102 protein-coding genes and 1 riboswitch (2 of these 103 running past the window's edge) are annotated in these 112,674 nt (G+C 74.7%); of the genes, 59 read left to right on the forward strand and 43 right to left on the reverse strand.

Going from position 1 to position 112,674, the window contains the following annotated elements; all coding sequences use genetic code 11:
• Positions 1–308, forward strand: partial view of a helix-turn-helix domain-containing protein gene (locus tag BJY14_RS42485; RefSeq protein WP_179849988.1) — the end only. Its footprint begins 499 nt before the window's first position; only the last 308 of its 807 coding nucleotides appear in the window; its start codon lies off the left edge, out of view; its stop codon occupies positions 306–308.
• Between the two features lie 6 nt (positions 309–314).
• Here the strand turns inward: BJY14_RS42485 and BJY14_RS42490 are convergent, their stop codons facing one another.
• On the reverse strand, positions 315–1,370 hold the full coding sequence (locus tag BJY14_RS42490) for a globin domain-containing protein (RefSeq protein ID WP_246396322.1): 1,056 nt from the start codon (positions 1,368–1,370) through the stop codon (positions 315–317).
• 613 nt (positions 1,371–1,983) lie between these two features.
• Here BJY14_RS42490 and BJY14_RS42495 point away from each other — a divergent pair.
• The 3 genes from BJY14_RS42495 (at position 1,984) to BJY14_RS42505 (ending at position 4,566) form a co-directional block, all read left to right on the forward strand.
• Entirely contained in the window at positions 1,984–2,733 is a 750-nt protein-coding gene (locus BJY14_RS42495) for a gamma-glutamyl-gamma-aminobutyrate hydrolase family protein (protein WP_179848762.1), read from the forward strand.
• Positions 2,734–2,812: 79 nt separating this feature from the next.
• Positions 2,813–3,778 (forward strand): alpha/beta hydrolase, encoded by a 966-nt coding sequence (locus BJY14_RS42500; protein ID WP_179848763.1) that lies wholly within the window; start codon positions 2,813–2,815, stop codon positions 3,776–3,778.
• Entirely contained in the window at positions 3,775–4,566 is a 792-nt protein-coding gene (locus BJY14_RS42505; protein ID WP_179848764.1) for an enoyl-CoA hydratase/isomerase family protein, read from the forward strand. The genes BJY14_RS42500 and BJY14_RS42505 overlap by 4 nt, the downstream gene beginning before the upstream one ends.
• 17 nt (positions 4,567–4,583) lie before the next feature.
• Here the strand turns inward: BJY14_RS42505 and BJY14_RS42510 are convergent, their stop codons facing one another.
• Genes BJY14_RS42510 through BJY14_RS42520 form a run of 3 tightly spaced genes read right to left on the reverse strand, consistent with a single transcriptional unit; the run spans position 4,584 to position 7,651 of the window.
• On the reverse strand, positions 4,584–5,765 hold the full coding sequence (locus tag BJY14_RS42510; RefSeq protein ID WP_179848765.1) for an acyl-CoA dehydrogenase family protein: 1,182 nt from the start codon (positions 5,763–5,765) through the stop codon (positions 4,584–4,586).
• Between the two features lie 55 nt (positions 5,766–5,820).
• Positions 5,821–6,393, reverse strand: a complete 573-nt coding sequence (locus BJY14_RS42515; RefSeq protein ID WP_179848766.1) for a TetR/AcrR family transcriptional regulator — start codon at positions 6,391–6,393, stop codon at positions 5,821–5,823.
• Positions 6,394–6,418: 25 nt separating this feature from the next.
• Positions 6,419–7,651 (reverse strand): ROK family transcriptional regulator, encoded by a 1,233-nt coding sequence (locus tag BJY14_RS42520; protein ID WP_179848767.1) that lies wholly within the window; start codon positions 7,649–7,651, stop codon positions 6,419–6,421.
• Between the two features lie 161 nt (positions 7,652–7,812).
• Here BJY14_RS42520 and BJY14_RS42525 point away from each other — a divergent pair, with 161 nt between their 5' ends.
• Positions 7,813–11,028, forward strand: a complete 3,216-nt coding sequence (locus tag BJY14_RS42525; protein WP_179848768.1) for an acetyl-CoA carboxylase family protein — start codon at positions 7,813–7,815, stop codon at positions 11,026–11,028.
• On the opposite strand, the gene BJY14_RS42530 is transcribed toward BJY14_RS42525, so the two are convergent.
• Together BJY14_RS42530 and BJY14_RS42535 are read right to left on the reverse strand one after the other, a co-directional pair.
• The gene (locus tag BJY14_RS42530) at positions 10,961–11,818 is read right to left on the reverse strand and encodes an ATP-binding cassette domain-containing protein (protein ID WP_179848769.1); all 858 of its coding nucleotides are present in this window, start codon (positions 11,816–11,818) and stop codon (positions 10,961–10,963) included. The two genes, BJY14_RS42525 and BJY14_RS42530, sit on opposite strands and share 68 nt — an antisense overlap.
• 98 nt (positions 11,819–11,916) lie before the next feature.
• Positions 11,917–12,720, reverse strand: coding sequence for an SDR family NAD(P)-dependent oxidoreductase (locus tag BJY14_RS42535; RefSeq protein WP_179848770.1), 804 nt, complete (start codon positions 12,718–12,720; stop codon positions 11,917–11,919).
• A gap of 154 nt (positions 12,721–12,874) precedes the next feature.
• Here BJY14_RS42535 and BJY14_RS42540 point away from each other — a divergent pair, with 154 nt between their 5' ends.
• On the forward strand, positions 12,875–14,908 hold the full coding sequence (locus BJY14_RS42540) for a HelD family protein (RefSeq protein ID WP_179848771.1): 2,034 nt from the start codon (positions 12,875–12,877) through the stop codon (positions 14,906–14,908).
• A gap of 9 nt (positions 14,909–14,917) precedes the next feature.
• On the opposite strand, the gene BJY14_RS42545 is transcribed toward BJY14_RS42540, so the two are convergent.
• Positions 14,918–15,505 (reverse strand): TetR/AcrR family transcriptional regulator, encoded by a 588-nt coding sequence (locus BJY14_RS42545; protein WP_179848772.1) that lies wholly within the window; start codon positions 15,503–15,505, stop codon positions 14,918–14,920.
• An 81-nt stretch (positions 15,506–15,586) separates the two neighbouring features.
• On the opposite strand from BJY14_RS42545, the gene BJY14_RS42550 reads away from it, so the two are divergent.
• The 4 genes from BJY14_RS42550 to BJY14_RS42565 all read left to right on the forward strand — a co-directional run bounded on the left by BJY14_RS42550 (position 15,587) and on the right by BJY14_RS42565 (position 18,818).
• Positions 15,587–15,985 (forward strand): nuclear transport factor 2 family protein, encoded by a 399-nt coding sequence (locus tag BJY14_RS42550; protein ID WP_179848773.1) that lies wholly within the window; start codon positions 15,587–15,589, stop codon positions 15,983–15,985.
• Complete coding sequence (locus tag BJY14_RS42555; protein ID WP_179848774.1) at positions 15,982–16,398, forward strand: nuclear transport factor 2 family protein; 417 nt, start codon at positions 15,982–15,984, stop codon at positions 16,396–16,398. The genes BJY14_RS42550 and BJY14_RS42555 overlap by 4 nt, the downstream gene beginning before the upstream one ends.
• Positions 16,399–16,554: 156 nt before the next feature.
• On the forward strand, positions 16,555–17,748 hold the full coding sequence (locus BJY14_RS42560) for an acyl-CoA dehydrogenase family protein (protein WP_179848775.1): 1,194 nt from the start codon (positions 16,555–16,557) through the stop codon (positions 17,746–17,748).
• Positions 17,745–18,818, forward strand: a complete 1,074-nt coding sequence (locus BJY14_RS42565) for an acyl-CoA dehydrogenase family protein (RefSeq protein WP_179848776.1) — start codon at positions 17,745–17,747, stop codon at positions 18,816–18,818. The genes BJY14_RS42560 and BJY14_RS42565 overlap by 4 nt, the downstream gene beginning before the upstream one ends.
• 75 nt (positions 18,819–18,893) lie before the next feature.
• On the opposite strand, the gene BJY14_RS42570 is transcribed toward BJY14_RS42565, so the two are convergent.
• From BJY14_RS42570 to BJY14_RS42580, 3 genes are read right to left on the reverse strand one after another with little or no spacing between them, the layout of a single operon-like run.
• Entirely contained in the window at positions 18,894–19,748 is an 855-nt protein-coding gene (locus BJY14_RS42570; RefSeq protein WP_179848777.1) for a 1-aminocyclopropane-1-carboxylate deaminase/D-cysteine desulfhydrase, read from the reverse strand.
• Positions 19,745–20,386, reverse strand: a complete 642-nt coding sequence (locus BJY14_RS42575; RefSeq protein ID WP_179848778.1) for an adenylate kinase family protein — start codon at positions 20,384–20,386, stop codon at positions 19,745–19,747. Before BJY14_RS42575 ends, BJY14_RS42570 begins: the two co-directional genes overlap by 4 nt.
• A 28-nt stretch (positions 20,387–20,414) precedes the next feature.
• The gene (locus BJY14_RS42580; protein ID WP_179848779.1) at positions 20,415–20,969 is read right to left on the reverse strand and encodes a universal stress protein; all 555 of its coding nucleotides are present in this window, start codon (positions 20,967–20,969) and stop codon (positions 20,415–20,417) included.
• Between the two features lie 154 nt (positions 20,970–21,123).
• Here BJY14_RS42580 and BJY14_RS42585 point away from each other — a divergent pair, with 154 nt between their 5' ends.
• The 14 genes from BJY14_RS42585 to BJY14_RS42645 all read left to right on the forward strand — a co-directional run bounded on the left by BJY14_RS42585 (position 21,124) and on the right by BJY14_RS42645 (position 32,239).
• Complete coding sequence (locus BJY14_RS42585; protein WP_179848780.1) at positions 21,124–21,621, forward strand: XdhC family protein; 498 nt, start codon at positions 21,124–21,126, stop codon at positions 21,619–21,621.
• Entirely contained in the window at positions 21,621–22,706 is a 1,086-nt protein-coding gene (locus tag BJY14_RS42590) for a zinc-dependent alcohol dehydrogenase family protein (protein ID WP_179848781.1), read from the forward strand. Before BJY14_RS42585 ends, BJY14_RS42590 begins: the two co-directional genes overlap by 1 nt.
• A 112-nt stretch (positions 22,707–22,818) precedes the next feature.
• On the forward strand, positions 22,819–23,805 hold the full coding sequence (locus BJY14_RS42595; RefSeq protein ID WP_179848782.1) for a sigma-70 family RNA polymerase sigma factor: 987 nt from the start codon (positions 22,819–22,821) through the stop codon (positions 23,803–23,805).
• Between the two features lie 120 nt (positions 23,806–23,925).
• Positions 23,926–24,693, forward strand: coding sequence for a CoA transferase subunit A (locus BJY14_RS42600; RefSeq protein WP_179848783.1), 768 nt, complete (start codon positions 23,926–23,928; stop codon positions 24,691–24,693).
• Positions 24,693–25,361: a CoA transferase subunit B gene (locus BJY14_RS42605; protein ID WP_179848784.1), complete on the forward strand. Its 669-nt coding sequence runs from the start codon at positions 24,693–24,695 to the stop codon at positions 25,359–25,361. The genes BJY14_RS42600 and BJY14_RS42605 overlap by 1 nt, the downstream gene beginning before the upstream one ends.
• Positions 25,358–26,023, forward strand: a complete 666-nt coding sequence (pcaH, locus tag BJY14_RS42610) for a protocatechuate 3,4-dioxygenase subunit beta (RefSeq protein ID WP_179848785.1) — start codon at positions 25,358–25,360, stop codon at positions 26,021–26,023. Before BJY14_RS42605 ends, pcaH begins: the two co-directional genes overlap by 4 nt.
• Positions 26,023–26,586: a protocatechuate 3,4-dioxygenase subunit alpha gene (gene pcaG / locus BJY14_RS42615; RefSeq protein ID WP_179848786.1), complete on the forward strand. Its 564-nt coding sequence runs from the start codon at positions 26,023–26,025 to the stop codon at positions 26,584–26,586. The genes pcaH and pcaG overlap by 1 nt, the downstream gene beginning before the upstream one ends.
• On the forward strand, positions 26,576–27,796 hold the full coding sequence (pcaB, locus tag BJY14_RS42620) for a 3-carboxy-cis,cis-muconate cycloisomerase (protein ID WP_179848787.1): 1,221 nt from the start codon (positions 26,576–26,578) through the stop codon (positions 27,794–27,796). Before pcaG ends, pcaB begins: the two co-directional genes overlap by 11 nt.
• Entirely contained in the window at positions 27,793–28,566 is a 774-nt protein-coding gene (gene pcaD / locus BJY14_RS46155; protein ID WP_312879736.1) for a 3-oxoadipate enol-lactonase, read from the forward strand. The genes pcaB and pcaD overlap by 4 nt, the downstream gene beginning before the upstream one ends.
• Entirely contained in the window at positions 28,563–28,952 is a 390-nt protein-coding gene (gene pcaC, locus BJY14_RS47585; protein WP_218905848.1) for a 4-carboxymuconolactone decarboxylase, read from the forward strand. The genes pcaD and pcaC overlap by 4 nt, the downstream gene beginning before the upstream one ends.
• A gap of 28 nt (positions 28,953–28,980) precedes the next feature.
• The gene (locus tag BJY14_RS42630) at positions 28,981–29,793 is read left to right on the forward strand and encodes an IclR family transcriptional regulator (RefSeq protein WP_312879737.1); all 813 of its coding nucleotides are present in this window, start codon (positions 28,981–28,983) and stop codon (positions 29,791–29,793) included.
• Positions 29,794–29,847: 54 nt separating this feature from the next.
• Positions 29,848–31,005 carry a 4-hydroxybenzoate 3-monooxygenase gene (locus BJY14_RS42635; RefSeq protein WP_179848788.1) on the forward strand — a complete coding sequence of 386 codons (1,158 nt, stop codon included), beginning with the start codon at positions 29,848–29,850 and terminating at the stop codon, positions 31,003–31,005.
• A 276-nt stretch (positions 31,006–31,281) separates the two neighbouring features.
• Positions 31,282–31,425: a hypothetical protein gene (locus tag BJY14_RS42640; protein WP_179848789.1), complete on the forward strand. Its 144-nt coding sequence runs from the start codon at positions 31,282–31,284 to the stop codon at positions 31,423–31,425.
• Positions 31,426–31,456: 31 nt separating this feature from the next.
• Positions 31,457–32,239 (forward strand): phosphatase PAP2 family protein, encoded by a 783-nt coding sequence (locus BJY14_RS42645; RefSeq protein WP_312879738.1) that lies wholly within the window; start codon positions 31,457–31,459, stop codon positions 32,237–32,239.
• A 172-nt stretch (positions 32,240–32,411) separates the two neighbouring features.
• Here BJY14_RS42645 and cphA read toward each other — a convergent pair whose 3' ends face one another.
• Positions 32,412–35,051: a cyanophycin synthetase gene (gene cphA, locus BJY14_RS42650; protein WP_179848790.1), complete on the reverse strand. Its 2,640-nt coding sequence runs from the start codon at positions 35,049–35,051 to the stop codon at positions 32,412–32,414.
• 2 nt (positions 35,052–35,053) lie between these two features.
• On the reverse strand, positions 35,054–35,887 hold the full coding sequence (locus BJY14_RS42655) for a cyanophycinase (RefSeq protein ID WP_179848791.1): 834 nt from the start codon (positions 35,885–35,887) through the stop codon (positions 35,054–35,056).
• A gap of 91 nt (positions 35,888–35,978) precedes the next feature.
• Here BJY14_RS42655 and BJY14_RS42660 point away from each other — a divergent pair, with 91 nt between their 5' ends.
• Both BJY14_RS42660 and BJY14_RS42665 read left to right on the forward strand, forming a co-directional pair.
• Positions 35,979–36,635, forward strand: coding sequence for a QsdR family transcriptional regulator (locus BJY14_RS42660; RefSeq protein ID WP_179848792.1), 657 nt, complete (start codon positions 35,979–35,981; stop codon positions 36,633–36,635).
• A gap of 82 nt (positions 36,636–36,717) precedes the next feature.
• Positions 36,718–38,076 (forward strand): ABC1 kinase family protein, encoded by a 1,359-nt coding sequence (locus BJY14_RS42665; protein ID WP_179848793.1) that lies wholly within the window; start codon positions 36,718–36,720, stop codon positions 38,074–38,076.
• Positions 38,077–38,089: 13 nt separating this feature from the next.
• On the opposite strand, the gene BJY14_RS42670 is transcribed toward BJY14_RS42665, so the two are convergent.
• Both BJY14_RS42670 and BJY14_RS42675 read right to left on the reverse strand, forming a co-directional pair.
• Positions 38,090–38,935, reverse strand: coding sequence for a siderophore-interacting protein (locus BJY14_RS42670; protein WP_179848794.1), 846 nt, complete (start codon positions 38,933–38,935; stop codon positions 38,090–38,092).
• An 85-nt stretch (positions 38,936–39,020) separates the two neighbouring features.
• The gene (locus BJY14_RS42675; RefSeq protein ID WP_179848795.1) at positions 39,021–40,160 is read right to left on the reverse strand and encodes a serine hydrolase domain-containing protein; all 1,140 of its coding nucleotides are present in this window, start codon (positions 40,158–40,160) and stop codon (positions 39,021–39,023) included.
• A 220-nt stretch (positions 40,161–40,380) separates the two neighbouring features.
• Here BJY14_RS42675 and BJY14_RS42680 point away from each other — a divergent pair, with 220 nt between their 5' ends.
• From BJY14_RS42680 to BJY14_RS42700, 5 genes are all read left to right on the forward strand, one after another.
• Positions 40,381–41,154 (forward strand): cyclase family protein, encoded by a 774-nt coding sequence (locus BJY14_RS42680; protein WP_179848796.1) that lies wholly within the window; start codon positions 40,381–40,383, stop codon positions 41,152–41,154.
• Complete coding sequence (locus BJY14_RS42685) at positions 41,151–42,824, forward strand: thiamine pyrophosphate-binding protein (protein WP_179848797.1); 1,674 nt, start codon at positions 41,151–41,153, stop codon at positions 42,822–42,824. Before BJY14_RS42680 ends, BJY14_RS42685 begins: the two co-directional genes overlap by 4 nt.
• Positions 42,825–42,907: 83 nt before the next feature.
• The gene (locus tag BJY14_RS42690; RefSeq protein WP_179848798.1) at positions 42,908–43,750 is read left to right on the forward strand and encodes an MIP/aquaporin family protein; all 843 of its coding nucleotides are present in this window, start codon (positions 42,908–42,910) and stop codon (positions 43,748–43,750) included.
• Positions 43,751–43,784: 34 nt separating this feature from the next.
• The gene (gene glpK / locus BJY14_RS42695; RefSeq protein WP_179848799.1) at positions 43,785–45,302 is read left to right on the forward strand and encodes a glycerol kinase GlpK; all 1,518 of its coding nucleotides are present in this window, start codon (positions 43,785–43,787) and stop codon (positions 45,300–45,302) included.
• A gap of 125 nt (positions 45,303–45,427) precedes the next feature.
• Positions 45,428–46,291, forward strand: coding sequence for a trypsin-like serine peptidase (locus tag BJY14_RS42700; RefSeq protein ID WP_179848800.1), 864 nt, complete (start codon positions 45,428–45,430; stop codon positions 46,289–46,291).
• A 16-nt stretch (positions 46,292–46,307) separates the two neighbouring features.
• Here BJY14_RS42700 and BJY14_RS42705 read toward each other — a convergent pair whose 3' ends face one another.
• Positions 46,308–47,096 (reverse strand): SigB/SigF/SigG family RNA polymerase sigma factor, encoded by a 789-nt coding sequence (locus BJY14_RS42705; RefSeq protein ID WP_179848801.1) that lies wholly within the window; start codon positions 47,094–47,096, stop codon positions 46,308–46,310.
• 184 nt (positions 47,097–47,280) lie between these two features.
• Between BJY14_RS42705 and BJY14_RS42710 the strand changes: the two genes are divergently transcribed.
• Genes BJY14_RS42710 through crcB form a run of 3 tightly spaced genes read left to right on the forward strand, consistent with a single transcriptional unit; the run spans position 47,281 to position 49,423 of the window.
• Entirely contained in the window at positions 47,281–48,531 is a 1,251-nt protein-coding gene (locus tag BJY14_RS42710) for an RNA-guided endonuclease InsQ/TnpB family protein (RefSeq protein ID WP_312879739.1), read from the forward strand.
• Positions 48,532–48,548: 17 nt separating this feature from the next.
• A complete protein-coding gene (locus tag BJY14_RS42715) occupies positions 48,549–49,064 on the forward strand; it encodes a FluC/FEX family fluoride channel (RefSeq protein ID WP_312879740.1) in 516 nt (171 codons plus the stop codon).
• Complete coding sequence (gene crcB / locus BJY14_RS42720) at positions 49,061–49,423, forward strand: fluoride efflux transporter CrcB (RefSeq protein ID WP_179848803.1); 363 nt, start codon at positions 49,061–49,063, stop codon at positions 49,421–49,423. Before BJY14_RS42715 ends, crcB begins: the two co-directional genes overlap by 4 nt.
• Before the next feature lie 205 nt (positions 49,424–49,628).
• Here the strand turns inward: crcB and BJY14_RS42725 are convergent, their stop codons facing one another.
• The 3 genes from BJY14_RS42725 to BJY14_RS42735 form a co-directional block, all read right to left on the reverse strand.
• Positions 49,629–50,306 carry an SDR family oxidoreductase gene (locus tag BJY14_RS42725; protein ID WP_179848804.1) on the reverse strand — a complete coding sequence of 226 codons (678 nt, stop codon included), beginning with the start codon at positions 50,304–50,306 and terminating at the stop codon, positions 49,629–49,631.
• 53 nt (positions 50,307–50,359) lie between these two features.
• Positions 50,360–51,367 carry a glycosyltransferase family 9 protein gene (locus BJY14_RS42730; RefSeq protein WP_179848805.1) on the reverse strand — a complete coding sequence of 336 codons (1,008 nt, stop codon included), beginning with the start codon at positions 51,365–51,367 and terminating at the stop codon, positions 50,360–50,362.
• A 231-nt stretch (positions 51,368–51,598) separates the two neighbouring features.
• Positions 51,599–53,038, reverse strand: a complete 1,440-nt coding sequence (locus BJY14_RS42735; protein WP_179848806.1) for an MFS transporter — start codon at positions 53,036–53,038, stop codon at positions 51,599–51,601.
• Between the two features lie 108 nt (positions 53,039–53,146).
• On the opposite strand from BJY14_RS42735, the gene BJY14_RS42740 reads away from it, so the two are divergent.
• Entirely contained in the window at positions 53,147–54,013 is an 867-nt protein-coding gene (locus BJY14_RS42740; RefSeq protein WP_179848807.1) for a helix-turn-helix transcriptional regulator, read from the forward strand.
• Positions 54,014–54,041: 28 nt separating this feature from the next.
• On the opposite strand, the gene BJY14_RS47590 is transcribed toward BJY14_RS42740, so the two are convergent.
• From BJY14_RS47590 to mgrA, 3 genes are read right to left on the reverse strand one after another with little or no spacing between them, the layout of a single operon-like run.
• Positions 54,042–54,401 carry a DUF6343 family protein gene (locus BJY14_RS47590; RefSeq protein WP_218905849.1) on the reverse strand — a complete coding sequence of 120 codons (360 nt, stop codon included), beginning with the start codon at positions 54,399–54,401 and terminating at the stop codon, positions 54,042–54,044.
• Positions 54,402–54,404: 3 nt separating this feature from the next.
• Positions 54,405–54,857: a YbhB/YbcL family Raf kinase inhibitor-like protein gene (locus tag BJY14_RS42750; protein WP_179848808.1), complete on the reverse strand. Its 453-nt coding sequence runs from the start codon at positions 54,855–54,857 to the stop codon at positions 54,405–54,407.
• 60 nt (positions 54,858–54,917) lie between these two features.
• Positions 54,918–55,943: an L-glyceraldehyde 3-phosphate reductase gene (gene mgrA / locus BJY14_RS42755; RefSeq protein ID WP_179848809.1), complete on the reverse strand. Its 1,026-nt coding sequence runs from the start codon at positions 55,941–55,943 to the stop codon at positions 54,918–54,920.
• Positions 55,944–56,101: 158 nt separating this feature from the next.
• Here mgrA and BJY14_RS42760 point away from each other — a divergent pair, with 158 nt between their 5' ends.
• The 3 genes from BJY14_RS42760 to BJY14_RS42770 all read left to right on the forward strand — a co-directional run bounded on the left by BJY14_RS42760 (position 56,102) and on the right by BJY14_RS42770 (position 62,518).
• The gene (locus BJY14_RS42760) at positions 56,102–59,317 is read left to right on the forward strand and encodes a hypothetical protein (protein WP_179848810.1); all 3,216 of its coding nucleotides are present in this window, start codon (positions 56,102–56,104) and stop codon (positions 59,315–59,317) included.
• A 120-nt stretch (positions 59,318–59,437) separates the two neighbouring features.
• A complete protein-coding gene (gene paaZ, locus BJY14_RS42765) occupies positions 59,438–61,495 on the forward strand; it encodes a phenylacetic acid degradation bifunctional protein PaaZ (protein WP_179848811.1) in 2,058 nt (685 codons plus the stop codon).
• 96 nt (positions 61,496–61,591) lie between these two features.
• A complete protein-coding gene (locus tag BJY14_RS42770) occupies positions 61,592–62,518 on the forward strand; it encodes a LysR family transcriptional regulator (protein WP_179848812.1) in 927 nt (308 codons plus the stop codon).
• Here the strand turns inward: BJY14_RS42770 and BJY14_RS42775 are convergent.
• The 3 genes from BJY14_RS42775 to BJY14_RS42785 are packed head-to-tail and all read right to left on the reverse strand — an operon-like array spanning position 62,496 to position 66,347.
• A complete protein-coding gene (locus tag BJY14_RS42775) occupies positions 62,496–63,638 on the reverse strand; it encodes a Glu/Leu/Phe/Val family dehydrogenase (protein WP_179848813.1) in 1,143 nt (380 codons plus the stop codon). The two genes, BJY14_RS42770 and BJY14_RS42775, sit on opposite strands and share 23 nt — an antisense overlap.
• Positions 63,631–64,800 (reverse strand): NAD(P)/FAD-dependent oxidoreductase, encoded by a 1,170-nt coding sequence (locus BJY14_RS42780; protein ID WP_312879741.1) that lies wholly within the window; start codon positions 64,798–64,800, stop codon positions 63,631–63,633. The genes BJY14_RS42775 and BJY14_RS42780 overlap by 8 nt, the downstream gene beginning before the upstream one ends.
• An 8-nt stretch (positions 64,801–64,808) precedes the next feature.
• Positions 64,809–66,347: an aldehyde dehydrogenase family protein gene (locus BJY14_RS42785; protein ID WP_179848814.1), complete on the reverse strand. Its 1,539-nt coding sequence runs from the start codon at positions 66,345–66,347 to the stop codon at positions 64,809–64,811.
• Between the two features lie 213 nt (positions 66,348–66,560).
• Between BJY14_RS42785 and BJY14_RS42790 the strand changes: the two genes are divergently transcribed.
• Positions 66,561–68,687 carry a thiamine pyrophosphate-dependent enzyme gene (locus BJY14_RS42790; protein WP_179848815.1) on the forward strand — a complete coding sequence of 709 codons (2,127 nt, stop codon included), beginning with the start codon at positions 66,561–66,563 and terminating at the stop codon, positions 68,685–68,687.
• Here BJY14_RS42790 and BJY14_RS42795 read toward each other — a convergent pair.
• The 4 genes from BJY14_RS42795 to BJY14_RS42810 are packed head-to-tail and all read right to left on the reverse strand — an operon-like array spanning position 68,671 to position 73,278.
• The gene (locus BJY14_RS42795; RefSeq protein WP_179848816.1) at positions 68,671–69,405 is read right to left on the reverse strand and encodes an ABC transporter ATP-binding protein; all 735 of its coding nucleotides are present in this window, start codon (positions 69,403–69,405) and stop codon (positions 68,671–68,673) included. The genes BJY14_RS42790 and BJY14_RS42795 overlap by 17 nt on opposite strands.
• Positions 69,402–71,165 (reverse strand): branched-chain amino acid ABC transporter ATP-binding protein/permease, encoded by a 1,764-nt coding sequence (locus BJY14_RS46165; protein ID WP_179848817.1) that lies wholly within the window; start codon positions 71,163–71,165, stop codon positions 69,402–69,404. The genes BJY14_RS42795 and BJY14_RS46165 overlap by 4 nt, the downstream gene beginning before the upstream one ends.
• Complete coding sequence (locus BJY14_RS42805; RefSeq protein ID WP_179848818.1) at positions 71,162–72,061, reverse strand: branched-chain amino acid ABC transporter permease; 900 nt, start codon at positions 72,059–72,061, stop codon at positions 71,162–71,164. The genes BJY14_RS46165 and BJY14_RS42805 overlap by 4 nt, the downstream gene beginning before the upstream one ends.
• 11 nt (positions 72,062–72,072) lie before the next feature.
• A complete protein-coding gene (locus tag BJY14_RS42810) occupies positions 72,073–73,278 on the reverse strand; it encodes a branched-chain amino acid ABC transporter substrate-binding protein (protein ID WP_179848819.1) in 1,206 nt (401 codons plus the stop codon).
• 178 nt (positions 73,279–73,456) lie between these two features.
• On the opposite strand from BJY14_RS42810, the gene BJY14_RS42815 reads away from it, so the two are divergent.
• The 9 genes from BJY14_RS42815 to BJY14_RS42855 all read left to right on the forward strand — a co-directional run bounded on the left by BJY14_RS42815 (position 73,457) and on the right by BJY14_RS42855 (position 83,018).
• Positions 73,457–74,434 (forward strand): ornithine cyclodeaminase family protein, encoded by a 978-nt coding sequence (locus tag BJY14_RS42815; RefSeq protein WP_179848820.1) that lies wholly within the window; start codon positions 73,457–73,459, stop codon positions 74,432–74,434.
• A 96-nt stretch (positions 74,435–74,530) separates the two neighbouring features.
• The gene (locus tag BJY14_RS42820) at positions 74,531–75,121 is read left to right on the forward strand and encodes a helix-turn-helix domain-containing protein (RefSeq protein ID WP_312879742.1); all 591 of its coding nucleotides are present in this window, start codon (positions 74,531–74,533) and stop codon (positions 75,119–75,121) included.
• Between the two features lie 89 nt (positions 75,122–75,210).
• Positions 75,211–76,371: an NAD(P)/FAD-dependent oxidoreductase gene (locus BJY14_RS42825; RefSeq protein WP_179848822.1), complete on the forward strand. Its 1,161-nt coding sequence runs from the start codon at positions 75,211–75,213 to the stop codon at positions 76,369–76,371.
• Entirely contained in the window at positions 76,368–76,676 is a 309-nt protein-coding gene (locus BJY14_RS42830) for a (2Fe-2S)-binding protein (RefSeq protein WP_179848823.1), read from the forward strand. Before BJY14_RS42825 ends, BJY14_RS42830 begins: the two co-directional genes overlap by 4 nt.
• Positions 76,673–78,097 carry an FAD-dependent oxidoreductase gene (locus tag BJY14_RS42835; protein ID WP_179848824.1) on the forward strand — a complete coding sequence of 475 codons (1,425 nt, stop codon included), beginning with the start codon at positions 76,673–76,675 and terminating at the stop codon, positions 78,095–78,097. Before BJY14_RS42830 ends, BJY14_RS42835 begins: the two co-directional genes overlap by 4 nt.
• Positions 78,094–79,023 (forward strand): dihydrodipicolinate synthase family protein, encoded by a 930-nt coding sequence (locus BJY14_RS42840; protein WP_179848825.1) that lies wholly within the window; start codon positions 78,094–78,096, stop codon positions 79,021–79,023. Before BJY14_RS42835 ends, BJY14_RS42840 begins: the two co-directional genes overlap by 4 nt.
• A complete protein-coding gene (locus tag BJY14_RS42845) occupies positions 79,023–80,024 on the forward strand; it encodes a proline racemase family protein (RefSeq protein WP_179848826.1) in 1,002 nt (333 codons plus the stop codon). Before BJY14_RS42840 ends, BJY14_RS42845 begins: the two co-directional genes overlap by 1 nt.
• 97 nt (positions 80,025–80,121) lie before the next feature.
• Positions 80,122–81,621 carry an amino acid permease gene (locus tag BJY14_RS42850; RefSeq protein ID WP_246396326.1) on the forward strand — a complete coding sequence of 500 codons (1,500 nt, stop codon included), beginning with the start codon at positions 80,122–80,124 and terminating at the stop codon, positions 81,619–81,621.
• Positions 81,618–83,018 carry an aldehyde dehydrogenase (NADP(+)) gene (locus tag BJY14_RS42855; protein WP_179848827.1) on the forward strand — a complete coding sequence of 467 codons (1,401 nt, stop codon included), beginning with the start codon at positions 81,618–81,620 and terminating at the stop codon, positions 83,016–83,018. The genes BJY14_RS42850 and BJY14_RS42855 overlap by 4 nt, the downstream gene beginning before the upstream one ends.
• 51 nt (positions 83,019–83,069) lie before the next feature.
• On the opposite strand, the gene BJY14_RS42860 is transcribed toward BJY14_RS42855, so the two are convergent.
• Both BJY14_RS42860 and BJY14_RS42865 read right to left on the reverse strand, forming a co-directional pair.
• Positions 83,070–84,449 carry an NADP-dependent succinic semialdehyde dehydrogenase gene (locus BJY14_RS42860; protein WP_179848828.1) on the reverse strand — a complete coding sequence of 460 codons (1,380 nt, stop codon included), beginning with the start codon at positions 84,447–84,449 and terminating at the stop codon, positions 83,070–83,072.
• A gap of 83 nt (positions 84,450–84,532) precedes the next feature.
• A complete protein-coding gene (locus BJY14_RS42865) occupies positions 84,533–85,552 on the reverse strand; it encodes a lactonase family protein (RefSeq protein WP_179848829.1) in 1,020 nt (339 codons plus the stop codon).
• Between the two features lie 457 nt (positions 85,553–86,009).
• On the opposite strand from BJY14_RS42865, the gene pgi reads away from it, so the two are divergent.
• Entirely contained in the window at positions 86,010–87,638 is a 1,629-nt protein-coding gene (pgi, locus tag BJY14_RS42870; RefSeq protein ID WP_179848830.1) for a glucose-6-phosphate isomerase, read from the forward strand.
• 93 nt (positions 87,639–87,731) lie between these two features.
• On the opposite strand, the gene BJY14_RS42875 is transcribed toward pgi, so the two are convergent.
• From BJY14_RS42875 to BJY14_RS42900, 6 genes are all read right to left on the reverse strand, one after another.
• Positions 87,732–87,989, reverse strand: coding sequence for an EF-hand domain-containing protein (locus BJY14_RS42875; protein ID WP_179848831.1), 258 nt, complete (start codon positions 87,987–87,989; stop codon positions 87,732–87,734).
• A 98-nt stretch (positions 87,990–88,087) separates the two neighbouring features.
• Positions 88,088–88,831, reverse strand: coding sequence for a sugar isomerase domain-containing protein (locus BJY14_RS42880; protein ID WP_179848832.1), 744 nt, complete (start codon positions 88,829–88,831; stop codon positions 88,088–88,090).
• Positions 88,824–89,306: a PTS sugar transporter subunit IIA gene (locus BJY14_RS42885; protein ID WP_179848833.1), complete on the reverse strand. Its 483-nt coding sequence runs from the start codon at positions 89,304–89,306 to the stop codon at positions 88,824–88,826. Before BJY14_RS42885 ends, BJY14_RS42880 begins: the two co-directional genes overlap by 8 nt.
• A complete protein-coding gene (locus tag BJY14_RS42890; protein WP_179848834.1) occupies positions 89,303–89,605 on the reverse strand; it encodes a PTS sugar transporter subunit IIB in 303 nt (100 codons plus the stop codon). The genes BJY14_RS42885 and BJY14_RS42890 overlap by 4 nt, the downstream gene beginning before the upstream one ends.
• Positions 89,606–89,672: 67 nt before the next feature.
• Positions 89,673–91,106 (reverse strand): PTS ascorbate transporter subunit IIC, encoded by a 1,434-nt coding sequence (gene ulaA, locus BJY14_RS42895; protein WP_179848835.1) that lies wholly within the window; start codon positions 91,104–91,106, stop codon positions 89,673–89,675.
• 101 nt (positions 91,107–91,207) lie between these two features.
• On the reverse strand, positions 91,208–91,939 hold the full coding sequence (locus BJY14_RS42900) for a UTRA domain-containing protein (RefSeq protein WP_312879743.1): 732 nt from the start codon (positions 91,937–91,939) through the stop codon (positions 91,208–91,210).
• A gap of 196 nt (positions 91,940–92,135) precedes the next feature.
• Here BJY14_RS42900 and BJY14_RS42905 point away from each other — a divergent pair, with 196 nt between their 5' ends.
• Complete coding sequence (locus BJY14_RS42905; protein WP_179848836.1) at positions 92,136–93,467, forward strand: hypothetical protein; 1,332 nt, start codon at positions 92,136–92,138, stop codon at positions 93,465–93,467.
• Between the two features lie 19 nt (positions 93,468–93,486).
• Here the strand turns inward: BJY14_RS42905 and BJY14_RS42910 are convergent, their stop codons facing one another.
• Positions 93,487–94,428 carry an AraC family transcriptional regulator gene (locus BJY14_RS42910; RefSeq protein WP_179848837.1) on the reverse strand — a complete coding sequence of 314 codons (942 nt, stop codon included), beginning with the start codon at positions 94,426–94,428 and terminating at the stop codon, positions 93,487–93,489.
• Between the two features lie 81 nt (positions 94,429–94,509).
• Here BJY14_RS42910 and BJY14_RS42915 point away from each other — a divergent pair, with 81 nt between their 5' ends.
• From BJY14_RS42915 to BJY14_RS42925, 3 genes are all read left to right on the forward strand, one after another.
• A complete protein-coding gene (locus BJY14_RS42915) occupies positions 94,510–95,358 on the forward strand; it encodes an NAD(P)H-binding protein (RefSeq protein WP_179848838.1) in 849 nt (282 codons plus the stop codon).
• A gap of 18 nt (positions 95,359–95,376) precedes the next feature.
• Positions 95,377–95,880: an anthrone oxygenase family protein gene (locus tag BJY14_RS42920; RefSeq protein WP_179848839.1), complete on the forward strand. Its 504-nt coding sequence runs from the start codon at positions 95,377–95,379 to the stop codon at positions 95,878–95,880.
• A 123-nt stretch (positions 95,881–96,003) separates the two neighbouring features.
• Complete coding sequence (locus tag BJY14_RS42925) at positions 96,004–96,840, forward strand: metallophosphoesterase family protein (RefSeq protein ID WP_179848840.1); 837 nt, start codon at positions 96,004–96,006, stop codon at positions 96,838–96,840.
• Positions 96,841–97,024: 184 nt separating this feature from the next.
• On the opposite strand, the gene BJY14_RS42930 is transcribed toward BJY14_RS42925, so the two are convergent.
• Positions 97,025–97,606, reverse strand: coding sequence for a TetR/AcrR family transcriptional regulator (locus BJY14_RS42930; protein ID WP_312879744.1), 582 nt, complete (start codon positions 97,604–97,606; stop codon positions 97,025–97,027).
• Positions 97,607–98,028: 422 nt separating this feature from the next.
• Here BJY14_RS42930 and BJY14_RS42935 point away from each other — a divergent pair, with 422 nt between their 5' ends.
• A complete protein-coding gene (locus BJY14_RS42935) occupies positions 98,029–99,216 on the forward strand; it encodes an IS110 family RNA-guided transposase (RefSeq protein ID WP_179848841.1) in 1,188 nt (395 codons plus the stop codon).
• An 8-nt stretch (positions 99,217–99,224) separates the two neighbouring features.
• On the opposite strand, the gene thiC is transcribed toward BJY14_RS42935, so the two are convergent.
• A complete protein-coding gene (gene thiC, locus BJY14_RS42940; RefSeq protein WP_179848842.1) occupies positions 99,225–100,979 on the reverse strand; it encodes a phosphomethylpyrimidine synthase ThiC in 1,755 nt (584 codons plus the stop codon).
• A riboswitch (TPP riboswitch) is annotated at positions 100,975–101,088 on the reverse strand. Its footprint overlaps the gene before it by 5 nt.
• A 49-nt stretch (positions 101,089–101,137) precedes the next feature.
• Positions 101,138–102,097, reverse strand: coding sequence for a hypothetical protein (locus tag BJY14_RS42945; protein ID WP_179848843.1), 960 nt, complete (start codon positions 102,095–102,097; stop codon positions 101,138–101,140).
• A 218-nt stretch (positions 102,098–102,315) separates the two neighbouring features.
• Between BJY14_RS42945 and BJY14_RS42950 the strand changes: the two genes are divergently transcribed.
• The 3 genes from BJY14_RS42950 to BJY14_RS42960 are packed head-to-tail and all read left to right on the forward strand — an operon-like array spanning position 102,316 to position 106,725.
• Positions 102,316–103,491, forward strand: coding sequence for a sensor histidine kinase (locus BJY14_RS42950; protein WP_179848844.1), 1,176 nt, complete (start codon positions 102,316–102,318; stop codon positions 103,489–103,491).
• Between the two features lie 37 nt (positions 103,492–103,528).
• The gene (clsA, locus tag BJY14_RS42955; RefSeq protein WP_312879745.1) at positions 103,529–104,230 is read left to right on the forward strand and encodes a cardiolipin synthase ClsA; all 702 of its coding nucleotides are present in this window, start codon (positions 103,529–103,531) and stop codon (positions 104,228–104,230) included.
• Entirely contained in the window at positions 104,227–106,725 is a 2,499-nt protein-coding gene (locus BJY14_RS42960; RefSeq protein ID WP_179848845.1) for a mannose-1-phosphate guanyltransferase, read from the forward strand. Before clsA ends, BJY14_RS42960 begins: the two co-directional genes overlap by 4 nt.
• A gap of 7 nt (positions 106,726–106,732) precedes the next feature.
• Here the strand turns inward: BJY14_RS42960 and BJY14_RS42965 are convergent, their stop codons facing one another.
• The 3 genes from BJY14_RS42965 to BJY14_RS42975 form a co-directional block, all read right to left on the reverse strand.
• Positions 106,733–108,145, reverse strand: coding sequence for an aminotransferase class V-fold PLP-dependent enzyme (locus BJY14_RS42965; RefSeq protein WP_312879746.1), 1,413 nt, complete (start codon positions 108,143–108,145; stop codon positions 106,733–106,735).
• Between the two features lie 108 nt (positions 108,146–108,253).
• Positions 108,254–109,846, reverse strand: a complete 1,593-nt coding sequence (locus BJY14_RS42970; RefSeq protein WP_179848846.1) for an ABC transporter ATP-binding protein/permease — start codon at positions 109,844–109,846, stop codon at positions 108,254–108,256.
• A 72-nt stretch (positions 109,847–109,918) separates the two neighbouring features.
• A complete protein-coding gene (locus tag BJY14_RS42975) occupies positions 109,919–111,259 on the reverse strand; it encodes an aminotransferase-like domain-containing protein (RefSeq protein ID WP_179848847.1) in 1,341 nt (446 codons plus the stop codon).
• A gap of 93 nt (positions 111,260–111,352) precedes the next feature.
• On the opposite strand from BJY14_RS42975, the gene BJY14_RS42980 reads away from it, so the two are divergent.
• The gene (locus BJY14_RS42980; RefSeq protein WP_179848848.1) at positions 111,353–111,988 is read left to right on the forward strand and encodes a LysE family translocator; all 636 of its coding nucleotides are present in this window, start codon (positions 111,353–111,355) and stop codon (positions 111,986–111,988) included.
• A 66-nt stretch (positions 111,989–112,054) separates the two neighbouring features.
• Positions 112,055–112,674 carry the 5' portion of a DUF881 domain-containing protein gene (locus tag BJY14_RS42985; RefSeq protein WP_179848849.1) on the forward strand. It continues 259 nt past the right edge of the window, so the window shows 620 of its 879 coding nt (coding positions 1–620); it begins with the start codon at positions 112,055–112,057; the stop codon falls past the right edge of the window.

Raw genomic sequence — 112,674 nt, forward strand, 5'->3', positions numbered from 1 at the left:
GGCGCGCCCACATGATCGACCGGGTCCGCCGGCATGTGGCGCTGACCGCGGACGCGGCGCTCGCCCAGCTCTACAAAGAGCTGCGGAGCTTCCCCGGTGACGTGGGGGAGGCGATCGCCCCGCCCGCGAGCCACGAGGTCTTCGTCCCGCTGCGGATGCGGGTCGACGGCCGGGAACTGTCGTTCTTCAGCACGATCGCGACCTTCGGGACCCCCGTCGACATCACGGTGGCGGAACTGGCGATCGAGTCGTTCTACCCGGCGGACGCGAAGACGACCGAGTTCCTGCGGGAGCGCGCCGGCTGGTGACGCGCCTCAGTCCCCGGCCGTGAGCAGGTCGTGGTGGACGCGCGTCAGCGGCACGCCGAGCCGCTGCAGGGCGGTGACCGTCGCGCGGACGAGCGGGGCGGGCCCGGCCACGTAGGCGTCGTGCCCGCCCGCCCCGTCCAGGAGCTGGGGCAGGACGTCCGGCACGCGGCCGGTGAGGGCGCCGGCCGCGGGTTCGCGGGACACCACCGGGACGACCTGGAGCCGGGGGTGCGCGGACTCCAGCTGCCGCAGCGCGGGCAGGTCGTAAAGGGCGCCCTCGGTGCTGGCCGCGACGACGAGGAGGACGTCGCGGCCCGCGTCCGATGTGAGGGCCTGCTCGGTCAGCGCCTTCGCGGGGGCCAGGCCGGTGCCGCCGCCGATGAGCAGCAGCGGGCGGCCCGAGTCGGGGTCGAGGGTCATGGCGCCTTCCGGCGGGCCCAGCAGCACGCTGTCGCCCGTGCCGGTGTGCCGGACCAGCGCGCCGCTCACCCACCCGGCGGGCCGGGCGCGGACGTGCAGGTCGATCGTCCCGTCCGGGCGGGGCGCGTTCGCGATCGAGTACGGGCGCCAGACCCGGGGCCAGCGGGCCGCCTGCACGCTCACGTGCTGCCCGGACGAGAAGGGCAGGGGGCGCTCGGGACGCAGCGTGAGGACGGCGAGGTCGAACGCGCGGCGTTCGTGCCGCACGACCTCGGCGACCCACCACGGCGGGGCGTCGGCGGCGTCCCGCTCCGCCGCGCCGGCCATGGCGTCGGCGGCGGAGCGGTAGGCGGCGCGCCAGGCGGCCTCGGCCTCGGCCGTCCAGACGTCGGTGGCGAAGGCGCGCAGGGTCGCGGTCAGGGCCTCCTCGATGGCCGGATAGTGCTCGCGCAGCACCCCGTACTTGCGGTGGCCGCGGCCGAGGCCCTCCAGGTGGCGGGCGAGTTCCTCGGGGTTGTCCTGGCTCCAGACGATGCGGCCGAGCGCGTGGAAGAACCGGTCGTGCTGGCCGTCCATGGCGGGCGGGAACAGGGTGCGCAGCCGCGGCCGCGCCGCGAAAAGGCGGCCGTAGAAATAGCGCATCGCGCCCGCGGGGTCGGCCTCAAGGCGTGCGAAGCATTCTTTGATAACGCGAGTTTCCGGCGACATTCGGTCGGCTCGCCTCCCAGCGGGCTGTTTTCGGCGGTCGGACGGCAGGGCTGACGGACGATCCGGGCGCGCCTGCTGCCCGAGTTGGTGAGATTCTCTCACCCATCTCCGCAGGTGTTCAATGATTCGCTCTCGCGAGGGTGCGTGATCACTACCCGGCGTAATCGCCTGTCAATTCCCTGTGACAGACCGTAAGTGAAGCGGTCAATGCATACTGATCGGTATCCAATGGCGGAGGGAACGTTCGGGAAGAACCGTCCGGAAGGGGAGGAAGAACCTGCATCAGGGAGGAAGATTTCAGAATTCTTCGGTGTTTCCCGCTCCGCGCCGCCCCGGACCGGCCGCGCGCCCCCCGGCGCCGGGTAGACCGATCTCGCCGCTTCCGACGGCGGGAACCCCCGCCGTGCGGCAAGCTGGCCGGAAGGAGGGCCCGGGGGGCGGACGGCGCGAGGGTCCCGGTGACGCACGGTGACGTGCGCCCGGCAGGCGGATCACCCGTGCCGGAGGCCGCCCCGCGGGCCGGCGTCCAGCACAGGGGGAGACTCGCATGTCAGGAGCCGCGCGCGGAGCGCCGCATCCGGCCGCCGGTGAGGGCGGGCCGCCGCTCATCGGCATCACCACCTACCAGGAGCCGGCCCGCTGGGGGGCCTGGGTGCGCGAGGCCGCGCTGCTGCCCGTGCCGTACGCGCGCTCGGTCGAGCGGGCCGGGGGCGTCCCGGTCCTGCTGCCCCCGCCCGCGACCCTGCGCGGCCTGGACACCCTGGTCTCCCGGCTGGACGGCGTCGTCCTGGCGGGTGGCGGCGATCTCGACCCGGAGCTGTACGGCGCCGTCCGGCATCCCGAGACGGGGCCGCCGCAGCCGCAGCGCGACCGGTTCGAGCTGGCCCTCGCCCGCGCCGTCGTCGACGCCGACCTGCCGTTCCTGGCGATCTGCCGGGGGATGCAGGTGCTGAACGTCGCGCGGGGCGGTGCCCTCGTCCAGCACCTGCCGGAGGCGGTGGGCCACAAGGGGCACGCCCCGGAGGTGGGGCTCGTCGGCTCGCACCGGGTGCGGACCAGCGAGGGGAGCCTGATCGGCGGGATCCTCGGCGCCTCGTCCGACGTGCCCACCTACCACCACCAGGCGGTGAGCCGGCTCGGCAAGGGCCTGACCGCCGTCGCGTGGGCCGAGGACCAGGTGGTGGAGGCCGTGGAGCTGCAGGGCCACCGGTTCGGGCTCGCCGTCCAGTGGCACCCCGAGGAGGGCGACGACAGGCGGCTGTTCGAGGCCTTCGTCGTCGAGGCCGCCGGACGCTGACGCGGGGGATTGGCGGCCCGGTCACCGGGCAGGCCGAGGGGTGGATTTCCGCCGATGTCCCCCCACCGGAGGCCGCCGCATGCCCCTGCACCCGCAGACCGTGAGCTTCCTGGAGCAGCTCGCCTCGTGGACGGCCGTGCCACCGGGGCGGGACGGGCCCGCCGAGCCCACGATCGAGGAGATGCGGGAGCGGATCGGCGCGGCCTTCCCGGTCGTGCGGCGCGAGCTTCCCCGGGTCCGCGACATCGAGGTGCCCGGCCCAGGAGGGCCCGTGCCGGTGCGCCTGTACCGTCCGGCGCCGCCCGAGCGGGGGCCGCTACCGGCCGTCGTGTACCTGCACGGCGGGGGGTGGGTGCTCGGCGGCGTCGACAACGTGGACGCCTTCTGCCGAGACCTGGCGGCCGAGGCGGAGTGCGTCGTGCTGAACGTCGGCTACCGGCTGGCCCCCGAGCACCCGTTCCCCGCGGCGGTGGACGATGCCTGGGCCGTGGTGTCCTCCGTGGCGCGCGAGCCCGGCCGGTACGGCGTGCGGAGGGGGGCCGTGGCGGTCGCCGGCGACAGCGCCGGCGGGAACCTCGCCGCGGTCGCCGCACTGCTGGCCAGGGACGCCGGGATCCCCCTGGCCCACCAGCTCCTCGTCTACCCGGTGACCGACACGGCGAAGGACACCCCGAGCTGGCGGGAGTACGGGACGGGCTACGGGCTGGACGCCGGGTCGCTCGCCCGGTTCATGGACCTCTACCGGGACGGCGCGGACCCGTCCGACCCCCGGCTCGCCCCGCTGCGCGCCCCGGACCTGGCCGGCGCCGCGCCCGCCACCGTGATCACCGCCGAGTGCGACATCCTGCGCGACGAGGCCGAGCGCTACGCCCGCCGGCTCGCCGCGGCCGGCGTGCCGGTGGAGCTGCGCCGCTACGACGGCGTCGTGCACTCCTTCTTCCTGCTTCCCGAGATCTTCGATACCGGCGCCGAGGCGGTGGAGTTCGCCGTGCGACGATTGCGCGCGGCATTCGACGACCACTCGCGGCAGGGGAGTGCGGCATGACGCGGTACGACGCGTACGAGCGGCTGAAGATCGACTGGGCGGCGGACGGGGTGCTGCGGGTCACGATCAGCACGCCGGGCAAGCTGAACGCGGTCGACACCACGGGGCACCGCGAGCTGGCGGAGATCTGGCGGGACGCCGACGCCGACGACGACGCCCGCGTGGTGCTCGTGCGGGGGGAGGGGACGGCGTTCTCCGCCGGGGGCGACCTCGCCATGATCGAGGAGATGATGTCCGACCACGCGTCCCGCCGCCGGATCATGCGCGAGGCCCGCGACATCGTGATGAACGTGCTGAACTGCTCCAAGCCGGTGGTCAGCGCCGTCCAGGGCCCGGCGGTGGGCGCCGGGCTCGCGGTCGCGCTGCTGGCCGACGTGTCGGTCGCGGGCCGCAACGCGAAGATCATCGACGGGCACACGCGGCTGGGCGTCGCGGCCGGCGACCACGCGGCGATCGTGTGGCCGCTGCTGTGCGGGCTCGCGAAGGCCAAGTACTACCTGCTGCTCAACGACGTCCTCACCGGCGAGGAGGCCGAGCGGATCGGCCTGGTCTCGCTGTGCGTGGACGACGAGCGGGTGCACGAGCGCGCGCTGGAGATCGCCGGCCGGCTCGCCGCCGGCCCGGCCGAGGCGCTGTCGTTCACCAAGCACGCGCTGAACAACTGGCTGCGCCTCGCCGGGCCGACGTTCGACGCCTCCCTGGCGATGGAGTTCTTCGGGTTCACCGGCCCGGACGTGCGCGAGGGCGTCGCGGCGATCCGGGAGAAGCGCCCGCCCCGGTTCGGCTGAGGCGCCTCCCGCCCGGGTCAGTACGACTTGGGGAGTCCCAGCTCGTGCTGGGCGATGTGGGCGAGGACGAGCTCCTCGGCGACCGGGATGTTCTTGGCGATGCGGGCGTCCCGGAACATCCGCGCGACCGGGTACTCCAGGGAGTACGCCATGCCGCCGAAGGTCTGGAACGCGCGGTCGGCCGCCTGCCAGGCCGCGTCGGCCGCGGTGAGCTTGGCGATGTTGGCCTCCGAGCCGCAGGGCCGGCCGCGGTCCCACAGCCAGGCGGCCTTGTAGGTCATCAGCCGGGCCAGCTCCAGCTGCGCCTTGATCCGCGCGAGCGGGAACGCGACGGCCTGGTTGGCCCCGATCGGCGTGCCGAACGGGGCGCGCTCGCCCGCGTACTCGCAGGCGGTCTTCAGCACCAGGCCGCCGGACCCGACGCCGCCCGCGGCGGCCAGGATCCGCTCGGGGTTGAGGATGTCCCACAGGACGGCGAAACCCTGGTCGGGCTCGCCGAGGACCCGGTCGGCGGGCACGCGCACACCGTCCAGGAAGAGCATGCTGGAGGCGACGGTGTTGGTGCCGAGCTTCGGGATCGGCCGGTAGGTCAGCGTGCCCTCGGCCACGGCCTCCTTGACGTCCACCAGCAGGACGGTGAAGCCGGCGGTGCGGGGGCGGGCCTGCGCGGCCGGGATCGTCCGGGTGACCAGGACGAGGAAGTCGGCGCGCTCGACGCCGGAGATCCAGATCTTCTGGCCGTCGACGACGAAGGAGTCGCCGTCGCGGCGCGCCTGGGTGGAGATGTTGATGGCGTTGCTGCCCGCGTCCGGCTCGGTGATGGCGAAGCACGTCTCGACCTCGCCGGAGGCGATCGCGGGCAGGAGTTCGCGCTTCTGCTCGGCGGTGCCGTGCCGGGCGATGGTGAGGCCGCCGAACGCGGGGGTCAGCAGGTACATGAAGGACGCGGCGCCGCCCGCCCCGCCCTCGGCGAGGGCCTCCAGGGCCACCGCCAGCTCCAGCAGCCCCTGGCCCCCGCCGCCGTACTCCGCGGGGATCGCCAGGCTGTGCCAGCCGCCGTCGACCAGTTCCCGCCAGACCTCCTCGGGCCACCGCTTGTCCGCGTCGCACCGGCCCCAGTAGTCCTGGTCGTACTTCCCGGCGACCGCCAGCACGCCCTCGCGCACCGCGGCCGCGCCCTCCGGCAGGTCGAAGTCCATCGCGCCTCCTCGCACGTTCTCGCGTGGGCTCACCGTAGCCGACGCGAGTAAGTGCTCACTGACGCGGGGCGGCCATGTAGGCGGTCACCATGCGGGCGACGAAGTGGGCGAAGACCTCCGGTGGCCCGGACGGGAGCATGATGTGGCTCATCGTCAGGCGCACGGCCGCGTCGGCGATCTCGGTGAGCGCGGCGCGGTCCAGATCCGGCCACTGGCGCAGGGCGTGCTCGGCGATGCGGGCGCTGGCGGAGAACAGCACAGGCTCGGCCTGCGTGGTGAGCAGCGGCAGCATCTCGTCGCCGCCCGCGCCCGTCAGCACCGCCTTCTTCAGCTGGTCGTCGGCGGAGGTCTCCAGCGTGAACGTGACCGCGGCGACCACCGCCGAGTACAGGTCGGCGTGCTCGGACAGCACCGCGTCGATGCCGTCGAGGTAGCGCTCGTTGTCGCGGATCACGACCGCCTGCGCCAGGCCCCACTTGTCGCCGAACTCGTTGTAGACGGTCTGCCGGCTCACCCCGGCGGCGGACGCGACGTCCCGCATGCGGACGGCCCGGTAGCCGCGCTCCACCAGGAGGTCCGCGGCGGCGTCCAGCAGGGATTCGCGCACGGAACGGCCGGCGGTGCCCATGTGTCGTCGCCCTCCAGGAAGCTGGTCAGTACGTCATTATCCCCCGTGGGCCGCCGCCGGGCCATCGCGCGCCCGCCGGTTCGCCGCCGTCGAGCAGGTGCGCGAGCGGGAGGGTCGCGGCGCCCACGGCGACCGCCTCCGGTCCGAGGTGGCACAGCTCGATCGAGGTCCGCGCGAACGGCCGCCGCAGCGCGTAGGCGGCGGCGGCCGCGACGATCCGGTCCAGCATCCGGCCGCCGATCAGCAGCCCCGCCCAGCCGCCGATGATGATCTTCTCCGGGCTGAACAGGTTGACCAGGTCGGCGATGCCCGCGCCGAGGTGCTCGGCGACGTCCTCGCGCAGCGCGGCCGCCGCCTCGGACGGGTCGGCCAGCAGCCCGGCGAGGGCCGCCTCCTCGCCGGCTTCGGCCGGGCCGCCCGCGGCGCCGTAGCGCTCCAGCAGGGCGGTCGCGCCGACATAGGACTCGAGGCAGCCGCGGGACCCGCACCGGCACGGCGCGCCGCCGACCCGGGACGTCGTGTGGCCCCACTCGCCCGCGCCGCCGGCCGCGCCCCGGTACGGCGAGCCGTCGATCATCACGGCGGCGCCGACACCGGATCCGATCAGGGCGACGACCGCGTCCCGGTGCCCGCGCCCCGCGCCGAACCACATCTCCGCCTGGCCGAGCGACGACGCGCCGTTGTCGACGAACAGCGGCAGGCGGGTGCCCTCGCGCAGCATCCGCTCCAGCGGAACGCCCTCCCAGCCGATGGTCTGGCAGTGCACGACCGCCTCCGGCCCGTGCTCGACCATGCCGGGGACGCCGACGCCCACGCCGATGACGGACGCCGGGTCGACCGACGCGCCCTCGACGACCGCCGGCAGGCCGTCCAGGATGTGCCGGACGACGGCGCGCGCGTCGCGGCCGCCGTCGCCGAGGGGCAGGTCGGCCTTGGCGAGCTGGGTCAGCCCCAGGTCGAACAGCTCGACCATCACCCGCGTCTCACCGACGTCCACGCCGACGAGGTGGCCGTAACCGGCCGCGGTCTCCAGCAGCACGCGCGGCCGCCCGCCGTCGGACTCGACGCTGCCCGCCTCCACGACGAGCCCGGCCTCGATCAGCTCGCTCACCACGTTGCTGACCGACGCGGGGCTGAGGCCGGTCGCGCGGGCCAGGTCCTGGCGGCTGAGCGGCCCGTCGAAGTACAGCCGCCGCAGCAGCACCGACCGGTTGGCGCGGCGCAGGTCGCGCACGGTCCTCCGGCGCCGTTCCGGCATCGGCCCCCCTCGTCCGCGGCCCCGGGCCGGGCCGCCTCCCCCGCATTATGTCCCCGCTCAGATCACGGCGGGAGACGAGCACCGGGACCTCCGGGCGCCGCCCCCGGCGTCCCGCTCTCTAGAGTGAGGGCCGACCGTCTCGGGCGAGGTGAGGAGGCCGGGTGGGCGGGATCCTTGTGGCCAACCGGGGCGAGGTCGCGCTGCGGGTCGTCCGGGCCGCGTCCGAGCTGGGCCTGCGGACGGTCGCCGTGCACACCCGCGACGACGCCGCCTCACCGCACGCCCGGCGCGCCGACGAGGCGCGCGTCCTGCCCGGCGACGGGGCCGCCGGGTACCTCGACGCGGACGCGCTCGTCGCCGCCGCGAAGGACGCCGGCGCCACGGCCGTCCACCCCGGCTACGGCTTCCTGAGCGAGAACGCGCGCTTCGCCGCCGCCTGCGCCGCGGCCGGGCTGACCTTCGTCGGCCCGCGCCCGGAGCTGCTGGAGCTGTTCGGCGACAAGACGAGGTCGCGCGGCCTGGCACAGGAGGCGGGGGTGCCCGTGACCCCCGGCACGCCCGCCGCGGCGAGCCTCGCCGATGCCGAGGCGTTCGCCCGCGAGCACGGCACCGTCGTGATCAAGGCGCTCGCGGGCGGCGGCGGGCGCGGCATGCGCGTCGCCGCCGGGCCCGCCGCCGTCGCGGACGCCTACGAGCGGTGCCGGGCGGAGGCGCTCGCCTCCTTCGGCCGCGGCGAGCTGTACGCCGAGAAGTACGTCCCGCGGGCCCGCCACATCGAGGTGCAGGTCGCGGGCGACGGCTCCGGCGCCGTCACCCACCTGTGGGACCGCGACTGCAGCGTCCAGCGCCGCCACCAGAAGCTGATCGAGATCGCTCCCGCGCCCGCGCTGCCCGGAGGCGTCAGGGACGCTCTGCTGGACGCCGCCCTGCGCATGGCGGCCCGGGTCCGCTACGAGAGCCTCGGCACCTTCGAGTTCCTCGTCGACGGGGAGGAGTTCTGGTTCCTGGAGGCCAACCCCCGGCTCCAGGTCGAGCACACCTTGACCGAGGAGATCACCGGCGTCGACCTGGTGAAGGCGCAGATCAGGCTGGCGGCGGGGGAGGACCTCGCCGCGGTGGGCCTGGCCGCGCCGCCGCGGGCGTCCGGCTGCGCCGTCCAGGTGCGGGTCAACGCCGAGACGATCGGCGCGGACGGCGCGCCGCGCCCGAGCGCCGGGACGCTCACCGCGTTCGCGCCGCCGTCCGGGCCCGGCGTCCGCGTCGACACCCACGGGCACGCCGGCCACCGCACGAGCCCGCGCTACGACCCGCTGCTCGCCAAGGTCATCGCCCGCGCGGAGGACCTGCCGTCCGCCGCCGCCCGCGCGCACGGCGCGCTCGGCGAGTTCGAGATCGCGGGCGTGGCGACGAGCATCCCGCTGCTGCAGGGCGTGCTGCGCCACCCCGGCTTCACCTCCGGCGGCGCGGGCACGTCCTTCATCGCCGACCACCTGGCCGAGCTGCTGGAGAGCGAGCACCGCCGGTACTACGCCGAGACGGCCCTGAGCGACGCCGGGCCCGAGGCCGCGGCCGTCCCGGACGCGCCGCCCGGCACGGTCGCGATCCCCGCGCCGACGCAGGGGACGGTCGTGAGCGTCGAGGTGGCCGAGGGCGACCTCGTCGGGGCCGGGGCGCCGGTGCTGATCCTCGAAGCGATGAAGATGGAGCACGTCGTCCGCGCGGGGGAGGCGGGCATCGTCCGGGCCCTGGCCGCCGCGCCCGGCGACACCGTCGCCGAGGGCGCGCCGCTGCTGTTCACCGAGCCCGCCGAGGGCGGCGGCGACCACGCCGCCGAGGACGAGGCGGCCGACCTCGACCTGATCCGCGCCGACCTCGCCGAGACGCTGCGCCGGCACGAGATCGGGCTCGACGCGGCCCGCCCCGAGGCGGTGGCCAGGCGGCACGCGCGTGGCCACCGCACCGCGCGGGAGAACATCGGCGACCTGTGCGACCCGGGGACGTTCGTCGAGTACGGCGCGCTCGTCATCGCGGCGCAGCGGCGGCGCCGCTCCCTAGACGACCTCGTCGAGCGCACTCCCGCCGACGGCATGGTCTGCGGCATCGGGGACGTCGACGGCGCGCAGGCCGTCGTGATGTCCTACGACTACACGGTCCTCGCCGGGACGCAGGGCCATCTGAACCACCGCAAGACCGACCGCATGCTCGACATCGCCCACCGCCGCCGCCTGCCGCTGGTGCTGTTCGCCGAGGGCGGCGGGGGACGCCCCGGCGACACCGACACCACGACCGTCTCCGGCCTGGACGTGACGACGTTCCACGCGATGGGGCGGCTCAGCGGCGCCGTCCCGTCCGTCGGCGTCGCGAACGGGCGCTGCTTCGCGGGGAACGCGGCCCTGCTCGGCTGCTGCGACGTCATCATCGCCACCCGGGACGCCAACATCGGCATGGGCGGGCCCGCCATGATCGAGGGCGGCGGGCTCGGCGCCGTCACGCCCGAGGAGATCGGCCCGGTCGCCGACCAGGAGCCGAACGGCGTCATCGACATCGTGGTGGACGACGAGGCCGAGGCGGTCCGGGCGGCGCGCCGCTACCTGTCCTACTTCCGGGGCCCGGCGGACGACTGGTCCTGCGGCGACCAGCGCGTCCTGCGGCACCTCGTCCCGGAGAACCGGCTGCGCGCCTACGACGTCCGCCGCGCCGTCGCCCACCTCGCCGACACCGGGTCGGTGCTGGAGCTGCGCCGCGCGTTCGGCGTCGGGATCGTCACCGCGCTGGTCCGGATCGAGGGCCGCCCGATGGGCCTGATCGCCAGCAACCCGGCGCATCTCGGCGGCGCCATCGACCGCGACGCCGCGGACAAGGCCGCCCGGTTCCTGCAGCTGTGCGACGCGCACGGGCTGCCGGTGGTGTCCCTGTGCGACACCCCCGGTTTCATGGTCGGACCCGATGCCGAGCGGACCGCCACCGTCCGGCATTTCAGCCGCCTGTTCGTCATCGGCGCCAACCTGCGCGTCCCGATGGTCACGATCGTGCTGCGCAAGGGCTACGGGCTCGGCGCGCAGGCGATGGCGGGCGGCGGGTTCACGACGCCGCTCGCGACCCTCGCCTGGCCCACCGGCGAGATCGGCGGCATGGGGCTGGAGGGCGCGGTCCGGCTCGGGTTCCGCAAGGAGCTGGAGGCCGCCGAGGACCCGCGGGCGATGTTCGAGCAGATGGTCGCCGCGGCCTACGAGCACGGCAAGGCGCTCCACGCCGCCACCGTGTTCGAGCTGGACGACGTGATCGACCCCGCCGACACACGGCGGTGGATCACCGCCGTGCTGGCCGCCGCCCCGCCCGCCGACGACCGTCCCCGCCCGTGGATCGACACGTGGTGACGGGCGGGCCGGCGCGGTGGGCGTCTCGGTAGGCGTCGCGCACGCGGGGATCGGCCCGCACCTCCGCCGGGGGCCCGGCGGCGATCACCCTGCCGTCGTCCAGGACGTGCAGGACGTCGCAGACGCCGAGCACCGGCTCGATCTCGTCCTCGACGACCAGCACCGCCAGCCCGTCCCCGGCCAGGTCGCGCAGCAGGACCTCCAGCGCCCGGGCGTGCCGCTCCGGAAGGCCCGTCCACGGCTCGTCCAGCACGAGCACGGCCGGGTCGGTGGCGAGGGCCCGGGCCAGGTCCGTCAACCCGGCGACGCCGGGCGGCGCGTCCCGGGCGGTCCGGTCCGCGTGGTCCTGGATGCCGACCCGGGCGAGCAGCGCGTCGGCGACGGCGCCCGCGTCGCGGCGCGCCTCGAAGCGGCGCCGCCACCGGTCCCGCGCCGTGCGCCCCGGCTGCTCCCGCGTCATCGCGTGCCGGGCGGCGGCGGCCTGGACGGCCTCCCGGACGGTCGCCGATCCGGTCGCGCCCGCCCGCTGGAACGTGCGGGCGATGCCGCGCCGGGCCCGCTCCCGCGCCGCGCTGCGCGTCAGGTCGGCGTCGTCGAGCAGGACGGCGCCCGCCGCCGGCCGCCGCAGCCCCGTGATCACGTCGCACAGCGTCGTCTTGCCGGCGCCGCTCGGGCCGACCAGGCCGGTGACCGTGCCGGGCGGGGCGGTCAGCCCCGCCCCGTCGACCGCCGTCAGCGGGCCGAACCGGACCGTCACGTCCCGCACCCGCAGGCCCTCCGCAGCGGCCATGGCCTCCGCCCTCCGCGCCTCGTGTGATGTGGATCACTGGCGGGCCACACCCTACTGAGGCGCGCGGGCGGCGGCAACGGGCCCGTGAGAGGGGCGGGTCAGGGGGCCGGGGGCGCCAGCCGGTCGCGGGTCCACTCCTTGACCCCGGCGACGAACGCCTCGACGTCGGCGGCCTTGCCGGAGGCCATCTCGCCGAACCAGTCCGGCACGTACCGCTCGAACCGCCCGCTCTCCAGGACCTCCAGCACGGCCGCGGCCACCTCCCGCGGCGGCAGGGCGTCCGCGACGTCGCTGAGCGGCGGCTCGTTGCCGGGCAGGGTGAACAGTTCCGTCCCGGCGATGAGCGCGGGCTGGATCACGTGGACCTGCACGCCCGTGCCGTCCAGATCGACCGCCATGCTCTCCCAGAACGCGGTGAGCGCCGCCTTGGACGCGGAGTAGGCGGCCTCGTGCGGCGGGCCGAGCCGCGCCGCGACCGAGCCCATCGCGACCAGGTGGCCGCGCCCGCGCGCGACCATGCCCGGCAGCAGCGCCAGCGTGAGCCGCACGGGGGACAGGTAGTTGAGCCGCACGACCTCGTCGGCCTCGGCGGGCGCCAGGTCCTGGACGCGGCGCCGCTTCGGCATCCCCGCGTTGTTGACCAGCACGTCGACGCCGCCGAGTTCGCGTTCGGCCTCGGCGGCGAGGTCGGCGACCGCGTCGAGGTCGGCGAGGTCGGCCGCCCACATCGCCGAGTCCGGGGCGTGCGCGCGGCACCGGGACAGCACCTCCGAGAGCCTGTCCTTGCGCCGCGCCACCAGGCCGACCCGCGCCCCGGCGGCGGCGAGCGCCTCCGCCACCACGGCGCCGATGCCCGACGAGGCTCCCGTGACCAAAGCGGACCGTCCGGTGAGAGTCGCCATGCGATCCAACGTCACACACCCCGGAGCCACCGGCAAGGCACCCCGCCGCCGCCCCCGCGAAGGCGGGCCGCCGAAATGTCCGGCGGCGCCCGCGCCGTGTCGGTAAGGTCGTGGGTTTCGCCCCCACCACCCTCGCAGCCGGAGGTCTGTCCGCATGCCCGCCGAGTCCGCCGACCCTTCCGAACCCGCGGTCCTCGCAGCCGAACGCGCCCATCTCGCCGAGTCCCGCGCCGCCCTGCGCCGGATGCGCGAGCACGCCGAGGGCCTCTCCGCCGACGTCGCCGCCGACTGGGTCTCCAAGCAGTTCCTGGAGTCCCTGCTCGACCAGCGCGTCGAGGCGCTCGCCGACCACCCCGACACCCCGCTGTTCTTCGGCCGCATGGACCGCGGCGGCGCGGCCGGCTCCGACCTGCCCGCCGTCATGTACGTGGGGCGGCGGCACGTCCACGACGGCGACGAGGGACGCCCCCTCGTGCTGGACTGGCGCGCCCCCGTCTCGCGGGCGTTCTACCAGGCCGGGCCCGCGGACCCGATGGGCTGGCGGCTGCGGCGCCGCTTCGGGTTCCAGGCGGGCGAACTGACCGCGTTCGAGGACGAGCCCCTCGACGGCGGCGGCACGCGGCCGGGGACGGGCCCGTCCCGGATCCTGACCGATGAGATCGAGCGGCCCCGGACCGGCCCGATGCGCGACATCGTCGCCACCATCCAGCCCGAGCAGGACGTGATCGTCCGCGCCGACCTGCCCCGCAGCGTCTGCGTCCAGGGCGCGCCCGGCACCGGCAAGACCGCCGTCGGCCTGCACCGCGCCGCCTACCTGCTGTTCACCCACCGGGAGCGGCTGTCGCGATCAGGCGTGCTCATCGTCGGGCCGAACCGCGCGTTCCTCGCCTACATCGCGGCGGTGCTGCCCGCGCTCGGCGAGGTCCGGGTCGAGCAGGCCACCATCGACGACCTGCTCGGCCCGCCGCTCGGCGACGAGCCCGCGGACGTGGCCGCCCTCAAGGGCGACGCCCGGATGGCCGGCGTGCTGCGCAGGGCGCTGTGGCTGCACGTCCGCAAACCTGAGGAGGGGCTCGTCGTCACGCGGGGCGCGGCGCGCTACCGGCTCGCCGACCACGAGATCCGCGAGATCGCCGCCGCGCTGCGCGGCACGACCCGCTACGGCAGCGGCCGCGCCGCGTTCGCGCAGCGGCTCGCGCACCAGATCCTCGTGCGGATGGAACGGCGCGGCGAGGCCCCCGACGACCGCGTCCAGGACCAGGTCGCGCGGAGCAGGCCGGTCAAGCAGGTCCTCGACGCGGTGTGGCCGAAGGTGAGCGCCGAGCAGGTCCTGCACCGGCTGCTGTCGGACGCCGATCTGCTGAGCCGGGCGGCGAAGGGCGTCCTCGACGAGGACGAGCAGGCCGCGCTCCTGCCGGCGAGGCCCGCACGCTCGCACCGCTCCGCCAGGTGGACCGCCGCCGACCGGGCCCTCCTGGACGAGCTGAACGACCTCATCGAGCGCACCACCTCGCTCGGCCACCTGGTGGTGGACGAGGCGCAGGACCTGTCCGCGATGCAGTTGCGGGCGCTGGGACGCCGCTGCGCGACGGGCTCGGCGACCGTCCTCGGCGACCTCGCGCAGGGCACGACCGCGTGGTCGGCCCGCACATGGAAGGAGGTGCTCGCCCATCTCGGGCAGGACGGGGAGGTCACCGAGCTGACCCTCGGGTTCCGCGTCCCGGGGACCGTCCTCGACTTCGCCGCCCGCCTTCTCCCGCACGTCGCTCCCGGCCTGGAGCGGCCGCGCTCGCTGCGCCCCGGCGCCGGGGCCCTCACGGTGCGGCGCGTCGACGACCTGGCCGCCGCGACGGTCGAGGCCGCCCGCGCCGCGCTGGCCCGCCCCGGTTCGGTCGGGCTGATCGTCCCGGACGCGCGGGCGGGCGCGCACGCCGCGGCGCTGGAGGCCGCCGGGCTGGAGCACGAGGTCCTCGGGCCCGAGTCGCCGGGCACCGGACGGCTGCTGGTCATCCCCGCGACCCTCGCCAAGGGCCTGGAGTACGACCACGTGATCGTCGCCGAGCCCGCCGCCATCGCCGCGGCCGAGGCGCGCGGGCTCGCCCGCCTGTACGTCGTGCTGACCCGGGCGGTCACCACGCTGGCCGTGCTGCACGAGGACGACCTGCCCGCCGAGCTGGCGGAGCCGTAGCCGGGCGCCCTACCCGGGTTCGGCCGCCGGGCGCTCCCGCGGGCGCAGCCCGTCGAAGGCGATCCGCAGGACGTCCTCGCGGGCCCCGGCGCGCCCGGCGGCGTAGGACATGCCGGCCAGCAGCGCCATGACCTCGCCCGGCCCGACGTCGGCGCGGACGACGCCGGCCTCCTGCGCCCGTCCGAGCAGGACCCCGAGGGCTGACTTCAGGTCCGGCCCGGCGCGCCCGGTGGCCTGCCGGGCGTCGACGCCGGCCTCGGCCAGCGCCTCGGTCACGGCCTGCTTGGCGGCCGCCTGCGAGACCACCCGGGTGAAGAAGCCGAAGAACGCCGCGCCCGGGTCGTCCGCGGAGCGCAGGTCCCGCGCCTCGGCCGCCAGCCGTTCCAGCAGGGCGACGAGCACGGCCTCCAGCAGCGACTCCTTGGTGGGGAAGTGCCGGAACACCGTGCCGATGCCGACCCCCGCCTTGCGCGCGACCTCCTCGGTGGAGGCGGAGGTCCCCTGGACGGCGAAGACCTCCTCGGCCGCGGCGAGGACCTTGGCGCGGTTGCGCAGGGCGTCGGCGCGCAGCGGCCTGCCGGAGGCGGGTGATGTCATCGCGGCCTTCCGTTGACAAGTGGAGTCTTGACTCCATATTTTTTCATGCGGAGCACGTACTCCGATTCTAGGGGAGATCGCATGTCAGAGTTCGCCAGCCCCCGGGCCGTCTTCCAGCGGCTGATCGACGGGATCACCGCGCTGCGGCCGGAGGGCCTGCCGCAGCTCTACGCGCAGGACGCGGTGGTGGTGCACCCCTTCGCCCACCCGGCCTCCCGCCTGGAGGGCCGCGAGGCGCTGCGCCGGCACTTCGCCCAGCTGGAGACGCTGCCCGTGGAGCTGGAGGCGCGCAACGTCGTCGTGCACGAGACCGCCGACCCCGAGGTGATCATCACCGAGTTCGAGTACGCGGGACGCAACACCCGCAACGGGCGGGAGTTCGTCGTGCCCAACATCTTCGTCCTGCGGGTGCGCGACGGGCACATCGTGGAGTCCCGCGACTACGCCCACCACCGCGCGTTCGACGAGGCGATGGCGTGACGCCCCCCGCCGCCGCGTCCCCCCGCGAGGTGTTCGCGCGGCTCGGCGCGGGCATCTCGGCCGGACGCTGGCACGAGCTCGCCGCCCTCTACGCCGAGGACGCGGTCGTCGAGCAGCCCTTCGCCCTCCCGCCCGCGCCGCCGCGCCTGGAGGGCCGCGCGGCGATCGACCGGCACTTCCGCGCCGCGGCGCGCGGGCCCCTCGAACTGCGCGCCTGCGACGTGCTGGTGCACGACACCGGCGACCCGGAGGTGATCGTCGCGGAGTTCGGCTACGACGGGCGCGTGACGGCCTCGGGCCGCGCGTTCCGCGTCGCCAACATCCAGGTGCTGCGGGTGCGCGACGGGCTGATCGCCGAGACCCGCGACTACCACGACCACCCGGGCTTCGCGCGGGCCCTGCGGGACGGCTGAGCGGGACGGCCGAGCGGGGCAGCCGGGCCGGTGCGGCCGGGTGCGGGCGGTTGACTGGCCGTCCCGGCCGTTCCTAGGGTGGACGTCGGCATACCGACCGGTTGGTATGTCCCGTTCCGGGTGGCCGCCGCCACCCACGCCCCGCGCGGAGGCCCCGTGAGCACAGCACCGCCCGACGCCGACGAGCTGAGCAGGCGGGCTGGCGAGTTCCTCGCCGCCCACGACCCCGCCGCGACCGAACCCCTGGAGTTCCTGCGGGCCCGGTTCGACGCCGGGCTCGCCTGGGTGCACTACCCCGAGGGGCTCGGGGGGCTCGGCGCCCCGCGGCACCTGCAGCCCGCGGTCGACCGCCGGTTCGCCGAGGCGGGCGCCCCGACCAACCACCCCGAGCGCAACGGGATCGGGCTCGGGATGGCCGCGCCGACGATCCTCGCCTTCGGCACCGAGGAGCAGAAGCGCCGCTTCCTGCGCCCGCTGTGGACCGGCGAGGAGCTGTGGTGCCAGCTGTTCAGCGAGCCCGGCGCCGGCTCCGACCTCGCCGCGCTCGCCACCCGCGCCGTCCGCGACGGCGACGCCTGGACGGTCAACGGCCAGAAGGTGTGGACGTCCATGGCGCACGAGGCGCGCTGGGCGATCCTCGTCACCCGCACTGACCCCGGCGTCCCCAAGCACCGCGGCATGACCTACTTCGTCTGCGACATGACCGCGCCGGGCGTCGAGGTGCGCCCGCTGCGGCAGATCACCGGCGAGGCCGAGTTCAACGAGGTGTTCCTCACCGACGTGCGGATCCCCGACGAGCACCGGCTCGGCGAGGTCGGGCAGGGCTGGCGGGTGTCCACCACGACGCTGATGAACGAGCGGGTCGCGATCGGCGGCAGCGCCGCGCCGCGCGAGAGCGGCATGATCGGCGTCGTCGCCGCGCTCTGGCGGGACCGCCCCGAGCTGCGCACCCCCGGCCTGCACGACGCCCTGCTGCGCGCGTGGGTGGAGACCGAGGCGGCCCGGCTCACCGGGGCGCGGCTGCGCCAGCAGCTCACCGCCGGGGAGCCCGGCCCCGAGGGGTCGGGCGCCAAGCTCGCCTTCGCCAAGCTCAACCAGGAGGTCTCCGGGCTGGAGCTGGAACTGCTCGGCGAGGAGGGCCTGCGCTACGACGACTGGACGATGCGCCGCCCCACCGAGGTCGACTTCACCCGCCGCTCGCCCGGCTACCGCTACCTGCGCGCCAAGGGCAACTCCATCGAGGGCGGCACCTCGGAGATCCTGCGCAACATCATCGCCGAGCGCGTCCTCGGCCTGCCCGGCGAGATCCGCGTCGACAAGGACGTGGCGTGGAAGGACCTGCCCCGATGAGCGACCTGCTGTACGGCGAGATCGAGAACGACCTGCGGGCGAGCGTCCGCGAGGTGCTGGGCGACAGGGCGCCCTGGGCCTCGGTCCTCGCCGGCACCGAGCGGGACGAGCCCTGCGACGCGGCGCTGTGGCGGACGGTCGCCGGCGAGCTCGGCTGCGCGGGCCTGCCGGTCCCCGAGGAGCTCGGCGGCGCCGGCGCCACCTGGCGCGAGACCGCCGTCGTGATGGAGGAGCTGGGCCGGTCCGCCGCGCCCGTCCCGTTCCTGTCCAGCGCCGTGATCGCCACGGCGGCGCTGCTGGCCGCCGGGGAGCGGGAACTGCTCGCGGGACTCGCCGCCGGGGAGCGGATCGCGGTCCTGGCGGTCCCGTTCAGCGCCGCGCCCGGCGACGTCCGGACGACGGTCGAGGCCGCGGACGGGACGCTCACCGGCGAGGTCACCAGCGTCGCCGACGGCATGGCGGCCGAGGTGCTCCTCGTCCCGGCCGGGGACGGCCTGTACGCGGTGGACGCCGCCGACGCCCGCCGCACCGCCGCGACCTCGCTCGACATGACCCGGCGGCTCGCCGACCTCGCCTTCTCCGCCGCCCCGGCCAGGCGCGTCGCCGAGGGGACCGGCGCCGTGCGGGCCGCGCTGCGCACCGGCGCCGCGCTGCTGGCCTCCGAGCAGCTCGGGCTCGCCGAGCGCTGCCTGGACGACACCGTCGCCTACGTGAAGACGCGCTACCAGTTCGGCCGCCCGGTCGGCTCCTACCAGGGGCTCAAGCACCGGCTCGCCGACCTGTGGACCTCGATCACCCAGGCCCGCGCCGTCGCCCGCCACGCCGCGTCCTGCGTGGCCGCGGACGACGCGGACACCCCGATCGCGGTCGCCGTCGCGCAGGCGCACTGCTCCGCGGTCGCCGTGAAGGCGGCCGAGGAGTGCGTGCAGATGCACGGGGGGATCGGCTTCACCTGGGAGCACCCGGCGCACCTCTTCCTGAAACGCGCCAAGGCCGACGCCATCGCCCTCGGCACGCCCGACCGGCACCGGGCGGCCCTCGCCTCGCTGGTGGACCTGCCTCCGGCCTGACGGCGGTCGGACGGCGGTCGGACGGCGGTCGGACGGCGGTCGGACGGCCCCGCGCCGGAGCGCGGGGCCGTCCGGCTAACCGGTGATGACCGCCAGGATCCGGGCGCCCTCGGGGAACGCGCCGCGCTCGGCCAGCGCGAGGACGCCGAACATCATCTTCGCCGTGTAGATCCGGTCGAGGACGATCCCGTGCCGGCCGGCGAAGTCGTCGGCGAACGCGTCCAGTTCCGGGGCGGTCCTCGCGTAGCCGCCGAAGTGGAAGCCGTCCTCGACGCTCCAGTCTCCGCGCCGCTCACCGTAGGTCTCGCGCTGGAGGCGCGCCACCTCCCCGGTCATGAAGCCGCCCCTCAGCACCGAGAAGCCCACGGCGCGCTGGCCAGGCGCCAGGCCGGCGGCGAGCCCGGCCAGCGTCCCGCCCGTCCCGCAGGGGCAGCACACCACGTCGAATCCCGGGACCTCCGCGCCCAGCTCGGCGCAGCCCCGGACCGCCGCCGCGTTGCTACCGCCCTCCGGCAGGAGGTAGAAGCCGCCCCACCGCTCCCGCAACGCCTCGACGACGTCGGGTTCGTGCTTGCGCCGGTAGGTCGCGCGGTCCATGTAGGCGAGGCGCATGCCCATGCTCTCGGCGCGCGCGAGGGTGTCGTTCAGCGGCAGGTGCTCCTCGCCGCGGATCACGCCGATGGTCGCGAACCCGTGGATCCTGCCCGCCGCGGCCACGGCCCGGATGTGGTTGGAGTAGGCGCCGCCGAACGTCAGGAGCGTCCCGTGCCCGCGCGCGGGCCCGATGTTGTGCCGGAGCTTGCGCCACTTGTTGCCCGGCAGCTCCGGGTGGATCAGGTCGTCACGCTTCAGGAACAGCCGGAGCCCCCGGCGCGCCGCCCGCTCGTCCGCCAGCTCCACCACGGGTGAGGTTCTCTCGGGAGGCGTCATGGCATCGGCAGGCCGAGCCTCCCGCGCAGCGTCCGCTGCACCTCCTCGATGCCCGGCCGCGCGTCGACGGTGACCACGTACTCCTTGCGGCCGAACAGCTCCAGGATCGGGTCGGTCCGCTCGTGGTAGTCGCGCAGCCGCTCGGCGAGCGCCTGCTCCGTGTCGTCCTCGCGGGAGACCAGCTCGCCCCCGCACACGTCGCAGCGGCCCTCCTGCGTCGGGCGGTCCGCGATCAGGTTGTAGTCCATCCCGCACCCGTTGCACAGCCGGCGGGCCAGCACCCGGCGGCGGACCTCCTCGTCCGGCAGGTCCAGGTGGATCACGCCGTCGATGTCGTAGCTCTCCAGGAAGAACTCCGTCTGCCGCCGGCTGCGCGGGAACCCGTCGACGACGAACCCGTAGTTCCAGTCGTGCTGGGCGAGCCGGTCGCGCACGACGCTCTCCGCGAGATCGTCGCCGACCAGCTCGCCGGACGCCATGATGCGCCTCACCTGCGCGCCGAGCTTGGTGTGGTTCTTGACGTGCCAGCGGAAGATGTCGCCGACGCTGATGTGGACGATGTCCAGATCGCGTGCGAGCAGCTCGGACTGCGTGCCCTTGCCGCTGCCGACGGCGCCGATGATGACGTACTTGCGCATGGGGGAGAGCCTATGCGCGCCGCCCCGGTCAGAGGGGGAGGCGCAGGCGGCGGCCCAGCCTCCGGAAACGCGAGTCGGGGGCGCTCTCGGGAGACTCGTCGCGCACCGTCAGGCTCTCCAGCAGCGTGTCGAACGCGGGCGGGCGGACGCATACCAGCGTCGCGCGGGCCCTGCGGGCGCAGTGCAGCCGCACCGACGGGCGCAGCAGCCGCGAGAACGGGCCCCGCGCGCCGCGCCCGACGACCAGGATGTCGTCGTCGCCCGCCAGCCGCACCAGCGTCGCGCCCGGCTCCCCGACGAGCGCCAGCGCGGTCATCTCCACGCCCTCGGGCGGGCCGCCGCACACCTCCGCCAGGAGCCGGGCGATGAGCTCGGCCCCGGAGCCGCGCAGCGCCTCGGTGATGCCGCAGCCGAGCTGGCCCGCCGCCGACACGTGCGGGGGCAGCGGTGCGGCGTGCGCGACCAGCAGCGGCAGCCTGCGCAGCCGCGCCTCGCCGATCGCCCAGGAGAGCGCGCAGCGCGCACCCGCGGAGTCGTCCACCCCCACCACGACGCGGGGCCCGCCCTCCGGTCTCGCGATCACGGTCCCTCCTGTGGCCGCCGGGTGACAGCAGTCTAGACAGAAGGCATACCCGTTCCGGCGCGAGAGTTCCAGGTTCCGGCGGAGGTTCCCGGCGATCCCGGGCCGAGGGCGTGGCCGCTGGACCATCCGGCGCCGGGCGGGGCAGACTTCCGGTATGGCCGCATCGCACGAGCACGACTCCTCCTGCGCCGTCGCGCACGGCGACGTCCAGCCCGAGACGGGGGAGCGGACGCTGGTCGCGGTGTTCGCCGGCCCCGTCGCCGACCACCTGCTGCGCTACGCCGCCGACCTCGGCTACCGCACGTTCCTCGTCGACCCCGACAAGGACCGCGGCGGCGCGGCCGACCTGCCGTCCCTGGACGCCACCGCCGACGTCGTCGTCACCGACCACCACCGGCCCGAGCTCGGGCCGGTCCTGCGCGACGTGCTGACGCAGCCCGTCCGGTGGGTCGGCGTCATGGGCAACCCGCGGCATCCCGCCCCGCACATCCCGGCCCTCACCGAACTCGGCGTCCCCGCGGCCGACATCGCCCGCGTGCACCGCCCGATCGGCCTCAACATCGGCTCCAGGACCCCCGCCGAGATCGCCCTGGCGACCCTCGCCGGTCTGATCGCCGACCGCAACGGCCGCCCCGGCGGCTTCGAGTTCTAGTGCTGGCGGTCGCCTACGACGCCTTCGCCGGGCCGCTGGAGATCCGGGAGCTGCCCGACCCGCGGGTGCCGCCCGGCGGCGCGGTGATCCGGGTCGAGGCCACGGGCGTGTGCCGCAGCGACTGGCACGGCTGGCAGGGCCACGACCCCGACATCCGCTCCTTCCCGCACGTCCCGGGCCACGAGCTGGCGGGCACGGTCGAGGAGACCGGCGCCGGCGTCACCCGCCTGCGGCCCGGCGACCGCGTGACCGTCCCGTTCGTGTGCGCCTGCGGCCGCTGCCCGTCGTGCCAGGCGGGCGACCAGCAGGTCTGCGAGGCCCAGACCCAGCCCGGCTTCACGCACTGGGGCTCGTTCGCCCACTACGTCGCGATCGAGGCAGCCGAGGTGAACCTGGTGCGCCTGCCCGACGAGATGGCCTGCACGACCGCGGCCGCGCTCGGCTGCCGGTTCGCCACCGCGTTCCGCGCCGTCCTCGCGCAGGGGCGGGTCCGCGCGGGCGAGTGGGCGGCGGTGCACGGCTGCGGGGGCCTCGGGCTGTCCGCCGTCATGATCGCGGCGGCGGCCGGCGCGCGGGTCGTGGCGGTCGACGTGTCGCCGCAGGCGCTGGAGCTGGCGCGCCGCTGCGGCGCGACGGCCGTCGTCGACGCCGCGGCCCACGACGACGTGGCCGAGGCCGTGCGCGAGGCGTCCCACGGCGGCGCCCACGTCTCGCTTGACGCGCTCGGCAGCCCGGCCACCGCCCGCGCCTCGGTCGAGTCCCTGCGCCGCCGCGGCCGGCACGTCCAGGTCGGGCTGCTGCCGCCCGGCGCGGGCCGCGCCGACCTGCCGATGGAGCGGGTGATCGGCTGGGAGCTGGAGATCGTCGGCAGCCACGGGATGCCCGCCCACGCCTACGAACCGATGATGGAGCTGGTCCGCGCCGGGACGCTGCGTCCCGACCTGCTGGTCGGCCGTGTGCTGGCCCTGGACGACGCACCGGCCGCGCTGGCCGCGATGTCCGGACCGGGGATCACGGTGATCGAACCTCGGCGCCGGCGGCCTCCCGGCGACGGCTCCGGTCGCGTCCACGGGACGCGGGCGTAGGATTCGAGGTGATGCCCGTGTTCTGTCGGTGGGCTCGTCTACGGTCGGAGGCGACGGCGCCCGCCGCCCCTCGCCGCCCTGGCGATGCCGCCCAGCAGAGGTGACGACCACCATGCCCGACACCATGCCGAACACCATCGAGACAGACCGTGACTTCCAGGCGCTGGCCGACCCGTACCGGCGGGAGTTGCTGGCGCACTGCTACCGGATGCTCGGCTCCATCCACGACGCCGAGGACCTGGTGCAGGAGACCTACCTCCGGGCATGGCGCTCCTACGGCGGCTTCGAGGGCCGCTCCTCGCTGCGCACCTGGCTCTACCGCATCGCCACGAACGTGTGCCTGACCGCCATCGACCAGCGCGGCAACCGGCCCATGCCGTCCGGCCTCGGGGCGCCGAGCGACGAGCCGGAGCGGCCCGTGGTGGCCTCGGACGAGGTGCCGTGGCTGGAGCCCGCCCCCGACGCCGTGCTCGGGGCCGACGCCGCCGACCCGGCGACCATCGTCACCGCGCGCGAGAGCACCCGCCTGGCGTTCGTGGCGGCCCTGCAGCACCTGCCCGCCAAGCAGCGGGTCGTGCTGATCCTGCGGGACGTGCTGAAGTGGCGGGCCGCCGAGGTCGCCGAACTCCTCGACACCTCCACCGCCGCGGTCAACAGCGCGCTGCAGCGGGCGCGCGCGCAGCTGGAGGAGAACGCCCCCCTGCGCGACGAGCTGGTCGAGCCGACCGACCCCGGTCAGCGCGACCTCCTGGAGCGCTACGCGAAGGCGTTCGAGACCGCCGACATCGCGAGCCTGATCGAGCTGTTCAAGCAGGACGTCGTCTGGGAGATGCCGCCGTTCCCGCAGTGGTTCGTCGGCGCCGACCACGTCGTCCGGCTCATCCTGGCGCAGTGCGGGCCCACTCCCGGCGACATCCGGATGGTCCCGGCCGCCGCGAACGGGCAGCCGGCCTTCGGGCTCTACATGCGCGACGACGAGGGCGTGCACCGCCCCTACCAGATCCAGGTGCTGAGCATCACCGGCGACGGTGTCGCGCACGTCTCGGTGTTCTTCGACACCAGCCTGTTCCCGGTGTTCGGGCTGGCCGAAAGGCTCTGACCGCGCACCCTCGCCTTCCACTGGGCGGAAACCGGGGCGGGGTGCGCGCCGCGCCGGCTGCGAGGGTGGTGGCCGGGCGGGGCGCCGCGGCGGCCTCCCCCGAGTGGGAATGGGAGGGGTATGGACAAGGTCGTGGCCTCGGCGGCGGACGCCGTCGCCGACATCGGTGACGGGGCGTCCCTGGCCGTCGGCGGGTTCGGGCTCTGCGGGGTGCCGGCGGTCCTCATCTCCGCCCTCCACGAGCGTGGCGCCGCCGGCCTCACGGTCGTGTCGAACAACTGCGGGCTCGACGGCCGCGGCCTCGGGCAGCTGCTCGCGGCGGGCCGCATCGCCCGCGCGATGGGCTCCTACGTCGGCGCGAACAAGGAGTTCGCGCGGCAGTACCTCGCCGGCGAGATCGAGGTCGAGCTGATGCCGCAGGGCACCCTCGCCGAGCGGCTGCGCGCCGGCGGCGCCGGGATCGCGGCGTTCTTCACCCCGGCCGGGGTCGGCACGATGGTCGCCGACGGCGGGCTGCCGTGGCGGTACGCGCCCGACGGCACCGTCGCGGTCGCCTCGCCCGCCAAGGAGGTCCGCGAGTTCGGCGGGCGGGAGTACGTGCTGGAGGAGGGCATCACCACCGACTTCGCGCTCGTCCGGGCGGCGGTCGGCGACCGGCACGGCAACCTGGTCTTCGACAAGGCGGCCCGCAACTTCAACCCGCTCGCCGCGATGGCCGGGCGGGTGACGCTGGCCGAGGTCGAGCGGCTCGTGGAGCCCGGCGAGATCGACCCCGACTCCGTCCACCTGCCGGGCGTGTTCGTCCAGCGCGTGGTGGAGCTGACCCCCGGGCAGGCCGCCGACAAGCCGATCGAGACGCGCACCCTGCGCGGGGGAGGCGGCGCCTGATGCCCTGGTCCCGCGACGAGATCGCCGCCCGCGCCGCCTCCGAGCTCCCCGACGGCGCCTACGTCAACCTCGGCATCGGCCTGCCGACGCTGATCCCCGGATTCGTCCCCGCGGGCCGCCAGGTGATCCTGCACGCCGAGAACGGCGTCCTCGGCGTCGGCCCGTACCCCACCGAGGACGAGGTCGACCCCGACCTGATCAACGCGGGCAAGGAGACGGTGACCGTCCTGCCCGGCGCGGCCTGCTTCGACTCCGCGCTGTCGTTCGGCATGATCCGCGGCGGCCACATCGACATCGCCGTGCTCGGCGCGATGCAGGTCTCGGCGCGCGGCGACCTCGCCAACTGGTCGGTCCCCGGAAAGATGATCAAGGGCATGGGCGGGGCGATGGACCTCGTGCACGGCGCCCGCAGGCTGATCGTCGTGATGAGCCACACCACCCGCGAGGGCGAGCCCAAGATCGTCGAGGAGTGCTCGCTGCCGCTCACCGGCCGGCGCTGCGTCGACCGGATCATCACCGACCTCGGCGTCGTGGACGTCACCGGCGACGGTCTCGTGCTGGTCGAGACGGCCCCCGGCGTCACCGCCGACCAGGTCCGGGCGGCGACCGGGCCGCCGCTGACCGAGCGCGCCCCGGCGGAGGGCGAGCGAGAGGGGACGAGGCCATGACGCACCCGCCGTACCTGTACCCGGGCTACAGGAGCACCGTGCTCCGCGCCCCCTCGCAGGACCTGGTCATGCCGAAGCCGGGCCCGGACAGCGTCGAGCTGACCTCGCCGGTCTTCGGGCACCAGGAGCTGGGGCGAAGGGACCACGACCTCACCGTCCAGCACGCCGGCGAGCCGCTCGGCGAGCGGATCGTCGTGACCGGCCGCGTGCTGGACGGCGCCGGCCGCCCGGTGCGCGGCGCGCTCGTGGAGGTCTGGCAGGCCAACGCGGCGGGCCGGTACCGGCATCTCGGCGACCTCCACCCGGCGCCGCTCGACCCCAACTTCACCGGCGCCGGACGCTGCCTGACCGACGGCGACGGCCGCTACCGGTTCGTCACGATCAAGCCGGGCGCCTACCCGTGGGGCAACCACCACAACGCGTGGCGGCCCGCCCACATCCACTTCTCGGTGTTCGGCACCGCGTTCGCCCAGCGGCTCGTCACCCAGATGTACTTCCCGGGCGACCCCCTGTTCGCCCACGACCCGATCTTCCAGTCGATCCCGGACGAGCGGGACCGGGAGAAGCTGGTCTCCCGGTTCGACCTGGACACCACGACGCCGGAGTGGGCGCTCGGCTACCAGTGGGACATCGTCCTCGGCGACACACCGATGGAGGCCTGATGGGCACGCCGTCCCTCGCGCACTCGGGCATGACGCCGTCGCAGACGGTCGGCCCCTTCTTCGGCTACGCGCTGCCGTACGCGGCGGGCCCGGAGGTGGTCCCGCCGTGGCGGCCCGACGCGATCCGGGTGCGCGGGCGCGTCCTGGACGGCGCGGGCCAGCCGGTGCCGGACGCGCTGCTGGAGATCTGGCAGGCCGACGGGAACGGCGAGGTCCCGCGGCGGCCCGGCGGCATCGTGCGCGCCGGGCACGGCTTCTCCGGCTTCGGCCGGTGCGGCACCGACGCCGACGGCGGCTACTGGTTCAGCACCGTCAAGCCCGGCGCGGTCGGCGGGAGCGCGCCCTACATCGCCGTACTGGTGTTCGCCCGCGGCCTGCTCAAGCCGGTCTTCACCCGGCTGTACTTCCCCGAGGACGAGGCCGCCCGCGCGGCCGACCCGCTGCTGGAGGCGGTCCCGCGGGAGCGGCGCGCGACCCTGGTCGCCGAACGCGAGGGCGAGCGGGAGTACCGGTTCGACGTCCGCCTGCAAGGGGACGGGGAGACGGTGTTCCTTGCCTTCTGACGAGCACGGGCCGCCGCCCGGCGGGCAGGGGGCCGCGCCGGAGCGTCCTCCGGCGCCGGACGCGGGGCTGCTGTCGCCCGTCCGGGCGGGGACGGAGGCCGAGGCCGCCACCGGCGACCTCGCCTACCTGACCGCGATGCTCGACGCGGAGGCGGCGCTCGCCCGCGCCCAGGCGCGGCTCGGGCTCGTCCCCGCCGCCGCCGCGGAGGCGATCACCGCCGTCGCGGACGCCGGCCGGTTCGACCTGCCCGGCATCGCCCGCCGGGCGCGCGGCTCGGGCAACCCCGTGGTGCCGCTGGTCGCCGACCTGCGCGCGCTCGCGGGCGCCGCGGGCGAGCACGTCCACAGGGGCGCCACGAGCCAGGACATCGTCGACACCGGCGCCATGCTCGTCGCGGCCCGCGCCAGGCGCGTCGTCCTCGCCCATCTCGACCGGGCACTGGACGCGCTGGCCGGGCTCGCGGCGCGGTACCGCGACACCCCCATGCCGGCCCGCACGCTCGGCCGGCAGGCGCTGCCGACGACGTTCGGCGCCAAGGCCGCGGGCTGGCTCATGGGCTGCCTGGAGGCGCGGGAGGGGCTCGCCGCCGTGCCGCTGCCCGTGCAGCTGGGCGGCCCCGCCGGGACCCTGGACGCCTTCGGCGACCGGGGCCTCGACCTCGTCGCCGCCTACGCGGAGGAGACCGGGCTGGCGGCCCCCGTCCTGCCGTGGCACACCCGCCGCACGCCGGTCGCGCGCCTCGCGGCGGCGCTGGCGGTGACCGCCGGCGCCCTCGGCAAGATCGCCACCGACGTGTGGCTGCTGGCGCAGAGCGAGGTCGGCGAGGTCGCGGAGGCCGCGGGCGCGGGCCGGGGCGGCTCGTCGTCGATGCCGCACAAGCGCAACCCGGCGCTGTCCGCGCTGGTCCGCTCCGCCGCGCTGCAGGTCCCGGCGCAGGTCCAGGTGATCCTCGCCGCGCAGGCCGCGCCGCACGAGCGGCCGGCGGGGGAGTGGCACGCCGAGTGGCAGCCGCTGCGCGAGTGCCTGCGGCTGACCGGCGGCGCCGCCGAGACGGCCGCCGAGCTGCTGGACGGCCTGGAGGTGTCCACCGAGCTGATGCGCGCCGACCTCGACGACCTCCTGGACTTCCTCGGCGACGACCCCGGGACCGGTGCCGCCGCCGACCTCGTCGGCCTGGCCCTCGACGCGTACCGCAGGAGCCGCACGTGACCGCCGTGCCGCGCCACCGCCTGGACGGACCGGACGGCGCGCCCGTCGTCGTCCTCGGCCCCTCCCTCGGCACGTCCATGGACCTGTGGCTGCCGCAGCTGCCCGCGCTGACCCGCGCCTGGCGCACGCTGCGCTACGAGCTGCCCGGCCACGGCGGCGCGCCCGCGCCCGGCGGCCCGTTCACCGTGGAGGACCTCGCCGAGGGCGTCGTCGCACTGCTGGACGCGCTCGGCGTAGAGCGGGCCGCCTACGCCGGGGTGTCGCTCGGAGGCGCGGTCGGGACGGCCCTCGCCCTGCGCGCCCCCGAGCGCGTCGCGAGCCTGGTCCTGTGCTGCACGTCCCCGCGCTTCGGCGACCCGGGGCCCTGGCGCGAACGCGCGGCCCTCGTCCGGCGCGAGGGGGTCGGCCCGGTCGCGGACGGCGCGGCGGGACGCTGGTTCACGCCGTCCTTCACCGGGGCCGAGCCCTACGTGGCGATGCTCCGCGCCACCGGCGCCGAGGGCTACGCCGGCTGCTGCGACGCCCTGGCCGCGTTCGACGCGACCGCTCGCCTCGCCGAGATCCGCGCGCCGGTCCTGGTGGTCGCCGGGGCGCAGGACGGCCCGACCCCGCCGCGCGGCCACGCCGACCGGCTCGCCGCCGGCATCCCGGGCGCCCGGCTGACGGTGGTCGAGGGCGCCGGGCACCTGGCGAACGCCGAGCGCCCGGCCGAGGTCACCGAGGCGATCACCGCGCACCTGGACCGCACATGGAGGGGGACCCGCCGATGAGCGAGCGCATGTCCGACGGGGAACGGCACGCGCGGGGCATGAGGACGCGGCGCGAGGTGCTCGGCGACGCCCACGTCGACCGCGCCGAGGCCCGCAAGGACGGCTTCACCGCCGACTTCCAGGACCTGATCACCCGCTACGCGTGGGGCGAGGTCTGGAACCGCCCCGGCCTGGACCGCAGGACCCGCAGCTGCATCACGCTGACCGCCATGGTCGCGGGCGGCCATCTGGACGAGCTCGCGATGCACGTGCGCGCGGCGCTCCGCAACGGGCTGACCCCCGACGAGATCGGGGAGGTGCTCCTCCAGACGGCGATCTATTGTGGGGTGCCCGCCGCGAACGCGGCGTTCGCCGTCGCCCAGCGGGTACTCACCGAGCAGGAGTGACGGGCGCGGGCCCGGGCGGAGGAGCCAGGTGGAAGGGGACGGAGCGGAAGGCGCGCGGCCGGTCAGCGTGACGGGCAAGGTCATGGCCATCCTGAACGCCTTCGCGCAGGGCGGCGTCCGCCTCAACCTGAGCGAGATCTGCCGCCGGGCCGGCCTGCCGCTGGCGACCGGCCACCGGCTCGTCGGGGAGCTGGCCGGCGGCGGGTTCCTGGAGCGGGTGCCGGACGGCACGTACCGCATCGGCACGCGGCTGTGGCGCATCGGCAGCCAGGCCCCGGCGGTCACCGGGCTGCGGGAGCTGGCCCTGCCGCACATGGAGGACCTGTACGAGGCCACCCACGACAACGTCCAGCTCGGCGTGCTCCGCGACGACCGGGTGCTGATCGTGGAGCGGCTGCGCGGGACCCGGTCGGTGCCGGTCGTGACCCAGGTCGGCGCGACGCTGCCGCTGCACACCACCGGCGTGGGGAAGGTGCTGCTGGCGTTCGCGCCGCCGCGGGTGCGCGAGGAGGTCCTGGCCGGTGAGCTGCCCCGGCACGCGGTGCGCTCCATCACCGACCCCGGCGAGCTGCGGCGCTGCGTCGAGCAGGTCCGCCGTTCCGGCTACGCGGTGACCCGCGACGAGATGACGCTCGGCGCGTCGTCGGTCGGCGCCCCCGTGCGCGACGGCGCGGGCGAGGTGGTCGCGGCGATGTCGCTGGTGTCGAGCACCCGCAGCGCCGACCTGCGCCGGCTGCTGCCGCCGCTGACGACCGCGGTGCGCGCCCTGTCCCGGGACGTCGCGGCGCACTGGCGGACAGGCCCCGAGACGTTTTCCGCCGAGCGGAAGACCGGCGCCTGAACCTGCGGTGACGGGCGCGACGATCGGCGGGCGAACCCATCACGAGGAGGATCGATGCGGACCCAGGTGGCGATCATCGGCGGCGGGCCGGCGGGGCTGCTGCTGTCGCATCTGCTCCATCTCCAGGGGATCGACTCGGTGGTCCTGGAGAGCCGCGACCGCGAGTACGTGGAGCACCGGCAGCGGGCCGGGATGCTGGAGCAGAACACGACCGACGTCCTGCGCGAGAGCGGCGTCGGCGAGCGGCTGGACCGGGAGGGCCTGGTCCACCGCGGTCTGGAGCTGCGGTTCGGCGGCGCCGGGCACCGGATCCCGCTGACCGACCTCACCGGCCGGACCGTGACCGTCTACGCGCAGACCGAGATCGTCAAGGATCTCGTCGCCCGGCGGCTGGCCGACGGCGGCGACGTGCGGTTCGAGGCGGAGGTCGTCGCCCTGGACGCCCGCGCGCCGAGCGTGACCTTCCGCGACGGCGGCCGGGCCCGCACCCTGGACTGCGACTACATCGCCGGCTGCGACGGGTTCCACGGCGTCAGCCGCCCGGCGGTGCCGGGCCTGCGGACGTTCGAGCGCGAGTACCCGTTCGCCTGGCTCGGGATCCTCGCCGACGTCCCGCCCTCCACCGACGAGCTGATCTACGCCCACCACGACCGCGGGTTCGCGCTGCACAGCCTGCGCTCCCCGCGGGTCAGCCGCCTCTACCTCCAGGTGCCGCCGGACGAGGACCTCGCCGCGTGGCCGGGCGCCCGGATCTGGGACGAGCTGGCGGCGCGGTTCGCCACCGACGACGGCTGGGAGCTGCGCGAGGGCCCGATCACCGACAGGTCGATCACGCCGATGCGCAGCTTCGTGGCCGAGCCGCTGCGGCACGACCGGCTGTTCCTCGCAGGCGACGCGGGCCACATCGTCCCGCCGACCGGGGCGAAGGGCCTCAACCTGGCGGTGTCCGACGTGACCGTCCTGGCGCGGGCGTTCGCCGAGCGGTACGCCTCCGGGTCGGACACGCTGCTGGACGGCTACTCCGACACGTGCCTGCGGCGGGTGTGGCGGGCCGAGCACTTCTCGTACTGGATGACGGCGCTGCTGCACGCCGACCCGGCCGCGACCGGCTTCGATCGCCGGCTCCAGCGCTCCCACCTGGACTACGTGGCCTCCTCGGAGGCGGCCAAGACCTCCCTGGCCGAGAACTACACCGGCCTTCCCCTCGGCTAGGGCCTGTCTCGAAGTGGCTCCGGTCACGCGCGCGAATGCGTGACCTGGCCGGTGGAGCGAAGCCGGAGGCGAGCGGAGCCGGGCAGATCGCGAAGCGATGCCGCGTTCGCCCAGTACCGGTCACGTAGCGAGCCGCCAGGCGAGCGAAGTGGGCCGGGACGTGGAAACACAGGCTAGCGGCGGCGGGCCCGGGGGAGCCGGGTGAGATGCACGTCACCGAAATTGGCAGCCCCTGAAATTTTGCCTCCTAGGCAAGTTCGGTCTACGGTGAGACCCGTGGCGGCACCGCCGGCCCCGGCCCGGCGGCCGACGGCGCGTGCCGTGCCCCACGCGGACGCGGAAGGTGAAAGGCTTCGGCATCTGCTCGTCGTCCCCGCCCGGCCCGGCGGCGGCCGCGAGCCCGCCCCCGACCGGCCCTGACCGGCGCAGAACCGATGCGAAGGACAGCGCAGTGAGCCTCCTCGACCAGCCGCCCCGCCAGGCCGGCGCGTTAACACGACTGCGCAGGCCGGGACGTGCCGGCGCGGCCGCGGGGCGCCCCGGCGGCCGGCCGCGGCCCGTCCGCGAGCTCCTGCTGATCATCGTGCTGTTCGCCGCCTACAAGCTCGGGCGGCTGCTGGCGGACGGGCGGGTGAGCGAGGCGTTCGACAACGCCCACCGCGTCCTGCGCCTGGAGCGCGTCCTCGGGCTGCCCGGCGAGGCGGGCGTCCAGCACGGGCTGCTGCACAGCCAGTTCCTCGTGCACGCGGCCAACTCCTACTACGCCTACGTGCACTTCCCGGCGGCCGTGCTGTTCCTGCTCTGGATCTACCTGCGGCGGCCCGCCCACTACCGGTGGGTGCGCAGGGTGCTCGTGGCGCTCACCGCCGCGGCGCTCGTCCTGCACCTGCTCGTGCCGCTGGCGCCCCCGCGCATGCTGCCCGCCGCGGGGCTCGTCGACACTGCCGCCCGGTACGGACCCTCGGTATACGGGGCGCCGCAGACCGACACGATCGCCAACCAGTACGCGGCCATGCCGTCCCTGCACATCGGCTGGGCGGCCGTGATCGCGCTCGGGCTGGTCGTCACGTCCCGGACGCGGTGGCGGTGGATGTGGCTCCTGCATCCGGTCGCGACGATCGCGGTCGTCGTCGGCACCGCCAACCACTACTGGCTGGACGGGATCGTGGTGCTGGCGCTGCTGACGGTCACCGTCCTGCTGCTGCGCCCGCCGCCCGCGGACCGCCACGGCTAGGGCCTGCCTCGAAGTCGCCTGGGCCACGCGCGCGAACGCGTGAGCTGCCCGGTGGAGCGAGGCCGGAGGCGAGCGGCACCGGGCAGATCGCGAAGCGATGCCGCGTTCGCCCAGGCACGGTCACGTAGCGAGCCCCAGGCGAGCGAAGTGGGCCGGGACTGTGCGACACAGCCTAGCTTGCGGGCTCCGCGCCCAGCGTCTCCAGCAGCTCGGTCACCGGCTGCAGCTTCTCGTACAGCAGCAGGACGGGCTCGCCCGGCGCCGCCATGTCCAGCGCCGAGGCCAGCGCGCCCTTCAGATCCCCGGCCGGGTGGTGGCGCACGTCCGGGCGGACCTCCCGCAGCCCCTGGACGATCAGCCGGGTCATCTCGCCCGAGCGCCGCCCCCGCAGGTCCTCGTCCTCGTAGACGACGACGCGGCCGAACGAGCCCGCCAGCGCCCGGGCGGTCTCGCCGACCAGCTCGTCGGAGCGGTCGCCCGGCAGCGTCACCGCCGCGACCCCCGCGCCGCCCCAGCGGCCCGTGATGAACGCGCCCATCGCCCCGACCGCCGCCGGGTTGTGCGCGTAGTCGACGAGGACGGGGTTGGCGCCGACCTGGTACACGCAGCCCCGGCCGGGGTTGCGCGTGTGCGGGTCGAACGAGCGCAGCGCCCGCGCCACCACCTCCACCGGCACGCCGAGGCCGCGGGCGGCGGCCGCCGCGGCGAGCGCGTTGGCGATCACGTGGCGGGCGTGCCCGCCGAAGGAGCCCGCGACCTCCGCGGCCGGCAGGATCGGGGTCCGGCGGTCGCCGCGCGCCTCGGTCAGCCACCCGTCCCTGACGCTGTAGCCGGCGCCGCCGCGGCGCAGGTGGGCCGCGAGGACGGGGGCGTCGGGGGACAGGGCGAAGTAGCGCAGCACCGGGTCCCGCTCGCGGACCCCCGGCCGCCCGGCGATGCCCGCCGACGCCTCGTCCTCGGCGTTGAGGACCACGTGGCCGCCGTGCCGGATCTCCTCGGCGACCAGGGACTTGATGTCGACCAGGTCGTCCACGGACTCGGTGTCGTCCACGCCGAGGTGGTCGCGGGTGATGTTGGTGACGACCGCGACGTCGGCGCGGTCGTAGCCGAGGCCGCGCCGCACGATGCCGCCCCGCGCGGTCTCCAGCACGGCCGCCTCCACCGACCGGTCGCCGAGCACCATCTCCGCCGAGCGCGGCCCGGACGCGTCGGACCGGTGGACCAGGCGCCCGCCGACGTACACGCCCTCGGTGCTGGTCATGCCGGTCCGGCGCCCGTCCAGCTCCAGCATGTGCGCGATCATCCGGACGGTCGTGGTCTTGCCGTTGGTGCCGGTGACCGACACGACCGGCACGCGCGACGGGGTCCCCTCCGGGTACATCAGGCCGATGATGTCGGCGGCGACGTCGCGGCCCGCGCCCTGGTGCGGCGCCAGGTGCATGCGCAGGCCCGGCGCGGCGTTGACCTCCAGGATCCCGGCGGCGCCGTGCTCGGCGGGCGGCGGGGAGCCGGCGTCGGGCAGCCGCAGGTCGATGCCGCACACGTCCATGCCGACGGCCGCGGCGGCCCGCACGCACATCGCGGCGACCTCGGGGTGGACGTCCGCGGTCACGTCCCGGCTGGTGCCGCCCGTGGACAGGTTCGCGTTGCGGCGCAGCCACACCCGCTCCCCGTCGGCGGGCACCGACCGCGGGCCGTGCCCCTGCCGCTCCAGCAGCGCCAGCTCGGTGGGGCCGAGGACGAGCCGGGTCAGCGGCCGGTCGTGGCCCTCGCCGCGCGCCGGGTCGGCGTTGACCCGCTCCACCAGCGCCGCGACCGGCGCCGCCCCGTCGCCGACCACGCACGCGGCGGTGAGCTCGGCCGCCGCCGCGACCCGGCCGCCGACCACGAGCACCCGGTAGTCCTTGCCCGGGATGTAGCTCTCGACGAGGACCTCGCCGCCGTCCCCGGCCGCCGACGCGAACGCGGCCACCACCTCCGGCGGCGTGGTCAGCTCGATGTGCACGCCCTCGCCCTGGTGCCCCGCCAGCGGCTTGACGACCACCGGGCCGCCGACGGCGCGCAGCGCCTCCAGCGCCTCGCCCGGGGACGCCGTGACCCGCCCCTCGGGCACGGGCAGGCCGGCGTCGGCGAGCAGGCGGTGCGCGAGCCGCTTGTCGCCCGCGACCTCCATCCCGATCGCCGAGGTGGCGTCGGTCATCGCCGCCCACACCGTCCGGCGGTACCGCCCGTAGCCCAGCCGCAGCAGGTTGAGCCCGCCGACCCGGCGCACCGGCACGCCCCGCTCGCGCGCCGCCCGCGCCAGCGCCGCCGTGCTCACCCCGAGCCGCTCCTCCTCGTGGACGGCGGCGACGCGGGCCAGGTCGGCCGAGGTGTCGGGGACGAGCCCGGCGAGCGCCCCGTTCACGATCCGCACCGCCAGGGAGATCAGCCGCTCCACCACCGGGCTGGCGGACGGCTCGTCGGGCGGGCACTCCAGGATCACGTCGTACTCGGCGGGCCCGCCCGCGCGCACGGTCCGGCCGAAGAACACCTCGCGGCCGATCAGACCGGACAGCTCCAGCGTGACGTGCTCGGTGACGTGGCCGAAGTAGGTGCCGCGCGCCATCGCCTCCAGCAGCCCGCCCGGGCGGCCCGCGGAGCAGTGGTGGTCGGCCAGCCCGGGCAGGGCGTCGACGAGCCGCTCGGCGAAGCCGGGGTGGTCGGTGGTCTCGTGGCGGGTCAGGCCCTGCAGGTCCAGCCGCGCGATCGCGACCGGCCGGGCCAGGTAGACGTTCGGGCCGCCGAGGCGGCGCACATGATCGAGTCGCACCGCTATCCCTCCTCCGGGCCGCGCATGTTGCCGATCGCCGGGAGCCGGTCGTTCATCTGGAACGCGCACCCGGCCGGCAGCAGGTGCAGCGAGACGTCGAGCATCGCCATCGGCTCGTCGTCGGAGGCCGCGTAGGCGACCGTCGACTGCCCGGCGTCCACGACCGTGACCACGCCCGTCCCCACGACCTCGAACCGCCCGTCGCCGACCACGATCGCCGTGTCCTCGTCGATCCCGACGCCGAGCAGCCGGGTGTCGAGCGCGATCCCGCTCATCAGCCTCGGCAGCCGCCCCCGCTCGTTGAAGTGCATGTCGATCAGCACGTTGTCGAGGAGGCCGAGGCCGGGGCCGACCTTCACGGTGGAGGCGGCGACCTCGTGGCCGCGCCCGCCGAGGATCATCCAGTGGCCCATGGCGGTGGCGCCCGCGCTGGTCCCGGCGATCACCAGGCCCTCCTGGTCGAGCCGGCGCTTGAGCAGCTCGTTGGTCCTCGATCCGACCAGGGTCCGGATCCGGGACTGGTCGCCGCCGCTGAACAGCACGCCCGTGGCGGTCTCCAGCGCCCGCTGCGTCGCCGCGTCGTCGGCCGCCGCCCGGCCGAGCAGCCGCAGCTCGCGCACCGAGGACACGCCGAGCCGCCCGAACACGGCGGTGTACTCGTCGGCGACCTCCTCGGGCACCTCCGTCGCCGTGGTGATGACGACGATCCGCGCGTCCTCGGCGCCCGCCAGCTCCACGAACGTCTCCAGCGGGCCGGAGCCGCAGGTCCGGTTCTCCGCGCCACCGATGATCAGCAGCCGGCCCTTGCGTCCGGCGCCCCCGTGTTTGTGGTTCACACCTGCCTTGCTACCCCCGATAACCTCCTGTAGTCGCGCGAACGCGACAAGTCATGGGATGGCGCGCGCCGTGCTGTGACATGCTGGGCCGATGAGCGGCCCCGTTCCCGCGGACGACGCCGTCCGGGCGCCGTCCGGCACGGCCGGCCCGTCCCCGGGCCCGCTCCACGGCGGCCGCGCCGCCGCCCTGGCCGCCGCGTCCGCCCACTACCTGCGGGGCGAGCCGATCGACATGTCGGCGCTCGCCGCCGAGCTCGGCGTCGGGCGGGCCACCCTGTACCGGTGGGTCGGCGGCCGTGACCAGCTCCTGGCCGCCGTGCTCGGGGAGATGACCGAGCGCACCTACCGCGTCGCCGCGCGGGGCGTCGGGGGCGCCGGCGCCGAGCGGATCCTCACCGTGCTGGACCGGTTCATGCGCGCGGTGGTGGGCGCCGAGCCGCTGAAGGCGTTCACCGAGCGCGAGCCCCGGCTGTTCATCAGGCTGGCCACCATGCCCGGCACCATCGAGGACCGCGCCACCGAGCTGCTCACCGGCGAGCTCCAGGCGGAGATCGACCGCGGCGCGCTGCGCACCCGGCTGCCGACCCGGACGCTCGCGCAGGCCATCGTCCGGGTCGCCGACTCCTTCATGTACGCCCACTACCTGGGCGGGAACCGGCCGGAGATCGACCAGGCGCTGGAGGTCGTCGAGCTGCTGCTGCGGCCCTGCCCCGGCGGCGGGGAATCACCGGGCGCGGCCGGACGCTGAACATGTCGGGGCGTGACCGTTTCATGGCACTGCGCCCCGTGAGAGGCTGAAAGTCATTGGACGCATCGTCGAAAGAGGGGCCGTGAGCGAGATCCCCCGCCGCGCGGTGACGCGAACCGCCAAGCTGGCGAGCCTCCCGCTGGGGTTCGCCGGGCGCACCGCCCTCGGTCTCGGCAAGCGGACGATCGGCCGCCCCGCCGAGGCCGTCGCGCTGGAGGTCCAGCGCCGCACCGCCGAGCAGCTGTTCGCCGTGCTCGGCGAGCTGAAGGGCGGCGCCATGAAGGTCGGCCAGCTGCTGTCGATCTTCGAGGCGGGCCTGCCGGAGGAGGTCGCCGGCCCGTTCCGCGCCAGCCTGACCCGCCTGCAGGAGGCCGCGCCGCCCATGCCCGCCGCGACGACGCACCGCGTCCTCGCCGAGGGCCTCGGCGAGGACTGGCGCGCGATGTTCGCCGAGTTCGACGACCGCCCGGCCGCCGCCGCGTCCATCGGCCAGGTCCACAAGGCCGTCTGGCGCGACGGCCGCACGGTCGCCGTCAAGGTCCAGTACCCCGGCGCCGCCCGGGCCCTCATGAGCGACTTCAACCAGATCTCCCGCCTGAGCCGCCTCGTCACGCCGCTGTTCCCCGGCGTCGAGGTCAAGCCGGTCATCGCCGACCTCAAGCGCCGCCTGGAGAAGGAGCTCGACTACGTCGACGAGGCCCGCGCGCAGACCGCCTTCCACGACGCCTACGACGGCGACCCGGACTTCGCCGTCCCCGCGGTCGTCGCCCAGTCGGGCAACGTGCTGGTCACCGAGTGGCTGGAGGGGACGCCGCTCGCCAGGGTCATCGCCGAGGGCGGCCGACCGGAGCGGGACCGCGCCGGGCTGCTGCTGTTCCGCTTCCTGCTGTCCGGCCCGGCCCGCTGCGAGATGATCCACATCGACCCGCACCCGGGCAACTTCCGGATGCTGGACGACGGCCGCCTCGGCGTCATGGACTTCGGCGGCGCCGCCCGCGTCCCCGCCGAGCTCCAGTGGTCGATCGGGCGGCTGCTGCGCATCGGCACCCTCGGCGATCCCGACGACATCGTGGACGCGCTGTTCGAGGAGGGCTTCCTGGTCGGGGACGCCGAGGTGGACCCCGATGAGGTCGCCGCACTCGTCGCCCCGCACGCCGCCCCGTTCGCCGTGGAGCGCTTCCGCTACTCCCGCGAGTGGCTGCGCGAGCAGACGGCCCGCGGGCTCGGCCTGGCCTCCGACCTGCGGCCGGGCGCGCTCGCCCGCGCTTTCCGCCTGCCGCCGCAGTACCTGGCCGTCAGCCGAGCCCTCTCCGGCTGCGGCGGCGTCCTGTGCCAGCTGGAGGCCGAGGGCGAGTTCCGCGCCGAAGCCGAGCGCTGGCTGCCCGGCTTCTCCACCGACACCGACCCCGACCTCGACGACCAGGCGCAGGTCACCGCCTGAGCCCGCCCGGCGCTCAGGCCAGGGCCCGCGCCTCCTCCTGCTCCACGCGCTGGTTCCATTCGCGCTTTCCGGACTGCCAGCCGTCCTCGTCGCGGCCGAGCCGCCAGTAGCCGGAGATCGACAGCTGGTCGAGGGGGAGGCCGCGCTCGACGCGCAGGTGGCGGCGGAGCGCCTTGACGAAGTTGGCCTCGCCGTGCACGAAGGCGTGCACCTCCCCGTCCGGGAAGTCGAGCTTCTGGACGGCCTCGACCAGCAGGTCGCCGACCCGGCCGCCGCCCCGGTGCAGCCAGACGATCTCCGCGTCGCCGGGCGTGCGCAGGTCCTGCTCCTCCTCGGGCCCCGCCACCTCGACGAACACGCGGGCGGGGGCGCCGTCCGGGAGCCGTTCGAGGGAGGCCGCGATCGCGGGCAGGGCGCTCTCGTCACCGGCGAGCAGGTGCCAGCCGGCGCCGGCGCGGGGCGCGTACCCGCCGCCCGGGCCGTTGAAGAAGATCTCCTCGCCGGGCCGGGCGCTCGCCGCCCACGGGCCGGCGAGGCCCTTGTCGCCGTGGTGGACGAAGTCGATCGTCAGCTCGCCCGCCGCGGCGTCCCACGCGCGGACGGTGTAGGTGCGGGTGCTCGGCCACTGCTCGCGCGGCAGTTCGGCGCGCACCCGCTCCATGTCGAACGGCTCGGGGTAGGCGACGCCCGGCCGGGGGAACAGCAGCTTCACGTAGTGGTCGGTGTACTCGCCCGCGCCGAAGTCCGAGAGCCCGTCACCGCCGAGGACCACGCGGATCATGTGCGGTGCGAGGCGCTCGGTGCGCAGCACCGTCCCCCGGTGGAGCCTGCGCCCCTTGCTTGCCGGTTCCGTCGCCATACGGTCCCTCCGATGATCCGGATCACAGTGCTTAGGGAACCCTAACCTCTGGTCGATCCGGAATGTTCCCCAGCGGGCCCGGCGGTCAGTGCGCCGCGGCCGTGCGGGCCGTGCGGGTCCGCGCGACCTCGGCGGCGATCGCCTCGAAGGCGGCGTCGGTCTCCTCCCCGGCGAGGACGGTCGCCAGCGTCGACTTCACGATGACGACGCCGTACCGGGGCGACACCCAGATGAGCTGGCCGCCGAGGCCGTTGGCCGAGAAGTCGCCGTTCTCGCCGAGCCACCACTGCAGGCCGTAACCCCTGTTGAACGAGGCGGACGGCCGCGTCGACTCCGTCACCCAGGAGGCGGGGACGACCTGGCGCCCGTTCGCCCTGCCGCCGTTCAGATACAGCAGGCCGAACCGTGCGAAATCGCGGTCGGTCGCGTAGTAGCAGCAGTACCCCATGCTGTTGCCGTTGGAGTCGTTGCCGAGATACGCCTGGGAGGCCATCCCGGCCGGTTCCCAGATTTTCTTCTGGACGTATGCGTGGTAGGGGACCCCGGTCGCCTTGGCCACGACCCAGGACAGGACGAACGAGTTCATGCTCGTGTACTCGAACCTCGTCCCCGGCTCCCACCCGCGCTTGCGCCGCTTGGCCAGTTCGGTCAGCGGATATCCGAGGCTCGCGGCGACGTGGACGAACGGCACGTCGTAGGTCTCCGTCCACTGGATGCCCGACGACATCCGCAGCAGGTCCCGCAGGGAGACGCCGTCGTACCCCGAGCCCTTCAGCTCCGGGACGTACCGGGTGACCGGGTCGTCGATCGAGTCGATGAAGCCCTCGCCGAGCGCGATGCCGATCGCGGCCGAGGTGAACGACTTCGCCATCGACCACGACTGGAACAGGGTGTCGCGGTTGGTGGTGACGTAGCGCTCGAAGACGACGTCACCGCGGTCCAGGACGACGAACCCCTGCGTCCCGGTCCGGGCGAGGTAGTCGTCGAGGGTGTGCTTCTGCCCTTCGTAGCTGTAGGTGACCGCGAGCGGCCGGTACGCCTCGCGCAGCGCGACGGGGTCGGACGAGGGGAGCAGGGGGTCGAAGCCGCGCGCGGCCTCGGTGACGCCGGCGGACGGCGGGGGCGGCGGAGAGGGCGCCGGGGAAGCGGCCTGCGCCGGGGGAGCGGCGAGGGCGACGGTGACGGCGGCTGCGGCGAGTGCGAGCGTCCAGGGCCTGCGGCGCATCGGACCTCCGTGGGGGGGCGGGGGCGGCTGGGGTTCCGCCCCGATGGTGGCCGCGCCGCGGCGCCGCGTCCATGGTGCGGGACGACGAAATCCGGAGGCGTCCCCGGCGTCGTGGAACAAAGGCCCGCGGCCTGCGCCCGGCGACCCTCCGGACAGGGCCCGCTGCGGTACGTTCGTCGGACCCGCGTCCCCCTCAGCCGTCCGCGCCGCCGGAGGAACGATGTCCGTGCTCGCCCAGCTGCTCGCCGCCGTCGCCGACGGCTCCGTGGAGATCGTCGACCTGACCGCTCCGCTGTCGGAGCGCACGCCGATCCTGCGGCTGCCGGAGCCGTTCGCCAACACGGTCCCGTTCCGGCTGAAGGAGATCAGCCGCTACGACGACCGCGGGCCCGCCTGGTACTGGAACGACATCGAGACCGGAGAGCACGTCGGCACCCACTTCGACGCCCCCGTGCACTGGGCCACCGGCCGCGACGGCGAGGACGTCGCGCAGGTCCCGCCCGGCCGGCTCGTCGCGCCCGCCGTGGTGCTGGACGCCTCCGGGCGCGCCGCCGCCGACCCCGACTTCCTGCTGGAGATCGACCACGTCCGCGACTGGGAGCGGGCGCACGGCCCGCTCCCGGACGGCGGCTGGCTCCTCTACCGGACGGGCTGGGACGCCCGCGCCGCCGACCAGGACGCCTTCCTCAACGCGGACGAGAACGGCCCGCACACCCCGGGGATCTCGGCCGAGTGCGCCCGGTGGCTGGCCGAGGAGACGCCGCTGCTCGGCCTCGGCGTGGAGACCGTCGGCACCGACGCGGGCGCCGCGCACGGCTTCGACCCGCCGTTCCCGTGCCACTCCTACTTCCTCGGCGCCGGCAAGTACGGCCTCACCCAGCTCCGGAACCTCGACCGGCTCCCGGCCCGCGGCGCCGTGCTGCTCGCCTCGCCGCTGCCGATCGTCGGCGGCTCGGGCAGCCCCGCCCGGGTGCTCGCGCTGATCGAGCGATGAACGTCGCCGAGGCCGTGGGGCAGACCCTCGCGCGGTTCGGCGCCGGCACCGTCTTCGGAGTCGTCGGCAGCGGCAACTTCCACGTCACGAACGCCCTCGCGGCGAGCGGAGCCCGGTTCGTCGCCGCCCGCCACGAGGGCGGCGCGGTGACGATGGCCGACGCGTACGCGCGGGTGAGCCGCGGTCTCGGCGTGGTGACCGTCCACCAGGGGCCCGGCCTTACCAACGCGGTGACGGGCATGGCCGAGGCCGCCAAGAGCCGCACGCCGCTGGTGGTGGTCGCGGGCGAGGTGGCCGCCGCCGCGGTCCGCTCCAACTTCCGCGTCGACCAGGCGGCGATCGCCGCAGCGGTCGGCGCCGTCCCCGAGCGCGTCCACTCCCCGCAGACCGCCCTGGCCGACGTGGCCCGGGCCTGCCGGACGGCGGTCGCCGAGCGGCGCACGGTGCTGCTCGGGCTGCCGCTGGACGTCCAGGCCGCCGACCTGCCGGACGCGCCCGCGCTGGCCTCAGCGCGGGCGCGTGCGGGGCGGGTCCCGGCGCTGCCGGTGCCGCCGCCCGCCGCGGTCGCCGGCCTCGCCGACGCGCTGCAGGCGGCGCGGCGGCCGGTGTTCGTCGCGGGGCGCGGCGCGCGCCTGTCGGGCGCCCGCGACGCCCTGGCCGACCTCGCCGGACGCTGCGGGGCGCTGCCCGCGACGTCGGCGGTGGCGCGCGGCCTGTTCGCCGGCGACCCGTTCGCCCTGGACGTCAGCGGAGGCTTCGCCACCCCGGCCGCGGCGGAGCTGATCCGCGGCGCCGACCTGGTCGTCGCCTGGGGCTGCTCGCTGAACATGTGGACGACGCGGCACGGCGCCCTCATCGGCCGGAACGCCGCGCTCGTGCAGGTCGACGTGGACGCGCACGCCCTCGGCGCCCACCGCCCCGTCGACCTCGCCCTGATCGGCGACGCCGCCGAGACCGCGCGGGCCGCCTCGGCCGAACTCGAGGCGCGCGGGCACCGGGCCACCGGCTACCGCACGCCCGAGGTGGCGGAGCGCCTCGCCCGCGAGGGCCGCTGGCAGGACGTCCCCTACGACGAGCATCCCGGCGAGGACGGTGGCGGCCCCCGCATCGATCCGCGCACCCTGACGATCGCCCTGGACGGGATGCTGCCGCGCGAGCGCACGGTCGCCGTCGACTCCGGCAACTTCATGGGCTACCCGGCGATGTTCCTGGACGTCCCCGATGACGACGGCCTGGTGTTCACGCAGGCGTTCCAGTCGGTGGGGCTCGGCCTCGCGACCGCCATCGGCGCCGCCGTGGCCCGCCCGGACCGGCTCACCGTCGCCGCGCTCGGCGACGGCGGCGCGCTGATGTCGGTCGCGGAGCTGGAGACCGCGGTCCGGCTCGGGCTCGGCCTGCTCGTGCTCGTCTACGACGACGAGGCCTACGGGGCCGAGGTGCACCACTTCGGCCCGGGCGGGCACCCCCTCGACGCCGTCACGTTCCCGCCCGCCGACCTGGCCGCGATCGGGCGCGGGTTCGGCTGCGCGGCGGCGACCGTCCGGACACCGGACGACCTCGCGGCGGTGGCCGGCTGGCTGGCGGGGCCGCGCGACCGGCCGATGGTCGTGGACGCCAAGATCGCCAGTCGCCCCGCGTGGTGGCTGGAAGAGGCGTTCCGTGGTCATTGACTGACTCTGTGTAGCCGCGCCCTCCTTGGGAACGATCACGATCACGGCCGCCGTGGCCTGGTTCACACGTCCGAGGAGGAGACATGTCGCGAGGGCCGAGGCTCCCCGAACTCGCCAAGCAGATGTTGGCGGAGTTCGCCGGCACGCTGATCCTGATCCTGTTCGGCGTCGGCGTCGTCGCCCAGGTCGTGGCGGCGAGCGGGCTCGGCGAACCGCAGAGCCTTGGCGACCACAACAGCATCGCCTGGGCCTGGGGCTTCGGCGTCACGCTCGGCGTGTACGTCGCGGCCCGGACCAGCGGTGGGCACCTCAACCCCGCCGTGACGCTGGCACTCGCGGTGTTCAAGGGGTTCCCCTGGCGCCGGGTCGTGCCGTTCTGGTTCGCTCAGACGCTCGGCGCCTTCGTGGCCGCGCTGATCGTCCGGTGGGACTACACCGAGATCCTCGCCAAGTTCGACCCGGGCCACACCCTGAAGACCCAGTTCGTGTTCTCCACCCTGCCGGGCAACGGCTCACTGCCGATCGGCACCTGGGGCGCGTTCCGCGACCAGGTGATCGGCACCGCCATCCTGCTGTTCCTCGTCCTGGCCCTCACCGACCTGCGCAACGCGCCGCCGCTGGCCAACCTGGCACCGCTGATCATCGGCCTGGTGGTGGTGGCGATCGGGATGGCGTTCGGCTCCGCCGCCGGCTACGCGATCAACCCGGCCCGCGACTTCGGGCCGCGGCTCGCCCAGTACATCACCGGTTACGACACCGCCTGGCGGGACCAGTACGGCGATCTGTACTTCTGGGTGCCGATCGCCGCGCCGCTGATCGGCGGCGTGCTCGGCGCCGGGCTGTATCTGCTGCTCGTCGGGCGCCACCTTCCAGAAGAGGAGGGCGGCCTGCCCACGGGGCCGGAGCCGGAGTACGACGTCACCTGACGGGCCCGTTCCCGCGGGCGGAAAGGAAGAGTCCATGGCCGACTTCGTCGGAGCGCTCGACCAGGGCACGACCAGCTCCAGATTCATGATCTTCGACCACGGCGGCAACGAGATCGCCCGCCACCAGCTCGAACACGAGCAGATCCTGCCCCAGGCCGGCTGGGTCGAGCACAACCCGACCGAGATCTGGGAGCGGACCCGTTCCGTCATCGAGAGCACGCTGAACAGGGCGAACCTGTCGCACGGCGACCTGGCCGCGTTCGGGATCACCAACCAGCGCGAGACGACCGTGGTGTGGAACCGGCGCACCGGGCGCCCCTACTACAACGCGATCGTCTGGCAGGACACCCGCACCGACCGCATCGCGTCCGCGCTCGAACGCGACGGCCGGGGCGAGACGATCCGGCACCGCGCCGGACTGCCGCCCGCGACGTACTTCTCCGGCGGCAAGATCCAGTGGATCCTGGAGAACGTCGACGGCGTCCGGGAGGCCGCCGAGAACGGCGACGCGGTCTTCGGCAACATCGACACCTGGGTGCTGTGGAACCTCACCGGCGGGACGGACGGCGGCGTGCACGTCACCGACCCGACCAACGCCAGCCGCACCATGCTGATGGACCTGGAGACCCTCGCCTGGGACGACCAGCTCCTGTCGTTCTTCGGGATCCCGCGCGCGATGCTGCCGGAGATCAAGCCGTCCTCGGCGCCCGACGCCTACGGGACGACCCGCGCGAACGGCCCGCTCGGCGGCGAGGTACCGCTCACCGGCATCCTCGGTGACCAGCAGGCCGCCACCGTCGGGCAGGTGTGCTTCTCTCCCGGCGAGGCCAAGAACACCTATGGCACCGGCAACTTCCTGCTGCTCAACACGGGCGAGGAACTCGTCCGGTCCAAGGCGGGGATGCTCACCACCGTCTGCTACAAGTTCGGCGACGCGGCTCCCGTCTACGCGCTGGAGGGGTCGATCGCGGTGACCGGGTCGGCCGTGCAGTGGCTGCGCGACCAGCTCGGCATCATCTCCGGCGCGGCGCAAAGCGAAGCACTGGCCCGGCAGGTCGACGACAACGGCGGCGTCTACTTCGTCCCCGCCTTCTCCGGCCTGTTCGCCCCCTACTGGCGATCCGACGCCCGCGGCGCCATCGTCGGCCTGTCGCGCTTCAACACCAACGCCCACCTGGCCCGCGCCACCCTGGAATCCATCTGCTACCAGTCCCGCGACGTCGTCGAGGCCATGCGCGAGGACTCCGGAGTCTCCCTGGACGTCCTCAAGGTCGACGGCGGCGTCACCGCCAACGAACTGTGCATGCAACTCCAAGCCGACATCCTCGGCGTCCCCGTCTCACGCCCCGTCGTCGCCGAGACCACCGCCCTGGGCGCCGCCTACGCCGCCGGCCTGGCCGTCGGATTCTGGAACACCACCGACGAACTCCGCCAGAACTGGAACGAAGACAAACGCTGGCACCCCACCTGGAACGACGACCAACGCCAACAGGGCTACGCAGGCTGGAAGAAAGCCGTCGAGCGCACGTACGGCTGGGTGGAGGTCGACTGAGAAGGGTGCCTCGCGGGGAAGGGCGGCGGTGCTTCTCCGCGGGAATCAAATGATCTAGCATCCGCCGAGACAGCGTCGTCCCGGCCGGGGCGGTTCCCGCCGCCGGCCCGCCCGAGAGGATCCGCATGCCCAGCCGCATCGCCGCAGCCGCCCTCACCGCCGCCGGGACGCTCGCCCTCGCGGGCGCCGCGGCGTTCTCCGCCGGTTCCGCGCAGGCCGCGCCCGCGCGGCCCGAGGCGCCGCCCGCCCAGCGGGCCGCGGTCGACTTCACCGGCATCGTCGCGCTGAGCAACTGCTCGGGCTCACTCGTGCGCGGGCCCCGGTCGCGCGACACCGACGCCGCGCTGGTGCTGACCAACGGCCACTGCCTGGAGTCGGGCATGCCGGAGGCCGGCGAGGTGATCGTGGACCAGAGGTCGTCCCGGACGTTCACGCTCCTCGACCGGACGGGGGGCCGCAACCTCGGCACCCTCCAGGCCACCAGGGTCGAGTACGCCACGATGACCGACACCGATGTGACGGTGTACCGGCTCAACACGTCGTACGCGGCGATCCAGAAGCGCTACGGGATCCCCGCGCTGCGCCTGTCGACGGCCAGGCCGCACGATGGGACGCCGATCCGGGTCGTGTCCGGCTACTGGCGCAAGATCTACGGCTGCGACATCGACGCGACCGTCTACCGGCTGCGCGAGGCGGACTGGACGTGGAAGGACTCCATCCGCTACAAGCCGGAATGCCAGACCATCCACGGGACGTCCGGGTCGCCGGTCATCGACGCCCGGACGCACCAGGTCGTCGCCATCAACAACACCGGCAACGACGACGGGGAGCGCTGCACGCTCAACAACCCGTGCGAGATCGACCGAGCCGGGAAGGTCACCGTCCGGCGGGGCATCCACTACGGGCAGCAGACGTACCTGCTCGCCCGTTGCCTGGGCCAGGGCAGCGACGTCGTGCTGAGCAAGGCCTGCGCGCTGCCCAAGCCCTGACGGGCCGGGCGGGCGGTCACCGCTCGGTCAGCAGGCCGGAGCGCAGCCGGTCGAGGGTCGCCCGGATCAGCCGGGAGACGTGCATCTGGGACAGGCCGATCTGCTCGGCGATCTGCGTCTGCGTCCTGTTGCCGAAGAACCGCAGCAGCAGGATCGTGCGCTCGCGTTCGGGCAGGTCGTCGATCAGGGGCCTGAGGGCGTGGCCGTCGATGAAGGCCTCCAGCGCCGGGTCCTCCGAGCCGAGGTACTCGCCGACGGTGCCGGCCTCGCCGTCCGGGGTCCCGTCGGCCGGCGCCTCCAGCGACAGCGGGCGGTAGGCGTCGCAGGCGATGATGACCTCGACCGTCTCCTCCTCGGTGATGCCCATGAGCGCGGCGGTCTCCCCGGTGGTGGGGGAGCGGCCGTGCTCGCGGGTGAAGTCCTGGACCGTGCTGTGCAGGATCGGCCGCAGCTCCTGGATGCGGCGCGACACCCGGACGCCCCACGTCTTGTCGCGGAAGTGCCGCTTCACCTCGCCGGTGACCACCGGGTAGGCGTAGGTGACGAACCGGTCCCCGACCGCGGGATCGAACCGGTTGATGGCTTTGACGAGGCCCAGGTAGGCGACCTGCTGCAGGTCGTCCTGAGGTTCCCCCCGGTTGGCGTAGCGGCGCGCCACGCTGCGGACCAGGGGCCTGTGCAGATCGACGATGCGCTCGCGCAACCGTTCCCGCAGGGGGTCGGTCACCTGGAGCCGGTTCATTTCCTTGAGAAGCGTCTCGGTCTGTCCGTCGTCGAACCGGCCGGTGGACTCCGCCCACGGCATACGCGCTCCCTTCCAGCGAGGCTGGTGGGGGTAGGAGGATCTTCGGTGCCGTCCCACTACCCGGAGAAGTTCCGCTCACACGGTGCCGGTAGGCTCGAAGCGCCCCGGAAACGGGAAACGGCGGTGGGGCCCGCCGCGCCGGTGCCTGCGTCTGACCTTTCATAGACGGCAGTAGCATCGTGGTGTGCAGCTCAGGTACCGGTTCCGGCTCTACCCGGCTCCCGGTCAGCAGCAGGCGCTGGCCAGGGCGTTCGGGTGCGCGCGAGTGGTGTTCAACGACGCCCTGCGCGCACGCGAGCAGGCGCGCGCGGCCGGGCCGGCGTACCCGTCGGACGGGGAGCTGTCCAAGCGGGTCATCACCGAAGCGAAGAAGACCCCTGAGCGGGCGTGGCTGGGCGAGGTGTCGGCCGTCGTCCTGCAGCAGGCCCTGGCTGATTTGAACACCGCTTACCGCAACTTCTTCGCGTCGGTGTCAGGGGGCCGGAAGGGCCGTGTGGTCGCGGCGCCCCGGTACCGGTCCCGCAAGGACCGGCGGCAGGCGATCCGGTTCACCCGCAATGCCCGCTGGAAGATCACCGCGGGTGGGAGGCTGCGGCTGCCCAAGGTCGGGGACGTGCCGGTGCGGTGGTCGCGCACGCTGCCGTCGGTGCCGTCGTCGGTGACGGTGATCCGGGACGCGGCGGGCCGGTACTTCGCCTCGTTCGTCGTCGAAACCGCCGACGAGCCGCTGCCGCGGACGGAAGCCGAGGTCGGCGTCGATCTGGGGCTGGCGCATTTCGCGGTGCTGTCGGACGGCCGCAAGATCAGCAGCTCCAGGTTCCTGCGCCGCGCCGAGCGCAGGCTACGCAAAGCGCAGCAGGCTCTGTCCCGCAAGACCAAGGGGTCGGCGAACCGGCGCAAGGCCGCTGCAAGGGTCGCCCGGTTGCACGCGCGGGTCGCCGACGCGCGGCGCGACCATCACCACAAGCTCTCCACACAGCTGGTCCGCGACAACCAAGCGGTCTACGTGGAGAACCTGTGCGTGTCCGGTCTGGCCCGTACCCGGCTCGCCAAGTCCGTGCACGACGCGGGCTGGTCCCAGTTCGTCGCGATGCTGGAGTACAAGGCCGCCCGGCACGGGCGCACCTTCGCCAAGGTGGACCGCTGGTTCCCCTCCTCGAAGCTGTGCGGGGCTTGCGGGACGGTCGCCGAGTCGATGCCGCTGCATATTCGCACGTGGGCCTGCGCGTGCGGTGCGGTCCACGACCGGGATGTCAACGCCGCGAACAACATCCTGGCCGCCGGACGGGCGGACAGGCTAAACGCCTGCGGAGGGACCGCAAGACCTCCCGCCCAGCGGAAGGCAGGACCCAGTGAAACAGGAAGCCGCAGAAGCGCCGCACACGCGGCACGGCTGAATCCCCGGCCCTCAGGCCGGGGAGCGCGTCAATGGTAGGAGTGTGCGTTTTTTCCGTGACCGGCCGTCCCGTAGATCCCGATGTCGACCTGCATGTTCCGAGACAGCGGTCCGAGCTGCGCGAAGGGCCGTGGGGGGTCCTGGCGGCGATCGCGGCCGGCGGGGCACTGGGGGCGCTGGCGCGGCACGGGCTCGGCAGCGTGTTCCCGCACCGGCCGGGGGAGTTCCCCTGGGCCGTCTTCTGGGTGAACGTCTCGGGGTGCCTCCTGATCGGCGTGCTGATGGTCCTCGTCACCGAGACGTGGACGGCGCACCGGCTCGTGCGGCCGTTCCTCGGGGTGGGGGTGCTCGGCGGCTTCACCACGTTCTCGACCTATGTCGTCGACGCCCAGGAGCTGGTGAACCACGGGGCGCCGCTCGTCGGGCTGGCCTACCTCGCCGGGACGCTCGCGGCGGCGCTCGCGGCCGTCTTCACGGGCGTCCGGGTGACCCGGCTGCTGGCTCGCCCGCGCCGCGGGGAGGCGGCCCCGCGGATCCGGTGCGGCGAGCGGAGCGAGGCGAGCGGCGAGTGACCATCGTGCTGATCGTGCTGGGCGCCGCGCTCGGCGCTCCGCTGCGCTACCTCACCGACCGCGCCGTCCAGGCCCGGCACGACTCGGTGTTCCCGTGGGGGACGTTCACCGTCAACGTCTCAGGGTCGTTCGTCCTGGGCCTGCTGGCGGCGCTGCCCGCGCACGAGGGCGTGATGGCCTTCGCCGGAACGGGCTTCTGCGGTGCTCTGAGCACGTACTCCACGTTCGGCTACGAGACCCTGCGCCTCGCCGAGGACGGGACCCGCTTCTACGCCGTGGCCAACGCGGCGGCGAGCATCGTCGCGGGGCTCGGCGCGGCCTACTGCGGGATGGCGATCGCCCAGGCCGTCACCGGCTGAGAAACCTGGCGCGGCCCATGCTCGCAGCTCGGGGCACTTGGCTCCGAGCTCGCGAGTGGGCCGCGAGGAGACTCTGCCCAAGAGGGCTTCTGGGTAAACCGGCGGTGTTTGGACTGTCACCGTCTGGGCACGGCCTCCTTCCGCCCCGGGCAGGCCGCCCGGGCGAAGGCGTTCCCCACCGGCCCGCCGCGCCGGCGGGAGGCCGTCACGGCCACGACGGCTCCTCGGAGGGGCAAACGACCAGCTCGCGCACCTCGCAGCCGGACGGCTGGGCCAGGGCGAACGCGATGGTGGCGGCCACGTCCTCGGGACGGCTCAGCCTGGTCTCCGGGCCGGGCTTGTACTTGTCGGCGCGGTCGTCGAAGAACGCGGTGTCCATCCCGCCGGGCACGACCAGGGTGACCGCGACCTTCCCGGCCGTCTCCGCGGCGAGCGCCCGCGTGAAGCCGACGACGCCGGACGTGGACGCGCAGTAGGCGGTCGCGTCGCCCTTGGCGCGCAACCCCAGGGTGGAGGCGACGGTGACGATCCGCCCGTGCGGCTCGTTCTCCAGGTAGGGCAGCGCGGCGCGCGCGACGGCGGCGGTGCCGAGCAGGTTCACCTGGACGACCCGCTCCCAGTCCTCGGCGGGGACCTCGCACAGCGCCCCCCGGGCGTCGATCCCGGCGGCGGTGACCACGGCGTTGAGCCCGCCCGCGGCGCGCGCCAGGCAGTGCACGGCGCGCTCGGCGCACCGGCGGTCGGCGAGGTCGGCCTGCATGTGCTCGAAGTCCTCCTTCGGAGGGTGCCGGTCGAGGATGAGAGGCCGCCCGCCGTCGTCGGCGACCTTGCGCGCGACGGCCGCGCCGAGTCCGGAAGCGCCGCCGGTGATGAGGACGTTCATGACGCGTCTCCTTTCGTGGTCGACAGCAGGCGCGGGGTGCAGCGCCTCGGCTCTCATCGGGGGCCCGCCTCGTCCGAGGCCACGATCTCCACCGCGGCGGCGACCTCGTCGGGGCCGACCGACGACAGGCAGGGGTGGCCGTCCACCGGGCATTCGCGGGCGCGGCTGTCCTTGCACGGCGCCTGCTGGTCGCCGAGCAGCGCGAGCGGGACCCCGAAGGGCGCCCACCGGGCGGCCGGGACGGTCGGGGCGAACAGCGACACGACCGGCGTCCCGACGGCCGCCGCGAGATGCGCGGGGCCGGTGTTGGCGGCGACGACGGCGCAGGCGCTCCGCAGCACCGACGCCAGCTCGGGCAGGCTGGTGCGCCCGCCGAGGTCCAGGCCGTCCTCCCCGGCGACCCGGGCCGTCAGCTCCTTCTCGTCCGCGTGCCCGGTGACGACCACCCGGCGCCCCGCCGCGGCGAGCAGCCGCACCGCCTCGGCGCAGTGCCCGGGCGGCCAGGCGCGCGCGGGGACGGACGTCCCCGGATGCACCACCATGTAGCCGGGGCCGCCGGTGAGGTGGTCGATGTCGGGCAGCGGGCCGCGGACGGCCAGGCGGGTGTCGGCGGGAGCCGCGAACCCGGCGTCCTCCACCAGGGCGAGCATGCGCAGCGGCTCGGGCAGGCCGGGATCGGGCCGGTGCCGCAGGTCCAGCAGCGACCCCGGGTCGTCCTCGCTGATGCCGCCGATCCAGGGCGTCCCGGCGAGGCGCAGCAGCAGCGCGAGCGGGAGCGGCGACTGGTGCGGCGAGGTCAGGATCAGCGCCCGGTCGAACCCCCGCAGCTCCCGGACGAGGCGGTCGACGTCGGCCTGCTCGACGGGCACGTGGTCCGGGTCGACCCAGGGGGCGCGCCACTCGACGACCCGGTCGACGCCGGGCAGCATGTCGGCCGCGGCGCGCCCGCGCGGCCCGCACAGCAGCACGACCTCGCCGGCGCGCTCGGCGACCGCCCGCACGGCGGGCCCGGCGAGCAGGACGTCGCCCATGTCGTCCTGTCGTGCCACGAGCACCCGCATGAGCCCCCCGTTCCGGTGCTTGTTCGGCGAGGCGGGGGAGTGCCTTCGTCCCGGGCGCCCGGCTCCGGACGGCCGGGACGAAAGAAATCCCCTATACGTAATTCCGGACATAGCCGGGAGCCGCGCCGTTAAACGCCGGTGCCAGAAGAGCCGCAGGTAAGACGAGTGACGGGTGATGCGGCATCCGCTCGCCCCGGGGGGAAGACGGGCCCACCGTCCTGTTCGTGCGGTTCATCGGCGAGCAGGGGTCCGGTCACGGGTCAGGGAGAGAGCGCACAGGGCGCCGAACAGCACCGTGCTGGCGAGCGCCCACCCGGTGCCGTACTCGGCGTGCCGGGTCGACCCGCCGGACTCGGCCAGCGTGAGGAACAGCGTGCCGACGGTGGCGATGCCGATCACCTGGGCGAGCTGCATCAGCGTGAGCAGCAGCCCGCTGGCGTCGGCCGCGTCGCCCGGCGGGACGTGCCGCAGTGCGGTCGTCATGACGATCGGCATCACCCCGAGCCCGAACCCGATGACCACGGTGAGCGCCTCGTAGGCGAGGCCGCCTCCGGCGAGGGGGCCGACGAAGAGGTAGCCCGCCCCCGCCACGGCGAACCCGGCCGGGACGGCGCGCCGGTGCCAGCGGGCCGGCAGCCGCTGCCAGTTCAGCCCGACCAGCCCGAACGCGGTGACGCACGGCACGAACGCCAGCCCCGACTCCAGCGGGGACATCCGCAGGTCCCCCTGCAGGTGCAGGGTCGTGGTGAACAGGAACGTCCCCCAGCTCGCCGGCGCGATCACGATCGCCACGCAGGCCGGGGCCAGCAGGGGGGCGCGCAGCACCCGCGCCGAGATCAGCGGCCGTCCGGCGGCCGCCGCCGCGCGCCGCTCCACGGCGGCGAACGCGGCGGCGAACGCGGCGCTGGCGGCCAGCGCGGCCCAGCCCCACAGCGGCCAGCCCAGCTCGTGCCCCATGATCAGCGGGACGACGAGCAGCAGCACCGCGGGGGCCAGCGTGAGCAGCCCCGGCAGGTCCAGCTCGGTCCGCAGCGGCCGCGTCCGCAGCGCGGCCTCGTCGCGGGGCAGCACGCGCGGCCCGGCGAGCAGCAGCGCCGCGCCGATCGGCACGTTGACGAGGAAGACCGTCCGCCAGCCGGCGCCGAACAGGTCCGTGCCGACCAGCAGGCCCCCGGCCGCCTGCCCCACGACGGTGCCGCCCGCGATGACGGCCGAGTAGAAGCCGAGCGCCCGCGCCCTGGCCGCTCCGGCGAAGTCCCGCTGGATCATCGACATCACCTGCGGCGTCAGCATCGCCGCGCCCGCCCCCTGCAGGAAGCGGAACAGCACCAGCGTCCCGGTGGAGGGCGCCAGCCCGCACGCCAGGGACGCCGCGGTGAACGACGCGAGGCCGAGGTGGTACAGGCGGCGGTGGCCCGCGACGCCGCCGAGGCGCGCCCCCGTGATCAGCAGCACCGCGTAGGAGATGACGTAGCCCGCCACGATGAGCTGGAGCCCCGCGCCCGAGGCGTGCAGGTCCGCGCGCATCGTCGGGAGGGCCACGTTGACGATGTTCACGTCGAGGATGGCCATGAACTGGCCGAGCAGGATGACCGCGAGCGCGGGCCCGCCGGATCCGTTCCGCGACCCCCGTTCGGGAATGGTCCCGCGCAGATCGGTTGTCTGAGTCATGAGGAAGATCGTGAGGGCGGCCCAGTACCGGTAACGAGAGCCTGTCGATACTGGTACTGACAGCACCTGGAAGACGGCGCCGGGCTGGGCCAGTCTGGGGGAGTGACGATGACGAGTGCGCCCGCGGCGCCGCGCCGCCGCACGGAGCTGGCGGCGTTCCTGCGCAGCCGGCGCGAGCGGATCGGCCCCGAGGACGTGGGGATGCCGCCCGGCCTGCGGCGCCGGACGCCGGGCCTGCGCCGCGAGGAGGTCGCCCAGCTCGCCGGGGTCGGCGTCACCTGGTACACGTGGCTGGAGCAGGGCCGCCCGATCAACGCCAGCACCCAGGTGCTGGACGCGGTGGCGCGCACCCTGCGGCTGGACGGCGCCGAGCGCGAGCACCTGTACCGGCTGGCCGACGTCCCCGACGCGGCGGTCGAGGAGGAGGCCGAAAGCCTGCCCGAGGACGTCCAGGGCATCCTGGACGCGCTCGTGCCGCTGCCCGCCGCCGTGGTCACCGCCCGCTCCGACATCCTCGCCTGGAACGCCGCCTACGCGGCGATCTTCCCGCACCTCGTGAACGCCCGGCCGTGCGAGCGCAACACGCTGTGGAAGATGTTCACGCTGCCGCCGTGCTGCAACCCGGTCGTGAACCTGGAGGAGACGGCGCCCGACCACGTCGCCGTCTTCCGGCACCGGTACAGCAGGCATCTGGACGAACCGGGCTGGAAGGACCTCGTCCGGCGCCTGCAGGCGGCCAGTCCTCTCTTCGCCCAGCTGTGGGCGTCCCACGACGTGGCACTGCCGGGGCCGAGCGCCAAGGTCTTCCGGCACGCCGCCGTCGGCGAGATCCGCACCCGCACCACGAGCATGGACATCACCGCGTCCCCGAACGCGCGGCTCGTCGCCTACACGCCGGCCGACGAGGAGAGCCGGGACCGGATCGGCCGGCTGCTCGCCGACCCCGGGGCCGCGGCCACCGACCACCGGCACTGAGCGGCGCCCGTCATGAGCGGCACGGGGTTCAGTGCCGGGCGCGCCGCGCGATCACCACGAGGTCGACGGCGGCGATGACGGCGACCGCCGCGCAGATGCCCGCCGCGGTCCAGGGGCCGCCGCCCGACGCGTTCAGGGTGAACACGATCGCGGCGGCCACCGCGCCGACCAGCGCGACCGCGGACAGGACCGCCCGCAGCAGCAGGGGGCTGCGCGCGGTCAGCGGCTCGTCCCCGCGCGGCTGCTCGTGCGGGTACGGCCCGTGCGACCCGGGGCCGTGCCAGCCGGGGTCCTCCCGGCCGATGCCGTGCCGCTCGGGCTCGTTCCGGCCGGGTTCGCGCCGGTCAGGCTCGTTCCGGTCGGGCCCGTCCGGTCCGGTGCCGCCCACGGCTCACCTGGCGTAGGTGCCGACGAGCGTCGCCGACGCGACGATCTTGTCCTCGACGGCGGTGCGCAGGTCCTCGGCGGTGAAGCCGTCGCGCAGCCCGGACGGCTCCGCCAGCCCGTACAGCCGGAAGAAGTACCGGTGCGGGTCGTCGCCCACCGGGGGCTTCGGCCCGCCGTAGCCCGCGGAGCCGTAGTCGTTGCGCCCGAGGACGGCGCCGGTCGGCCGCTCCCCGGCGTCCAGCCCGGTGGTCACCGGGTCGATGCCGGCGAGCAGCCAGTGCGCGAACGTGCCGGACGGGGCGTCGGGGTCCTCGCACGCCAGGGCCAGCTCCACCACCCGCTCGGGGACGGGCGACCACTCCAGCGGCGGCGAGAGGTCCCCGCTGTCGTGGGAGTAGTCCGACGGCATGAGCGTGTGGTCGCCGAAGGCGGCGCTCCTCAGCGTCATCTCTTCCATGGGGTGCTCGTGCCCCGTGACGCCCGGTCGATGCACGCGCCGTCCCGGTCCCCGCGCTGGTCAGCCCGCGCTGGAGGCCGCCCAGATGTTGATCCCCGCCTCGACGGCGTCCCGGTCGATCGCGGCGAGCTCGTCGGGGGTGAAGTCGAGCCGGTCGAGGGCGGCGAGGTTCTCCTCCAGTTGCGCGACGCTGCTCGCGCCGATCAGCGCCGAGGTGACCCGGCCGTCCCGCAGCGACCAGGCCAGGGCCATCTGGGCGAGCGACTGCCCGCGCGATCCGGCGATCTCGTGGAGGGTGCGGACATGCCGCAGGTTCTCCTCGGTGAGCAGGTCCGTGGACAGCGACGTGCCCCTGCTCGCCCGGGACCCCTCCGGGACGCCGTCGAGGTACTTGCCGGTCAGCATGCCCTGCGCCAGCGGCGAGAACGCGATGCAGCCGGCGCCCTCCCGGTCGAGCGTGTCGAGCAGCCCGCCCTCGATCCAGCGGTTGAGCATCGAGTAGGACGGCTGGTGGATCAGCAGCGGGGTCCCCATCTCGCGCAGGATCGCCGCCGCCTCGGCGGTGCGCTCGGGGGAGTAGGACGAGATCCCCGCGTACAGCGCCTTCCCGGACCGGACGGCCCGGTCCAGCGCCCCCATCGTCTCCTCCAGCGGCGTCTCCGGGTCGAAGCGGTGGCTGTAGAAGATGTCCACGTAGTCGACGCCCATCCGGCGCAGCGACTGGTCCAGGCTCGCGAGCAGGTACTTGCGCGACCCCCATTCGCCGTACGGGCCCGGCCACATGTCGTAGCCCGCCTTGGTCGAGATGATCATCTCGTCCCGGTACGGGGCGAGGTCCTCGCGCAGGATCCGGCCGAAGTTGATCTCCGCGGACCCGTACGGGGGGCCGTAGTTGTTGGCGAGGTCGAAGTGGGTCACGCCGAGGTCGAACGCGCGCCGCAGGATGGCCCGCTGCACGTCCAGCGGCCGGTCGTCGCCGAAGTTGTGCCACAGCCCCAGCGAGATCGCCGGCAGCCGCAGCCCGCTCCGCCCGCACCGCCGGTAGGGGATGCGCTCGTATCGCTCACTGTCTGCCACAAAGGTCATGGCCAGGAGTATTTCAGGACACATGGCTTGCCGAACGCGCCGCCGGTCCGCCATCATCGGCACATGATCTTCAGGAAGGGCGGTCGCCGCCCGGGCCGTTGAGCCCCGCCGAGCCGGTCTGGGAACCGGCCCTCGAAGCCCTGCCGTACCCGCGCCGCATGCGGGAGCTCGCCCTGCGGGCCCGCCGCGCCGCCGGGACCCCCGAACTCCGCGAGGCCCTCGCCGACCTTTCGGCTCGCGGGCCCTGCGAACGCCGGACCGCCCTGCACATCGCCTTGGCAGCGCGCGATCTCCCGTACCTGGAACGCGTCCTCGCGGGTCCCGACATGGCGCTGCGCCGCGCCGCCCTGCGGGCCGTCCGCACGCTGCCCGTCTCCGACGACGCCGCGGCGGCGGTGCTGGACGACGCGCCCGCCGACCTGCGCCGCGCGCTCTACAGGACGCTCCGTCACTCCCGCCGCGCGGCGCTCGCCGACCGGCTCCTGCCGGACGTCCGCGAACGCTGGGGCGACCGCGAAGCCGCGGCCCTCCTGCCGGCCTGCACGAGCGAGACGGCCGCGCGGCTCCTGCCCGATCTGGAGCACGCGGTCACCGCGTGGCGCGCCCTGGCCGAACGCCATCCCGGGGCCTTCCTCGCCCGCGGCCGCGACCATGCGCGCGGATGGTCCTGGTGGAGGCGGTGCAGGGCCGGCCTCCCGGCGCTGGTCCGCCATGATCCGGCCGGGGTTCTGGAACTGCTCGAGGCCAACGGCCGCCGCCTGGCGCTGACGCGGCTGCCGAGCACCTGCTTCCCGGCCCTGTTCAGGTTCGACCCGGTCAGGGCAGCGCGGGTGGTGCGGCGAGCGGGCCTCTGGAACCGGTTCCCGGCCGCGTACTTCGAGCACGTGGGCCGCCTGCCTGCAGAGGAGCTCCAGGAGTTCGTTCCGTCCGACCCGCACTCGCTGCGCGAGCTCCTCGCGCACGTCCCGCCGGGCCGCCGGGCCGAGGTCTACGACCTCGCGCAAGGAGATGGGCACCCGGGCCTGGCGGCGCTGCCGCTGCTCGCCCTCCTGCCCCCGGACCGGGCGGCCGGAGAGGCTCGCCGGATGCTCGACTGGCACGGCTCGGTGTGGCACTCGCCGCGATCCCGGCTGGACGACCCCGGGATACCGCTGAAGCTCACGGCCCATCTCCCGTACGCGGAGGCGGCCGGGCCGCTGAGGGAGGCGGCGCTCGGCGGGGACCCCCGGCTGCGCGGGCTCGCCCGCACCCTCCTGGTCGAGGCGACCGCCCGCACCGGCGGCGCGGCGCCCCTGCGCGACCTCGTCGTCGAACTCGCACGCCGCACGCGCAACGAACGGGATCCGCTACGGGCGGAGCTCGTGGCCGCCCTGGCCTCCGTCGAGGTCCACCTCCTGGACGACGCGTTCGCCGAGCCGCTGGAGGAGATCGCCGCCGCGTCCGTCGGCGCGCGGGACTCCTCCCCGGCCACCCGGCGGGGGCTGCGCGATCTGGCGGACCGCGTCCTCGCCCATTCGGCGCAGCCCGCGCTCCTGCGGTGGGCGCTCGGCGCCTACGCCCTCCTCGTGGCCCGGCGGGGGACGGAGGCGCTCGACGGCCACCGCCTCGACCGCGTGCTTCCCCGCGGCCGGGAGCGCGAGCTGTTCGCCGTCCTGCGCCCCGAGCCGGATGACCACGAGGTGGTCGTCGCGCTTGCCCGGGCCCTCGGACGGCGGGCGTTCGCGCTGGCGGACCTCCAGGACCGGCTGCGGACGGCGGTCCGCGAGGCGCCCGAGCCGCTCGCCCGAGAGGCCGCGGCGCTGTGGCTGGCCGACCCGGCGCGGCGCGAACGGCGCGCCGCGGAGCTGGCGGCCGCCGACGCCTCCGCGATCGCCCTGCCCGAGGTCTGGCGCGTCGTCGCCGGCCGCCGCACCGATCTGCTCCTGCCCGCGCTGGAGCGCGCGCGGCCGGGCAGGTTCGGGGACCCGGGCGGGATCCCGGCGATCCAGCCGCAGCAACCCGGCCGCTGGACACCTGGCCAGGTCGGGCGCGTGCGGGAACTCCTGGCCTCGGCGCCGGGACCGGTCGGCGCCAGGATCACCGCCGTCGCCTCGCTCGGACGGCTCCCCGGCGGCCTCGACGACCTCGCCGCCCGGGCCGACGGGGACGAGCCTGGCCTCGCCGAGGCCGCTCTGGAGGCGATGGCGGCCTCGGACCGCCCGGCCGAGACCCTCGCGGTGCTCCTGCGCCACGCCAGGGGACGGCGATCGGCGGTCGCGGTGGCGGCGCTGGCGCGGGTGGCCGCCGCCGTCCCGCCGTCCCGCCTCGGTCCGGCCCTGGCGGAGGCGCTGACCGGCCCGGACGGCACGGTGGCCGTCCGGAAGCAGGCGGCCCGCCTCATCGAACGGATGCGCGTCCCGGGGGCGGCGGAGGCCCTGCTGCACGCGTGGGACGACCCCCGCCTCCACCGGGACGTCCGCGTCGCGGTCGCGGCGGCGCTCCGACGGATGCCGGAGGACCTCCGCGCGTTCGCCGCGCTGGACGCCGCCGCCGGGCCGTACTCCTCGGAGCCGCTGCTTCGCATGCTCCTCCAGGCCAAGCCCGCGGAGTACGCGCCCGCGCACCGTCCCGCCTACGCCGCGCTGGTCCGCAGGCTCGGTGTGGCGGCGGACGGCCCCGGCGTCCGGTTCCGGGCGTCCAAGGCGTTCGCGGCCTGGGTGCGCTGGTACACCGGCGACCACGAGGCCGTCCTCGCGGCCGTCGCCGATCCCGCCGACCCTGCCGGGGACGACGAGCTGCCCGTCCTCAACGCCCTGGTGCGGGCGGGCTCGGTGGCGGAGGAGGCGCTCGGTGTGCTGTCGGCCCTGCTGGCCGCGGAGCCGGGCAAGCGCGCGCGGTCGCGGATCGCGGCCGTGGCCCATGTGATCGGCGGCCTGCCCGCCGGGCACCCGAACGCGCCGCTCGCCCGCCGCGTGGTGGCGATGCTCGCCGAGCATCCCCTCCACCTGGCCGGCGCCGTGGACGTCGCGCTCCTGTCGGCCCGCCTGAACGTCGACGACGCCTCCGCCGAGCGGATCGCCGAAGAGCTCGCGGACCTGGCCGCCCTGCTCCGCGGCCGCCCCGTCCTGGCCTCCAGGGTCGCCGACCGGCGGCTGGACCACGCGCTGGGCGGCCCGAGGAGGCGGGGGATCGGCGCCCCGGACCGGCTCCTGCCCGCCGCCCGCGCCCTCACCGGACGCGACGACGTGGCCTCGCACCTGCTCGCCGTCGGGGTCGTCCGCAGGGGCGGCCTGGCCGCCGGATGGACCGGCGAATGGCGCGGCCTCCTGGACGGGCTGCGCCGGTCCCCCCACGTGGAGGTCCGCCAGGACGCATGGGACGTCATCACCGCGTGACCTGCGTCACAGTCGGCGGTGGCGTGCGGCGGCGGTGCGGGAGTACACAAAGGACCGGGGTCCCGACTGTCATGTCTGCGAGGGTGAAGGGGGCTGTGAAGTGGCAAGAATGGTCTGAGTATGGACAAGGAGGTCCCAGTGGTCGTGCTGCGCAGTTACGTGTCGGGTTCCTGGCGTGCCCCGGAGGACGAGGGGGCGCCGTTGCACGACGCCGTCACCGGCGAGGAGGTCGCCAGGATATCCTCGGCGGGGGTCGACATGGGCGCCGCCCTGGAGTACGGGCGTTCGGTCGGCGGCCCGGTGCTGAGGGAGCTGACGTTCCACCAGCGCGCGGCCCTGCTGAAGGCGCTCGCGTCCCATCTGCGGGAGCACCGCGAGGAGTTGTACGCCCTGTCGGCCAGGACGGGCGCGACGTTGAACGATTCGAAGTTCGACGTGGACGGCGGCATCGGCGTCCTGTTCGCCTACGCGAGCAAGGGCAAGCGGGAGCTGCCGAACGACACGGTGCTGGTCGAGGGCGACGTGGAGCCGCTCGGCAAGGGCGGGACGTTCGTCGGGCAGCACCTGTGCACGCCGTCGCGCGGCGTCGCGGTGCAGATCAACGCGTTCAACTTCCCGGTGTGGGGTCCGCTGGAGAAGTTCGCGCCCGCGTTCCTCGCGGGGATGCCGAGCCTGATCAAGCCGGCGAGCCAGACCGCCTACCTGACCGCCCGGCTGGTCGAGCTGGTCGTCGAGGCCGGGATCCTGCCCGAGGGCTCGGTGCAGATGGTCTGCGGCGAGCCGCGCGACCTGCTCGACCACCTCACCGAGCAGGACATCGTCGGGTTCACCGGGTCGGCGTCCACGGCCCGGCTGCTGCGCACCCACCCCGTCATCGTGGGGAACGCGGTGCGGTTCAACGCCGAGGCCGACTCGCTGAACTGCTCCGTCCTCGGGCCGGACGCGACGCCCGGCACGAAGGAGTTCGACCTGTACGTCCGGCAGCTCGCCACGGAGATGACCGTGAAGGCGGGCCAGAAGTGCACGGCGATCCGCCGGGCGCTCGTCCCCGCCGGGCTGATGGACGACGTCGCCGAGGCCGTCCGGGAGCGGCTCGCGAAGGTCACGATCGGGAACCCGTCCGACCCGTCGGTGCGGATGGGCGCCCTCGCCACGCTCGACCAGCGCGAGGAGGTGCGGCGCTCGCTGAAGGCCCTCACGGACGCCGGCCGCGTCGTGTTCGGCGACCCCGAGCGGGTCGAGGTCGTGGGCGCCGACGCCGAGCGCGGCGCGTTCATCTCCCCGGTGCTGCTGCGCGCCGACGACGCCGGCCGCGCCGAGCCGCACGAGGTCGAGGCGTTCGGCCCGGTCAGCACCCTGATGCCGTACGAGGGCGCCGAGCAGGCGGTCGAGCTGGCCGCGCGCGGGCGCGGCAGCCTCGCCGGGTCGGTCGTGACCGGCGACGCGGAGTTCGCCCGGACGGTGGTGCTCGGCGCCGCGCCGTGGCACGGCCGGCTGCTCGTGCTGAACGCCGAGGACGCCAAGGAGTCGACCGGGCACGGCTCGCCGCTGCCCTCGCTCGTCCACGGCGGCCCCGGGCGCGCCGGCGGCGGGGAGGAGATGGGCGGGATCCGCGGGGTGGTGCACCACATGCGGCGCACCGCCGTCCAGGCCGGGCCCGCGATGCTCACCTCCATCACCGGGCGCTGGGTCCCCGGCACCGACCGGACCGTCACCGACGTGCACCCGTTCCGCAAGCACCTGGAGGAGCTGAGCGTCGGTGACACCGCCGTCGGCGGCCCGCGCGTCGTCACCCTCGCCGACGTGGAGCACTTCGCCGAGTTCACCGGCGACACCTTCTACGCCCACACGGACGAGGACGCCGCCAGGGCGAACCCGTTCTTCGGCGGGCGCGTCGCGCACGGCTACCTCGTCGTGTCGTTCGCGGCCGGGCTGTTCGTGGAGCCGTCGCCGGGGCCCGTCCTGGCGAACTACGGCCTGGAGAACCTCCGGTTCCTCACGCCCGTCAAGCCGGGCGACGAGCTGACCGTCACCCTCACGGCCAAGCAGATCACGCCGCGCGAGGGCGCCGACTACGGCGAGGTCCGCTGGGACACCGACGTCACGAACCAGGAGGGCGCCTCGGTCGCCAAGTACGACGTCCTGACCCTGGTGGCCAAGCGCCCGCGGCACGACTGATCTTCGGGTCTGGGGAGCCGGACCGCGGGATGATACGCATGGAGGGAGGCGTCTGCGGGGGAGACGGTCACGTTCACCGCCGAACGGGGTGCGCCCATGATCAGTCCCCTGCACATCCAGACGGTGCGCGAGGTCGTCCGCACCGGCTCGTTCGCGGACGCGGCCCGCAACCTCGGGTACACCGCGTCCGCCGTCTCCCAGCAGATCGCCGCGCTGGAGCGCGCCTGCGGCCTGGTGCTGTTCGAGCGGCGGGCGCGCAGCGTGCGCCCGACGAGCGCCGCGTTCCTGATGGTCAGCAAGGGCAACGACGTGCTGTCGGCCCTCGACACCCTGGAGCGGGAGCTGCGCACGGTCGCCAGCGGCGAGCGCGGCGCCCTGCAGCTCGGCAGCTTCCCGACCGCCAGCGCCCGCATCCTGCCGCGGGTGCTGGCGGAGCTGTCGCGGGTGCGGCCCGGCATCGACATCACGCTGGCGGAGGGGGAGCCGGACGAGCTGCTGCCCGAGCTGCTCGACGGCGACCTCGACCTCCAGCTCGCCTACCGGTACGACCTGTTCCCGCGCACCTGGCCCGACCAGATCGTGGAGACGCCGGTGATGGACGAGAATCTGGTGCTGTGCGTCCCCCGGGACCACCCGCTCGCCGCGGGACGCACCGTGAGGCTGCGGGACCTGCGGTCGGAGACGTGGATCGCGAGCCGTCCCGAGAGCGCGGGCGCGCAGGCGCTGCTGCGGCTGTGCGGCACCGCCGGGTTCGTCCCCGACATCGCGTTCCGCAGCAACGACTACGCCGTGGTGTGCGGGCTGGTCGGGTGCGGGCTCGGCATCGCGCTCGTCCCGGCGCTCGGCTGCGTGCCGGCGCCGGGGCTGAGGACGCTGCGGCTCAGCCGCCGCAGCCCGCGGCGGCACGTCACCGTGCTGCGCCGCGCCACCAACACCAACCCGCTCGTCAAGGACGCCATGCGCGGCCTCATCGAGGTCGCCCGGGGCGTCCAGAGCGAGGTCAGCGGCGCCACCGGCCCTTGAGCTCCATCGCGGCGCGGACGCGTTCCTGCGCGAGCGCGACGGCGGCCTCGTGCGTCGTCGTGCCCTGTGCCCGGGCGGCGTCGAGGACCCGGGCGGTGTTGTCGCGCATCTTCGCCGAGACCGCCGCGAACACCGCGCCGGTGTCGGGGCGGAACGCCGAGTAGCGGGCGTCCATCGCGAACCCCGCCGCGACGACGCCGCCCGCGTTGGCGACGAAGTCCGGCACGACCGTCACGCCCCGCTCGGCGAGGACGCGCTGCGCCGCCCGGCCGGTGGGCAGGTTCGCGCCCTCCACCACGATCGCCGCCCGGACGTTCGCCGCCGCCTCCTCGTCGATGACGTCCTGCAGCGCGGCCGGGACGAGGACGTCGGCGGGGACCGACAGCTCGGCGCCGGGCGCCAGGAGCCGCCCGCCGTACTCCCGCACCGCCGCGTCGCCCGCCTCCGCGCGCAGGGCGAGGAGCCGCGCGACGTCCAGGCCGTCCGGGTCGTGCAGCGCGCCGTGCACGGTCGAGACCGCGACGACGGCCGCGCCCAGCTCGTGCAGGCGCCGCGCGGCCGCGTGCCCGACCGCGCCGAACCCCTGCACCGCGACCCGCGCGCCCCGCAGGGACGTCCCGGCGTGCTGGGCGGCGGCGTCGGCGGCCTCCGCGACCCCGAAGCCGGTCACGCCCAGCTCGTCGTAGGGCATGCCGCCGAGGACGTGCGGGGTGCCGACGGCCGCGCCCCGGTCGTCCAGCTCGTCCTGGACGATCGCCGCGTCCCGCTCCGACAGGCCCATGTCGAGGCCCGCCACGTACCGCTGGGGGATCTCCTGCGACAGCGCCCGCACGAACGCGCGCAGGACCGCCTCCCGGTCCGGCGACGCCGGGTCCGCCGCGATCCCGGCCTTGGCGCCGCCGAAGAACAGGTCGACGCCCGCCCACTTGTAGGTCATGACCCGGGCGAGCCGCGCCACCTCCGCGACCGTCACCGATGGGCTCATCCGCATGCCGCCCTTGCCCATGCCGCGGGCGGTGTTGTCGATGACGAGCACGCCCCGCATCCCGGTCCGGGCGTCGGAGACGCACACGACCCGCTCGGGGCCCCACTCGTCCATCAGCGCGAGCACGTCAGACACGGTTGATCTCCGGGCGGAGGGCGTCGCCGGCGAACCGCGCGGCGTGCAGGGGGGCGACGTCGGTGAAGGGGGCGCGGCCGAGGTACAGGTCGCGGACGACCTCGCCGACCGCCGGGCCCTGCAGGAAGCCGTGCCCGGAGAAGCCGGTCGCGTAGAGGAACCGCGGCACCGACGCGTCCTCGCCGATGAGCGCGTTGTGGTCGGGCGTCACCTCGTAGAGGCCCGCCCAGCCGCCCGTCAGCCCCGCGTTGAGCAGGCTCGGCGCGCGGGCGCCGATCGCCTCGCTGAGCCGGGGGAGCCACGCGTCGGACCGGTTCAGCAGGAAGCCGGGCCGCTCGTCGGGGTCGGACATGCCGAGCATCAGTCCCTCGCCCTCGGCGTGGAAGTAGAACGACGTCGTGAAGTCGATCGTCATCGGCACCGGGCGCGGCAGGTCCGGGAGCGGCTCGGTGAAGACGATCTGGCGGCGCAGCGGCTCGACCGGCAGGTCGACGCCCGCCATCCGCCCGACCGCCGCCGACCAGGCTCCGGCCGCGCAGACGACGGCGGGCGTGCGGATGCGCCCCCGCGAGGTCCGCACGGCCCTGATCTCGCCGCCGCCGGTCTCGATGCCGACGACCTCGCAGCCGGTGAGGATCCGCGCGCCGTGCCGGCGGGCGCCCGTCGCGTACCCGAGGACGACCGACTCGGGCGTGCAGTGCCCGTCGTCGGGGGAGAACGCGGCGGCCAGCAGCCCGTCGGGGACGATCAGCGGCGACAGCCGGCAGGCCTCCGCGACCGGGACCATCCGGCTCGGGACGCCCAGGTCGTTCTGCAGGGCGACGCCCGCCTCGAACGCCGCGACGTCCTCGGGCCGCGACAGCAGGAACAGGTACCCGACCCGGCGCAGGTCGATCTCCTGGCCGGGACGGCGGCCGAACCGGGTGAACGCCTCCAGGCTGCGGGCGCCGAGCCGGATGTTGACCTCGTCGGAGAACTGGGCGCGCACGCCGCCCGCCGCCTTGCACGTCGAGCCCGATCCGAGCGCGTCCCGCTCGACGAGCACCACGCGCGGCACGCCCGCCTCCGCGAGGTGGAACGCGATGCTCGTGCCCATCACGCCGCCGCCGATGACGACGACGTCGGCCTCGGTCTCCGCTCCGCTCCCCGTGTCGCTCCCCACGCCGGCCCCTACAGCCGGAAGCCGAGGTCGGGGGCGATCTCCAGGACGTCCATCTGCGCCTTCTGCAGCCGTCCCGAGGTGTCCCAGTTCATGGACTGCCAGCGGGTGAACTGGTCCAGCACCCACATGCCCGACTGGCGGCTGCCGTTGCCCGAACGCCCGTTCCCGCCGAACGGCAGGTGCGCCTCCGCGCCCGAGGTGGAGTTGTTGACGCTCACCATCCCGGCGGAGATCCGCCGCCGGAACGCGAAGACCTTCGCCGGGTCGGCGGTGTAGATCGACGCGGACAGGCCGTAGCCGGGGGCGTTGGCGAGGGCGATCGCCTCGTCCAGGGTCCGGTAGCGGGCCACGCCGATGATCGGCCCGAACGTCTCGTTCATGAACAGCTCGTCGCCGGGCCCCACCCAGTCGACGATCACCGGATGGTAGAACAGCCCCGCCTCGGGGTCTCCGGCGAAGCCCTCCCGCGGCGCGGCCGCCGTGATCCGCCCGGTGGCGGACGACCCGTGCACGGTGTGGCCCGGCCCGATCCAGCCGAGGACCTTCTCGAAGCCGTCCGCGAACCGCTCGCTGATCAGCGGCCCGAACAGCACGTCGCCCGCCGGGTCGCCGACGGCCGCGGCCCGCGTCGCCTCGTCCAGCAGCCGCACGAACTCGGCGTGCACCGACTCGTGGACGATCGCGGTCCCGAGGGAGGTGCAGCGCTGCCCGGCCGTCCCGAACCCCGAGAACAGGGCGCCCTGGACGGCGAGCGGGAGGTCGGCGTCCTCGGCGACGACCATCGGGTTCTTGCCGCCGAGTTCCAGGCACGGCGTCTGGAGGTGGCGGCCGCACAGCTCCCCGATCCGCGACCCGACCTCCGTGGAGCCGGTGAAGCCGACCTTGTCGACCAGTCCCTCGTCCAGCGCCCGCTCGAGGCCGCGGAAGGTCTCGGGGCCGTCGGCGTGGACGACGTTGAGGACGCCGTCCGGCAGTCCCGCGTGCGCGAACAGCTCGTAGAACGCGTCGGCGCAGGCCGCCGCGTACTCGGCGGGCTTCCACACCACCGCGTTCCCGCACAGCAGCGCCGGGACGATGTACCAGGACGGCACCGCGACCGGGAAGTTCCCCGCCGTGACGACGGTGACGACGCCGACCGGGTCCCGGAAGGTGAACAGCTGCTTGTCGGGCATCTCGGACGGGACGGTCTGCCCGTACAGCCGCCGCCCCTCCCCGAGGAAGAACGCGCAGGTGTCGGCGATCTCCTGGACCTCGCCGAGCGCCTCGGCGCGGGGCTTGCCGACCTCGCGGGTGACGATCGCCGCGAGGGCCGCCTTGTTGGCCTCGACGAGCCGGCCGACCGCGGCGACCACCTGCCCGCGGACGGGCGCCGGCACGTCCCGCCAGGCGTCCTGCGCCTCGCGGGCGGCCCGGCAGGCGCGCACGAGGTCGCCGGCCTCCGCGAGGGACACCTCGGCGACCGTCTCGGACGTGCGGGACGGGTCGGTGGAACGGTACGAGCGCGGCCCCGCCGGGATCCGGGCGCCGCCGATGACGGAGGTGAGCACGTTCCCAGCCTGAACGGGCCGCCCTCCCGCGCCAAGATCGGGCAGAGCGCGGCCTCCTTACCGCGAGGCCAAGCCGGGCTGAGCCTCCCCCGGAGGCGTCGTTAAGCGATCCTTGGCCAACTCCCCACCGGTTCGCGGCCTCGCCCGGCTTGGCCGCGCCCGGGGGCGCGGACGATGCTCGACACGCGTCCCGATCCGCACGCAGGAGCCCGCATGCCCGAGCCCGCCGACGTCCACTTCCTCGAGACGGCCGCGACCCTGGTGCCGTCCGGTGCGCCCGCCCCGCCGGGCGCGCCCAACGCCGAGCGCTGCCTGGAGCTGTTCGACGCGCAGCTCGGCAGCCGGCACCTCGACCTCGCCGCCCGACGCCTCCAGGCGCAGGGCCACGGCTTCTACACGATCGGCTCCTCGGGCCACGAGGGGAACGCGGCCGTCGCGGGCGCGCTCCGCCCGGACGACCCGGCGCTCCTGCACTACCGGTCGGGCGCGTTCTTCCTGGAGCGGGCGCGCCAGGTACCCGGCAGGAACCCGCTCCGCGACGTCCTCCTCGGGCTGGTCGCCGCCGCCGAGGAACCGATCGCGGGCGGACGCCACAAGGTGTTCGGCAGCCGTCCGCTCAACGTGATCCCGCAGACGTCCACCATCGCCTCGCACCTGCCGCGCGCGCTCGGCGTGGCCTTCGCGATCGAACGCGCCGCCCGGCTGGGCCTGGACTCGCCGTGGCCGCGCGACGCCGTCACCGTGTGCAGCTTCGGAGACGCCTCCGCCAACCACTCCACCGCCGCGGGCGCCGTCAACGCGGCCGTCAACTGCGGCTACCAGGGCCTTCCCCTGCCGCTCCTGCTCGTCTGCGAGGACAACGGGATCGGGATCAGCGTCCCCACGGCGCCCGGCTGGATCGAGGCCGCCTACGGTTCGCGGCCCGGCCTCGCCTACTTCCCCGCGGACGGCTGCGACCTCGCCGACGCCCACGCCGCTGCGGCGCGGGCGGCGGGCTGGGTCCGCGAACGCCGCCGTCCCGCGTTCCTGCACCTGCGGACCGTCCGCCTGATGGGCCACGCCGGCTCCGACGTCGAGTCGTCGTACCGGACCCCCGCCGAGATGGCGTCCGACCTGGAGCGGGACCCGCTCCTGCGGACCGCGCGCCTCCTCGTCGACCGCGGCGCCGCGACCGCGCGGGACATCGTCGGCCTCTACGAGGCCAAACGCGCGGAGGTCACGGCGCTGGCCGAGAAGGTCGCGGGGGCCCCGCGCCTGGCGTCCGCCCCGCAGGTCATGGCGCCCCTCCGGTACCCCCGCCCCGGCGGGAGGGCGCGTCGCGCGGACGGGGAGCCGGTCACGGTGGCTCAGGCGATCAACCGGACCCTCGGCGAGCTGCTGGACGAGCGGCCCGGCATGCTCGTCTTCGGCGAGGACGTGGCGCGCAAGGGCGGCGTCTACGGGGTCACGCGCGGGCTGGTGAAGAGGGCCGGGGCGGCGCGGGTGTTCGACACGATCCTGGACGAGCAGTCGATCCTCGGCCTCGCGCTCGGCTTCGGGATCTCCGGGATGCTGCCGGTCCCGGAGATCCAGTACCTCGCCTACCTGCACAACGCCGCCGACCAGCTCCGGGGCGAGGCGGCGACGCTGCCGTTCTTCTCCTCCGGGCGGTACCGCAACCCGATGGTCGTGCGGATCGCGGGCTACGCCTACCAGAAGGGGTTCGGCGGCCACTTCCACAACGACAACGCCGTCGCCGCGCTGCGCGACATCCCGGGGCTCGTCATCGCGTCACCGTCCCGGCCCGACGACGCCGCGGGGATGCTACGCGCGTGCGCGGACGCCGCCGAGCACGAGGGACGCGTGTGCGCGATGCTGGAGCCGATCGCGCTCTACCACGCCCGCGACCTGCACGAGGACGGCGACGGCGGGTGGCTGGCCCCGGCCGGCGGCACGGTCCCGATCGGGCGCGCCCGCACCTACGGTGACGGCGGCGACCTCACCGTCGTCACCTTCGCCAACGGCCTGCGGATGAGCCTGCGGGCGGCCCGCCGCCTGGAGGCCGGGGGCGTCCGGTGCCGGGTGCTCGACCTGCGCTGGCTGGCCCCGCTCCCGGTCGAGGATCTACTGCGCGAGGCCCGCGCCACCGGCGCGGTCCTGGTCGCGGACGAGACGCGCCGCACCGGGGGCGTCTCCGAGGGCGTCCTGACCGCGCTCGCCGACGCCGGCTTCCCGGGGCGCGCTGCCAGGGTCACGAGCGAGGACAGCTTCATCCCCCTGGGAGACGCCGCCTACCACGTCCTGCTGTCGGAGGCCGCGATCGAGGAGGCGGCGCGGAGGCTTCTCACGTCGCCTCGATGACGGGGTCGCCGCCCAGGTAGGCGGCCTTCACCCGGTCGTCCCGGGCGAGCGCGGACGCCGGGCCGTCCAGCACGATCCGGCCGGTCTCCAGGACGTAGGCGCGGTCGGCGAGGCGGAGCGTCTGGTGGGCGTTCTGCTCGACGATCAGGATCGTGGCGCCCTGGTCGCGGATCTCCCGCACGACCCGCAGCACCTGCTGCGCCGTCCGCGGCGCCAGCCCCATCGTCGGCTCGTCCAGGGCGAGCAGGCGCGGCCGCAGCATCAGCGCCCGGCCGATCGCGAGCATCTGCTGCTCGCCGCCCGACAGCAGCCCCGCGGGCTGCCCGCGGCGCTCCCCGAGGCGCGGGAACATGGCGTAGACCTCCTCCCGGCGGGCGGCGACGAGGGCCCGGTCGCGGCGCCGCAGGTACCCGCCGAGCAGCAGGTTCTCGGCGACGCTCAGCGCGGGGAACACGCGCCGCCCCTCCGGGACGTGCCCGAGCCCCGCCGCGACGACCCGGTGCGCGGCGAGCCTGGTGATGTCGCGGCCGTCGAACTCGACCCGCCCGGACCGGGCCCGGTGCAGGCCCGTCACGGTCCGCAGCGCGGTGGTCTTGCCGGCGCCGTTGCTGCCGAGCAGCGCGACGATCTCGCCCTCGCCGACCTCGAAGGAGATCCCCGACAGCGCCTCGACCTGGCCGTACCTGCTGCGCAGGTCGCTCACCCGCAGGAGCGTCACCGCAGCACCTCCGAGACGAGGTCGGTCTCCGGGTCGTCCGGCACGCCGAGGTAGGCGGCGACGACCCGCTGGTCCTCCTGGATCTCCGCCGGCGGCCCCACCGCGATCGTCCGCCCGTGCTCCAGCACCGTCACCCGGTCGGAGATCGACATGACCAGCGCCACGTCGTGCTCGATCAGCACCACGGCGGCGCCGAGCGCGCCGATACGGGAGATCAGCCCCATCAGCGCCCGCTTCTCGGTCGGGTTCGCGCCCGCGGCGGGCTCGTCCAGCAGCAGCACGCGGGGGTCGCCCGCGAGCGCCCGCGCGATCTCCAGCCGGCGCCGGTCGCCGTAGGCGAGCCCGCCCGCCGGGCGGTCGGCGGCCTCCAGCAGCCCGACGAAGTCCAGGCAGCGGCGCACCGCGTCGAGGTCGGCGCGCGACAGCGGCCGCAGCAGGGCCCGGTCGCGGGCGAACCGGCCGATCAGCACGTTCTCGGCGACGGTCATCTCCTCGAACAGCCGGATGCTCTGGAACGTGCGCGCGAGGCCGGCGGCGGCGACCCGGTGCGGGGGGAGGCCGCGCACGTCCCGCCCGGCGAGCACGACCGTCCCGGCCGAGGGCGCGATCATGCCGGTGACGCAGTTGAACGCGGTCGTCTTGCCGGCGCCGTTCGGGCCGATCACGCTGACGACCTGGCCGGCGTCGGCGCGCAGGGCGAGCCCGTCCACGGCCGTGACGCCGCCGAAGCGCCGGGTCAGGCCGTCCACCTCCAGCACCGTGTCCCGCGCGGCCGGCGGCTCGGGCGCGGGGCCCGGCCGCGCCGGGAGCCGCAGGCGGCGCGGCCGGTAGGGCCATACGCCCTGCGGCCGCAGGAGCACGATCGCGATGAGCAGCAGGGCGAAGAACAGCCCCCGGTACTCCTGGACGGTCCGCAGCACCTCCGGCAGCCCGACGATCACCACGGCGCCGACCATGACGCCGGGCCGGCTGCCCATCCCCCCGATGATCACCACGAGCAGGATCATCAGCGAGGTCAGGAACGTGAAGCTGGAGGGGTCCACGGTGCCGAGCTGCGCGGCGTTGAGCGGGCCCGCGACGGCCCCGGTCATCGCGCCGAGCACGTACGCCAGCAGCTTCACCCGCCGCGCCGGGACGCCGACCGCCTCGGCGGCGGTGTCGTCGGCCCGGACGGCGCGCCACGCGAAGGCGAGCCGCGACCGGGCCAGCAGCGCCGTCGCCGCCAGCACGACGGCGAAGAAGGCGAGCGCGAGGTGGAAGAAGGCCCCCGGCGTGACGATCTCCCGCCCGCCGACCGTCACCGGGGGGATCCCGGTCAGCCCGTTCGGGCCTCCGGTGACCTCCAGGTTGACCACCGTGATCCGGATGATCTCCCCGAAGCCGAGCGTGACGATCGCGAGGTAGTCGCTGCGCAGCCGCAGCGTCGGGTACCCGATGACCACCCCGGCCACCGCCGCGGCGGCCACCGCGACCGGCAGCGTCGCCCAGAAGTCCCACCCCAGCTTCAGCGTCAGCAGCCCGGAGGCGTACGCGCCGATCGCGAAGAACGCCGCGAACCCGAGGTCGAGCAGGCCCGCGTACCCGACGACGATGTTGATCCCGAGTCCGAGGATCGCGTAGACCAGGATCGTCCCGGCGACGGTGAGCGCGTAGTCGTCGAGGGTCTGCCCGGCGACCAGCGCCAGCGCGATGAGCAGCGGCCAGCCGCCGTACCGGACGGCCGTCCCACCGCCCGCGGGCAGCGCCGCCCGCGCCCTCACGCGCGCTCCACGACGCGCTCGCCGAACAGGCCGGTGGGTCTCAGCGCCAGCACCGCGATCAGTAGCCCGAAGATGATGACGTCCGTCCAGCGGGACGAGACGTACCCGGCGGAGAACGACTGGACGAGGCCGATGCACACGCCCGCGGCCATCGTCCCCGGCAGGTTGCCGATGCCGCCGAGCACCGCGGCGGTGAACGCGCGCAGGCCGATGAGGAAACCCATGCCGAAGCTGATCTGCACGTAGTACAGCCCGTACATGACGCCGGCCGCGCCCGCCAGCAGCGACCCGATGAAGAACGTCGTCAGGATCAACCGCTCCACGTTGATCCCCTGGAGCCGCGCCGCGTCGCGGTCCATCGCCAGCGCGCGCATCGCGGTCCCCGTCACGGTGCGGGTGACGAACAGCCACAGTGCCGCCATCAGCGCCACCGACAGCACGACCAGGACGAGCTGCCCCCAGGTGACGTGGACGGCGCCGCTGAGGATCCGGCCGCCGTCCAGCGCGTGCGGGTAGGACTTGAACCGGGCGTCGGTGAGCACCTTGACCCCCTCCTCCAGCGCCAGCGACACCCCGATCGCGGCGATCAGCAGCGCCAGCCGCGGCGACGACAGCAGCGGCACGTAGGCGGCCCTGGCGATGCCGGTGCCGACGACGCCGGTGGTCAGGGCGCCGACCACGACGGCGGCGAGGATGGCGGGCAGCGCCATCCCGCCGGTCGCGCCGAGCGCGGTCAGCGTCCCGAACCCGGCGAACGCGCCGATCATGAACACGTCGCCGTGCGCGAAGTTGATCAGCCGGACGACCCCGTAGATCATCGAGTAGCCCAGCGCGATCAGCGCGAGGAACGCCCCGATCGTCAGGCCGTTCACGAGGTACTGGACGAATTCGCTCATCGGGCCCCTGATCAGGAGGTCTTGGCGTCCACCCAGGTGGCGCCGCTCTCGTCGAGCTTCTTGTAGGCGGTGAACGCGCCGCCCTGGACCTGGACGGTGATGTAGAGCGGGTCGGTCCGGTCGCCCTTGGCGTCGAACGTGATGGGCCCGGTGATGCCCGGGAAGCCCTTGATCTTGTGGAGGGCCTCGGTGATCGCGGCGCCCCGGGTGGACCCCGCGTCGTCGATGGCCTTCGCGACGACCTTCACCGCGTCGTACTCGTACACCGAGAACGGCCCGGGGTCGGCGTGGTTCGCGGCCTTGTACGCCGAGACGAACGCCGCGGCGGCGGGCAGGTCCTTGGCCAGCGGCGCGGTGGTCGCGATGTAGCCGCCGGCCGCGGCTCCGGCCGTCTTCAGCACGGTGGAGTCGGTGGTGGCGTCCCCGCCCATGAGCGTGAACCTCAGCCCGAGCTGCTTGCGCTGCTTCATCAGCAGGCCCGCCTCGGCGAAGTAGCCGGTGAAGTACAGCACGTCCGGCCGCGTCGAGGCGATCTTCGTCAGGACGGGGCCGTAGTCGGACTGGCCGGGCTGCAGCGCGTTCTCGTAGACGACCTGGCCGCCCGCCTGCCGCGCCGAGTTCGCCGCCGCGTCCGCGAGGCCCTTGGCGTAGGTGGTGTTGTCGTGCAGCAGCGCGATCCGCTTGGCGCCGAGCGGCCCGGTCATGAACCTGGCGGCGACGAGGCCCTGGTTGTCGTCGCGCCCGCAGGTGCGGAACACCTTGCCCTTGCCGCTGTCGGTGAGGGAGGGGTTGGTGGAGGCGTCCATCACGAACGGGACGCCGCGCCTGCCGTAGATCGGGATCGCGGGCACCGCCGCGCCCGAGCAGTACCCGCCGGCGACCGCCACGACCCCGCTGTTGAGCAGCTTCTGCGCGGCCTGCGCGCCCTGCTGGGCGCTGCACTGGTCGTCGGCCTCCACGATCTGGATCTTGCGGCCGTCCACCCCGCCGGCCTTGTTGATCTCGTCGGCGGCGACCTTGGCCGCGGCGAGGATGTCCTGCCCCGCCGAGGCCGAGTCGCCGCTCAGCGGCGCCGGGACGCCGATCTTGATGGCGCCCGAGCCGCCGGAGCCGCCCGACCCGCAGGCCGCGGCGAGCGGGACGAGCAGCAGGCCGGCGCCCGCCGCGGTGAGCATCCGGAACCGGCGTCCGCGGTCCCGCGGGGTCAGTGGGGTCATCGGCGGCTCTCCGTCGCTCGTGGCCGGCAGGTCCTCGTGGTCCGGGATGGTGAAAGCGTGAAACGCCGCGGCACGGGCGTCGAGACGGGCAAGCATGCGATCTCATGCACTGATCGGTAAGGACCGCTTGCCCTTTCGCCACTCGACAGCGCGGCGGCGGCCTGGAAAGGATCTCCCCATGGCCGGTGTCCTGCTGCTGTCCGCGGCCGACGTGCGCGCGGTGTTCGACCTGCCCGCCGCGATCGCCTCGCAGCGGGAGGCGTTCGGCGCGCTCGGCCGCGGGCGGGCGCGGCTCGCGCCGCGGGTGCTGCTGGACGGTCCGGACGGCGACGTCGCCTTCGGCTACGTCTCCCGCCTGCCCGGCGCCGGCGCCGTCGCCAAGTTCGGGAGCGTCAACCCGGGCAACGCCGCGCGCGGCCTGCCGACCGTGGCGGCGCTGGTGACCGTCCAGGACCCGGTGGACGGCCGGCCCGTCGCGATCATCGAGGGCGAGGCCGTGACGACGCTGCGCACGTCGGCGGCGAGCGCGGTGGCGGCCGACCATCTCGCGCCGCGGGAGGCCTCCCGCCTCGCGGTCGTCGGCTGCGGCGTCCAGGGCCGCGCGCACGTGCGCGCGATGGCCGCGGTGCGTCCCCTCGCCGAGGTGGCGATGGCCTGCCGCCATCCCGGCACCTGCACCGTCGCCGCCGGGCTCGCGCGGGAGCTGGAGCTGCCGGTCGCGGCGGCGGCGTCCGCCCGCGAGGCGGTCCGGGGCGCGCAGATCGTCGTCACCGCCACCACCAGTGCCGAGCCGGTCGTCCTCGGCGCGTGGCTCGGCGCCGGGTGCACGGTCGTGAGCGTCGGATCGTTCGCGCCGGACCGGGCCGAGGTGGACGGCGAGGTCCTCGCCCGCGCCGCCTCGGTGGTGGTGGACGACGTGGCGACCGCCCTGGAGCACGCCGGCCCCGTCGTCGCCGCCGTGCGCGCGGGCGAGCTGGACCCCGGCCGGGTGCGGCCCCTGGGCCCGGTCGTCGCCGGCCTTGCCGCCGGGCGCCGCTCCGGATCCGACATCGTCTTCTACAACAGCGTCGGCCTCGGCGTGCAGGACGCGGCGGCGGCGTCCGTCATCGTCGACCGGGCCCGCGCGGCCGGCGCCGGCACGCTCGTGGAGCTCTGACCCCTCCGGGCCGCCGAGTACACTGGCCGTTCGATAGAGCGAACGTGAGCGAGCGAGCGGACGAGGGGCGGGAGCGTGGGGGCGTCAGGGGAATCGGTGCGGGACGTGCTGGCCGGCAACCTGCGCCGGGCGCGGCTGGAGCTCGGCCTGTCGCTGTCGGAGCTGTCCCGCCGATCGAAGATCGGCAAGGCGACGCTGTCCCAGCTGGAGGCGGGCGCCGGCAACCCCACGATCGAGACCGTGTTCAGCCTGTCGCGCGCGCTGGAGGTCCCCATCTCCGACCTGCTCGACCGCCAGGAGCCGTCCGGGCTCACGGTGGTGCGGGCGGCGGAGGTGGAGGTGCTGAGCGGGGAGGGCGTCGACCTGCGGCCGCTGCGCGGCATCGAGTCCGGCGGCGCCATGTTCGAGGTGTACGACCAGCAGGTCAGGGCCGGACGCCGGCAGGACTCGCTCGGCCACGTGGGGATGGAGCACACGATCGTCCAGTCCGGGCGGCTCGCCGTTCGGGTGGACGACCGGCACGTGGAGCTCGGGCCGGGCGACTACGTCGGCTTCGACGCGCGCCTGCCGCACAGCTACACCGCAGTCGAGGGGCCCGTCCGGTCTGTCCTGCTGCTCCAGTACAGCGCTGACCAGCGGCTTCACGCCTCGCCCGGAACTCCGTCCCATCTGGTCGAAACCCCCTGAATCCGGTTCCACCCGCGCGTTGACAGCGCGCGCGGGACGCGCCTACTCTCGGAATCGTTCGGTTTAACGAACGGCGAACGGGAGGGTCGATGACGCGGGTCGTGGTGCTGGGCGCCGGGATCATCGGCGCGGCCTGCGCCCGCGAGCTGGCCCTGGCGGGCTGCGCGGTCACCGTCGCCGACCGGGGCGGGCCCGCCGCCGGGACCACCGCCCACGGCGAGGGCAACGTCCTCGTCTCCGACAAGGGGCCGGGCCCGGAGCTCGAACTGGCGCGGCTCTCGCGCGAGCTGTGGCCCGCGATCCTGGACGGCGACCCGAACGCCGGCGGCGTCGAATGGGACGCCAAGGGCGGCATCGTCGTCGCCACCACTCCGGCGGGCGCCGAGGCGCTGACGGAGTTCGCCGACGCCCAGCGCGAGGCCGGGGTCGCCGCCGATGACCTGGACGCCGCCGCCCTCGCCGCCGCCGAACCCCACCTGACGCGCGACTTCGCCAAGGCCGTCCACTACCCCGAGGACGCGCAGGTCCAGCCCGCCGGGGCGGCCGTCGCCCTGCTGGCCGCCGCCGTGCGCGCCGGCGCGGTCCTGCGCACCGGATGCGAGGTCCTCGGCGCGGTCCGGCGCAACGGCCGCATCACCGGCGTCCGCACCTCCGGCGGGACGATCGAGGCCGACGCGGTCGTGAACGCGGCCGGCCCCTGGTCGGGGGAGGTCGCCGCGCGGCTCGGCGTCCGGCTCGGCGTCCGGCCCCGCCGCGGCGAGGTCCTGGTGACCGCGCCGATGCCGCCGACCGTCTTCCACAAGGTCTACGACGCCGACTACGTCGGCGCGGTCGGCAGCGGCGCCGGCGACCTGCAGGCGTCCGCCGTCGTCGAGTCCACCCGGGCCGGGACGATCCTCCTCGGCTCCTCGCGCCGCCGGGTCGGGTTCGACGACCGGATCCGCCCCGAGGTGCTGTCGGTCATCGCGGCCAAGGCGCTGCGGCTCTTCCCGTCCCTGGCCGGGGTACCGGTGATGCGCGCCTACGGCGGGTTCCGCCCGTACGTCGACGACCACCTGCCCGTCATCGGCGCCGACCCGCACCTGGAGGGCCTCTGGCACGCCACGGGGCACGAGGGCGCCGGGATCGGCCTGTCCGCCGGGACCGCCGCCGTCCTGCGCGACCTCATGCTCGGCCGCGCCCCCGCGATCGACGCGGCGCCGTTCCGCGCGGACCGGCCCGCCGCCCAGTGCGAAGGAGAGACCCGATGAGCGCGCGACTCGTTCCCGCCGCCGGCGACCGCACGGGGCGCCGCCCCGACGTTCCGCTGCGGATCACCGTGGACGGCGAGCCCGTGGACGGCGTCGCCGGCCAGACCCTCGCCGGAGTGCTGCTGGCGGCCGGCCGGCGCACCTGGCGGCGGGGCCCCTCCGGCGCCCCGCGCGGCGTGTTCTGCGGGATCGGCGCCTGCTTCGACTGCCTCCTCACCGTCAACGGCGTCCGCGACGTGCGCGCCTGCCGCCGCCGCGCCCGCGACGGCGACGCCGTCGCGACCCAGTCCCGGGACGCCCGGTGAGCCGGCACGTCGTGGTCGTCGGCTCCGGGCCCGCGGGGCTCGGCGCGGCGGCGGGCGCGCTGCGGGCCGGGGCCCGGGTCACGCTGCTCGACGCGGCCGAGGACCCCGGCGGCCAGTACCACCGGATGCCGCCCGCCGCGTTCGGCGCCGCCCGCCCCGGCCGCCTGCACCACGGGTGGCGCGGCTTCGAGCGGCTGCGCGACCGCGTGCTCGGCCATCCGCGCTGCGCCTGGTGGCCCGAGAGCGCCGTCTGGTCCGTCGACCGCACCGAACAGGGGCCGCCGCACGTCCACGTGCTGCGAGGTGAGGCCGACGGCGCCGGACGGGAACGGCACGTCCTGCGCCCGGACGGGCTGGTGCTCGCGCCGGGCGCCCACGACCGCGTCCTGCCGTTCCCCGGCTGGGAGCTGCCCGGCGTCTACACCGCCGGGGCGGCGCAGGCGCTGGCCAAGGGGGAGCGCCTGGTCGTCGGCGACCCCGTCCTGATCGCCGGCTCTGGACCGTTCCTGCTCCCGGTCGCGGCGTCGCTGATCGAGGCCGGCGCCACCGTCCTGGAGGTGCTGGAGGCCAACCCCGCCGCCACCGTCGCCCGCGGCTGGGCCGCGCGCCCGTGGGAGCTGGCGGCGCAGGCGGGCAAGGCGGGGGAGCTCGCGGGGTACGCGGGGCTCCTGGCCCGGCACCGCGTCCCGTACCGGACGGGCCGCGCCGTGATCGAGGCCCGGGGCGACGGGCGCGTCGAAGAGGCGGTCACGGCGCGGCTCCACCACGACTGGTCGGTCGTGCCCGGCACCGAGCGCACCGTCCCGGTGGACGCGCTCTGCGTCACCCACGGCTTCAGCCCGCAGCTCGAACTGCCCGTCGCCGCGGGCTGCCGGCTGCGCGGCGGCGCGTTCACCGACGTCGACGACGATCAGCGCACCAGCGTCCCCGGCGTCTACGCCGCCGGGGAGATCACCGGCATCGCCGGGGCGCCCGCGGCCCGCACCGAGGGGCTGCTCGCCGGCTGGGCCGCCGGGGGAGGGGACCCCGGCGACCGCGCGGCCGCCGCCCTGCGCCGGCGCCGCGACCGGGCGCGCGCGTTCGCCGGACGGCTCGCCGCCGCGCACCCCGTCGGCGCGGCGTGGCCCGGCTGGCTGCGCCCCGACACGATCGTCTGCCGCTGCGAGGAGACCGACTACGGGACCCTCCTGCACGCCGCGGACGGCGCGGCCGCCGGCTCCGCGCGCGCCGTCAGGCTCGGTACCCGCGCCGGCCTCGGCCCCTGCCAGGCCCGCGTCTGCGGCCCCACGGTCGCCGAACTGCTCCGCGGCCGGGCGGGCGGAGGCGATCCCCACCGCCGGCCCGTCGCCCAGCCCATCCGGCTCGGCGAGCTCGCGAACCCTCCAGTTGACACACCCGACAAGAAAGAGAGCGCCCGATGAGCGACAGCAAGCCCCTGAGCCTCGGCGGCGTCATCGTGGCGACGGCCCTGCCCTACCGCGAGGACGCCGCCGCCCCCGCCGGGCTCGCCGTCGACCACGACCGGTACGCCGAGCACTGCCGCTGGCTCGTCGACAACGGCTGCCGGGGCGTCGGCCCGAACGGGTCCCTCGGCGAGTACTCCTCGCTGACCGACGACGAGCGCCGCCGCGTCGCCCGCACCGCCGTCGAGGCGGTCGGCCGGGACGGCGTCGTCGTGGTCGGCGTGCACGGCCCCGGCTCCCACCAGGCCCGGCACTGGGCGCAGATCGCGGCGGAGGACGGCGCCGACGGCGTGCTGTGCCTGCCGCCGACGATGTACCGGGCCAACCGCGGCGAGATCATCGCGCACTTCGAGGCCGTCGCGTCCGTGGGCCTGCCGGTCATGGTCTACAACAACCCCATCGACACCAAGGTCGATCTCACCCCGGACCTGCTCGCCGAGATCGCCCAGATCGACGGGGTCGTCGCGGTCAAGGAGTTCTCCGGCGACGTCCGCCGCGTCCTGGAGATCCGGGAGCGGGCCCCGGGCCTGGAGGTCGTCGCCGGCGCCGACGACGTCACCCTGGAGGCGCTGCTCATGGGCGCGACCGGCTGGTTCGCGGGCTTCCCCAACGTCTTCCCCGCCGAGTCGGCGCTGCTGTTCGAGCTGGCCACGGCCGGGAAGCTGGAGGAGGCCCGCGCCCTGTACGAGCCGCTGGTCGCGGCGTTCCGCTGGGACTCGCGCACCGAGTTCGTCCAGGCGATCAAGCTTGGCATGGAGCAGGTCGGCCGGTACGGCGGCCCCTGCCGCCCGCCGCGCGGCCCCCTCGTGCCCGAGCACCGCGCCGCCGTCACCGCCGACATGGACCGCGCGATCGAGGCCCTCGCGCGGCGGCGGGCCGCCTGATGCGCTCGGCCCGGTCGATCAGCGCGGTCGACTCCCACACCGAGGGGATGCCGACGCGCGTCGTCACCGGCGGCGTCGCGCCCATCCCGGGCGCCACGATGGCCGAGCGGCGCCGCCACGCCGTGGAGCACCTGGACGGGCTGCGCCGCTTCCTGGTGGACGAGCCGCGCGGCCACCCCGCGATGAGCGGCGCCCTGCTCCAGCCGCCCACCCGCCCGGACGCCGACTGGGGGGTCGTCTACGTCGAGGTCAGCGGGTTCCTGCCGATGTGCGGGCACGGCACCATCGGCGTGGCGACCGTCCTCGTCGAGACCGGGATGGTGGAGGTGACCGAGCCGGAGACGATCGTGCGGCTGGACACCCCGGCCGGTCTCGTCGAGGCCCGCGTCGCGGTCCGCGACGGCGTCGCCGAGCACGTGACGCTCCGCAACGTCGCCTCGTTCGCGCTCCGGCAGGACGCCGTGGTGACGGTGCCCGGTCTCGGGGACGTCCGCTACGACCTGGCCTACGGCGGCAACTTCTACGCCATCACCGACCTGGAGCCGCTCGGCCTGCCGTTCGACCGGGCCCGCAAGGAGGACATCCTCCGGGTCGGGCTCGCGATCATGGAGGCGATCAACGGGACCGACCGCCCCGTCCATCCCGCCGACCCGCTGATCGGAGGCTGCAAGCACGTCCAGTTCCTCGCGCCAGGGTCGGACGCCAAGCGCTCCCGCAACGCGATGGCCATCCATCCGGGCTGGTTCGACCGGTCCCCGTGCGGCACCGGCACGTCCGCCCGCATGGCGCAGCTGCACGCCCGCGGCGAGCTGCCGCTGCACACCGAGTTCGTCAACGAGTCGTTCATCGGCACCCGGTTCACCGGGCGCCTGGTCGGCACCGCCGAGGCCGGCGGCCTGCCCGCGGTGATCCCCGAGTTCACCGGGCGGGCCTGGATCACCGGCACCGCCACCTACCTGCTCGACCCCGCCGACCCCTTCCCCGAGGGCTTCGTCCTCTAGGGGGGCCGGCCGGCTCTTCCCGAGCCCTGCACGGCGGCCCTGACCGCCGCTCCACACCCACCTTGGTATTCCCCTGCACCAGTCGGGAGGGACCTCCATGTCCCAAGCCATGCCGAAAACACGACCACCGCGGGGCCCGGCCGGGTCCGCGCTGTTCACCCGGGCCGGCGTCTTCCGCCTGAAACCCGTCGACTCCTCGGAGGAGGAGACCCCGGGCGGCCTCCGCCGCACCATGGGGCTGTGGCAGCTCGTCGCGCTCAGCCTCGGCGGGCTCGTCGGCGCGGGCGTGTTCTCGCTCGCCGGCGTCGTCGCCCACGACGACGCCGGGCCCGGCGTGATGATCTCCTTCCTGATCGCCATCATCGCCAGCGCCGCCGCCGCGCTCTGCTACGCCGAGTTCGCCGGCACCATCCCGAAGGCCGGCTCCGCCTACACCTACTCCTACGCCGCGCTCGGCGAGGCGATCGGGTGGGCGATCGGATGGGACCTGCTGCTGGAGTACACCGCGATCGTCGCCGTCGTCGCGATCGCCATCTCCGGCTACCTGTCCTACATTCTCGACCAGATCGGCCTGGACATCCCGGACTGGGCGCTCGGCGCGCCCGGCACCGGCGCCGGCCACAAGGTCGACCTCTTCGCGGCGCTGCTGTGCCTGCTGCTGGCGTTCGTGCTGTCGCGCGGGACGAAGGAGTCCGCGCGGTTCGAGACGATCCTCGTCGTGGTCAAGCTCGCCATCGTCGCGCTGGTCATCGTCGCGGGAGCGTTCCACGTCTCCGCCGGCAACTTCAGCCCGTTCCTGCCGTTCGGCATCGGCGGGGCCGTCGCCGGGGCCGCCACCACCTTCTTCGCCGTGTACGGCTACGACGCCATGAGCGCGGCCGCGGAGGAGAGCGCCGAGGCCAAGAAGGTGCTCCCGAAGGCGATCGTCATCTCGCTGGCCATCGCCGCGGTCATCTACCTGCTGGTCTGCATCGTCCTGCTCGGCATGCAGGACTACCGGCAGATCGACGTCAAGAGCCCGTTCTCCAGCGCGCTCGCCTCGGTCGGCCTGACCGGCCTCGGCACGATCGTCGCGGTCGGCGCCGTCGTCGGCATCACCACCTCCGCGCTCGCGAACATGCTGGCGGTCACGCGCGTCTGGTTCTCGATGAGCCGGGACGGCCTGCTGCCCGCCTACTTCGCCCGCAACCACCCGCGGCGGCAGGTGCCGACCCGCGTCATCTGGCTCGTCGGGATCGGCTCGGCGGTCATCGCGGGCCTGCTGCCCATCAAGGAGGCGGCCGACCTCACCAACATCGGCATCCTGATGGCGTTCATCGTCGTCGCGATTGCCGTCATGGTGATGCGCCGCACCCGCCCCGACCTGCCGCGCTCGTTCCGCACCCCCTGGGTGCCGGTGGTGCCGCTCGTCGGCATCGCCTTCTCGATCTGGCTGATCGCCAACCTCGACTGGATCACCTGGGTCCGGTTCGCGGTGTGGATGGTGATCGGCCTGGTCGTCTACGCGCTGTACGGGTACCGCAACTCGGTGGAGAACCGGGCGCCGCGGTCCGCCCGCACCGCCCCGAACACCGAGGACGAAGGGAGCACCTCATGACACCGGACCAGGCCGTCTCCGCGGCGGTCGCCGCCGCGCCAGGCTGGGCCGCCTCCCCGCCGGCCGAACGCGCCGCCCACCTGACGGCGGTCGCGGACGCGCTGGAGGCCGCCCGCGGTGAACTGGTCGCCCTCGCCGACGAGGAGAGCCGCCTCGGCGAGGCGCGCCTGAACGGCGAGCTGACCCGCACCGCGTTCCAGCTGAGGCTGTTCGCCGAGCAGGTCCTGGAGGGCGCCTTCCACGACGCCCGCATCGACCGGCCCGACCCGGACTGGCCGACCGGCCCGCGCCCGGACCTGCGCCGCCACCGGACGGCCGTCGGCCCGGTGCTGGTGTTCGCGGCGAGCAACTTCCCGTTCGCCTTCAGCGTCGCCGGCGGCGACACCGCGTCGGCGTGGGCGGCGGGGTGCCCCGTCGTGGTCAAGGCGCACCCCGGCCACCCCCGGCTGTCGCGCCGGACGGCCGAGGTGATCGCGGGCGCCGGGCTCCCGGACGGCGTGTTCGCCCTGATCGAGGGCGAGGACGCCGGAGTCGAGGCGCTGCGGCATCCCGGCGTGGCCGCCGCCGCGTTCACCGGATCCCAGCGGGGCGGCCTCGCCCTCGCGAGGATCGCGGCGGAGCGGCCCGTCCCCATCCCGTTCTACGGCGAGATGGGCAGCGTGAACCCGTCCGTGGTGACGCCCGGCGCGGCGGCGGCCCGCGCCGAGGAGATCGCCGGGGAGTACGCGGCGTCCCTCACGCTGGGAGCCGGCCAGTTCTGCACGAACCCCGGCCTGCTGTTCGCGCCGGCCGGTCTGCTGGACGGCATCGCGGCGCGGCTCGGCGAGATCGCCGGCGCGCCGATGCTCAACGACCGGATCAGCTCCGGGTACCTGGACGCGGCGGGCACGCTGGGCGCCAGGCCCGGCGTGCGGCGCCTCGTCTGGCCGGACGAGGGGGACGCGCTGACTCCGCGCCTGCTCGCCATGGACCTCGCGGCGTTCAAGGCCGACATCGACGCCGCGTCGGAGGAGTGCTTCGGCCCCCTCGGCCTCGTCGTCACCTACGAGCGCCTCGCCGACCTCACCGGCGTCGTGGCGGCGCTTCCCGGCCAGCTCACCGCCTCGCTGCACGCCGAACCGGAGGAGACCGGAGACCTCGCGGCGCTCGCCGCCGTGCTCGCCGGCCGCAGCGGCCGCGTGCTGTGGAACCAGTGGCCCACCGGCGTGTCCGTCACGCACGCGATGCAGCACGGCGGGCCGTACCCGGCCACGACGGCGCCCTCCACCACCTCGGTCGGCACGGCCGCGATGGAGCGGTTCCTGCGTCCCGTCGCCTACCAGGGCTGGCCGCAGGACCTGCTCCCGCCGCCGCTCCGCGACGACAACCCGTGGAAGGTCCCGCAGGCCGTCCGCTGAGCCCGTCCTCGGTCCGCCGCGCGCGGCGGACCGAGGGCGCGGGGCGGGCGGTCAGCCCACCCAGACGGTCTTGGCGTTGCAGAACGCGCGCATGCCGTCCGCCGACAGCTCGCGCCCGTACCCGGAGCGCTTCACCCCGCCGAACGGCAGCTCGGGGAAGGACGTCGTCATCCCGTTGATGAAGACCTGCCCGGCGTCCAGCTCCCGCACGAACCGCTCCCGCTCGCCGTCGTCGCGCGTCCAGGCGTTGGAGCCGAGCCCGAAGCCCGTCGCGTTCGCGACCTCGACGGCCTCCGACACCCCGCGCACGCGCAGCAGCGTCGCGACCGGCGCGAAGACCTCCTCGTGGTACATCCGCATCTCGGGCGTCACCCCGGAGACCACCGTCGGCGGGTAGTACCAGCCGGGCCCGTCCGGGCGCTCGCCGCCGCACAGCACGCTCGCGCCCTTGCCGACCGCGTCGGCCACGAGCTCCTCGGTCTCGGCGCGGCCCTGCTCGTTGACGAGGGGGCCGACGTCGGTGGCCTCGTCCATCGGGTCGCCGACCCTCTTCTCCCGCATCCGCTCGACGAACAGCCGCTCGAACTCCTCGGCGCAGCCGGTGTCGACGATGAACCGCTTCGCCGAGATGCAGCTCTGCCCGTTGTTGAGGCACCGGGACTCCGCCGCCGTGCGCGCGGCGGCCTCGAGGTCGGCGGACGGCATCACCACGAACGGGTCGCTGCCGCCCAGCTCCAGCACGGTCGGCTTGATCTCGTCCCCGGCGATGGCGGCGACGGACCGCCCCGCGGGCTCGCTGCCGGTGAGCGTCGCGGCCTTGACCCGCGGGTCGCGCAGCACCCGCTCGACCTTCGCCGAGCCGATCAGGAGCGTCTGGAACGCGCCCTCGGGGAACCCGGCGCGGCGGAACAGGTCCTCCAGGAACAGCGCGGTCTGCGGGACGTTCGAGGAGTGCTTCAGCAGCCCCACGTTCCCCGCCATCAGGCCCGGCGCCGCGAAGCGGATCACCTGCCACAGCGGGAAGTTCCACGGCATGACCGCCAGCACGGGCCCGAGCGGCTGGTAGCGGACGTAGGCGTCCCGCGCGTTCACGTCCGCCGGGTCGGCGGGGCGCCGGTCCGCCAGGAACTCCGCCGCGTGCTCGGCGTAGTACCGGCACGCCTTCGCGCACTTGTGCGCCTCCGCCACGGCCGCCTTGAGCGTCTTGCCCATCTCGGTGGTCAGCATGGCGCCGATCTGGCCGGCCTCCCGGTCCAGGACGTCCGCCGCGGCGTTCATCCACTCCGCCCGCCGCTCCAGGGGGACCGTGCGGTAGGAGGCGAAGGTTTCCGCGGCCCGCGCGATGCGCCGGTCGACCTCCTCGTCGGTCAGCGCGTCGAAGGTCTTCTCGACCTCACCCGTGGCGGGGTTGGTCGTGGCGATCGTCGTCATGTCCGGATGCTCCCTGGGTGTCGGGCTCGTTCACCCGGGACGTGCCCGAGGCGGCCCGCAGGAAACGCTGCCCGGAGCGGTGGTCAGCCGGGGATCACGCACACCGGCGAGGGGATCTCCAGGGGCGGCCCGGCCGGCGCCGGGACGCCGTCCGGCCCGATCCGGAAGGTCGCGATCGCGTCGCTCCGCTCGTTCGCCACGTGCATCCACTCGCCGTCCACGTGCAGGTCGCGCGGCCAGTGCCCGCCGGAGGGGACGTCCGCGACCGGCGCCAGCGCCGCGCCGCCGTCCAGCACCCGGTGGGCCGTCACCACGTCCGTGCCGCGCATGGAGGTGTAGACGAACCGGCCGCCGTCGCCGAGCCTGATCGCCGCGCCCTGGGCCGCGTCGCCCGCCGGGCCGGCCGTCGCCGGCGACTCGGCCACGACCTCCAGGCCCGCGTACCCGCCGGCCGGCCTCAGGACGAGGACGGACGCGGCCAGCTCCGCCAGCACGTGCACGTGCCCGCTCGGATGGACGACCAGGTGCCGCGGCCCGCACCCGGCCGGAAGGGCCGTCTCCCCGGCGAGCCGCAGGGCGCCGCCCTCGATCCGGAAGGACCGCACGAGGTCCGCTCCCAGGTCGGTGGTCAGGACCGTCCCGTCCGGGGCGTGGACGGCCATGTGGGCGTGTGGGCCCTCCTGGCGGTCGGCCCTCGGCCCGCCGCCGTGCCCGTCCACCACGTCCGCATCCCCGGCGAGGTCGCCGCCGGGACCCAGCGGGTAGGCCCGGACCGTCCCGGACCCGTAGTCGGCGACGAGGAGGCGCGCACCGTCCGGCGAGACGGACAGATGGCAGGGCAGCGCCCCCGCCTCCCGCGCCCCGACCTCCTTCAGCCGCCCGCCGGCCGCCTCGTAGGCCACGACCCCGCCTCGGTCCTCCTCCCGGACCGCGTACAGGACGTCTCGCGTGGGATGGACGGCCAGGTAGGAGGGGCACACCGCCTCCGTCGCGAGCCCGGCCGCCCGCAGCGTCCCGTCGGCCCGCCGCGCGACCCGGTAGATCCCGGCGCCGCCGCCCGCCGCGCCGGTGTACGTGCCCACCCAGAACGTCCGCTCGCTCACCCGGGACTCCTCTCGCAACGCCTACATCCGCCCCACGGCGGCCGAGCGCGAGCCTAGAGGACCCGTCTCGATGTGGCCTCGCCCACGCGCGCGAACGCGTGACCTGGCCGGTGGAGCGAAGCCGGAGGCGAGCGGAGCCGGGCAGATCGCGAAGCGATGCCGCGTTCGCCCAGGCTCGGTCACGTAGCGAGCCGCCAGGCGAGCGAAGTGGGCCGGGACTGTTGAAACACAGCCGCAAGGCGAGCGAAGTGGGCCGGGACTTTGACACACGGCCTGGTCCCGAGCATGGTCGGCGGCGCCGGGTGGGGCGGATCGCTGCGCGTGCGGGGACGGTCCTGATACGTTCTCGCGCGGTCGAACCTATGATCGCCGGTGGGGAGCGGCGTGGCGCCCGGGGGACGTTCGGCGCCCGCCCGTGGGGGTACGCCCTCGCCCCCACGAGGAGATGAGAGAGGCAATGGCTGATATCACCGAGTCGCCCGAATGGACCGCGCTCGCCGAGCACCACGCGGCGATCGCCGGGCGGCACCTGCGCGAGCTGTTCGCGGAGGACCCGGACCGCGCCGACCGGATGACCGTGACCGCGGGCGACCTCTACTTGGACTACTCCAAGCACCGCGTCACCGGCGAGACCCTGACGCTGCTCGCCGCGCTCGCCGAGCGCGCCGGGCTGCGCGCCAGGATCGAGGCGATGTTCGGCGGGGAGCACATCAACGTGAGCGAGGACCGCGCCGTCCTCCACACCGCGTTGCGGCTGCCTCCCGGCGAGGCCCTGACCGTGGACGGGCAGGACGTCGCGGCCGACGTGCACGCCGTCCTGGACAAGATGGCCGGCTTCGCCGGCCGCGTCCGGTCGGGGGAGTGGACGGGGTCCACCGGCAAGCGCATCACGACCGTCGTCAACATCGGCATCGGCGGTTCCGACCTCGGTCCCGCCATGGCCTACGAGGCGCTGCACGACTTCGCCGACGCGGGCGTGTCCTGCCGGTTCGTGTCGAACATCGACCCGGCCGACATCCTCGGCAAGCTCGCCGGGCTCGACCCCGAGCAGACGCTGTTCGTCGTCAGCTCCAAGACGTTCGGGACGCTGGAGACCCTCACCAACGCCAAGGTCGCGCGGCGGTGGCTGACCGAGCGGCTCGGCGACGACGCCGTCGCCCGCCACTTCGTCGCCGTGTCGACCAACGCCGAGCGGGTCGCCGAGTTCGGCATCGACACCGCCAACATGTTCGGTTTCTGGGACTGGGTGGGCGGGCGCTACTCCTTCGACGGCGCCATCGGCCTGTCGCTGATGATCGCGATCGGCGGCGAGGCGTTCCGCGAGATGCTCGCCGGGTTCCGGGAGGTCGACGAGCACTTCCGGAGCGCGCCGTTCGAGGCGAACATGCCGGTGCTGATGGGGCTGCTCGGCGTCTGGTACACCGACTTCTTCGGCGCGCAGACCCGGGCCGTCCTGCCCTACAGCCAGCGGCTGTCGCGGTTCCCCGCCTACCTCCAGCAGCTCACGATGGAGTCCAACGGCAAGTCGGTGCGGGCCGACGGCGCGCCGGTCATCGCGCAGACAGGCGCGATCTTCTGGGGCGAGCCCGGCACGAACGGCCAGCACGCCTTCTACCAGCTGCTGCACCAGGGCACCCGGCTCGTGCCCGCGGACTTCATCGGCTTCGCCGAGCCGTTCGAGGACCGCGAGGGGATGCACGACCTGCTCACCGCGAACATGCTCGCGCAGAGCTCGGCGCTCGCGTTCGGCAAGACCGCCGAGGAGATCGCCGCCGACGGCACGCCCGCGGCGGTCGTGCCGCACAAGGTCATGCCGGGCAACCGGCCGAGCAGCACGCTCCTCGCGCCGAAGCTCACCCCGAAGACCCTCGGCTCCCTCGTCGCGCTCTACGAGCACATCGTCTTCGTCGAGGGGACGATCTGGGGCATCGACTCCTTCGACCAGTGGGGCGTCGAGCTCGGCAAGGTCATGGCGATGGACCTCGCTCCGGCGCTCACCTCGCCGGAGCCGCCGTCCGAGGCGCCCGACCCGTCCACCGGCGCGCTCGTGCGCAGGTACCGCGAGCTGCGCGGCCGCAGCGTCTGACGTCCCCCGGGCCTGGGACGCACAGGCCCGGGACGTGCCGAAGGGCCCGCCGGTCGTCCGGCGGGCCCTTCTCTTCTCTTCCTCGCTTCGCCGTCAGGCGCGCGCGCCGGGCAGCGGCCCCTCGACCCAGCCCTGGGACTCCAGGACGGCGCGGAACTCGCCGTGGGAGATGTACCCGTCGAGGTTGCTGTCCGCTTTCTCGAACCTGTCCTGCGTCTCGGCCCGCGTCCAGGACAGTCCCAGCTCCTCCAGCGCGAGCGTGAACTCCATCAGGTCGAGCTTCTGGTCGCCGCCGAGGTCCGCGCGCGTGAACACGGCAAGCAGGTCGTCCCCGGTCGGTCTCGTCGTCATCTCGCTCCTCGTTCCGGTCCGAATTCAGCCCCGCATCATGTCATAGCGGCTTGGCCCGGCCATATGAGAAACGCCGCGGGAGGACCCGTGGTTCCGCGTCAGTCCCCGCCCGTCAGCTCGGGGACGCGGTGGCGGTAGCGCTCCAGCAGCGAGGCGTTCACCTCGTCGCCGCCGGGGACGTTCGCGCTCGTCCAGCGCGGCGGCTCCACGCCGCGCGCCGCCGCGAGGTCGTCGAGGTCGGCGAGCACCCGCGCCCACGCGTACGCGGCGAGGACGGTCGAGACCGCCGCGGTGCGCGGCGCGCCCGCCGGATGCAGCACGTCCCCGGGCGGGACGCACGTGTCGAGCACGATGGCCGCGTGGTCGGCGAGGGTCGTGTCGGCCCGCGCCGCCGCGCCCCGCGACGCCCGCGCCGACGTCACCGCGACGACGGGCACGCCCCGCGCCGCGCACTCCCGCGCGACCTCCACGGGATAGGGGTTGCGGCCGCTGGTGGAGAACACCACCGCCACGTCGGGCGGGGCGGGGGCCGCCTTCTCGACCACGGCGCGCCCCACCCCGTCCCGCCGCTCGGCGCGGGTGCTGCGCAGCGCGTGGTCGAGCGGGAACACGGCGGGGTCCCAGATCGGGCGGACGGCGGCGAGCCCGCCGGCCCGGTAGAACGTCTCGCACACCATCGCCAGGGAATGCCCGGCGCCGGCGACGTGCACGATCCCGCCGGCCTCGATCGCGTCGAGCAGCAGGGCGGCGGCGTCGCCGGCCGCCCCGCCCGAGGCCGCGTCGAGGTCGTCGAGCAGGGCCCGCACCCTGGCGGGGAACCCCGTGGACGCCGCGTCAGGCATTCGGCAGAGCCTCCTTCAGGATGCTGGCCAGGTCGTCCTCGCCGGACGCGGCGCGCAGCCGGTCGGCGAGCCCGCCGGACAGTGCGCGCGCCAGCCCGGACAGGGTGCCGACGTGCGCGTCGGGGTCGGGCGTGCAGAACGCCAGCAGCAGGTCGACCGGGTCGTTGTCAGGATGACCGAACTCGACGGGCGCGGCCAGCCGGGTCACGCCGACGCCGACGGCCAGGCCGCCCTCCTCGGGGCGGGCGTGGACGAGGGCGAGCCCCTTGGTGAGCACGATGTACGGGCCGTTCTCCTCCACGACCCGGACGCACGCCTCGGGGTAGCCCTCGCCCGCCGCGCCCGCGTCGACCAGCGCGCGGGCCGCCCGCCGGACGGCCTCCCGCCAGTCGGCAGCGGTCGCCCCGTCGGTCGCGGCGACCACCGGGCCCGGCGCGGCGGACCCGGTGGCCGCCCCCTCCGAGGGGGCCGTCACGCGAGCCAGCCCTGCTCGGTGAGGCGCTCCCTGAGCTGGGCCTCCAGGCCCTCCTTGTCCAGGAAGTCGCTGATGGTGATCACCACGGGCGCCAGGTCGGCGATCTCGCCGGTGTGCATGCCCTGGCCGATCACCACGTCGGGCGACATCCCGCGCGCCGTGGACACGTCGGTGTTCTCCACCCGGGCGTCCACGCCGAGCGAGCGCAGCGCGTCCTCGGCGGTCATCTTGAGCATCAGGCTGGAGCCCATGCCGACGCCGCAGACCGCGAGGATCTCCAGTTGCCGGTCCAGTGCCATGTCGTCCCTCTCTCCTCGTTGGGGCGGTCGGGCCCGGGCGGGCGTCCGCCCGGGCCCCCGCCGTCCGTCAGGCCTCCGCGGGCGCCGCGCTCTCGGGCGCCGCCTCCTCGTCCGCCTCCGCCCGGCGCTTCTCGGCGCGGCCGAGCAGCAGCAGGGTAGTGATCATCGCGCCGACCGCGACCGCGGGGACGAGCCAGATCGAGTTGCCGCCGACGACCGGGTCCGCGGCCTTCAGCAGCCAGCCGATCGCGTACCAGTCGGGGTCGGCGAGCGTCGCCAGCTCGGGCGCGGTCCGCTCGTACAGTCCCCACGTGACGGCCTGCCCGACGGCCAGGATCAGCCCGGTGACGACGCCGCCGAGGACGGCGCCGCGCCAGCCCGCCACGACGTTGCCGAACAGCGCCGCCGCGCCGCCCACGAAGAACAGCATGATCATGGGCGGGGCGAGGGTGAACCACCCGGCGCCGGCGAACACGCCGAGGCAGACCAGGAACACCAGGGTCGACGAGACGAACCCGACCATGACGGCGGTCGGCGCGACGGGGAACACGGTGGGCGCGTCCAGCGCGGGGCGCGTGCCCGGGATGACGCGGTCGCTGAACCCCTTGAACGCCGGGACGATCTCGCCGAGGAACATCCGGACGCCGAACAGCAGGATCGCGATGCCGCCCGCGAAGCGCAGGCCCACCAGGATCGCCCACACCCACGGCGACAGCTTGTCGTCCATCTCGGCCGCGGCCTTGGTCACGACGCCGTGGTCGGCGAACGCGACCCCGACCAGCATGATCACGGTGATGATCAGCGCGGTGCTGACGTTGACGTCCTTGAAGAACGACAGCTGGCGCGGCAGCTTCAGCTTCTCGGTGTCGTGCTTGTCGCGGCTGCCGAGCGGGCGGGCCGCGTAGCCGGTGATCAGGCAGGCCAGCGAGCTGGTGTGCGCGAACCCGAACCGGTCGTCCGGCATGACGCGCCGCATCAGCGGCCGCATCCACAGCGGCTGCAGCGTCCAGTACGCGGCGACGAACCCGGCCCCGCAGAGCACGAGCGTGAGCTGGTCGGCGCCGGGCGCGATCGTCACCAGCGAGGCGACCGTGACCGTGCTGATCCAGAACATCAGGTGGCCGGTCAGGTACAGGTACCGGGCCGCCGGGAACAGCCGCACGACCAGCACGTGCGCGAGGAACGCGACCGTGATCACCAGTGCGATCGTCCCGCCCTGGTCGGCGAGGAAGTCGGCGAGGGTGTTGTCGGCCTTCGGCGGCGTGGTCCCCATCGCGCTGGCGAGCACGGTCTGGAAGCTCGTCAGCCCGCCGGTGAAGACCTCGATGCCGATGAACAGGATGACCACGCCGATCGTGGCGCGCAGCGCCCCGGCGAAGACGTCCTCGAACCGCTTGCGCTGCAGGAGCAGGCCCGCCAGCGTGATGAGCCCGATGAGGATGGGCACCTGGCCGAACACGTTGTCGGCCAGGAAGGTGAGGATGTCCTTGATGACGTCCATGGTGAACTCGCCTCACATCTCGGGGGATGGGTGGTGCGCTGTCGCCCCCGTCAGCGCGGACGGACGATCGTGGGCCCGGGGCGCGGCGCCCGGGCGCGCGGTCAGTGGTTCGGTGGTCGCAGGTCCAGTTCCAGCCGGTACCGGTCGCCGCGGTAGAGGGACCGGACGTACTCCAGCGGCCGCCCGCCCGCGTCCCTGGTGATCCGCTCGAACAGGAACGCCGGCATGTGCACCGGGACGCCGAGCTCGGCGGCCTCCTCGGCGGTGGTGACGGTCGGCTCGATGGTCTCGGTGCCCGAGGCGATCTCGACGCCGTTGCCCCGGAGCAGGTCGTAGAACGACCGCCCTTCCAGGTCGCTCCGCCGCAGGCCCGGCAGCAGCGCCCGCGGAAGGTAGAGGGTCTCGATGGCCATGGGCGCCTCGTCGGCCATCCGGAGCCGCCGAATGGTAAATACCTCTTCGACGGGCGACAGGGCGAGCCGGCGGCCGATCCGCGCCCCCGCGGTCTCGGTGCGGAACGACAGGACCCTGCCGCCCGGCTTCATCCCGCGCCTGATCATGTCCTCGGTGAAGGAGGTCATGGTCAGCGACACGGCGATCCGGGGTTGCGCCACGTAGGTCCCGCTGCCGTGCCGCCGGTCGAGCAGGCCGTCGGCCACGAGCCCGTCGATGGCCTGGCGCAGAGTCGGCCGGGAGACGCCCAGCTCCTCGGCCAGCCGGCGTTCGGACGGCAGCGCGTCCCCGACGTCCAGGCCGTCCAGCATCGCGAGCAGCTCGCGGCGCACCGCCTGCCGTTTCGTGCTCGCGGCCCGGGCCTCACCGGCGGATGGCACGCCTGTCACCTCCTTTGACGCGATTCCTGTCGTCGCACACGGTATGTCCCATTATGGCGACTGGTCAATACCACTTTGGCGATGTTTGCCGTGGTCATGGCCGGAGGGCCCGAACTACCGTCTCGGAAGATCGGCAGACGGTGCCGATCCCGACCGTGTCAACGCCGCGCTCGCCGCGGCGGAGGAAGGCGGCCAGATGAGGAAGCTCGTGCGCGGCGCCGTGGCGCTCGCCCTGCCGATGCTCATGCCGGCGGCGCTCAGCGCGGCGCCGGCCCAGGCGGAGACGGGCCGGCCGGGAGCCCGGGACGGCTGGAGGCTGGTCGCCTCCGAGCCGTTCGACCGGCACATCGACGACGCGAAGGCTCCCTGGAAGCCGGACGGAGATGGTCCGTCCAGTCCCTACAACGTCGACGTCTACGACAACGACGGCGCCTACTTCGACACCATGGGCGGCCCGGCGTTCCGGCAGCAGCTCGCGAAGATGAAGACCTACCGCAAGTCGTTCGCGTTCGGGCAGCGCGGCTGGCTCACCGCCGAGCTGGCCGCCCGCGACGCCGACGGCGACGGCCGGCCGGACGCGCCGCCCACGCTCACCTCCCGCAAGGGCGTGGCCCGGCTGGACGAGCCCGGCCACCAGGCGGGCGTCGTCATCCGCTCGACCCGCGACCTGCCCGCCGAGTACCGGGTGGAGATGACGCTGCGCGGCCTGGACTTCGGCGGCCAGAGGAACGGGTCGTGGGACTACCCGGACGGCCGGATCAACGGCTACTCGCCGGAGGGCTGCAAGACCAACTTCCCCTGGGCCTCGGGCGGCGACTACACCCGGCCCGAGTGCGAGTGGGCCGACGTCCGGACCGACTCCAACGGCTTCTACTACATGTCGATCATGGACTACCGGCAGGTCGCGCCGCACAACAACGTCTTCGTCCACGGCCATCGCAAGGTCGCCATGGACGGCTACAACCGGTACAAGTACACCGGCAAGGGCCTGCTGTACTGCAACCCGGCGACCGGGCAGTACGAGCCGTACTCCGCCGGGACCGGCAACGGCGTCAACGCGATCTTCATGACCGACGACCGCCGCTACCCGACGATGCCCGGCACCGAGTACCTGATGGAGAGCGAGTGCGGGCTGCGCAAGGGCGGCGCCATCGTCTCGACCGTCGACCTCAAGCCCGAGCTGCTGCCGAAGGAGCCGTACACGTTCGCGGTGGAGCGGCGCGGCGGCGCCTACACGATGGAGATGTCCGGGGTCTTCGCGCACGTGGGCAAGGCGACCCTCCGCTACACGCGCTCGTTCGTCCAGGACGGCGAGCCGATCTGGCACTACAACCAGAAGCCCGGCGAGTACGACGGCCGGTTCAACGCGGACTGGACCTGGACGGGCCCGGGCGGCACCCTCGTCGACCGCGACACCTGGCCCGCCGGATCCGCCTACCCGGACAGGTTCATGATCGGTGACCCGCACATGAACTTCTACGAGGGATCGGCGCAGGTGGACGACATCCGCCTGTACGTTCCGCGCTAGCGGACCGGACGCCGCCGGGTCAGGCGGTCGCCGCGCCGGCGCGGTACTCCTGCGGGCTGACGCCCCGCTCGCGCTTGAAGGCCGTGCTCAGCGCGAAGGCGTTGCCGTAGCCGACCCTGCGGGCCACGGCCTCCAGCGTCGCGTCCGTCTCGCGCAGCAGGTCGGCGGCCTGCGCGAGGCGGACGCCGGTGAGGTAGGCCATGGGCGGCTCGCCGACCAGCTTGGCGAACCGCTGCGCGAGCGCCGCGCGCGACACCCCGACCCCGGCGGCCAGGTCCGCGACCGTCCAGGGGTGCGCCAGGTCGTCGTGCAGGAGCCGCAGCGCGGGGCCGACGACCGGGTCGCCGTGGGCGCGGTACCAGCCGGGCGCGGCGGCGTCCGGGCGGGAGAACCAGGCGCGCAGCGTCGCGATCAGCAGCAGGTCGAGCAGCCGGTCGAGGACGACGTCCTGGCCGGGCTCGTCCTTGCCGATCTCCTCCTGGAGGACGGCGACGAGCGGCGACCGCCAGGTGTCGCCGCGGACGACCGCCATCGGGGGCAGCGCGGCCAGCAGCCGCTGCGTGACGGCGCCGCGCATCTGGTAGGTGCCGATCAGCATGACGGCCGGCCCGTCCGGGTCGTTGCCCCAGGCGCGGACGCCGAGGTCCATGGCCTCCGTCAGGCTCGTGCCGTCCGGGGTGGTGCAGCGCTGGCCCGGATGGATGACGATCTGCGGCGGGGTCGCGGGGTCGTCGCTGACCGTGTAGGGCTCGGGCCCGCGGAAGACGACCATGTCGCCGGGGCCGACACGACGCGGCTCGCCCTCGTCAGGGACCAGCCAGGCCTCGTCCCTGACCATGGAGAGCAGGGTCAGCGGCGCCTCGTCCTGGATCCGGAGCGACCAGGGCGGCGCGAGGGTCGAGCGCAGCATGAACGCTCCCCGTGCGCGCGGACCGTCGAGGAGTTCGGCCAGGGCGTCCATGGGGCCAGCGTAGACGCTCGCGTATGCGGGCGAGCTTCTCAACGATGGTGGCCGAAACCGCCCGGCTGTTGACTCAAGGGCATGACGAACAGCGCGAACGACACCATCGAAAGCGGCCTCACCCTCGTCCTCGGCGGGACCGGCAAGACCGGCCGCCGCGTCGTCGAGCGGCTGGAGGCCATGGACGTCCCGGTCCGGATGGGCTCGCGGGCGGCCTCGCCGCCCTTCGACTGGGAGGACGAGTCCACCTGGGCGCCCGTTCTGCGGAACGTCGAGAACGTCTACCTCTCCTACTACCCGGACCTGGCCGTGCCAGGCGCCCCCGACGCGATCCGCGCGTTCACGGGCGCGGCGGCGGACGCGGGCGTGCGCCGCGTGGTCCTGCTGTCGGGGCGAGGCGAGCCCGAGGCGCGGGACTGCGAGCTGATCGTCGAGGCGTCGGGCCTGGCCTGGACGGTCGTGCGGGCGAGCTGGTTCGCGCAGAACTTCAGCGAGGACTACCTGCTCGACCCCGTGCGGGCCGGCGAGATCGTCCTCCCGGCGGGCGAGGTGCCCGAGCCGTTCGTGGACGCCGACGACATCGCCGACGTGGCGGTCGAGGCGCTCACCCGGGACGGGCACGCCGGCGAGGTGTACGAGGTGACCGGCCCGAGGGCGCTCACGTTCGCCGAGGCGGTCGCCGAGATCGGCCGCGCCGCCGGACGCGAGATCGCCTTCGTGCCCGTCGGCGCGGACGAGCACGCGGCGGCCCTCCGGGAGCACGGCGTGCCCGAGGACGTCATCGCCCTGCTGACCTACCTGTTCACGACCGTGCTCGACGGCCGCAACGCGCGGCCCGCCGACGGCGTCGAGCGGGCCCTCGGCCGCCCGCCGCGCGACTTCTCCGAGTACGCGCGCGACGCCGCCGCAAGCGGCATCTGGAACCCCTGACCCTGAGGACCGGACATCATGAAATTCTCTCTCGCGGGCGTCTCGGCGACCCTCTCCCTCATCATGGCGGCCGGGATGGCCGGGACGTTCTTCGGGTTCTCCACCGGCGTGATGCCCGGGCTGAACGCGGCGCGGCCCGCGTCGGCGATCGACGCCATGCAGGGCATCAACCAGCGGATCCAGAACCCGCTCTTCGTCGCGATGTTCCTCCTGGTCCCCGTGCTGGCGGCGGCCGCGGGGGTGCTGCTGCTCACCATGGACCAGAAGTCGGCGGCCCTGCTCTTCTTCGCCGCGGCCGGCCTGTACTTCGTGGGCGCGCTCCTCCCGAGCTTCGCGGTGAACATCCCGATGAACAACGACCTGGACGGCGTCACGATCCCGAAGGACGTGACCGAGGCGGCGCGGATCTGGTCGGACTACTCCGGCCGCTGGACGGCCTGGAACACCGTCCGGGCGGTGTTCAGCTGGGCCAGCCTCCTCACCATGAGCCTGGCCGTCTACGTCTGGGGCAAGAACAACTGAGCCTCTCCGCCGACGAGGTCCTCGGCCCGCGCCGCGCCCCCACCCCGCATGGAAGTGAGGGTGGGGGCGCGGATGCCTGCGGCGGCGCGGCCCGCGCGGGGGTCCGGGGCTTACGATCGCTGGATGGGCGGCGTCTACGCGATCAGCGACCTGCACGTGGGGTTTCCGGAGAACCGCGCCTTCGTCGAGGGCCTGCGGCCCTCGTCCGGGGACGACTGGCTGATCGTCGCGGGCGACGTCGCCGAGCGCTTCGCGGAGGTCGAGTGGACGCTGGGCACGCTCGCCGAACGCTTCGCCACGGTGCTGTGGGTGCCCGGCAACCACGAGTTGTGGACCGTCAAGGGCGACCCCGTGCAGTTGCGCGGTGAGGCGCGCTACCGCCGGCTCGTCGAGATGTGCCGCGGCCTGGGCGTGCTGACCCCCGAGGACCCGTATCCCGTCTGGGACGGCCCGGACGGCGCCGTCACGGTGGCGCCGCTGTTCATCCTGTACGACTACACGTTCCGGCCGGACGGGACGTCCAGCAAGGAAGAGGCCCTCAACGCGGCACACGAGGCCGGCGTCGTGTGCACCGACGAGGTCTACCTGCACCCGGACCCGTATCCCGGACGGGACGCCTGGTGCGACGCCAGGATCGCCTATACCGAGCGGCGGCTGTCCGCTCTGGAACCGGGGACGCGGACCGTGCTCGTCAACCACTGGCCGCTCGTCCGCGAACCCACCCGCGTCCTCTGGTACCCCGAGTTCGCCCAGTGGTGCGGCACCGAGCGCACCGCCGACTGGCACACCCGGTTCGGGGCGGTGTCCGTCGTGTACGGGCACCTGCACATTCCCCGGACGATCTGGACCGGCGGCGTCCCCCACATCGAGGTGTCGGTCGGCTATCCGCGCGAGTGGCGCCGGCGAGCCGACGCGCCGCGCGGCCCCCGCCGCGTCCTGCCCGTCCCCGAGACGGACTGACCCGGCGCTAGGGGCTGTCTCGAAGTGGTCTCGCCCACGCTCGCGAATGCGTGACCTGGCCGGTGGAGCGAGGCCGGAGGCGAGCGGAGCCGGGCAGATCGCGAAGCGATGCCGCGTTCGCCCAGGCCCGGTCACGTAGCGAGCCGCCAGGCGAGCGAAGTGGGCCGGGACGTTGAAACTCGGCCTAGCGGACCGCGCCGGGCGCCACCCCGGCGGCGGCGAGCGCCAGCAGCCGGGCGGCGGCGTCCGGGTCCCGCTCGGCGACCGTCGCGATCGCGCCCGCGAGGCGCAGCACGTCGCCGAACGCCGCGCCGGCGGGCGCGTCCCCGGCGCGCTGCGCGCGGGCGAGCAGCGCCTCGCCCGCCTCGGACATCGCCGCGCGGGAGCCGGACGGGTCGAGGCGGGGGTCGCGCAGCGACACCATCGCCGAGGCCGCCATGCCCGGGAACGCGGTGATCTCCGAGACGAACGTCCGCAGCCAGGCCAGCAGGGCCTCGCCGGGGGACGGGGAGTCCAGCAGCTCGCGGGCGGACGCGGCCAGCCCGGCGTAGATGTCGGCGAGCAGGGCCTCCAGGAGGTCCTGGCGGGTGGGGAAGTGGCGGTAGAGGGTGCCGATGCCGACGCCCGCGAGCCGCGCGACGCCCTCCAGCGAGGCGCCCGCCCCCTGGCTCTGGAAGGTCTCCCGCGCCGCGGCGAGCAGCCGCGCGCGGTTGCGCCGCACGTCGGCCCGCACCGGGCGCGCCTTCGGCGTGTCGTCGCTGGTCACCAGGGTCGTCGATCCTTCCCGGGGGTGGAACGGGCCTGCGGCGATCGGGAGGATCCGCGGCTTTTGGAACGGTCCCTCAATCCTATCCGCGCCGGTGCCGCGTCCCGCGCCCGGATGCGCCCCGACGGAACGGGCCCGCCGCGCGATGCGCGGCGGGCCCTGGGGCGGATCCGGGGCGATCCGGCCCGCGGTCAGGCGTCCCTACCGTTGAGACATCCGAGCTCATAGGGTTCGGATGCCCCGGAAGGGGCGGGTGTGGCTTTCAGGTGTCTGCTGTTGTTATGGCTCCCGCCGACTCGCCGCCCGCCCCTTCGTGACGGACTCGACCTCTGATTAAGAGCTGCGAACCGATCGCTGAGTAGGGACCTGGTGGCGAGCTCGTCTGTGGGCTGAACACAGAACCTGCTGGTGAGAGGCTTGAGTTGACGCGAGTGTGGGCCGGGGTGGACATCGGCCGAGACCATCATCACGTGGCGGTGGTCGACGGTGACGGCAAGCGGGTGTTCTCCCGCAGGGTCGCCAACGACGAGACCGCGCTGCTGGCGACGATCAGCGCTGTCCTGGAGCTGGCCGAGGAGATGACCTGGGCGATCGACCTGCACAGCAGCGAGTCGCTGCTGCTGCTGACGCTGCTGCTCGACCACGGCCACAAGGTCGTCTACGTGCCCGGCATCGTGGTCAACCGGGCCGCCGAGGGTTACCGCGGCGCAGGCAAGACCGACGCCAAGGACGCCCTGATCATCGCCGACCAGGCCCGGATGCGTCGTGATCTGACCGTCCTGGACGGCGACGACGAACTGGTCATCGAGCTGCGGATGCTGGTCGCCCGCCGCACAGACCTGGCGGCCGACCGGACTCGGGCGGTGAACCGGCTGCATGACCAGCTGCTGGCCATCTGCCCCGCCCTCCAGCGCGCCCTTGACCTCACCACCAAGGGGCCACTGGTGCTGCTGACCGGCTTCCAGACCCCCGCAGCGCTGCGCGAGATCGGCGTTGACGGCCTCACCATCTGGTTGAAGGACCGCAAGGTCCGTAACGCCGCCGCTCTGGCGAGCAAGGCCATCGCCGCCGCACGATCCCAGCACACCCCCCTGCCCGCCGAGCGGACGGCCGCGCTGCTGGCCGCCCAGCTCGCCCGGGGGGTGACCACCCTCAACGAGCAGATCAAAGAACTCGACCAGCTCATCGAGGACCGGTTTCGCCGCCATCCGTCCGCAAAGGTGATCGTCAGCATGCCCGGCATCGGGGTGCTGCTCGGCGCCGAGTTCATCGCGGCCACCGGCAAGATGAGCCGCTTCGCCACCGCCGACCAGCTCGCCAGCCTCGCCGGCGTCACCCCGCTGCCCCGCGACTCCGGACGCATCAGCGGCAACCTGCACAGGCCTCAGAGATACAGCAGGCCCCTGCAACGCGTCTTCTATACCTCCGCGCTGCTCAGCATCCAGTCCTGCCCTGAATCTCGACGCTTTTACGACCGCAAACGAGCTGAGGGCAAACGCCACACCCAAGCAGTCCTCGCCCTCGCCCGCCGCCGCGTCAACGTCCTGTGGGCACTCCTGCGCGACAACCGCACCTACCAACCCGCACCTCCCCTCACCCTCGCCGCTTGACAAGCGGATTAAGAGTCGGCGGGCGAGACCGGCAGGTGCAGGCGGCCGCCGGCGGCCCTGAACTCCTCGGCCTTCTCCCGCATCCCGGCGGCGAGCCCCGCCTCGTCGTCGAGCCCGCGCTCGGCCGCGAACCGCCGCACGTCCCGCGTGATCTTCATGGAGCAGAAGTGCGGCCCGCACATCGAGCAGAAGTGCGCCGTCTTCGCCGGCGCCGCCGGGAGCGTCGCGTCATGGAAGGACCGGGCCGTGCCGGGGTCGAGCGACAGGTTGAACTGGTCCTCCCAGCGGAAGTCGAACCGCGCCTCCGACAGCGCGTCGTCCCACGCCTGCGCGCCCGGATGGCCCTTGGCGAGGTCGGCGGCGTGCGCCGCGATCTTGTAGGCGATCACTCCGGCCTTGACGTCCTCGCGGTCCGGCAGCCCGAGATGCTCCTTCGGGGTGACGTAGCAGAGCATCGCGGTGCCGTGCCAGCCGATCATCGCGGCGCCGATCGCCGAGGTGATGTGGTCGTAGCCGGGCGCGATGTCGGTGGTCAGCGGCCCGAGCGTGTAGAACGGCGCCCCGTCGCACCACTCCTGCTGCAGATCGACGTTCTCCTTGATCTTGTGCATGGGGACGTGTCCGGGCCCCTCGTTCATCACCTGGTTGCCGAACCGCGCGGCGATCCGCGTCAGCTCGCCCTGGGTGCGCAGCTCGGCGAACTGGGCCTCGTCGTTGGCGTCCGCGATGGAGCCGGGACGCAGCCCGTCCCCGAGCGACCAGGTCACGTCGTAGGCGGCGAAGATCTCGCACAGCTCCTCGAAGCGGGTGTAGAGGAAGTTCTCCTCGTGGTGCGCCAGGCACCACGCCGCCATGATCGATCCGCCCCGCGACACGATCCCGGTCTTGCGCCGCGCCGTCAGCGGCACGTAGGACAGCAGCACCCCGGCGTGGACGGTCATGTAGTCCACGCCCTGCTCCGCCTGCTCGATCACGGTGTCGCGGAAGACCTCGTAGGTGAGCTCCGCCGGGTCGCCGCCGACCTTCTCGACCGCCTGGTACAGCGGGACGGTCCCGACCGGCACGGGCGAGTTGCGCAGGATCCACTCGCGCGTGGTGTGGATGTCGCGGCCCGTCGACAGGTCCATGATCGTGTCGGCGCCCCAGCGGGTCGCCCACGTCATCTTCTCGACCTCGTCCTCGATCGAGGACGCGACGGCCGAGTTGCCGATGTTGGCGTTGACCTTCACCAGGAAGTTGCGCCCGATCACCATCGGCTCGATCTCGGGATGGTTGACGTTGGCGGGCAGCACCGCGCGCCCGGCGGCCAGCTCGTCCCGGACGAACTCCGGGGACACGCCCTCGCGCAGCGCGGCGAACTCCATCTCCGGCGTGATCTCCCCGCGCCGCGCGTGGGCGCGCTGCGTGACCGCGCCGCCGGTGGCGCGCCGCGGCCGCCTCGGCAGGGCGTCCTCGCCGTCGGCCAGGGGGAGGCCGCCCGCGCCCGCGGGGGGCGACGAGCGGCGCCCGTCGTCCTCGGGGCGCGCCGCCCGCCCCTCGTAGGGGGCGGTGTCGCCGCGCTCGGCGATCCAGGACTCCCGCAGCGGCGGCAGGCCCCTGCGTACGTCGGTCTCCTTCCCAGGATCGGTGTACGGCCCGGACGTGTCGTACAGGACGACGACGTCGCCGCTGGTCAGCGGCACCTCCCGCATCGGGACCCGGACATCCGGGCGCGAGCCCTGGAGGTAGGTCTTGCGGGCAGCTGGAACCACAGGTTCGGTCATGACGACTCGATCTCTCCCTACGCCGGCATTACCCGGTCAGGTTCATGCGGTCAGCGGCCGTCCCAGCCGCTATCTCAGCCCGGTTCGCCGGGCCCCCGCGATCTGTCGCCACGACGTTAACCCGGGCCGCCCCGGTTGCCGCAACCGCCGGCCATGGGCTAGAACGCGCCCGCGCGGAGCGCGGCGGGCAGGGCCAGGACCAGGGTGCGCAGGGGGTCCGGGGCGGACGGCGATCGCTCCAGCTCGACCCGGGCCTCGGCGTCGCCGCCGTCACCGCCGCCGATCCGCAGCGTGGCCGAGCGGCGGCCGTCGATGCCGGTGACGACGTGGCCGTCGCCGGTCGCGCGGGTGCTGCCGAGGAGCATCCCGCCGGCGGTGTGGAAGGACGGCTCGCGCGGGCCGCGCACGAACCCGAGGGGGCGGCCGGCCGCGTCGAGGACGCGCACGCGGTCGCGGCCCGGCAGCCGGGACGGGCCGCGGACCACCAGCAGCGCGGCGGCGTGGGGGTCGCGCAGCACGGTGGTCCGGCTGCCGCGCCGGCGGCAGGCCACCGCGAGGACCGTGCCGCCGCGCCGGTCGCGGTACCGGCCCCTGTCGTCCACGACGAGGTGGCGGGCCCGGGCCAGGGCGCCGTCGGCGGGCGGCGGCACCTCCTCGCCCTCGTCGTCGACGACGCGCCAGGCGGCGCCGAGGGCGTCCGCGGCCGCGCTCCGCACGGCCGGGAGCCACCCGGACGGGAGCGACCCGCTGTTCAGCAGGGTCACCGCCCTTCCGTCGACTTCGGCGACGGTCTCGACGCCCGGCGCCTGCTCCGGGTCGAGCCAGAGCGTCCAGACGGGGTCGCCGACGGGCCACCTGATCCCCATCGCTTCCACGGCGGCGGCCGGGACGGCCGCCCTTCGCCTGCCGCGGCGCAGGGCCACCCCCTTCTCGCCGATGGTCACGATGAGGCGGGTCCGGTGGATCCGGGCCGCCCAGAGGACGGCGGCCAGGCCGGCGAGCAGGCAGCCGCCGCCGGAGAGCGGCAGGACCTGGCGGGCCTCGTCCGGCTCGAACAGTCCGCTGCCGGGACGGGTCGCCAGTACGAGGGCCGCGCCGGCCGCCAGCGCTGCGAGCATGACGCGGAAAGGCCATCGGTACGCGTGCGCGCCGAGCGTCATGCGGAGTCCGGGCGGGGGGACGGCAGGCGGGGGGACGGACAAGTGTCAGCCCTTCCTGACGGGGTTTGCAGAACTATAGGGCGGTCCTCCGGCTCCGCAGGGGCGGCCGGGGAAAGATCATCCGTGCCGGGCGCGGCCGCCGCGCGAAGATCGCCTGAGTGGGGGAGAATGGGCGCGTGCTGAGGGTGCCCCGGGTCGATGTGACGGTGAAGGACGCCCTCGCGGCGTCGGCGCTGGCGGGGGCCGCGGCCGCGGCCGCGGTGCTGTGGCCGGGCGTCCGGGAACTGGACGCGCCGGGCGCGCTGCTGCTGGTGGCGGCGCACGTCCCGCTCGCGCTGATCCGGCGGTGGCCGGCCCCGGGCCTGCTGGCGCTGGTGGCCGTGGTGCTGCCCTACCACCTGGCGCAGTACCAGCACCACGCCCTGGTGCCCGCCGAGGTGATCGCGCTGTTCGCCTACGCGGTGCTCGGGCGCCGGGTGCGGATCGTCCTCGGCGTCGCCGCGGCCCTGCTCGCCGTCTGCGTGATCGGCATGGCGATGCGGGCGGGCGGCGGCTCCCTGCGCGAGCAGATCGCGGTCATCGAGGCCGTGGTGTCGGTGGTCATCGCCGTCCAGGTGTGGCGGGTGCACCGGGCCCGGCTCGCGACGATCACCGAGCGGGCCGAGCGGGCCGAGCGCACGCGGGAGGAGGAGGCGCGGCGGCGGGTCGCCGAGGAGCGCCTGCGGATCGCCCGCGACCTGCACGACCTCCTCGCGCACAGCATCACCCTGATCGGCGTGCGGGCCGGCGCCGCGGCCCACCTCGTGCGCGGGGACCGGCCGCTCGACCGGGAGGAGCTGGCCGACGCCTTCGCCTCCATCGCCTCGACGTGCCGGGACGCGCGGACGGAACTGCGCGGCACTCTCCAGGTCCTGCGCGGCACGGACGTCGGCGCCCCCGGGACGCTGCCGGGCGCCCGCGCCGTCGCCGGCCTCGTGCACGCCGCGCGCGGCAGCGGGATCGACGTCGACCTGCGGGACGGGGACGTCGGGACGCTGCCCCCGGAGACCGGGGTCGCGGCGTACCGGATCGTCCAGGAGGCCCTGACCAACGTTGTCAAGCACGCCGCCGCGAAACGCGCGACGGTGAGCCTGGCCCGCGACGGCGGGGGGCTCGTGGTCCGGGTCGCCGACGACGGCCGGGGGCCGTCCGGCGGGCCGCCCGAGGGTTTCGGCATCCTGGGGATGATCGAGCGGGCGCGCAGCGTGGGCGGGACGCTGGACGCGGGCCCGGGCGAGTCCGGCGGGTTCGTCGTCACCGCCGTCCTTCCGCTCGCGGACGCCGCCGGGGGGCTTTCCAGCCCTTACGGATAGGGTCAGGATCAAGGGGACCAGGGGAGGCGACGCGTCGGTGAGCACTTTGCACGAGGCCCCGCAGGACCGGATCTTCACGGTGCCCAACATCCTGAGCCTCGCCCGGCTCCTGGGCGTCCCGCTGTTCCTGTGGCTCGTCCTGATCGAGGCCGACTGGTGGGCGCTCGGGCTGCTGGTGTTCGCGGGCCTGTCGGACTGGCTGGACGGGAAGCTGGCGCGGGCGTTCAACCAGACGAGCAAGCTCGGCATGGTGCTGGACCCGGCCGCCGACCGCCTCTACATCCTGGCGACGCTGGTCGGGCTCACCATCCGCGACATCATCCCGCTGTGGCTGGTGCTCGCGCTCGTCGCGCGCGAGGTGTCGATCCTGCCGATCGCGCCGATCGTGCGGCGGCTCGGCTACGGCGGCACGCTGCCGGTGCACTTCATCGGCAAGGCGGCGACGATGTGCCTGCTGTACTCCTTCCCGCTGCTGCTGCTCGGCGAGCACGGCGGCGGGGCGGGCACCGCGGCGCGGGTCGTCGGATGGGCCTTCGCCGGGTGGGGGACGGCCCTGTACTGGTGGGCGGCCATCCTCTACTGGGTGCAGACGCGGCAGCTGGTGCTGGCCGGCCGCGGCGCGCCGCCCCCGTCCCTCGGGCCGGACTCCGCGCCCGAGGCGGAGGATCCGGGGGACGCCGGCGGCCCGGGCGCGCAACCGCCGGCCGGCGGCCAGAAGGGAGCTGAGACCCCCCGATGAAGGCCGTCGTGATGGCGGGAGGCGAGGGGACGCGGCTGCGTCCGATGACCGCCAACCAGCCCAAACCCCTGCTGCCGCTCGTCAACCGGCCGATCATGGAGCACGTGCTGCGGCTGCTGAAGAAGCACGGGTTCGGCGAGACCGTCGTCACGGTGCAGTTCCTGGCCGCGCTGATCCGCAACTACTTCGGCGACGGCGAGGAGCTCGGCATGTCGCTGAGCTACGCGACCGAGGAGGTCCCGCTCGGCACCGCCGGCAGCGTCAAGAACGCCGAGGAGGCGCTGCGCGACGACCGCTTCCTGGTGATCTCGGGGGACGCGCTCACCGACATCGACCTGACCGACATGGTGCGGTTCCATGAGGAGAACGACGCCCTCGTCACCATCGGCCTCAAGCGCGTCCCGAACCCCCTGGAGTTCGGGATCATCATCGTGGACGACGCGGGCCGCGTGCAGCGGTTCCTGGAGAAGCCCACCTGGGGCCAGGTGTTCTCCGACACGGTCAACACCGGCATCTACGTGATGGAGCCGGAGGTACTGGAGCACGTCGCGGAGGGCGAGCCGGTCGACTGGTCCGGGGACGTCTTCCCGAAGCTGCTCGCCGAGGGCGCCCGCCTGTTCGGCTACGTGGCCGACTGCTACTGGGAGGACGTCGGCACCCACGAGAGCTACCTCAAGGCCCAGGCGGACATGCTGTCCGGTCAGGTCGGCATCGACCTGGACGGCTTCGAGATGTCGCCGGGCGTGTGGGTCGCCGAGGGCGCGGAGGTGGACGCCGAGGCCGTCCTCAAGGGGCCGCTCTACATCGGCGACTACGCGAAGGTCGAGGCGGGCGTCGAGCTGCGCGAGTTCACCGTGCTCGGCAGCAACGTCGTCGTCAAGGAGGGCGCGTTCCTGCACCGCGCCGTCGTCCACGACAACGTGTTCGTCGCGCCGTCCACGAACCTGCGGGGCTGCGTCGTCGGCAAGAACACCGACATCATGGCCGGCGCCCGCGTGGAGGAGGGCGCCGTCATCGGGGACGAGTGCGTCATCGAGGCCGAGGCGTACGTGTCCAGCGGCGTGAAGGTGTACCCGTTCAAGACCATCGAGGCCGGCGCCGTCGTCAACACCAGCGTGATCTGGGAGTCGCGGGGGCAGCGCAACCTGTTCGGGCCGCGGGGAGTGTCCGGGCTGGTCAACGTGGAGATCACCCCCGAGCTGGCGGTGCGGCTGGCCTCCGCCTACGCGACGACGCTGAAGAAGGGCACGACCGTCGTCACCGGGCGGGACGTCTCCCGCGCGGCGCGCACCCTGAAGCGCGCGGTGAACAGCGCTCTCACCGCCAGCGCCATCAACGTCCAGGACCTGGAGGCGACGCCGCTGACCGTCGCCCGCTTCGAGACCGGGCGTGAGGACAGCGTCGGCGGGATCTACATCCGCACCACGCTCGGCGACCCGCAGGGCGTCGACATCCTGTTCCTGGACGCGGACGGCGCCGACCTGTCCCTGGGCGCGCAGCGCAAGCTCGAGCGCGTCTTCGGCCGGCAGGAGTACCGCCGGGCGTTCCCCGGCGAGATCGCCGAGCTGACCTACCCGCCGCGCGTCGTGGAGACCTACACCCGCGACCTGCTGCGCCGCGTCGACATCCGCGGCGTCCGCGAGGCGGGGCTGAAGATCGTCCTGGACTGCGCCGGCGGGGTGGCCTCGCTCGTGCTGCCGAACCTGCTCGGCAAGGTCGGCGTGGAGGTCCTCACCCGCAACGCCGGCCTGGACGAGGCCAACCCCACCGAGACGCTCGCCGAGCGGATGCGCGACCTGGAGCGGCTCGGCGGGCTGGTGTCCTCGTCGCGGGCCGCGTTCGGCGTCCGGTTCGACCCGGTGGGGGAGCGGATCTCCCTGGTGGACGAGAACGGCGAGCTGGTCGGCGACGACCGGGCCCTGCTGGTGATGCTGGACCTCGTCGCGGCCGAGCGGCGCGGCGGCAAGGTGGCGCTGCCGGTGACGACGACGCGGGTCGCCGAGCAGGTGTGCCGGTTCCACGGCGTGCAGGTCGAGTGGACCTCCACGTCCCAGGACGTGCTGACCAAGGCGGCCGCGCAGCCGAGCGTGGTCTTCGCGGGGGACGGGCGCGGCGGGTTCCTGATGCCCGAGTTCAGCGGCACCGTCGACGGGATCGCGGCGTTCGTCCGGCTGGTCGGCCTGGTCGCGCGGACGCGGCTGACGCTGTCGCAGATCGACCGCCGCATCCCCGACGCGCACCTGCTGCGCCGCTCCGTCCCGACGCCGTGGGCGGCCAAGGGCAGCGTCATGCGCCACGTCGTGGAGGCGGCGGGGGGCCGGACGCTCGACACCACCGACGGGGTGCGCGTGGTCGAGGGCGACGGCCGCTGGGTCCTCGTGCTGCCCGACCCCGCGGAGGCGGTGACCCACCTGTGGGCCGAGGGGCCGGACGCCGACGCCGCGCAGGCGCTCCTGGCGGAGTGGGCCGCCGTCGTCGAGCGCGCGGGCTCCTGACCGGCCCTCAGCAGCGTTCGCGGGGCCTGAGGCCGGTCCGGTCGGGTTCCCGGTCGGCGTACCGGGCGCCGAGGAACGCGACGAGGTGCTCCACGTCGGCGATGTTCGAGACGAGGCCGAGGGACGCCCTGACCGCGCCGCCGCTCGGCAGCCCGAGGACGTCCAGGTAGTCGTCGAGCGTCCGCATCCGCTCGTTCGCGGTCCGGCGCAGCGCGGGCTCGGGGATCTCGAACGCGCCCTCGCCGGCGCCGGGGTTGCAGAAGCAGCCGGTCCGGATCGAGATGCCGGCGGCGGCGGTGTCGCGGGCCACGATCCGCTCGTCCACGACCGCGCCGCGGCGGTCGAGCACGTTGAACGCGACGGTGCCGCCGCGCCCGCCGGCCCCCTCCGGCCCGTACACGCGGACCAGGGGGGAGCCGTCGGCGTGGCGCAGTCCCGCGAGGCGGCGCAGGAGCAGCGAGGTCAGGCATCCGACGCGGCGGCGGACGAGGTCCATGCCGATGTCCTCGATCCAGTGGACGCCGAACTCCACGTCGGGGATGGACAGGAAGTTCAGGGTGCCGTCCTCGAACGCGGTCTCGTCGGGCGCGAGCACGTGCCAGCCGCCGAGCGCGCTGACCGCCTGGATGGTCCCGCCGGCGAACCAGGGGCGGCGCAGCCGGGCCAGCGCCTCCCGGCGGGCGATCAGGCTGCCCACGCCGGTCGGGTAGCCGAAGACCTTGTACCAGCTCACGGGGACGAAGTCGGGCCGGACCCGGCTCAGGTCGAGACGGCTCGCGGGCGCGAAGGCGGCCGCGTCCAGCAGCACGTCGAAGCCGTGCGCGTGGGCGAGGTCGATCCAGCTCAGCGGGTGCTGGACGCCGCTGAAGTTGCTCTGCGCGGGGAAGGCCAGCAGGCCGCCGCCACCGCTGAGCGCCGCGATGAGCTCGGTCTCGCGGACCCGCAGGTCGGGCGCGCGGACGGGCACGTGGGCGACCTCGGCGCCGCGCGTCCTCGCGAACTCCCTGATGCCGTTCACCGAGTTGTGGTTGTCGCCGGTGAGGACGAGCCGGGTGCCGCGCCCGAACGGGTAGGCCTCCCCGACGAGGCGGCACGCGCCGGTGGCGTTCTGCGTGAACACCACCGCGTACTCCTCGGGGGAGGCGTTGAAGAACGCCAGGACGGCCCGCCGCGCCCGTTCGACGAGTGCCGTGGAGGCGCTGGAGGTCGGGTTCTCCGAGTGCGGGTTGCCGTAGAGGTGCCCGGTGAGGCGTTCGGCGTGCGCGCGGATCTGCGCGGCGGCGGCGACGCCCGAGCCCGTGTAGTCCAGGTACGTCTGCGCGTCCAGGTAGGCGTACTCGGCGGCCCGCAGCTCGTCGAGCCGCCGCGTCTCGGCGTAGCCGGGCATGAGGTCGACGTCAAAATCGGGCGAAACGCTCACTTTGCACCCCCGTGAGCAAAAGCCGCATCCTTCACTAAACGGTCCAAAATTGGCGGGGGTGATGCAAGAGCGCCGCAGTGGCCTTAAATGGCCTACGGGGACGTGGTTTTATGTCCTTCGAGTGAGGACCAGGCAGGCTCCCACGAGGAACAGCGCCGTGAACCCGCCGAGCATCGCCCAGTCCACGACCGGCGCCCGCGAGAACGTGTCACCGTAGGAGTCGAGCAGGGGCGGGCCCAGTGGCGAGCGCCCCGTCGCCCAGAGCCGCTCCACGCCGAGGCTGTGCCCGAGCCCCTCGAACGCCCACCGGTTGGACATGGCGCAGCTGAGCCACCGCCCGGGCGCCGCCATCACCGGGACGGGCAGGATCGCGCCCACGAACAGCACCTGCGGGAAGCAGAGCATCGGCAGCGCCATCGTGGCCTGCGCCGGGTCGGTGACCGCCGCCGACACGAGAAGGCCCAGTGCCAGCGCCGCCAGCGAGCACAGCAGCAGCGTGACGAACAGCTCCCCGTACGTGCCCCACCCCATCGCGGGCAGCCGGTCCAGCGCCCGCAGGACGCCGAGCATCAGCGCGTCCACCACGGCCAGCAGCGGCAGCAGGACGGTCGCCTTCGCCAGCACGTACGGCGTGATCCGCAGCCCGGTGAGCCGCTCCCGCCGCAGCACGGGCAGTTCGTTGCAGATCTGCAGCAGCCCGTAGGTCAGGCCGAAGAAGAACCCGCCGAAGGCGATCCAGAACAGGATCATCACGGTCGCGGCGGGGCTGGGGGACTCCGGCGAGAACGCCCCCGGCCGGAACAGGACCGCGAACATCGCCAGCACCATGAGCGGCGACCCGAGCAGCACGGCGAGGGTGAGCCGGTTGCGGGTGAGCAGGTCCAGGCTGCGCCGGGTGAGCAGGACCCACTGCCGGAACGCGCCGATCGCCGGGCCGGGCGCCGGCGCGGGGGCGGCGCCGAACCGGCCCGCCCACTCGTGCTCCTCCGCCTCGGCCAGCCTCAGGTAGATGTCCTCGATCCGGTCCGCCCGGAACCACTCGCGCGCCTCGTCCGGCTCGCCGTAGAAGGCCAGCCCCCCGTCCTGGGCGAGGACGGCCACCCGGTCGCACACCAGGACGTCCGGCGGATGGTGCGTGGTGAGCACCACCGTCGTCCCCGAGTCGGCGAGCCCGCGCAGCAGCCGCATCAGGTCGGCCGCGGTCGCCGGGTCGAGGCCGGACGTGGGCTCGTCCAGGAAGAACACGCGCGGCCGCGTCAGCAGTTCGACCGCGATGCTGGCCCGCTTGCGCTCACCGCCGCTCAGCGACCCGACGCGCTGCCCGGCCCGGGCCGTCAGCGCGAGCGCCTCCAGGACGCCGTCCACGGCGCGCTCGGCGCGCTCCGGAGGCGTCCCCGCGGGCAGCCTCAGCCCCGCCGCGTACCGCAGCGTGCGGCGCAGCGGCATCTCCAGATGCACGATGTCGTCCTGCGGCACGTAGCCCAGCGAGCCCGCGGCCGGGCCGCCCGCGCCGCCGTCGTACCTGACCTCGCCCTCGACGGGGGGCCGCACGCCCGCGATGGCGTCCAGCAGGGTGGTCTTGCCCGCCCCGCTGCCGCCGATGATCGCCACCAGCTCCCCGGCGCCGATCGACAGCGACACCTCGCGCAGCGTCCGCCGTCCCCCTGCCGCTCGCTGCCCCACCTCGCGGACTTCGATCATCTGTCCTCCCGCCGGGCGACCCCACCCCGACGATGGACGATCTTCCGGTGCGCGTCCAGCCGCCGGATCCGGTCAGTCGGGGGCGTCGTCGTCGGGGTCCCCGGCGGCGATCCCGGCGAGGGTCCGCAGGGCGCGCGCGAGGACGTCCGGCGGCGGGGAGGCCAGGCCGAAGCGGACGGCCCGCGGGGCGGCGGCGCCGCCCACGACGAAGGCGGCGGCCGGGGTGACGGCGATGCCGCGCCGGGCGGCCGCCGCCACGAACGTCTCCGCCCGCCACCGCTGGGGCAGCTCCCACCAGCAGAAGTACGAGCCGGGATCGGACCGTACGGCCGCGCCCCGCAGGCACCGCGCCGCGATCCGCTGGCGGGACGCGGCGTCGGCGCGCTTGGCGGCCATGACCTTCTCGACCGTCCCGCCGGTGATCCAGCCCGCCGCCGCCTCCAGCGCGAACCCCTGCGGGCCCCAGGCGCCGGAGCGCAGCGCGGCGGCGACGCGCCCGGCGAGGGCCGCGGGCGGCAGGACGAAGCCGAGGCTCAGGCCGGGCGCGAGGCGCTTGGAGAGGCTGTCGACCAGCACGGTGCGGTGCGGGGCGTGCGCCGCGAGCGGCTCCGGCCCGCCGCCCGGAAGGAACGCCCAGACCCGGTCCTCCACGGCGTGCAGGCCGAGCCGCTCCAGCGCGCCGGCCAGCTCGGCGCGGCGCTCCTGCGGCATCGTGGTCCCGCGCGGGTTGTGCAGCGTCGGCTGGACGTAGACGGCGCCGAGCGGGGCGGCGCGGTGGGCGTCGGCGAGCGCGTCCGGGCGCAGCCCGTGCTCGTCCATCGCGATCGGGACGGGCGTCACGCCGAGCCGGGCCGCGATCCCCTTGATCACCGGATAGGTGAGCGCCTCGACGCCGAGCCGGCCGCCCGCGGGCACGAGCGCCGCCACGGCTCCCGCGATGGCCTGCCGGCCGTTCCCCGCGAACAGCACCTCGGAGGGGTCGGGCCGCAGGCCCGGCGAGGCGAGCAGCGCCGCCGCGGCCTCGCGGGCGGCGGCTGTCCCGGCGACCCCGGCGGGACCGAGCGCGGCGTCCAGGACGTCCGGGCGGCGCAGGCGCTCCAGCCCCTCGGCGAGCAGGGCGCTCTGCCCGGGGACCACGGGGTGGTTCAGCTCCAGGTCGACGCGGGCGTCGGCGGGCTCGGCGAGCGCGGGCCCCGGCGGGTGCTCGCCCGCGCGGACGAAGGTCCCGCGCCCGACCTCGCCCACCACCAGGCCGCGCCGCGCCAGCTCCCGGTACACCCGGTTCGCCGTCGAGCCCGCGATGCCGCGGCGTCGCGCGAACGCGCGCTGCGGCGGCAGCCGCTCCCCCGGGCGGAGCCGCCCCGCCGCGATGTCGGCGGCCAGCTCGTCCGCGACCCGCCGGAAGTCGTCCATGCGAACCTCCGCATTGCACCGAGAACAATGTCGTTATTGCACCGATGATAGCGCGACTTCTACTCTGGGAAAACTCGAGTCGACTGGAGTGCAATGATCTCGTACGCGGCCGTCGCGGCCATCGCCCTGTTCGCCCTCGGCCTCGTCCTCACCCCGGGGCCCAACATGATCTACCTGGTGTCGCGGTCGGTGACGCAGGGCCGCCGCGCCGGGCTGATCTCGCTCTGCGGCGTCGCCGCGGGATTCCTCGTCTACGTCGCGGCCGCCACCGCGGGCCTCACCACGATCTTCACGCTCGTGCCGCCCCTCTACACGGCGATCAAGCTGGCCGGCGCCTGCTACCTGCTGTGGCTGGCGTGGCAGACGCTGCGGCCGGGCGGCACGACCGCCTTCGAGCCCCGGGACCTGCCCGCCGACCCGCCGCGCCGGCTGTTCGCCATGGGCCTGGTCACCAACCTGCTCAACCCCAAGATCGCCGTGCTGTACGTGTCGCTGCTGCCGCAGTTCGCCGACCCCGGGCGCGGCCACGTCGCCGTCCAGATCCTGCTGCTCGGCGCCGTCCAGGTCGTGATCGCCGTCACCGTCAACGCCCTCATCGTGCTCGGCGCCGGCTCCATCGCGTCCTTCCTCGGGCGCAGGCCCGGCTGGCGGCGCGCCCAGCGCTACCTGATGGGCTCGGTGCTGGCCGCCCTCGCCGTCCACATCGGCCTGCGGCCCGCGACCGCCTGACCCGGCGCGCCCGCCCGCGGGGGACGCGCCCCGCGCCGCCGCGCCGGACCTTGCCATGATGGGCCGGTGATCGCACGCCAGGACGAACCCGGCGGCCGGGAGCCGGACGGGCGCCCCGACGCCTCCATGTCGCTGCTCGCCGACCTCTTCGCCGGCAAGCACCTCGACCCGGGCTACGCCGCGGCCGCGGCGCGCCGGGCCGCCTCCGGCGGTGCCGCGCCGCGGCCGCGGCGGCTGCGCGGCGCGGGCGTCCTGCTCGTCCTCGCCCTCGCCGGGGCGCTGGCCGCCGTCGCCGGCGTCGAGGCCCACCGCGGCGAGCCCGTGGCCGCCGAGCGGCGCTCCAAGCTCGTCGACCAGATCCATGCCCGCACCGCCGAGACCGACGCCCTCCAGCACCGGCTCGACCGGCTGCGGGCCGACACCGAGCGGCGCCGGGCCGCCGCGCTGGCCCGCAGCGCCGAGGGCCGCCGCGTCCGGCGGGCCGTGGCCGCGGCGGGCGCCGCGGCGGCCGCCACCCCCGCCGCCGGCGAGGGCCTCGTGGTCGCCCTGGACGACGCCCCGGCCGCGCCGGGCCGCGCCGCCGACGCCGGCCGGGTCTATGATCAGGACCTCCAGGTCCTGGTGAACGGGCTGTGGGCGGCGGGCGCGCGGGCCATCGGCGTCAACGGCCAGCGGCTCACCCCGAC

This window comes from Actinomadura luteofluorescens (assembly GCF_013409365.1).
GTDB classification, from domain to species: Bacteria; Actinomycetota; Actinomycetes; order Streptosporangiales; family Streptosporangiaceae; genus Spirillospora; species Spirillospora luteofluorescens.

What these genes read in the sequence shown, in the direction of transcription:
- BJY14_RS42490 (WP_246396322.1), bottom strand. Translation starts at nt 1,370, where the DNA reads ATGCGCTATTTCTACGGCCGCCTTTTCGCGGCGCGGCCGCGGCTGCGC.
- BJY14_RS42495 (WP_179848762.1), top strand. Translation starts at nt 1,984, where the DNA reads ATGTCAGGAGCCGCGCGCGGAGCGCCGCATCCGGCCGCCGGTGAGGGC.
- BJY14_RS42500 (WP_179848763.1), top strand. Translation starts at nt 2,813, where the DNA reads ATGCCCCTGCACCCGCAGACCGTGAGCTTCCTGGAGCAGCTCGCCTCG.
- BJY14_RS42505 (WP_179848764.1), top strand. Translation starts at nt 3,775, where the DNA reads ATGACGCGGTACGACGCGTACGAGCGGCTGAAGATCGACTGGGCGGCG.
- BJY14_RS42510 (WP_179848765.1), bottom strand. Translation starts at nt 5,765, where the DNA reads ATGGACTTCGACCTGCCGGAGGGCGCGGCCGCGGTGCGCGAGGGCGTG.
- BJY14_RS42515 (WP_179848766.1), bottom strand. Translation starts at nt 6,393, where the DNA reads ATGGGCACCGCCGGCCGTTCCGTGCGCGAATCCCTGCTGGACGCCGCC.
- BJY14_RS42520 (WP_179848767.1), bottom strand. Translation starts at nt 7,651, where the DNA reads ATGCCGGAACGGCGCCGGAGGACCGTGCGCGACCTGCGCCGCGCCAAC.
- BJY14_RS42530 (WP_179848769.1), bottom strand. Translation starts at nt 11,818, where the DNA reads ATGGCCGCTGCGGAGGGCCTGCGGGTGCGGGACGTGACGGTCCGGTTC.
- BJY14_RS42535 (WP_179848770.1), bottom strand. Translation starts at nt 12,720, where the DNA reads ATGGCGACTCTCACCGGACGGTCCGCTTTGGTCACGGGAGCCTCGTCG.
- BJY14_RS42540 (WP_179848771.1), top strand. Translation starts at nt 12,875, where the DNA reads ATGCCCGCCGAGTCCGCCGACCCTTCCGAACCCGCGGTCCTCGCAGCC.
- BJY14_RS42545 (WP_179848772.1), bottom strand. Translation starts at nt 15,505, where the DNA reads ATGACATCACCCGCCTCCGGCAGGCCGCTGCGCGCCGACGCCCTGCGC.
- BJY14_RS42550 (WP_179848773.1), top strand. Translation starts at nt 15,587, where the DNA reads ATGTCAGAGTTCGCCAGCCCCCGGGCCGTCTTCCAGCGGCTGATCGAC.
- BJY14_RS42565 (WP_179848776.1), top strand. Translation starts at nt 17,745, where the DNA reads ATGAGCGACCTGCTGTACGGCGAGATCGAGAACGACCTGCGGGCGAGC.
- BJY14_RS42570 (WP_179848777.1), bottom strand. Translation starts at nt 19,748, where the DNA reads ATGACGCCTCCCGAGAGAACCTCACCCGTGGTGGAGCTGGCGGACGAG.
- BJY14_RS42575 (WP_179848778.1), bottom strand. Translation starts at nt 20,386, where the DNA reads ATGCGCAAGTACGTCATCATCGGCGCCGTCGGCAGCGGCAAGGGCACG.
- BJY14_RS42585 (WP_179848780.1), top strand. Translation starts at nt 21,124, where the DNA reads ATGGCCGCATCGCACGAGCACGACTCCTCCTGCGCCGTCGCGCACGGC.
- BJY14_RS42595 (WP_179848782.1), top strand. Translation starts at nt 22,819, where the DNA reads ATGCCCGACACCATGCCGAACACCATCGAGACAGACCGTGACTTCCAG.
- BJY14_RS42600 (WP_179848783.1), top strand. Translation starts at nt 23,926, where the DNA reads ATGGACAAGGTCGTGGCCTCGGCGGCGGACGCCGTCGCCGACATCGGT.
- BJY14_RS42605 (WP_179848784.1), top strand. Translation starts at nt 24,693, where the DNA reads ATGCCCTGGTCCCGCGACGAGATCGCCGCCCGCGCCGCCTCCGAGCTC.
- pcaH (WP_179848785.1), top strand. Translation starts at nt 25,358, where the DNA reads ATGACGCACCCGCCGTACCTGTACCCGGGCTACAGGAGCACCGTGCTC.
- pcaG (WP_179848786.1), top strand. Translation starts at nt 26,023, where the DNA reads ATGGGCACGCCGTCCCTCGCGCACTCGGGCATGACGCCGTCGCAGACG.
- pcaC (WP_218905848.1), top strand. Translation starts at nt 28,563, where the DNA reads ATGAGCGAGCGCATGTCCGACGGGGAACGGCACGCGCGGGGCATGAGG.
- BJY14_RS42635 (WP_179848788.1), top strand. Translation starts at nt 29,848, where the DNA reads ATGCGGACCCAGGTGGCGATCATCGGCGGCGGGCCGGCGGGGCTGCTG.
- BJY14_RS42660 (WP_179848792.1), top strand. Translation starts at nt 35,979, where the DNA reads ATGAGCGGCCCCGTTCCCGCGGACGACGCCGTCCGGGCGCCGTCCGGC.
- BJY14_RS42670 (WP_179848794.1), bottom strand. Translation starts at nt 38,935, where the DNA reads ATGGCGACGGAACCGGCAAGCAAGGGGCGCAGGCTCCACCGGGGGACG.
- BJY14_RS42675 (WP_179848795.1), bottom strand. Translation starts at nt 40,160, where the DNA reads ATGCGCCGCAGGCCCTGGACGCTCGCACTCGCCGCAGCCGCCGTCACC.
- BJY14_RS42680 (WP_179848796.1), top strand. Translation starts at nt 40,381, where the DNA reads ATGTCCGTGCTCGCCCAGCTGCTCGCCGCCGTCGCCGACGGCTCCGTG.
- BJY14_RS42685 (WP_179848797.1), top strand. Translation starts at nt 41,151, where the DNA reads ATGAACGTCGCCGAGGCCGTGGGGCAGACCCTCGCGCGGTTCGGCGCC.
- BJY14_RS42690 (WP_179848798.1), top strand. Translation starts at nt 42,908, where the DNA reads ATGTCGCGAGGGCCGAGGCTCCCCGAACTCGCCAAGCAGATGTTGGCG.
- glpK (WP_179848799.1), top strand. Translation starts at nt 43,785, where the DNA reads ATGGCCGACTTCGTCGGAGCGCTCGACCAGGGCACGACCAGCTCCAGA.
- BJY14_RS42700 (WP_179848800.1), top strand. Translation starts at nt 45,428, where the DNA reads ATGCCCAGCCGCATCGCCGCAGCCGCCCTCACCGCCGCCGGGACGCTC.
- BJY14_RS42705 (WP_179848801.1), bottom strand. Translation starts at nt 47,096, where the DNA reads ATGCCGTGGGCGGAGTCCACCGGCCGGTTCGACGACGGACAGACCGAG.
- BJY14_RS42725 (WP_179848804.1), bottom strand. Translation starts at nt 50,306, where the DNA reads ATGAACGTCCTCATCACCGGCGGCGCTTCCGGACTCGGCGCGGCCGTC.
- BJY14_RS42730 (WP_179848805.1), bottom strand. Translation starts at nt 51,367, where the DNA reads ATGCGGGTGCTCGTGGCACGACAGGACGACATGGGCGACGTCCTGCTC.
- BJY14_RS42735 (WP_179848806.1), bottom strand. Translation starts at nt 53,038, where the DNA reads ATGACTCAGACAACCGATCTGCGCGGGACCATTCCCGAACGGGGGTCG.
- BJY14_RS42740 (WP_179848807.1), top strand. Translation starts at nt 53,147, where the DNA reads ATGACGAGTGCGCCCGCGGCGCCGCGCCGCCGCACGGAGCTGGCGGCG.
- BJY14_RS42750 (WP_179848808.1), bottom strand. Translation starts at nt 54,857, where the DNA reads ATGGAAGAGATGACGCTGAGGAGCGCCGCCTTCGGCGACCACACGCTC.
- mgrA (WP_179848809.1), bottom strand. Translation starts at nt 55,943, where the DNA reads ATGACCTTTGTGGCAGACAGTGAGCGATACGAGCGCATCCCCTACCGG.
- BJY14_RS42760 (WP_179848810.1), top strand. Translation starts at nt 56,102, where the DNA reads ATGCGGGAGCTCGCCCTGCGGGCCCGCCGCGCCGCCGGGACCCCCGAA.
- paaZ (WP_179848811.1), top strand. Translation starts at nt 59,438, where the DNA reads ATGGACAAGGAGGTCCCAGTGGTCGTGCTGCGCAGTTACGTGTCGGGT.
- BJY14_RS42770 (WP_179848812.1), top strand. Translation starts at nt 61,592, where the DNA reads ATGATCAGTCCCCTGCACATCCAGACGGTGCGCGAGGTCGTCCGCACC.
- BJY14_RS42790 (WP_179848815.1), top strand. Translation starts at nt 66,561, where the DNA reads ATGCCCGAGCCCGCCGACGTCCACTTCCTCGAGACGGCCGCGACCCTG.
- BJY14_RS42805 (WP_179848818.1), bottom strand. Translation starts at nt 72,061, where the DNA reads ATGAGCGAATTCGTCCAGTACCTCGTGAACGGCCTGACGATCGGGGCG.
- BJY14_RS42810 (WP_179848819.1), bottom strand. Translation starts at nt 73,278, where the DNA reads ATGACCCCACTGACCCCGCGGGACCGCGGACGCCGGTTCCGGATGCTC.
- BJY14_RS42815 (WP_179848820.1), top strand. Translation starts at nt 73,457, where the DNA reads ATGGCCGGTGTCCTGCTGCTGTCCGCGGCCGACGTGCGCGCGGTGTTC.
- BJY14_RS42825 (WP_179848822.1), top strand. Translation starts at nt 75,211, where the DNA reads ATGACGCGGGTCGTGGTGCTGGGCGCCGGGATCATCGGCGCGGCCTGC.
- BJY14_RS42830 (WP_179848823.1), top strand. Translation starts at nt 76,368, where the DNA reads ATGAGCGCGCGACTCGTTCCCGCCGCCGGCGACCGCACGGGGCGCCGC.
- BJY14_RS42840 (WP_179848825.1), top strand. Translation starts at nt 78,094, where the DNA reads ATGAGCGACAGCAAGCCCCTGAGCCTCGGCGGCGTCATCGTGGCGACG.
- BJY14_RS42845 (WP_179848826.1), top strand. Translation starts at nt 79,023, where the DNA reads ATGCGCTCGGCCCGGTCGATCAGCGCGGTCGACTCCCACACCGAGGGG.
- BJY14_RS42850 (WP_246396326.1), top strand. Translation starts at nt 80,122, where the DNA reads ATGTCCCAAGCCATGCCGAAAACACGACCACCGCGGGGCCCGGCCGGG.
- BJY14_RS42855 (WP_179848827.1), top strand. Translation starts at nt 81,618, where the DNA reads ATGACACCGGACCAGGCCGTCTCCGCGGCGGTCGCCGCCGCGCCAGGC.
- BJY14_RS42860 (WP_179848828.1), bottom strand. Translation starts at nt 84,449, where the DNA reads ATGACGACGATCGCCACGACCAACCCCGCCACGGGTGAGGTCGAGAAG.
- pgi (WP_179848830.1), top strand. Translation starts at nt 86,010, where the DNA reads ATGGCTGATATCACCGAGTCGCCCGAATGGACCGCGCTCGCCGAGCAC.
- BJY14_RS42875 (WP_179848831.1), bottom strand. Translation starts at nt 87,989, where the DNA reads ATGACGACGAGACCGACCGGGGACGACCTGCTTGCCGTGTTCACGCGC.
- BJY14_RS42880 (WP_179848832.1), bottom strand. Translation starts at nt 88,831, where the DNA reads ATGCCTGACGCGGCGTCCACGGGGTTCCCCGCCAGGGTGCGGGCCCTG.
- BJY14_RS42890 (WP_179848834.1), bottom strand. Translation starts at nt 89,605, where the DNA reads ATGGCACTGGACCGGCAACTGGAGATCCTCGCGGTCTGCGGCGTCGGC.
- ulaA (WP_179848835.1), bottom strand. Translation starts at nt 91,106, where the DNA reads ATGGACGTCATCAAGGACATCCTCACCTTCCTGGCCGACAACGTGTTC.
- BJY14_RS42905 (WP_179848836.1), top strand. Translation starts at nt 92,136, where the DNA reads ATGAGGAAGCTCGTGCGCGGCGCCGTGGCGCTCGCCCTGCCGATGCTC.
- BJY14_RS42910 (WP_179848837.1), bottom strand. Translation starts at nt 94,428, where the DNA reads ATGGACGCCCTGGCCGAACTCCTCGACGGTCCGCGCGCACGGGGAGCG.
- BJY14_RS42915 (WP_179848838.1), top strand. Translation starts at nt 94,510, where the DNA reads ATGACGAACAGCGCGAACGACACCATCGAAAGCGGCCTCACCCTCGTC.
- BJY14_RS42920 (WP_179848839.1), top strand. Translation starts at nt 95,377, where the DNA reads ATGAAATTCTCTCTCGCGGGCGTCTCGGCGACCCTCTCCCTCATCATG.
- BJY14_RS42925 (WP_179848840.1), top strand. Translation starts at nt 96,004, where the DNA reads ATGGGCGGCGTCTACGCGATCAGCGACCTGCACGTGGGGTTTCCGGAG.
- thiC (WP_179848842.1), bottom strand. Translation starts at nt 100,979, where the DNA reads ATGACCGAACCTGTGGTTCCAGCTGCCCGCAAGACCTACCTCCAGGGC.
- BJY14_RS42945 (WP_179848843.1), bottom strand. Translation starts at nt 102,097, where the DNA reads ATGCTCGCAGCGCTGGCGGCCGGCGCGGCCCTCGTACTGGCGACCCGT.
- BJY14_RS42960 (WP_179848845.1), top strand. Translation starts at nt 104,227, where the DNA reads ATGAAGGCCGTCGTGATGGCGGGAGGCGAGGGGACGCGGCTGCGTCCG.
- BJY14_RS42970 (WP_179848846.1), bottom strand. Translation starts at nt 109,846, where the DNA reads ATGATCGAAGTCCGCGAGGTGGGGCAGCGAGCGGCAGGGGGACGGCGG.
- BJY14_RS42975 (WP_179848847.1), bottom strand. Translation starts at nt 111,259, where the DNA reads ATGGACGACTTCCGGCGGGTCGCGGACGAGCTGGCCGCCGACATCGCG.
- BJY14_RS42980 (WP_179848848.1), top strand. Translation starts at nt 111,353, where the DNA reads ATGATCTCGTACGCGGCCGTCGCGGCCATCGCCCTGTTCGCCCTCGGC.